95 protein-coding genes and 3 pseudogenes (1 of these 98 running past the window's edge) are annotated in these 115,343 nt (G+C 70.7%); 60 read left to right on the top strand and 38 right to left on the bottom strand.

Annotation, left to right across the window (positions count from 1 at the left end; all coding sequences use genetic code 11):
* The 5 genes from ACLB9X_RS03490 to ACLB9X_RS03470 form a co-directional block, all read left to right on the top strand.
* Positions 1–810: the 3' portion of a LacI family DNA-binding transcriptional regulator gene (locus tag ACLB9X_RS03490; RefSeq protein ID WP_410358710.1), read on the top strand. 213 nt of this gene lie to the left of the window's left edge; the window shows 810 of its 1,023 coding nt (coding positions 214–1,023); the start codon falls outside the window, past its left edge; the stop codon is at positions 808–810.
* Positions 811–1,018: 208 nt separating this feature from the next.
* Positions 1,019–2,068: a LacI family DNA-binding transcriptional regulator gene (locus ACLB9X_RS03485; RefSeq protein ID WP_410358709.1), complete on the top strand. Its 1,050-nt coding sequence runs from the start codon at positions 1,019–1,021 to the stop codon at positions 2,066–2,068.
* A 70-nt stretch (positions 2,069–2,138) separates the two neighbouring features.
* On the top strand, positions 2,139–3,515 hold the full coding sequence (locus ACLB9X_RS03480) for a glycoside hydrolase family 172 protein (RefSeq protein WP_410358708.1): 1,377 nt from the start codon (positions 2,139–2,141) through the stop codon (positions 3,513–3,515).
* Positions 3,508–5,007, top strand: a complete 1,500-nt coding sequence (locus tag ACLB9X_RS03475; RefSeq protein WP_410358707.1) for a glycoside hydrolase family 32 protein — start codon at positions 3,508–3,510, stop codon at positions 5,005–5,007. Before ACLB9X_RS03480 ends, ACLB9X_RS03475 begins: the two co-directional genes overlap by 8 nt.
* Positions 5,004–5,285, top strand: a complete 282-nt coding sequence (locus tag ACLB9X_RS03470; RefSeq protein WP_410358706.1) for a hypothetical protein — start codon at positions 5,004–5,006, stop codon at positions 5,283–5,285. The genes ACLB9X_RS03475 and ACLB9X_RS03470 overlap by 4 nt, the downstream gene beginning before the upstream one ends.
* Positions 5,286–5,403: 118 nt before the next feature.
* Here the strand turns inward: ACLB9X_RS03470 and ACLB9X_RS03465 are convergent, their stop codons facing one another.
* The 3 genes from ACLB9X_RS03465 to ACLB9X_RS03455 all read right to left on the bottom strand — a co-directional run bounded on the left by ACLB9X_RS03465 (position 5,404) and on the right by ACLB9X_RS03455 (position 7,000).
* Entirely contained in the window at positions 5,404–5,997 is a 594-nt protein-coding gene (locus tag ACLB9X_RS03465) for a DinB family protein (protein WP_410358705.1), read from the bottom strand.
* Positions 5,998–6,096: 99 nt separating this feature from the next.
* Positions 6,097–6,669, bottom strand: a complete 573-nt coding sequence (locus ACLB9X_RS03460; protein ID WP_410358704.1) for a dienelactone hydrolase family protein — start codon at positions 6,667–6,669, stop codon at positions 6,097–6,099.
* A 76-nt stretch (positions 6,670–6,745) separates the two neighbouring features.
* Complete coding sequence (locus tag ACLB9X_RS03455; protein ID WP_410358703.1) at positions 6,746–7,000, bottom strand: WhiB family transcriptional regulator; 255 nt, start codon at positions 6,998–7,000, stop codon at positions 6,746–6,748.
* Positions 7,001–7,299: 299 nt separating this feature from the next.
* Here ACLB9X_RS03455 and ACLB9X_RS03450 point away from each other — a divergent pair, with 299 nt between their 5' ends.
* The 6 genes and pseudogenes from ACLB9X_RS03450 to ACLB9X_RS03425 form a co-directional block, all read left to right on the top strand.
* Complete coding sequence (locus tag ACLB9X_RS03450) at positions 7,300–7,680, top strand: hypothetical protein (RefSeq protein WP_410358702.1); 381 nt, start codon at positions 7,300–7,302, stop codon at positions 7,678–7,680.
* A 182-nt stretch (positions 7,681–7,862) separates the two neighbouring features.
* Entirely contained in the window at positions 7,863–11,237 is a 3,375-nt protein-coding gene (locus ACLB9X_RS03445; RefSeq protein ID WP_410358701.1) for a pyruvate carboxylase, read from the top strand.
* A 211-nt stretch (positions 11,238–11,448) separates the two neighbouring features.
* Entirely contained in the window at positions 11,449–11,910 is a 462-nt protein-coding gene (locus tag ACLB9X_RS03440) for a hypothetical protein (protein ID WP_410358700.1), read from the top strand.
* Positions 11,911–12,098: 188 nt separating this feature from the next.
* Positions 12,099–12,368, top strand: coding sequence for a hypothetical protein (locus tag ACLB9X_RS03435; RefSeq protein ID WP_410358699.1), 270 nt, complete (start codon positions 12,099–12,101; stop codon positions 12,366–12,368).
* Positions 12,369–12,466: 98 nt separating this feature from the next.
* Positions 12,467–13,297 (top strand): PP2C family protein-serine/threonine phosphatase, encoded by an 831-nt coding sequence (locus ACLB9X_RS03430; protein WP_410358698.1) that lies wholly within the window; start codon positions 12,467–12,469, stop codon positions 13,295–13,297.
* A 64-nt stretch (positions 13,298–13,361) separates the two neighbouring features.
* Positions 13,362–14,309 (top strand): annotated as a pseudogene (locus ACLB9X_RS03425) (MASE1 domain-containing protein); the annotation flags it as partial.
* Positions 14,310–14,687: 378 nt separating this feature from the next.
* Here ACLB9X_RS03425 and ACLB9X_RS03420 read toward each other — a convergent pair.
* From ACLB9X_RS03420 to ACLB9X_RS03370, 11 genes are all read right to left on the bottom strand, one after another.
* Positions 14,688–15,017, bottom strand: a complete 330-nt coding sequence (locus ACLB9X_RS03420; RefSeq protein ID WP_410358697.1) for a DUF427 domain-containing protein — start codon at positions 15,015–15,017, stop codon at positions 14,688–14,690.
* Positions 15,018–15,179: 162 nt separating this feature from the next.
* Entirely contained in the window at positions 15,180–16,304 is a 1,125-nt protein-coding gene (locus ACLB9X_RS03415; RefSeq protein WP_410358696.1) for a YncE family protein, read from the bottom strand.
* Positions 16,301–16,897: an ankyrin repeat domain-containing protein gene (locus ACLB9X_RS03410; protein WP_410358695.1), complete on the bottom strand. Its 597-nt coding sequence runs from the start codon at positions 16,895–16,897 to the stop codon at positions 16,301–16,303. Before ACLB9X_RS03410 ends, ACLB9X_RS03415 begins: the two co-directional genes overlap by 4 nt.
* A gap of 260 nt (positions 16,898–17,157) precedes the next feature.
* On the bottom strand, positions 17,158–18,981 hold the full coding sequence (locus ACLB9X_RS03405) for a glycoside hydrolase family 15 protein (protein WP_410358694.1): 1,824 nt from the start codon (positions 18,979–18,981) through the stop codon (positions 17,158–17,160).
* Between the two features lie 110 nt (positions 18,982–19,091).
* Complete coding sequence (locus tag ACLB9X_RS03400) at positions 19,092–21,044, bottom strand: hypothetical protein (protein WP_410358693.1); 1,953 nt, start codon at positions 21,042–21,044, stop codon at positions 19,092–19,094.
* Positions 21,045–21,068: 24 nt separating this feature from the next.
* Positions 21,069–22,448 carry a cellulase family glycosylhydrolase gene (locus ACLB9X_RS03395; RefSeq protein WP_410358692.1) on the bottom strand — a complete coding sequence of 460 codons (1,380 nt, stop codon included), beginning with the start codon at positions 22,446–22,448 and terminating at the stop codon, positions 21,069–21,071.
* Between the two features lie 2 nt (positions 22,449–22,450).
* Entirely contained in the window at positions 22,451–23,323 is an 873-nt protein-coding gene (locus ACLB9X_RS03390; RefSeq protein WP_410358691.1) for a carbohydrate ABC transporter permease, read from the bottom strand.
* Positions 23,313–24,293, bottom strand: coding sequence for a carbohydrate ABC transporter permease (locus ACLB9X_RS03385; protein WP_410358690.1), 981 nt, complete (start codon positions 24,291–24,293; stop codon positions 23,313–23,315). Before ACLB9X_RS03385 ends, ACLB9X_RS03390 begins: the two co-directional genes overlap by 11 nt.
* Positions 24,290–25,585, bottom strand: a complete 1,296-nt coding sequence (locus tag ACLB9X_RS03380) for an extracellular solute-binding protein (protein ID WP_410358689.1) — start codon at positions 25,583–25,585, stop codon at positions 24,290–24,292. The genes ACLB9X_RS03385 and ACLB9X_RS03380 overlap by 4 nt, the downstream gene beginning before the upstream one ends.
* Before the next feature lie 25 nt (positions 25,586–25,610).
* Positions 25,611–27,206, bottom strand: coding sequence for an FAD-dependent oxidoreductase (locus tag ACLB9X_RS03375; RefSeq protein WP_410358688.1), 1,596 nt, complete (start codon positions 27,204–27,206; stop codon positions 25,611–25,613).
* 83 nt (positions 27,207–27,289) lie between these two features.
* Complete coding sequence (locus ACLB9X_RS03370) at positions 27,290–28,342, bottom strand: LacI family DNA-binding transcriptional regulator (protein ID WP_410358687.1); 1,053 nt, start codon at positions 28,340–28,342, stop codon at positions 27,290–27,292.
* A gap of 636 nt (positions 28,343–28,978) precedes the next feature.
* Here ACLB9X_RS03370 and ctaD point away from each other — a divergent pair.
* Both ctaD and ACLB9X_RS03360 read left to right on the top strand, forming a co-directional pair.
* Positions 28,979–30,733 carry a cytochrome c oxidase subunit I gene (gene ctaD, locus ACLB9X_RS03365; protein WP_410358686.1) on the top strand — a complete coding sequence of 585 codons (1,755 nt, stop codon included), beginning with the start codon at positions 28,979–28,981 and terminating at the stop codon, positions 30,731–30,733.
* The gene (locus ACLB9X_RS03360) at positions 30,730–31,092 is read left to right on the top strand and encodes a hypothetical protein (RefSeq protein WP_410358685.1); all 363 of its coding nucleotides are present in this window, start codon (positions 30,730–30,732) and stop codon (positions 31,090–31,092) included. Before ctaD ends, ACLB9X_RS03360 begins: the two co-directional genes overlap by 4 nt.
* A gap of 18 nt (positions 31,093–31,110) precedes the next feature.
* Here ACLB9X_RS03360 and ACLB9X_RS03355 read toward each other — a convergent pair whose 3' ends face one another.
* The 3 genes from ACLB9X_RS03355 to katG form a co-directional block, all read right to left on the bottom strand.
* Entirely contained in the window at positions 31,111–32,187 is a 1,077-nt protein-coding gene (locus tag ACLB9X_RS03355) for a lactonase family protein (RefSeq protein ID WP_410358684.1), read from the bottom strand.
* 162 nt (positions 32,188–32,349) lie between these two features.
* A complete protein-coding gene (locus ACLB9X_RS03350; RefSeq protein WP_410358683.1) occupies positions 32,350–32,928 on the bottom strand; it encodes a Dps family protein in 579 nt (192 codons plus the stop codon).
* A 224-nt stretch (positions 32,929–33,152) separates the two neighbouring features.
* A complete protein-coding gene (gene katG / locus ACLB9X_RS03345) occupies positions 33,153–35,369 on the bottom strand; it encodes a catalase/peroxidase HPI (RefSeq protein ID WP_410358682.1) in 2,217 nt (738 codons plus the stop codon).
* A gap of 426 nt (positions 35,370–35,795) precedes the next feature.
* Here katG and ACLB9X_RS03340 point away from each other — a divergent pair, with 426 nt between their 5' ends.
* The gene (locus ACLB9X_RS03340) at positions 35,796–36,206 is read left to right on the top strand and encodes a Fur family transcriptional regulator (protein WP_410358681.1); all 411 of its coding nucleotides are present in this window, start codon (positions 35,796–35,798) and stop codon (positions 36,204–36,206) included.
* Between the two features lie 70 nt (positions 36,207–36,276).
* Here the strand turns inward: ACLB9X_RS03340 and ACLB9X_RS03335 are convergent, their stop codons facing one another.
* The 3 genes from ACLB9X_RS03335 to ACLB9X_RS03325 form a co-directional block, all read right to left on the bottom strand.
* Positions 36,277–36,852, bottom strand: coding sequence for a GNAT family N-acetyltransferase (locus ACLB9X_RS03335; protein ID WP_410358680.1), 576 nt, complete (start codon positions 36,850–36,852; stop codon positions 36,277–36,279).
* 122 nt (positions 36,853–36,974) lie between these two features.
* Positions 36,975–37,586 carry a GNAT family N-acetyltransferase gene (locus tag ACLB9X_RS03330; protein WP_410358679.1) on the bottom strand — a complete coding sequence of 204 codons (612 nt, stop codon included), beginning with the start codon at positions 37,584–37,586 and terminating at the stop codon, positions 36,975–36,977.
* 390 nt (positions 37,587–37,976) lie between these two features.
* Entirely contained in the window at positions 37,977–38,399 is a 423-nt protein-coding gene (locus tag ACLB9X_RS03325) for an acyl-CoA thioesterase (RefSeq protein WP_410358678.1), read from the bottom strand.
* Between the two features lie 212 nt (positions 38,400–38,611).
* On the opposite strand from ACLB9X_RS03325, the gene ACLB9X_RS03320 reads away from it, so the two are divergent.
* Entirely contained in the window at positions 38,612–39,598 is a 987-nt protein-coding gene (locus tag ACLB9X_RS03320; RefSeq protein ID WP_410358677.1) for an aldo/keto reductase, read from the top strand.
* A gap of 139 nt (positions 39,599–39,737) precedes the next feature.
* Here ACLB9X_RS03320 and ACLB9X_RS03315 read toward each other — a convergent pair whose 3' ends face one another.
* Positions 39,738–40,478 carry a VOC family protein gene (locus tag ACLB9X_RS03315; RefSeq protein WP_410358676.1) on the bottom strand — a complete coding sequence of 247 codons (741 nt, stop codon included), beginning with the start codon at positions 40,476–40,478 and terminating at the stop codon, positions 39,738–39,740.
* Between the two features lie 96 nt (positions 40,479–40,574).
* Here ACLB9X_RS03315 and argG point away from each other — a divergent pair, with 96 nt between their 5' ends.
* From argG to ACLB9X_RS03300, 3 genes are all read left to right on the top strand, one after another.
* Positions 40,575–42,020, top strand: coding sequence for an argininosuccinate synthase (gene argG / locus ACLB9X_RS03310; protein ID WP_410358675.1), 1,446 nt, complete (start codon positions 40,575–40,577; stop codon positions 42,018–42,020).
* A gap of 321 nt (positions 42,021–42,341) precedes the next feature.
* Complete coding sequence (gene ggt / locus ACLB9X_RS03305) at positions 42,342–44,174, top strand: gamma-glutamyltransferase (RefSeq protein WP_410359131.1); 1,833 nt, start codon at positions 42,342–42,344, stop codon at positions 44,172–44,174.
* Positions 44,175–44,272: 98 nt separating this feature from the next.
* Positions 44,273–44,608 carry a hypothetical protein gene (locus tag ACLB9X_RS03300; protein WP_410358674.1) on the top strand — a complete coding sequence of 112 codons (336 nt, stop codon included), beginning with the start codon at positions 44,273–44,275 and terminating at the stop codon, positions 44,606–44,608.
* A gap of 64 nt (positions 44,609–44,672) precedes the next feature.
* On the opposite strand, the gene ACLB9X_RS03295 is transcribed toward ACLB9X_RS03300, so the two are convergent.
* The 3 genes from ACLB9X_RS03295 to ACLB9X_RS03285 form a co-directional block, all read right to left on the bottom strand.
* Positions 44,673–45,740: a TIGR03571 family LLM class oxidoreductase gene (locus ACLB9X_RS03295; protein WP_410358673.1), complete on the bottom strand. Its 1,068-nt coding sequence runs from the start codon at positions 45,738–45,740 to the stop codon at positions 44,673–44,675.
* Positions 45,741–45,868: 128 nt separating this feature from the next.
* Complete coding sequence (locus ACLB9X_RS03290) at positions 45,869–46,300, bottom strand: GlcG/HbpS family heme-binding protein (protein ID WP_410358672.1); 432 nt, start codon at positions 46,298–46,300, stop codon at positions 45,869–45,871.
* Positions 46,301–46,352: 52 nt separating this feature from the next.
* Positions 46,353–47,564, bottom strand: a complete 1,212-nt coding sequence (locus ACLB9X_RS03285; protein WP_410358671.1) for an MFS transporter — start codon at positions 47,562–47,564, stop codon at positions 46,353–46,355.
* A 146-nt stretch (positions 47,565–47,710) separates the two neighbouring features.
* Between ACLB9X_RS03285 and ACLB9X_RS03280 the strand changes: the two genes are divergently transcribed.
* From ACLB9X_RS03280 to ACLB9X_RS03260, 5 genes are all read left to right on the top strand, one after another.
* Positions 47,711–48,175 (top strand): MarR family winged helix-turn-helix transcriptional regulator, encoded by a 465-nt coding sequence (locus tag ACLB9X_RS03280; protein ID WP_410358670.1) that lies wholly within the window; start codon positions 47,711–47,713, stop codon positions 48,173–48,175.
* A 1,894-nt stretch (positions 48,176–50,069) separates the two neighbouring features.
* Positions 50,070–50,849 (top strand): CAP domain-containing protein, encoded by a 780-nt coding sequence (locus ACLB9X_RS03275; RefSeq protein ID WP_410358669.1) that lies wholly within the window; start codon positions 50,070–50,072, stop codon positions 50,847–50,849.
* Positions 50,850–51,114: 265 nt separating this feature from the next.
* The gene (locus tag ACLB9X_RS03270) at positions 51,115–52,014 is read left to right on the top strand and encodes an oxidoreductase (protein ID WP_410359130.1); all 900 of its coding nucleotides are present in this window, start codon (positions 51,115–51,117) and stop codon (positions 52,012–52,014) included.
* A 137-nt stretch (positions 52,015–52,151) separates the two neighbouring features.
* On the top strand, positions 52,152–52,919 hold the full coding sequence (locus ACLB9X_RS03265; protein ID WP_410358668.1) for an NPP1 family protein: 768 nt from the start codon (positions 52,152–52,154) through the stop codon (positions 52,917–52,919).
* Between the two features lie 249 nt (positions 52,920–53,168).
* Positions 53,169–54,437, top strand: coding sequence for a ricin-type beta-trefoil lectin domain protein (locus ACLB9X_RS03260; RefSeq protein ID WP_410358667.1), 1,269 nt, complete (start codon positions 53,169–53,171; stop codon positions 54,435–54,437).
* Between the two features lie 116 nt (positions 54,438–54,553).
* Here the strand turns inward: ACLB9X_RS03260 and ACLB9X_RS03255 are convergent, their stop codons facing one another.
* From ACLB9X_RS03255 to ACLB9X_RS03240, 4 genes are all read right to left on the bottom strand, one after another.
* Positions 54,554–55,792, bottom strand: a complete 1,239-nt coding sequence (locus tag ACLB9X_RS03255) for a cytochrome P450 (protein ID WP_410358666.1) — start codon at positions 55,790–55,792, stop codon at positions 54,554–54,556.
* Between the two features lie 24 nt (positions 55,793–55,816).
* Positions 55,817–57,241: an NAD(P)/FAD-dependent oxidoreductase gene (locus ACLB9X_RS03250; RefSeq protein WP_410358665.1), complete on the bottom strand. Its 1,425-nt coding sequence runs from the start codon at positions 57,239–57,241 to the stop codon at positions 55,817–55,819.
* Positions 57,198–57,425, bottom strand: coding sequence for a ferredoxin (locus ACLB9X_RS03245; RefSeq protein ID WP_410358664.1), 228 nt, complete (start codon positions 57,423–57,425; stop codon positions 57,198–57,200). Before ACLB9X_RS03245 ends, ACLB9X_RS03250 begins: the two co-directional genes overlap by 44 nt.
* Positions 57,426–57,559: 134 nt before the next feature.
* Positions 57,560–58,198, bottom strand: a complete 639-nt coding sequence (locus tag ACLB9X_RS03240; RefSeq protein ID WP_410358663.1) for a hypothetical protein — start codon at positions 58,196–58,198, stop codon at positions 57,560–57,562.
* A 417-nt stretch (positions 58,199–58,615) separates the two neighbouring features.
* Here ACLB9X_RS03240 and ACLB9X_RS03235 point away from each other — a divergent pair, with 417 nt between their 5' ends.
* The 5 genes from ACLB9X_RS03235 to ACLB9X_RS03215 all read left to right on the top strand — a co-directional run bounded on the left by ACLB9X_RS03235 (position 58,616) and on the right by ACLB9X_RS03215 (position 64,181).
* Entirely contained in the window at positions 58,616–58,996 is a 381-nt protein-coding gene (locus ACLB9X_RS03235; protein ID WP_410358662.1) for a bifunctional 3-phenylpropionate/cinnamic acid dioxygenase ferredoxin subunit, read from the top strand.
* Positions 58,993–60,234 carry an NAD(P)/FAD-dependent oxidoreductase gene (locus ACLB9X_RS03230; protein ID WP_410358661.1) on the top strand — a complete coding sequence of 414 codons (1,242 nt, stop codon included), beginning with the start codon at positions 58,993–58,995 and terminating at the stop codon, positions 60,232–60,234. Before ACLB9X_RS03235 ends, ACLB9X_RS03230 begins: the two co-directional genes overlap by 4 nt.
* Complete coding sequence (locus ACLB9X_RS03225) at positions 60,231–60,467, top strand: hypothetical protein (RefSeq protein ID WP_410358660.1); 237 nt, start codon at positions 60,231–60,233, stop codon at positions 60,465–60,467. The genes ACLB9X_RS03230 and ACLB9X_RS03225 overlap by 4 nt, the downstream gene beginning before the upstream one ends.
* 189 nt (positions 60,468–60,656) lie before the next feature.
* Positions 60,657–61,778 (top strand): aromatic ring-hydroxylating oxygenase subunit alpha, encoded by a 1,122-nt coding sequence (locus tag ACLB9X_RS03220; RefSeq protein ID WP_410358659.1) that lies wholly within the window; start codon positions 60,657–60,659, stop codon positions 61,776–61,778.
* A 39-nt stretch (positions 61,779–61,817) separates the two neighbouring features.
* Positions 61,818–64,181: an FdhF/YdeP family oxidoreductase gene (locus ACLB9X_RS03215; protein WP_410358658.1), complete on the top strand. Its 2,364-nt coding sequence runs from the start codon at positions 61,818–61,820 to the stop codon at positions 64,179–64,181.
* On the opposite strand, the gene ACLB9X_RS03210 is transcribed toward ACLB9X_RS03215, so the two are convergent.
* From ACLB9X_RS03210 to ACLB9X_RS03200, 3 genes are all read right to left on the bottom strand, one after another.
* Positions 64,169–64,966 carry an IclR family transcriptional regulator gene (locus ACLB9X_RS03210; protein WP_410358657.1) on the bottom strand — a complete coding sequence of 266 codons (798 nt, stop codon included), beginning with the start codon at positions 64,964–64,966 and terminating at the stop codon, positions 64,169–64,171. The two genes, ACLB9X_RS03215 and ACLB9X_RS03210, sit on opposite strands and share 13 nt — an antisense overlap.
* Positions 64,967–65,329: 363 nt before the next feature.
* Complete coding sequence (gene purU, locus ACLB9X_RS03205; RefSeq protein WP_410358656.1) at positions 65,330–66,202, bottom strand: formyltetrahydrofolate deformylase; 873 nt, start codon at positions 66,200–66,202, stop codon at positions 65,330–65,332.
* 272 nt (positions 66,203–66,474) lie between these two features.
* Positions 66,475–66,837, bottom strand: coding sequence for a cupin domain-containing protein (locus ACLB9X_RS03200; RefSeq protein ID WP_410358655.1), 363 nt, complete (start codon positions 66,835–66,837; stop codon positions 66,475–66,477).
* Between the two features lie 513 nt (positions 66,838–67,350).
* Here ACLB9X_RS03200 and ACLB9X_RS03195 point away from each other — a divergent pair.
* The 19 genes and pseudogenes from ACLB9X_RS03195 to ACLB9X_RS03105 all read left to right on the top strand — a co-directional run bounded on the left by ACLB9X_RS03195 (position 67,351) and on the right by ACLB9X_RS03105 (position 92,827).
* On the top strand, positions 67,351–68,763 hold the full coding sequence (locus tag ACLB9X_RS03195; protein ID WP_410358654.1) for an MFS transporter: 1,413 nt from the start codon (positions 67,351–67,353) through the stop codon (positions 68,761–68,763).
* Between the two features lie 632 nt (positions 68,764–69,395).
* A complete protein-coding gene (locus ACLB9X_RS03190) occupies positions 69,396–70,484 on the top strand; it encodes an S-(hydroxymethyl)mycothiol dehydrogenase (RefSeq protein WP_410358653.1) in 1,089 nt (362 codons plus the stop codon).
* Positions 70,481–71,113: an MBL fold metallo-hydrolase gene (locus ACLB9X_RS03185; RefSeq protein WP_410358652.1), complete on the top strand. Its 633-nt coding sequence runs from the start codon at positions 70,481–70,483 to the stop codon at positions 71,111–71,113. The genes ACLB9X_RS03190 and ACLB9X_RS03185 overlap by 4 nt, the downstream gene beginning before the upstream one ends.
* A 36-nt stretch (positions 71,114–71,149) precedes the next feature.
* Positions 71,150–73,597 (top strand): FAD-dependent oxidoreductase, encoded by a 2,448-nt coding sequence (locus ACLB9X_RS03180; protein WP_410358651.1) that lies wholly within the window; start codon positions 71,150–71,152, stop codon positions 73,595–73,597.
* Between the two features lie 85 nt (positions 73,598–73,682).
* The gene (gene solA / locus ACLB9X_RS03175; protein ID WP_410358650.1) at positions 73,683–74,831 is read left to right on the top strand and encodes an N-methyl-L-tryptophan oxidase; all 1,149 of its coding nucleotides are present in this window, start codon (positions 73,683–73,685) and stop codon (positions 74,829–74,831) included.
* Positions 74,832–74,851: 20 nt separating this feature from the next.
* Positions 74,852–75,985, top strand: coding sequence for an aromatic ring-hydroxylating oxygenase subunit alpha (locus ACLB9X_RS03170; protein WP_410358649.1), 1,134 nt, complete (start codon positions 74,852–74,854; stop codon positions 75,983–75,985).
* Positions 75,986–76,260: 275 nt separating this feature from the next.
* Positions 76,261–78,960 carry a SpoIIE family protein phosphatase gene (locus ACLB9X_RS03165; RefSeq protein ID WP_410358648.1) on the top strand — a complete coding sequence of 900 codons (2,700 nt, stop codon included), beginning with the start codon at positions 76,261–76,263 and terminating at the stop codon, positions 78,958–78,960.
* Between the two features lie 478 nt (positions 78,961–79,438).
* Positions 79,439–80,620, top strand: coding sequence for an NAD(P)/FAD-dependent oxidoreductase (locus ACLB9X_RS03160; RefSeq protein ID WP_410358647.1), 1,182 nt, complete (start codon positions 79,439–79,441; stop codon positions 80,618–80,620).
* A gap of 32 nt (positions 80,621–80,652) precedes the next feature.
* A complete protein-coding gene (gene gcvH, locus ACLB9X_RS03155) occupies positions 80,653–81,042 on the top strand; it encodes a glycine cleavage system protein GcvH (RefSeq protein WP_410358646.1) in 390 nt (129 codons plus the stop codon).
* A complete protein-coding gene (glyA, locus tag ACLB9X_RS03150) occupies positions 81,039–82,295 on the top strand; it encodes a serine hydroxymethyltransferase (protein ID WP_410358645.1) in 1,257 nt (418 codons plus the stop codon). Before gcvH ends, glyA (ACLB9X_RS03150) begins: the two co-directional genes overlap by 4 nt.
* A gap of 69 nt (positions 82,296–82,364) precedes the next feature.
* Positions 82,365–83,747 carry an L-serine ammonia-lyase gene (locus tag ACLB9X_RS03145; RefSeq protein ID WP_410358644.1) on the top strand — a complete coding sequence of 461 codons (1,383 nt, stop codon included), beginning with the start codon at positions 82,365–82,367 and terminating at the stop codon, positions 83,745–83,747.
* A 16-nt stretch (positions 83,748–83,763) separates the two neighbouring features.
* Positions 83,764–84,753, top strand: a complete 990-nt coding sequence (gene moaA, locus ACLB9X_RS03140) for a GTP 3',8-cyclase MoaA (protein WP_410358643.1) — start codon at positions 83,764–83,766, stop codon at positions 84,751–84,753.
* A 94-nt stretch (positions 84,754–84,847) separates the two neighbouring features.
* Positions 84,848–85,681: pseudogene (gene fdhD, locus ACLB9X_RS03135) on the top strand (formate dehydrogenase accessory sulfurtransferase FdhD); the annotation flags it as partial.
* 113 nt (positions 85,682–85,794) lie between these two features.
* A complete protein-coding gene (mshA, locus tag ACLB9X_RS03130) occupies positions 85,795–87,210 on the top strand; it encodes a D-inositol-3-phosphate glycosyltransferase (protein ID WP_410358641.1) in 1,416 nt (471 codons plus the stop codon).
* 213 nt (positions 87,211–87,423) lie between these two features.
* A complete protein-coding gene (locus ACLB9X_RS03125) occupies positions 87,424–89,049 on the top strand; it encodes a BCCT family transporter (protein WP_410358640.1) in 1,626 nt (541 codons plus the stop codon).
* A 241-nt stretch (positions 89,050–89,290) separates the two neighbouring features.
* Positions 89,291–90,376 carry an S-(hydroxymethyl)mycothiol dehydrogenase gene (locus ACLB9X_RS03120; protein ID WP_410358639.1) on the top strand — a complete coding sequence of 362 codons (1,086 nt, stop codon included), beginning with the start codon at positions 89,291–89,293 and terminating at the stop codon, positions 90,374–90,376.
* Complete coding sequence (locus tag ACLB9X_RS03115) at positions 90,376–91,011, top strand: MBL fold metallo-hydrolase (protein WP_410358638.1); 636 nt, start codon at positions 90,376–90,378, stop codon at positions 91,009–91,011. The genes ACLB9X_RS03120 and ACLB9X_RS03115 overlap by 1 nt, the downstream gene beginning before the upstream one ends.
* Before the next feature lie 296 nt (positions 91,012–91,307).
* Entirely contained in the window at positions 91,308–91,670 is a 363-nt protein-coding gene (locus ACLB9X_RS03110) for a bifunctional 3-phenylpropionate/cinnamic acid dioxygenase ferredoxin subunit (protein WP_410358637.1), read from the top strand.
* On the top strand, positions 91,667–92,827 hold the full coding sequence (locus tag ACLB9X_RS03105) for an NAD(P)/FAD-dependent oxidoreductase (protein ID WP_410358636.1): 1,161 nt from the start codon (positions 91,667–91,669) through the stop codon (positions 92,825–92,827). Before ACLB9X_RS03110 ends, ACLB9X_RS03105 begins: the two co-directional genes overlap by 4 nt.
* A gap of 99 nt (positions 92,828–92,926) precedes the next feature.
* On the opposite strand, the gene ACLB9X_RS03100 is transcribed toward ACLB9X_RS03105, so the two are convergent.
* Positions 92,927–93,724, bottom strand: coding sequence for an IclR family transcriptional regulator (locus tag ACLB9X_RS03100; protein ID WP_410358635.1), 798 nt, complete (start codon positions 93,722–93,724; stop codon positions 92,927–92,929).
* Positions 93,725–93,879: 155 nt separating this feature from the next.
* On the opposite strand from ACLB9X_RS03100, the gene ACLB9X_RS03095 reads away from it, so the two are divergent.
* The 7 genes from ACLB9X_RS03095 (at position 93,880) to ACLB9X_RS03065 (ending at position 104,702) form a co-directional block, all read left to right on the top strand.
* Positions 93,880–94,788, top strand: a complete 909-nt coding sequence (locus ACLB9X_RS03095) for a 5,10-methylenetetrahydrofolate reductase (protein WP_410358634.1) — start codon at positions 93,880–93,882, stop codon at positions 94,786–94,788.
* A 241-nt stretch (positions 94,789–95,029) separates the two neighbouring features.
* A complete protein-coding gene (locus ACLB9X_RS03090; protein WP_410358633.1) occupies positions 95,030–97,468 on the top strand; it encodes an FAD-dependent oxidoreductase in 2,439 nt (812 codons plus the stop codon).
* Positions 97,469–97,490: 22 nt separating this feature from the next.
* Positions 97,491–98,351, top strand: coding sequence for a bifunctional methylenetetrahydrofolate dehydrogenase/methenyltetrahydrofolate cyclohydrolase (locus ACLB9X_RS03085; protein WP_410358632.1), 861 nt, complete (start codon positions 97,491–97,493; stop codon positions 98,349–98,351).
* Complete coding sequence (gene glyA, locus ACLB9X_RS03080) at positions 98,348–99,625, top strand: serine hydroxymethyltransferase (protein WP_410358631.1); 1,278 nt, start codon at positions 98,348–98,350, stop codon at positions 99,623–99,625. The genes ACLB9X_RS03085 and glyA (ACLB9X_RS03080) overlap by 4 nt, the downstream gene beginning before the upstream one ends.
* A complete protein-coding gene (locus ACLB9X_RS03075) occupies positions 99,622–100,854 on the top strand; it encodes a sarcosine oxidase subunit beta family protein (protein WP_410358630.1) in 1,233 nt (410 codons plus the stop codon). The genes glyA (ACLB9X_RS03080) and ACLB9X_RS03075 overlap by 4 nt, the downstream gene beginning before the upstream one ends.
* A gap of 10 nt (positions 100,855–100,864) precedes the next feature.
* Complete coding sequence (locus ACLB9X_RS03070; protein ID WP_410358629.1) at positions 100,865–104,104, top strand: sarcosine oxidase subunit alpha family protein; 3,240 nt, start codon at positions 100,865–100,867, stop codon at positions 104,102–104,104.
* Complete coding sequence (locus tag ACLB9X_RS03065; protein WP_410358628.1) at positions 104,094–104,702, top strand: sarcosine oxidase subunit gamma; 609 nt, start codon at positions 104,094–104,096, stop codon at positions 104,700–104,702. The genes ACLB9X_RS03070 and ACLB9X_RS03065 overlap by 11 nt, the downstream gene beginning before the upstream one ends.
* A gap of 88 nt (positions 104,703–104,790) precedes the next feature.
* Here ACLB9X_RS03065 and ACLB9X_RS03060 read toward each other — a convergent pair.
* A pseudogene (locus ACLB9X_RS03060) lies at positions 104,791–104,916 on the bottom strand (IS110 family transposase); the annotation flags it as partial.
* Between the two features lie 242 nt (positions 104,917–105,158).
* Positions 105,159–105,326, bottom strand: a complete 168-nt coding sequence (locus ACLB9X_RS03055) for a hypothetical protein (protein WP_410358627.1) — start codon at positions 105,324–105,326, stop codon at positions 105,159–105,161.
* Positions 105,327–105,450: 124 nt separating this feature from the next.
* Here ACLB9X_RS03055 and ACLB9X_RS03050 point away from each other — a divergent pair, with 124 nt between their 5' ends.
* Complete coding sequence (locus tag ACLB9X_RS03050) at positions 105,451–105,594, top strand: hypothetical protein (RefSeq protein ID WP_410358626.1); 144 nt, start codon at positions 105,451–105,453, stop codon at positions 105,592–105,594.
* Positions 105,595–105,747: 153 nt separating this feature from the next.
* Complete coding sequence (locus tag ACLB9X_RS03045; RefSeq protein ID WP_410358625.1) at positions 105,748–106,407, top strand: AAA family ATPase; 660 nt, start codon at positions 105,748–105,750, stop codon at positions 106,405–106,407.
* Positions 106,408–107,080: 673 nt separating this feature from the next.
* On the opposite strand, the gene ACLB9X_RS03040 is transcribed toward ACLB9X_RS03045, so the two are convergent.
* Both ACLB9X_RS03040 and ACLB9X_RS03035 read right to left on the bottom strand, forming a co-directional pair.
* On the bottom strand, positions 107,081–108,019 hold the full coding sequence (locus ACLB9X_RS03040) for a multiprotein-bridging factor 1 family protein (RefSeq protein ID WP_410358624.1): 939 nt from the start codon (positions 108,017–108,019) through the stop codon (positions 107,081–107,083).
* 107 nt (positions 108,020–108,126) lie between these two features.
* Positions 108,127–109,452 carry a proprotein convertase P-domain-containing protein gene (locus ACLB9X_RS03035; protein ID WP_410358623.1) on the bottom strand — a complete coding sequence of 442 codons (1,326 nt, stop codon included), beginning with the start codon at positions 109,450–109,452 and terminating at the stop codon, positions 108,127–108,129.
* Between the two features lie 766 nt (positions 109,453–110,218).
* On the opposite strand from ACLB9X_RS03035, the gene ACLB9X_RS03030 reads away from it, so the two are divergent.
* The gene (locus ACLB9X_RS03030) at positions 110,219–110,656 is read left to right on the top strand and encodes a GTP cyclohydrolase I (protein WP_410359129.1); all 438 of its coding nucleotides are present in this window, start codon (positions 110,219–110,221) and stop codon (positions 110,654–110,656) included.
* A 329-nt stretch (positions 110,657–110,985) separates the two neighbouring features.
* Here the strand turns inward: ACLB9X_RS03030 and ACLB9X_RS03025 are convergent, their stop codons facing one another.
* The gene (locus tag ACLB9X_RS03025; protein WP_410358622.1) at positions 110,986–111,603 is read right to left on the bottom strand and encodes a TetR/AcrR family transcriptional regulator; all 618 of its coding nucleotides are present in this window, start codon (positions 111,601–111,603) and stop codon (positions 110,986–110,988) included.
* 122 nt (positions 111,604–111,725) lie between these two features.
* Here ACLB9X_RS03025 and ACLB9X_RS03020 point away from each other — a divergent pair, with 122 nt between their 5' ends.
* Positions 111,726–112,649, top strand: coding sequence for an alpha/beta fold hydrolase (locus ACLB9X_RS03020; protein ID WP_410358621.1), 924 nt, complete (start codon positions 111,726–111,728; stop codon positions 112,647–112,649).
* Positions 112,650–113,216: 567 nt separating this feature from the next.
* Here ACLB9X_RS03020 and ACLB9X_RS03015 read toward each other — a convergent pair.
* A complete protein-coding gene (locus ACLB9X_RS03015) occupies positions 113,217–113,480 on the bottom strand; it encodes a hypothetical protein (protein WP_410358620.1) in 264 nt (87 codons plus the stop codon).
* A 206-nt stretch (positions 113,481–113,686) separates the two neighbouring features.
* Here ACLB9X_RS03015 and ACLB9X_RS03010 point away from each other — a divergent pair, with 206 nt between their 5' ends.
* Positions 113,687–114,085, top strand: a complete 399-nt coding sequence (locus ACLB9X_RS03010; RefSeq protein ID WP_410358619.1) for a hypothetical protein — start codon at positions 113,687–113,689, stop codon at positions 114,083–114,085.
* Between the two features lie 721 nt (positions 114,086–114,806).
* Positions 114,807–115,217 carry a hypothetical protein gene (locus ACLB9X_RS03005; RefSeq protein ID WP_410358618.1) on the top strand — a complete coding sequence of 137 codons (411 nt, stop codon included), beginning with the start codon at positions 114,807–114,809 and terminating at the stop codon, positions 115,215–115,217.
* The last annotated feature ends 126 nt before the right edge of the window (positions 115,218–115,343 follow it).

Genomic DNA, 115,343 nt, shown 5'->3' with positions numbered 1-115,343 from the left:
CCCGCGTTCGCCGAAATGGTCCGCGGCGTCGAGCACGAGGCGGCTGCCGCCGGCCACACCCTGCTGCTCGCGAATTCGGGCGAGGATCCCGCGCGCGAGCTGAGGGCGCTGCAGGCCCTGACCGAGCGCCGAGTGGACGGACTGATCATCGCCCCGGTCGGCCGGTCCCACAGCAAGGAGATGGCGGACATCCAGCAGCGTGGTACGCCCGTCGTCCTGATGGACCGCCTGGGCGGCATCCGTGCCGACCAGGTGGGCGTGGAGAACGCGGCTCCCATGCGCGAGCTGGTGCTCCACCTCGTCGAGCACGGGCACCGGCGTATCGCGCTGGCGGGCGGTGACGCGGCGGTGTCGACCGTGTCCGAACGGCGCCAGGGATATCTGGATGCGCTGGCCGAGGCCGGTGTCGAGGCCGACGACGCGCTGGTCCTCATGGGCAGCGGCCTCGCGGCCGATGTCCGCCGGCAGACGACGGCCCTCTTCCGGCGGGCGGACCGGCCCACCGCCGTGGTCGCGGTGAGCAGCGAAGCGGCCGTCGGGGTACTGGAGGCGGCCAAGGCTCTGGGCCTGAGGACGCCGCGTGACTTCGCCTTCGCCACCTTCGACGGATTCCCCAACGCGGACCTCTTCCGGCCCCGCCTCAGCACCGTCACCCAGCCCGCGTACGAAATCGGCAGCACCGCCATGCAGCTCCTCCTGAGCCGCCTCGAGGACGACACCAGGACCAGCTACCGCTCCGTGCGGCTGGTGCCCGAGATCACCTATCGCGAGTCGTGCGGCTGCCCGGACCGGGACGTCGCCGTCTCCTGACCACCGGACACGTTCCCAGGCTCACACGCGCTCCTGCGGTGCGGGCCCTGCTGCCATGCGTGATCCCGGACTCGTGGGTTGAACAGGGGCGTTGACGCCCCGTCGGGCCCCGTGAACCCGGGCCTCGCACCACCTTGACACCTACCGAGCCCGAGGCAACAATCTGCGCAAACGTTTCGCGCAAACGTTTCGATAGAGAGAGGTGCATGTGGCGACCATCGTCGATGTGGCGCAGCACGCCGGGGTCTCCATCTCGACGGTCTCCCATGTCGTGAACGGCACCAGGCCGGTGGCCCAGAGGACCCGCGAGCGGGTGCTGAAGGCCATCGAGCAGACCGGGTACCGCCAGGACACGCTCGCCCGTTCGCTCCGCCGCTCGCGCACGGACTCCATCGGGCTGGTGGTCTCCGACGCCGGCCAGCCCACCTTCGCCGAGATGGTCCGGGGCGTCGAACACGAGGCGGCCCGGGCCGGGTACACCCTGCTGCTCGCGCACTCGGCGGAGGACCCCGCCCAGGAGACGCGGTCCGTGCAGGCACTCGCCGCCCGCCGTGTGGACGGCCTCATCGTCGCCCCGGCCGCACGGTCGACGGGCGGCGAGACCGAGGCGCTACGGCGCGGCGGGACGCCGGTGGTGATCCTCGACCGGATCGGCGACCGGATCGGCGACCGGGCCCTGGGCGACCGGGTCGGGGTCGACAACACGACGCCGATGCGCGAGATCGTGGAGCACCTGCTCGGGCACGGACACCGCCGGATCGCCCTGGCCGCCGGAGACCTCGCGGTCTCCACCATGGCCGAGCGCCACCGCGGCTACGCGCAGGCGCTGCGGGCAGCGGGCATCGAACCGGAACCCGACCTGGTGATCACCGGGTCGGGACTGGCCGCGGAGACCCGCGCCCTCGCCCTGCGCATGCTCACTCGCGAGCGGAGGCCGGAAGCGGTCGCCTGCGCCAGCACGGAAACCGCCGTGGGCGTCATGGAGGCCGCCGCGGAGATCGGCCTGCGCATCCCGAGGGACCTCAAGCTCGCGGTCTTCGACGGCTTCCCGCAGTCCGGCCTCTTCGAACCCCGCATCACCACCGTCGTCCAGCCGGCATTCGACGTGGGCGCCACCGCCATGGCCCTGCTGCTGCGGCGGGTGAACGGGGAGAGATGCGAGCGGGGCGAGGTCATCCGCCTCGAACCGCGCGTGGTGTACCGCACCTCCTGCGGCTGCGGACCCCGACAGCCCCCTCTTCGTAACCGACCTTCCTGACCGACGGCGGAGGAGGCCGGTCCTCCTGCGCCCACCCTCAGCGACTCACCTCACCGAAAGGCAACGCCCCATGCTTTCTTCCCTCACGGACCTGACCCGCCGCAAGGCGGCACGCAGCGCCCGCACGTCGAGCTGGGACCAGCGCGGCCGCAACCAGGACTACTGGACCACCCCGGCGCATTCCAGCCGCGTCCTCGCCGACCTGGAGGGCCCAGGCCAGATCACGCACATCTGGATGACGCAGTTCTGCCGGAAGACGCTCGGACCCGGTCTGATCGACCCGCTGGAGGCGGACACCGTCGCGCCGGTCATGGAGATCCACAACGCGCTCGGCGTCAACTGGGAGGAGCCGGACCCCGACTACTACCGAAAGGTCCTGATCCGTATCACCTGGGACGACGAGGAGGAGCCGGCCGTCCTCGTGCCGCTCGGAGACTTCTTCGGCGTGGGCCACTGCATGCCCAACAGCTACCAGTCCGCACTCTTCACCGTCTCGGCCAAGCCCGAGGAGTCACTGATGTTCGGCGGCAGCGCGGCACTGAACTGCTGGGCGCCGATGCCGTTCGACAAGAGGGCCCGGATCGAGCTGGTCAACGAGAACGACCTGCCGATCCAGCAGTACTTCTACATCGACTACGAACTGTTCCCCGAGCCGCTGCCCGAGGACACGCTCTACTTCCACGCCCGCTGGAACCGCAGCAACCCGTGCAACGGCTGGGCCCCGGACATCCAGACCAACAGCCCCGAAGTCAACATCGCCGACGTCACCGGCGAGGACAACTACGTCATCCTCGACACCGAGGGCACCGGTCACTACGTCGGCTGCAACCTCTCCGTCCACCACCGGCAGGGCAGTTGGTGGGGCGAGGGCAACGACATGATCTGGATCGACGACGACTTCCTGCCCGACGGCAGCACGCTCTGGCCGCCCTCCCTGCACGGCACCGGCACCGAGGACTACTTCAACCACGCCTGGGGCATGCAGAAGAACGCCTACCTCTACCACGGAGCGATCCTCCACGAGGCCGACGTCCCCGGCTACTCCGTCAACTACCGCTTCCACGTGACCGATCCGGTCCGCTTCGAGGAACGCATCAAGGTCTCCATCGAGCACGGCCACGGGAACCACCTGAGCGACGACTGGGCCTCGACCGCCTACTGGTACCAGACGCTCCCCTCGCCGAGGGCCTCCATACTGCCGCTCGAACAGCGCCTGCCGGTACGGCCCGCCGGCCTGCCCATGCCCACCCCGGCCCCCCGCCACGGCCTCGTCGCCGAAGAGATCGCCCAGATGCGCGAACGCTACCGGGTCCGTTTCGAACGGCACATGGAGCACCTCGCCGAGCGCACCCGCCTGCGCGGGGAGCGTTCACTGCAGGAGTCCGAGGCCAACACCAAGCAGGCCGCGGACGTACGCCACCGCTACAACGAGCGCGCCCGTGGCTGAGCACGTGCACACCGCGAAGAGACACCGCGCCGCGTCCGCCACCGCGCGGGACCCGCACTTCCCCGCACTCCACCTGCGCCCGCCGCGCAACTGGCTGAACGACCCCAACGGGCTCGTCTTCCACGACGGGCACTACCACGTCTTCTTCCAGTACAACCCGGGAAGCGCCCGCCACGCGGACATGCACTGGGGGCACTTCCGCAGTGCCGACCTCCTCGACTGGGAACTCCTGCCCATCGCCCTGGCCCCCACCCCCGGCGGCGAGGACACCGAAGGAGTGTGGTCGGGCAACGCCGTCGAAGCAGGCGGCGAACTCGTCGCCTTCTACTCCGCCAAACACCCCGACCGCTGGTACCAGCCGGTCGCCCGGGCGGTGTCCCGGGACGGCGGTCTGACCTTCGCCAAGCACGACCGGCTGCTCGTTCCCGAACCGCCCGCGGACACCACCATGTTCCGCGACCCGTACGTGTGGCGCGACGGCGACCGCTGGCGCATGCTCGTCGGCGCCGCCCTGGGGGACGGTCGCGGCGCGGCTGTGCAGTACTCCTCCACCGACCTGACCGACTGGGTGTATCAGGGCGTCTTCCTGGCCCGCGCGCCCGAGCCGCTGCCCGGCGGGGACAACACCGAGGAGGGCTGGGAGTGCGCCCAGTACGCACACTTCGGCCACGGCCGCGGGGCGGTGATCGTCAGCGCCTGGGACCCCGACGACGGTGCCCTCTGCACGGCGGCCTGGCCCGGACACGAGGAGAACGGGGCGTTCGTCGCCGCCTCCCCCCAACGCCTCGATCACGGGCCGGACTTCTACGCACCGGCTCTGCTGCCCGCCCTCGACGGCCGCTGGCTGATGTGGGGCTGGATCTGGGAAGCGCGTGACGAGGCACGCGTCGGCGCGCCCAGCGAATGGACCGACGAGGTGGGATGGGCCGGGATGCTGTCCCTGCCGCGCGAACTCACCCTCGATGCGGACGGCGTGGTTGTCCAACGGCCGGCCCGGGAGATCGGGCGGCTGCGCCGGGACCGTCGCGTCGCCGCCACGGGCGAGTCCCGTCCCGGCCGGCCCGCCGACCTCGGCGAGATCGACTCCGTCTGCGACATCACCGCCCGCCTCGACACCGGAGGAGGGCTGCGGCTGGTCACCGACGCGGCCGACGGCGAGTACCTGGACATCGTCCGCGACCCGGCAACGGCGGAGGTGGTCGTCGACCGGTCCCACGCCTCCCTCGACCCACGGGCCAAGGGCGGCAGTTGGCGGTTGCCCGCGCCTGCGGGGCCGGTGGACATCCGCGTCGTACTCGACCGCTCCGCCGCCGAGGTGTTCACGGCCGAGGGGCAGGCACTCACCCTGCGCCTCTATCCGGCCGGCCGGGGTCCCTGGCGCCTGCAGGCCACGGCGGCCGGCGCCACACCGGTCCCCTACGCCGTCGAGGCATGGGATCTCGCCGGTCTGAGGATCCACGACAGGAGACCCGCGTCGGAGCAGGCGTCATGACCACCGTCGTCGTCGGCGAGGCGCTCGTCGACCTCGTGTGGCGGGCCGGGGACACGTCCGTCGCCGCCATTGCGGGCGGCAGCCCGGCGGTCGCGGCCCTGCTGCGGCCCGCCGAGGACGGCACGCTCCATGTGCGGCTGCCCGAGAGCCGCGACGACGTGGAGCACCTGCTGCGCCGCGCCGCGACCGCGGGGGCGCTCGCCTGCGAACGGCCCGGCGCCCAGCCGCTCACCCGCGCCGAACCGGACGCCGCCCTGCTCGGGGGTGGCGTCCGGTGAGGTGCCGGGCAAGACGACCGTGTCCGCGCTCGGAGCGCGTCGGGCCGCAGGGAGCGGGCAGGGTGAAGGCGCCGCGTCGACCTCTGGATGTCCGAATCCCCAGCGGTCCGGTCCGTGTCTACGCGCCCCGGTCGGCTTCCCGAGCTGCACGCTCCAGTCGGTCTCGATAGTTCTCCCACCACACCGAGTCGCCCGGCGGCATGCTGTCGTTGCCCTTGTTCATCCCCACGGCGCCGTCGAGTCGTTCCCGGATGATGTCGGCGTGCCCGGCGTGCCGGTGGGTGTCGGCAATGACGCGCACCACGGCATGATGCAACGTCACCTCGTCCCTGCCGCTCGGCCACCACGGCACTCTGCCGATCGTGTCCAGCGCCAGCGCGTCGATCGTCGCGTCCGCGTGCGCCCACGCCCGGCGGTAGAGGCCCACGATGACATCGCGTGACTCGGCGGCCGTGGCCCACATGTCCGCGTTGGGCTCGGCACCGTCTTCGAGCCAGGGCAGCGGCTCCCCGGACGGCCGGCCGAAGGTGTCGCCGAGGTAGCCCAGTTCCACACCGGCCGCGTGTTTCACCATGCCCAGGAGATTGGTGCCGGTCGGCGTCATGGGACGGCGAATGTCGTACTCCGAGAGTCCATCGAGCTTCCACAACAGGGTGTCGCGGGCGGACTGCAGGTAGAAGAGAAGGTCGGCCTTGGGATCGGATGCGGTCATCGGGCCATTCTGCCGCTCGCGCGCTGTCTGTTCACCGTCATTTCCCACCAGGACAGGCCCCTGGCCGTGGGCCGCCGGCCCGACGGAGCCCGCGCCCGCTCATCTCTCGTCGAGGAACGCCAGCGTGCGCCGGATCAGCAGCGTGGTGGCCGCGGCGTCGTAGGACGACAACGAGCTGTCGGCGAAGTTGTGCTGCTCGCCCGGATAGAGGTGCAGCTCGGCGTCGGGCACCTCGTCGACCAGTGCGCGGGCCGCCTCGGCGTCGCCTTCGTCGCGGAAGACCGGGTCCGCCTCCATGGCGTGGACCCGTACCGGCACCCCGGCGGGCCAGGGCCCGAAGTACGAAGCCGGAACGCACGCCGAGACGAGCACCACGCCGCGGGCCCCGGAGCGCGTCTGGGCCAGTTTCTGCGCGGTCACCACGCCGAGGGAGAACCCGACGTGGACGACGTCGGCCGGCAGTTCCGCGACGGCGCGTGTCCCGCGCGCGACGATCTCCTCGACGCCGATCTCCGACAGGTGGGCCAGACCGGCGTCCAGTGTGTCGAACGTGTGGCCCTCGTACAGGTCCGGCGCGTACACGGTGTGTCCGGCGCCGCGGAGTTCCTCGGCGAAGCCGATGACTCCCGGAGTCAGGCCCTGGGCGTGGTGGAAGACAACCACATCCGTCACGTCGATCTACCTCCATGGCAGCGGCCGCAGCAGTGACCCGTGATCGTAGAACACCTGCTCGTACGAGCGGGCCCGTTCAGGCCGGGTGCCGGTCCCGGCGCTGGGTCCGGCGCTTGAGGGAACGGCGCTCGTCCTCGCTCAGCCCGCCCCAGACACCGGACTCCTGGTTGTTCTCCATGGCCCATGCGAGGCACTGCTCGCGGACCGGGCACCGCTCGCAGACCAGCTTGGCGGCTTCCGCCTGCACCAGGGCCGGTGCGCCGGTGCCGATCGGGAAGAACAGGTCGGGATCCGCGTTCCTGCATGCCGCGTACTCACGCCAGTTCAGCACGGTGCGTCTCTCCCTTCCGGGTCGTACGGCGCGGCGCTCCTCGCCGCGTCTTCCGTTGCGGGTGACCGGCAGGTCCGCTCGCGAAACACATGGGAGCGCTTCGGCAGCCTGGAGGTGGACCGGCCTTCTCGGCCCGAATTGCGCGCACATGAAGGGAACTTGACGCCGAGCCCCATGAGATGACCGTAGGCGAGTGTGGGGCGGCGGCGGTGGGGTAGACAACACCGCGAGGCCCCGCCGCGTTCCCCCGTCGCGGTGGGGCCCCGCGCTGCCGTCGCAGGCGGCGCGGGAGCTCATCGGTGCAGGAGGAACGGGATGCCGCCGCCGGAGTCGCCGAGGTCCGGCCCCGCTACGGAGCGCACCCGCGCATCCGACAGCAGGTGACCGAACCGTTCCTCGACGTCGCCACGCTCATGGAGACCCTCGCGCCGGACGTGACCCTGTGGCCGACGGCGGAGGCAACGCGCGCTCGGCACTGCGCCCCGTCGAGGGCCGCCAGAAGGCTGCGCGCCTGCCGGCGGGCCACGCCTCCCACCCGCCCGCGCGGCCTCGATGTCCGCGACTCTCCGCCGTCGAGCGACGGCGCCGACGGCGATGACATCCCCGTTGACCAGGCCGTCGGGCACGGCAGGACGCAGCACCGCCGCGCGTCGGCCGCTGAGTGGGTCACGGCCCGATGAGATCCACTCCACGCGCTCCGGCCCTTCAAAAGACCCCCGTCCCACCCGTAACGTTGCCGCCGGGTCGAGCGCCGGGCAGCCCGCTCGGCGTGGTCCGTGGAAGCAGATCATGACCCGTGTGGCACGGCAGAGGCATCAGACGACACCATGGTTTCGTCACCGGCAGGCTGAAGGGATCCGCAATGTTCCGCAAGGTGCTGGTCGCCAACCGCGGGGAGATCGCGATTCGCGCGTTCCGCGCCGGTTACGAACTGGGTGCGCGCACCGTCGCTGTCTTCCCGCACGAGGACCGCAACTCGCTGCACCGGCTGAAGGCCGACGAGGCGTACGAGATCGGCGAGCCCGGGCATCCGGTGCGCGCCTACCTCTCCGTGGCGGAGATCATCCGGGCCGCGCGCCTGGCCGGCGCGGACGCGGTCTACCCGGGGTACGGCTTCCTGTCCGAGAACCCGGAGCTGGCGCGCGCCTGCGAGGAGGCGGGCATCACGTTCGTGGGCCCGGACAGGCAGACGCTGGAGCTGACCGGCAACAAGGCGCGTGCCGTGGCCGCCGCCCGCGAGGCCGGCGTACCCGTGCTCGGCTCGTCGGAGCCCTCCACCGACGTGGATGAACTGGTCGCGGCCGCCCAGGACATCGGCTTCCCGGTGTTCGTCAAGGCGGTCGCCGGCGGCGGTGGGCGCGGCATGCGGCGGGTCGAGGACCCCGCGCTGCTCCGCGAGGCCATCGAGGCGGCCGCCCGCGAGGCCGAGTCCGCGTTCGGCGACCCCACCGTCTTCCTGGAGAAGGCCGTCGTCGACCCCCGGCACATCGAGGTGCAGATCCTCGCCGACGGGCAGGGCGATGTCATCCACCTCTTCGAACGCGACTGCTCGGTGCAGCGCCGCCACCAGAAGGTGATCGAACTCGCGCCCGCCCCCAACCTCCATCCGGCGCTGCGCGAGCGGATCTGCGACGACGCCGTGAAGTTCGCCCGCCGGATCGGCTACCGCAACGCCGGCACCGTGGAATTCCTCCTCGACCGCGACGGCAACCACGTCTTCATCGAGATGAACCCGCGCATCCAGGTGGAGCACACGGTGACCGAGGAGGTCACCGACGTCGACCTGGTGCAGGCACAGCTGCGCATCGCCGCCGGCGAGACGCTGGCCGACCTCGGCCTGACGCAGGAGACCGTCGTCCTGCGCGGCGCCGCGCTGCAGTGCCGGATCACCACCGAGGACCCGGCCAACGGCTTCCGGCCGGACACCGGCATGATCAGCGCGTACCGCTCGCCGGGCGGTTCGGGCATCCGCCTCGACGGTGGCACCACACACGCCGGTACGGAGGTCAGCGCCCACTTCGACTCGATGCTGGTCAAACTGACCTGCCGGGGAAGGGACTTCAGGACTGCCGTCGGCCGTGCCCGGCGCGCGGTGGCCGAGTTCCGCATCAGGGGCGTGTCCACGAACATCCCGTTCCTGCAGGCCGTGCTCGACGACCCGGATTTCCAGGCCGGGCGCGTCACGACGTCCTTCATCGAGGAACGGCCGCACCTGCTCACCGCGCGCCACTCCGCCGACCGCGGCACGAAGCTGCTCACCTACCTCGCCGACGTCACGGTGAACAAGCCCCACGGCCCGAGGCCCGACCTGATCGCCCCGGCCACCAAGCTGCCACCGCTGCCCGCCGGCGAGCCGCCGGCCGGCTCCCGGCAGCAGCTCACCGCACTGGGCCCGGAGGGCTTCGCCCGCCGGCTGCGCGAGTCGCCGACCATCGGCATCACCGACACCACCTTCCGGGACGCGCACCAGTCGCTGCTCGCCACCCGGGTGAGGACCAAGGACCTGCTCGCCGTCGCCCCGGTGGTGGCACATACCCTGCCGCAGCTGCTGTCCCTGGAGTGCTGGGGCGGCGCCACCTACGACGTCGCACTGCGCTTCCTCGCGGAGGACCCCTGGGAGCGCCTGGCCGCCCTGCGCGAGGCCGTACCGAACATCTGCCTCCAAATGCTGCTGCGCGGCCGCAACACCGTGGGATACACCCCGTACCCGACCGAGGTGACCGACGCATTCGTCCAGGAGGCCGCGGCCACCGGCATCGACATCTTCCGCATCTTCGACGCGCTCAACGACGTCGGACAGATGCGGCCCGCCATCGACGCCGTACGCGAGACCGGAACGGCCCTCGCCGAGGTCGCCCTCTGCTACACCTCCGACCTGTCCGACCCGTCGGAGCGGCTCTACACCCTGGACTACTACCTCCGCCTGGCCGAGCAGATCGTCGAGGCGGGCGCCCACGTCCTGGCCGTCAAGGACATGGCGGGTCTGCTCCGTGCCCCGGCCGCCGCCAGGCTCGTCTCCGCGCTGCGCAGGGAGTTCGACCTTCCTGTCCACATCCACACGCACGACACGGCGGGCGGCCAGCTCGCCACCTACCTGGCCGCGATCCAGGCCGGCGCGGACGCCGTGGACGGTGCGGTGGCGTCCATGGCCGGCACCACGTCACAGCCGTCGCTGTCGGCGATCGTGGCGGCGACCGACCACTCCGAGCGGCCCACCGGCCTCGACCTCCAGGCGGTCGGGGACCTGGAGCCGTACTGGGAGAGCGTCCGCAGGATCTACGCACCGTTCGAGGCCGGACTCGCCTCCCCGACCGGGCGCGTGTACCACCACGAGATCCCCGGCGGCCAGCTCTCCAACCTCCGCACCCAGGCGATCGCACTCGGGCTCGGCGACCGCTTCGAGGAGGTCGAGGCCATGTACGCCGCAGCGGACAGGATGCTCGGCCGGCTGGTCAAGGTCACCCCGTCCTCGAAGGTGGTCGGCGACCTCGCGCTGCACCTCGTGGGCGCCGCCGTGTCCCCGGCGGACTTCGAGGCGGAGCCCGGCAGGTTCGACATCCCCGACTCCGTCATCGGCTTCCTGCGCGGCGAGTTGGGCAATCCGCCGGGCGGCTGGCCCGAGCCGTTCCGCAGCAAGGCGCTGCAGGGCCGCGCCGAGCCCAAGCCGGTGCGGGAACTGACCGCGGAGGACCGCACCGGACTCGAGAAGGACCGGCGGTCGACGCTCAACCGCCTGCTGTTCCCCGGACCGGCGAAGGAGTTCGAGACACACCGGCAGACCTACGGCGACACCAGCGTGCTCGACAGCAAGGACTTCTTCTACGGGCTGCGCCCCGGAAAGGAGTACTCCGTCGACCTTGGACCGGGCGTGCGGCTGCTCATCGAGCTGGAGGCCGTGGGCGAGGCCGACGAACGCGGCATGCGCACCGTGATGTCCACCCTGAACGGCCAACTGCGGCCGATCCAGGTGCGGGACGCCGCGGCGGCCGCCGACGTACCGGTGACCGAGAAGGCCGACAGGGCGAACCCCGGTCACGTCGCCGCGCCGTTCGCCGGCGTCGTGACGCTCGCGGTCGCCGAGGGCGATGCGGTGGAAGCCGGTGCCACGGTGGCCACCATCGAGGCGATGAAGATGGAGGCCGCGATCACCGCCCCGAAGGGCGGCACGGTGAGCAGGCTGGCCATCAACCGGATCCAGCAGGTGGAAGGCGGCGACCTCCTCGTCGAGATCGGGTGAGCCGTCACCGACGTCTCAGCCGTCACCAAGGCGCCGGGGAACGCGAACCGGGCACGCGGGCAGCGGCTGTCCGCTGCCGGACGCGTACGCCGCGACGTCACGCATACGTCCGGTTCGTACGGGCAGGCGAACCGGCGTCACGCAGTGCAGACGAGTGTTCGGTGAGAGATCCGCCCCGGGCGCTCGGACCCTGACAGGCAAGGAGACAGTCATGACCGCTGAAAGCAACGGCCCCAGGAACTCCGGTGCCGCGAAGGCCAGGAAGACCACCGGCGCCCGGTCCACCGCCTCCCGAGGCAAGCAGTCCGCCCCGGCGACCGGCACGAAGGCCGAGTCCACGGCGCAGACCGCGGCCGGCGAAGCCGAAACCGCGGCGCAGGACGCCAGGAAATCCGCTTCGGCCACCGTGCGGGCAGCGGGCCAAGCCACCAGGCGTATGGGTCGCGCCGCCGCCGCGGGTCTCCAGACCGGACAGCAGGCGGTGACCGCGAATGCCGCACAGGCCGCCACTGCCGCCGGCACCGCATGGGAGGCCGTCAAGCACCGGAAGGCGGTCGCCGCCGGGGCAGCGGCAGGCGTCGCGGGAGTCGCCGGCGCCGCCTTCGCCCTGGGCCGTTCCACGGCGAAGCCCCCGACCGGCCCGTTGACGCGGCTCGCCCGCGGCCGGATCTGACACCGGTCGCGCGCTCGACGAGCGTCCTCGCGTCGGTGCGGCCCGGCAGAGGAGTCGGTCCGGGTGGCGGCGTGGGACCGGCCCGGGCAGCGGGGACGACGCGGGGGAGTGGTGCCGGAACCTGCCACGCCGCCGCCCCGGCGGCTCGGCGCCCCCGTGGTGTCAGTGGCGGCTGAGAAGCTTCCGGCATGGACGAGCAGATCATGCGAGGGCGGGTCTACGGGGCCGACCACGAGGACCCCGACGCCGGCAGGCGGCCCGGGCGCGCCTATGTCGACCTGGTCGGCGGCCCGCTGGACGGGCTGTTCCTGGACGTGACCGGATGGACGGCCGAGCAGCTCCGGGCAGGTGCGGCGCTGACGACCGAGCTCGGCCGGTACGGGCCCGGCGGGCGTGCCCTGTACAGGCCGCGGCCCGGTGACCCCCAGCGGTTCGACTGGGAAGGCGACAGCCCGTGACCACCCGGCGGTGCCGCGTCGCCCCCGGCCACCGAGAGCGCCGGTGGTGCCGGGGCTAGGGTGAGGTGAGAAGCCCTCCGGAGCACACCGGAGCCGTGATGCCCCGACATCGCCCCGACCCGTCCGACAGCGGGCAGCAACTTCTGCTCACTCTCGGGCAGCTCGTCGATCAGGCCCTGGAGCGGATCAAGTTCCAGCGGGCCCGGGTCGAGCTGGCCATGGCGCTGCAGCGCCACATGCTCCCGCCGGGGCTGCCGGAGCTGCCGGGGCTGCACTTCGCCGCCAGGTACACGCCGTCGCGGGACGGTCTCGACGTGGGCGGCGACTGGTACGACGCCTTCGTGATGAAGGACGGGTCACTGGCGCTCGCGATCGGTGACGTACAGGGCCACGATGTGGAGGCCGTCGCCTTCATGGGGCAGGTGCGCACCAGCATCCGAGCGATCGCCGAGGCGACGCACGACACCCGCGAGGTGTTGAGCCGGGCGAACGACGTGCTGATCAACATGGGGTGCGGCCTGTTCGCCACCTGCTGTTTCCTGCGTTTCGACCCGGTCAGCCGCGAGCTCACGGTGTCCCGCGCCGGCCATGTTCCGATGGTCTGGGCGACCTCGGGAGGCGACTTCGGCGTAGCCCTCGACCGTGGCGGGCCGCCGATCGGCATCGTGCCGGGCGAGCGCTATCCGGTGACGCGTCGGCGTCTGACGGAAGCGGGAGTCCTCGTCCTGTTCACCGACGGTGTGGTGGAGGGCCCCGACTTCCCGATCGAGGCCGGTCTGGAGGAGGTGACCAAGCTGGTCCGCGCAGGGTTCGACGCCGACCCCGAGATACTGGCCTCGGCCGTCGTCAAGGTGGCCGACCTGACCGGCCACCGCGACGACGCCGCGGTCCTCGTCGTCCGCTACGACGGCCCACGAGGGCCCGTCTGACCTCGGCGACCGCCCGTCGACCGCCGCGGTCGCTGCGGAGCCGGGACGGGCGCAGACTGCTGTTGTGCGCAGTGGAGACATCGGTCGCTTCGGGTCTGCCGCCCTGCGGATCATCGTCGTCGCCGCCGTCTACTACGGGGCCGCGCGGATCGGGCTTCTTCAGCAGCTGGTGCGCGACCAGGTCACCCCTCTGTGGCCGCCGACCGGTGTCGCGCTGGCCGCGCTGCTCTTCCTGGGGCTGCGTGTCTGGCCGGGCGTCGCGCTTGGCGCCTTCCTGGTGAACGTGGCGCTCGGGCCCTCGGTGGCAGCGGTGTGCGTCATCACCGCAGGCAACACTCTGGCGCCGGTCTGCGCCTGCCTGATGCTGCGCAGAGCCCGGTTCCGGGTCGAGCTGGACCGCCTGCGGGACGTACTGGCCCTGGTCTTCCTCGGCGCTCTCACCGGGATGCTGATCAGTTCGACCATCGGCAGCGGCGCACTGGTCGCCTCCGGGGCACTGGAGCCGAGCGACTTCTGGCCGACGTGGTCGGTGTGGTGGACCGGCGACGCGATGGGGATCCTCATCGTCGCGCCGTTCCTCCTCGCGCTGCGCGGAGCGCGGTGGCCGCCGCGGGCAGCGCCTGGCCGATGGGTCGAGGCGGCGGCGCTGGCGGCCGCGACGGTCCTCGTCACGGGTCTGGCGACGCGTACGCCGCACTCGACCCTGCTCTTCCTCGTCTTCCCCGTCCTGATCTGGGCCGCCTTCCGCTTCCAGCTGGCCGGCGCCGCACCGTGCGCGCTGGCGGTGTCCATACTGACGATTCTGGCCGCGGCCGGGAAGAGCGGGCCGTTCGCCGGTCAGGACCTGTTCTCCAGCATGGTCACGCTCCAGGCGTTCAACGGCACGACGGCGCTCACCGCTCTCCTCCTCGCAGCCGTCATCACCGAACGCGACAGGACACATGAGGAGATCAGACAGGTCTGCAGCCGGTTCGCCGAGATGGTGGCCGAGCTGGAGCCGCGCCCCGAGTCGTACGACCTCCCGCCGCCGATCGCCGCCGCGAGCCGACCACGGCGCCCACCGCCGGCGGCCGGTCCGGCCCTCGCGGTGTCCGGCACGCCGCCGCCACATCCCGGAGGGCGACCGGCCGATCGCCCCGCTGCTGGAGATGCCGACGGACGCCCCGAACCTGCGTCCGACCGCGCCGCCGACGAGCCCCGCGAGCGGGACCGGAGAGCCGACTGACCTGGGCCCGGGGTCCGGGCCCGGCCGCGCCGGCATCCCGCGGCGGGCCGCCGCGGGGCCGACTGCCCGCGTACGCGGGGAAGTTGAGATCATGACCGCATGATTCTCTCCCCCCCCCCGCGGTGAACGGTCCGCTGGGCCTATGAGCCGGTGGACCGGCGGGCGTCAGCCGACCACGACCTCGGTGTCGTAGAAGCAGAAGTGCCCCTTGATCAGGGCGACTTCGGGCTTGGGGTCGAGGTACGCCCAGACGAGATCGGCCGCCCCCGGTCGGGACCAGTAGGACGCGTCGCCTTTGTAAGGACAGTGGGTGCCCGAGTCCGACGGCGTCAGCAGTTCGGTGTTCACGTCCTCGGGCGGCAGGTAGTAGCGCACCGGCAGGCCGGTCTCGTGCAGGAGCAGCGGCCGGCGGCTCTCGGCCAGGACCGTACCGTCGTGGACCACACGGACGTGCTGCGTGCCCTGCTCGATCGTGATGCGGTGACCCGGCGACATGGACTCTCCTCGGCTGGGCGGTACCGAAACGGCCGTGCGGTGAACGCTCATAGGACTCCAACCCTCCTCCGGCCGCCCGTGTTCCCGAGTGGCGCGGATTGCGACGGCGAACCGCCCACGGTCCCCCGTGAGATCCGTGACGTGCTGGGGGGCGTGGCCCGCTCAGAGGACCGCGATGCCCAAGGGACGTACGCCGGCCGGCAGCCGTCGGGTGTCGCCGGACTCCAGGTCCACGACCGTGATGCCGTTCCAGTAGCCGTCGCGCGTGAAACCGCCCGTCACGTACGCGGTGCGGCCGTCGCGGGAGACGGCGACGTCCTCGTGGGCTCCGTCGAGGGGCACGATCCGCTCGCGGCCGTCCGGGGCGCGCACCGTCAGCGACGGGCCCTCGTCGCTCGTCGGGTCGATCGGGCCCGTCCCGACCGCGAGCAGTGTGCCGTCGCCGGTGATCGTCGCGCCGTGCTGGTGGGTGTCGGCGGTCATGCGCTCGACGCGGGACGTTCCGGACTCCGGGTCGAGGACCACCAGCCGTTCGCCCTCGAACGGCAGCAGGAGCCGTCCGTCCGAGTGCCGTACGACGGCGTAGTGCGGCTTGAGCCAGGAGCCCAGACCGCCCTGCGTGCCGTAGGGAGCCACCTCGATGCGCCGGGTGCCGAGGCCGTCGGTCTCCACGACGGTGACGTCGAAGGAGTCGTGGCCGGTCGCGTACACCTCGCGCCCGTCGCGCGAGACGTCCACGTCGAACGGGCGACGGCCCACATCGGCGACGCCCGTGACCTCCAGGGACCGGGTGTCGACGACCTCGACGGCGCCGTTGCCGCCGGGCCGGTTCACCCCGACGTACACGTGGCGGCCGTCGGGGGCGAGGGCGATGCCCATGCCGCCGCCGCGGTACTCGCCGTGCGTGGGCTCCCCGAGGCCGTCGGTCCAGTACGGAACGCGGGCGATCCGGGTCCGCCGGGCCGTGTCCACGACGGCGACGCCCTCGGCCGTGGCCACCCACGCCCGCCCGTCGTCGCCGACGACGAGACCGTAGGGGGCGGTGCCGACGTCGACCGAGTCGAACGCGCCCCGGTCCGGGTCGACGAACGTGACCGTGGCGGCGGCGAAGTCCGCCACGAGGAGCGTGCCGGTCGGCGTGCGCCCCGACGGAGCCGGCGCAGGCTCGGCGGACGTCGCGGGCGCGGCGGAAGGCCCCTGCGAGGCGGGGGAGTTGACCTCGGCTCCGGCGGAGCATCCGGCGATGAGCACGACGCCCGCCGCCGCGGCCCATGCGGTTCGCCTCACCGTACGGCCCTCAGCAGACCGGCGATCCCGGTGAAGCCGCGGCGCTCGGCGTGCTGCAGGGCGGTGACGCCGTCCTTGTCGGCAAGCCCGGGGTCGGCCCCGGCGGTGATCAGCAGTTCGACGACCTCCTGGTGGTCCCGGCCGCCGTCCCCGAGGATCACGGCCTCCAGCAGGGCGGTCCAGCCCAGCTGGTTGACGTGGTCGACGTCGATGCCGGTCTCGCGGAGCACCGCGCGCACGTAGTCGACGTGGCCGCTTTCGGCGGCCGGGATGAGGCTGACGCCGCCGTAGCGGTTGGTGACCTTCAGATCGGGTCCTGCGGGCAGCAGGGCCCGCATCATGGCGACGCTGCCGGTCACGCCTGTGACCAGCCACGGGCTGTCGAGCCGGTCGTCCTGGGCGTCCGGGTCCCCGCCCGCGGCCACCAGCACCTGCGCGGCAGCCGTGTGATCGCCGAGCGCCGCGAGCAGCAGCGGGGTGCGGCGGTGCTCGTCGCGGGCGTCGACGGTGGCGCCCCCGTCGAGGGCGGCGCGCACGGCGTCGGTGTCACCGCGCGCGGCGGCCTCCAGGAGGGCGCGGTCGACGGCGTTCATGGCGGAACTCCTTGTCCTTCGTGGCGTCCCCGGACCTCTTGCGGTCCGGGGACTCCGGAGCGGCACGGGGACCACGGGACCGCGCGGAAACCAGGGCGCCGCGCTGCGTTCCATCCTGGGGCCGCTCCCCGCCGCCTTCGGTCGGGGCACCGGCTGGACACGGCGAGCGCAACGGCGGACACCGGGGTCAACCGATCGGCTGACCCCGGTGCCGGGAGATCCCGCCCTCGAAGCCCCACGCCACCGGCACCGTGACCCGATCACATCTCGGCACGGTCCAGCTCCTCGTCGAGAGCGAGGGCCGCGGTGATGAGCGCGAGGTGGGTGAAGGCCTGGGGAAAGTTGCCCAGTTGCTCACCGGTCGGGCCTATCTCCTCGGCGAACAGGCCGACGTGGTTGGCGTAGGTGAGCATCTTGTCGAAGGCGTAGCGGGCCACCCCCAGGCGACCGGCGCGAGCCAGGGCTTCCACGTACAGGAAGCTGCACATCGAGAAGGTCCCTTCGCCGCCGCGCAGTCCGTCCGGTGAGGCGACCGGGTCGTAGCGGTGGACGAGGCTGTCCGAGACCAGTTCCCGGTCCATGGCGTCCAGGGTCGACAGCCAGCGGCGGTCCTTCGGGGAGACGAAGCCGACGGAGGGCATCAACAGCAGTGCGGCGTCGAGGACTTCCGCCCCGTAGTGCTGGACGAACGCACGACGACGGGGGCTGTAGCCCCGGTCCATCACCTGCGCGAAGATCGCGTCCCGCGCGGCGGTCCAGCCGGCGACATCGGCAGGCCGTGCCAGTTGCGCGGCCAGGCGGACACCACGGTCGAAGGCCACCCAGCACATCACCCGGCTGAAGGTGAAGTCCTTGCGGCCACCACGCGTTTCCCAGATGCCCTCGTCGGGCCGGTTCCAGGTGTGCGCCAGCCAGTCGAGCAGCGCGCGCAGGTGCGGCCAGCCGTCGTACCCGGCCGGCTGAGGGATGCCGGGCGCATGGGCGAGGGCGAAGACCACTTCGCCGTAGATGTCGAGCTGCAGCTGGCCGGCCGCACCGTTGCCGATCCGGACCGGCGCCGAGCCCATGTAACCCTCCAGATGGCCGAGGACCTCCTCGGCGAGGTGCGGGTCGCCGTCCACCCGGTACATGACCTGGAGCGGCTCACCGGTCACCGTCGTGCCCGCCGGCACCCGGGCGACGAGCCAGCGCCGGAAGGCATCCGCCTCCGCCTCCAACCCGAGGTCCAGCAGCGCCTTCACCGACAGCGCCGCGTCACGCACCCAGGTGTACCGGTAGTCCCAGTTGCGTTCGCCGCCCGGCTGCTCCGGCAGGCCCGCGGTGACCGCCGCCACGGGCGCGCCCGTGGGTGCGTACGTCATCAGCTTGAGTGTGATCGCGGAGCGGTTGACCGACTGCTGCCAGCGGCCCCGGTACCGGCTGCGGCGAAGCCAGCGGTGCCAGTAGTCGTAAGTGGAGCGGAATTCCCGCTGGACGCCTGTCTCGGTGAGTGGCGGCAGCGGCCCGGCAGGGCCGTCGCACACCGTCAGGACGGCGGCGGCCCGCTCGCCCTGCCGCAGCACCACGTCCGCCCGCACGTCCTGCCCGTCACGCCGGAGCGTCACCGCCCCGTCGACCTGGAGGCAGGCGGTCTGGCCGGGACCACGGAAATAGCCCACCCCGTGCTCCAGCGCCAGGCGGTGCCCGGCGCGCCCGTAGTCGAACCGGGGCCGGCACGCCAGCCGGAAGCCGACCGTGCCACGCGTCACGCGCATGACGCGGACGATGCGGTGCCGGTCCGCCGGGGCTTCGGCCTCACCCAGCGGCATGAAGTCGACGACCTCCCCGACTCCGTCGGCGGTCATGAACCGTGTGACCAGGACTGCTGTGTCCGCCAGGTAGAGCTGCCGTGTGGTGGCGCCCGAGGTCTGCGCGGTGATCGCGAAGTGACCGCCGCGATCGGGGTCGAGCAGCCCCGCGAACATGCTCGGCGAGTCGAATCGTGGAGTGCAGAACCAGTCGAGCACCCCCTCGGAGGTCACGAGTGCGGCCGTGCGCAGGTCCCCGATGAGCCCGTGATCCGCGATGGGCGGCCAACGAAGCATGACGGTCCCTTCATGAGGTCACCCGCTTCCCACGGTACGTCGGGACGTTTCGCCGGGCATGCGGGCGTCATCGGGGGCGCTGCGACGCGGGCCGCGACGCGTGCGGTGGTTCAGCCGAAGCCCACCGTCAGGTGGAGCGTCCCGTCGTGCGGGACGCGCAGCAGATGGGCGCGCCGCGCGCCGCCGCGCAAGTACGTCGTGGACGTCGCGGTGAGACTCGCGGTGCGCGGCACCTGCCACCGGATGCGGACCGTGGTGCGTCCCCGGCGCAGTGTGAGGCCGTCCGCGGTGGCCGTCGTGGCGGAACCGTAGGACGCCGCCGTGCCGTCGGTGAAGGCCATCCGGTCGGCCGGGTGCACCACGAGCGGGATCAGCTCGGTCGCGGCGGAGCCCGCGGTCACGACACGGCGCACCGTCTGCCCGGCGACGGTGACCTCGGTGGTGACGGCTGCGTCGGGGGTGCCGTACCGGACCACGAACGGGGCCTGAGCAGCACGGTCGTCGCCGGTCCACGGACGCGCGCCCGGTGCTCCGGTGACGTATTCCGCCGTCAGGTCGCCTTCGGCGTCCAGCCGGCCGTCGGCGAGCCGCGTGGCCCAGCAGAAGGCGTCGCCGTTGAGCGAGTACACGACCATGCCCGCGTCCGGGTGCCAGAGGAAGGAGAGGCCGGAGCGGACCAACGACGTGGCCCGCCGGCCGAGGAACGCTCCGAGATAGAGGCCCGGCCGCCGGACGAACAGGAAGTCCTGGCCGCCGTCGCGGCGGAGCTCCACGAAGGCGTCCCGTCGCAGATAGGGCAACTCGGCGATGGCGGCCTGCTTCTGCGCACGGGTGGGGAAGGCTTCACCGTACGGCACGTGCGCGATGATGCGCGGTGAGGTGTTGCCGCGTTGCGGCGCGGGCACGGGCGACGGGTCCGCTGCCCAGGCGGCGCGTGCGGCGGCCCGGTCCTCACGGGTCGTGAAGAACGGCGCCAGTCCCGGCACGCCGGGCACGAAGAGCGAGCCCAGGTGCGTGCGGTCGGGCTCCCGTATCTCGTCGTCGAGGGCCCGGACGCTGGTACGCGCCGACACGGCGACGTTGGTGAACCACCCCGAGCCGTCGGGTTCGCGGACGAGGTTGTAGCCCAGCCACGGCCCGAAGCCGCGGGCCATGGTGAGCATGGCCGGGTCGTCCCTGTGGTGCTGGATCTCGGCCATGTCGGGCAGCATGACCTCGAGGTTGTAACCGACGTCCATGCCACGGGGCTCGTAGAAGAAGCCTTGCGGGCTCTGCCCGTGGGCGACGACGAAAGCGATGCGTTCCGCCAGCCGCTCCCGCAGGGCCGGCTGCGGATCCAGGTCCAGGCACAGTGCCGCTCCGGCCAGCCCCGCGATGTGCTGGTTGGCGTACTTCAGGGGTGACTCCCACACGGTGGTGTTCCCGGGGTCGAGGAACCACTGCATCGCCTTGCGCAGAGCGGCCCGGATCTGCGCCTGACGAGTGGGCAGGGCCCCGGTGGTGCGCAGATTGCGCAGCGTCTTGCTCAGGTAGCCGAGGGCGAAGCCGGTGGCGGCACGCGAGTGCTCGGTGGGCCGGTACTCGGGCCACGAGCCGTCGTCGTGCTGCAGACGCAGGTAGTGCTGGAGCGCCGCGTCGAGGCGGGCGAGCAGTGCCGGGTCGCCTGCGTACGGGTTCCACGGCCGGGGATGCGTGTGGAACCAGCTCAGTGTGAAGACGTGTTCCTGGATGCGGGCGTTGTACGGCACGTTCGGCGTGCGCCACCAGCCGCCGGTGAACCAGCCGTAGGTGGCGGGGTCGGTGTCCTCGATCTCGTTGGCCATCGGGGCGAGAATCACCAGATACGGCGCGAACCGCTGCTCATGGGGAGCGAACAGCGTTCGGTCGGGAGCGCCTGCCGGCAACGGTTCGAGGAGCGGCAGTCCCGTCCTCGTCCCGCCGACCGCCTCGGCGGGCAGCGCGGTGAGCAGTGCGGCGCCGCCGACGGCGCCCAGCAGGGCGCGACGGCTGAGGCCGGGGAGGCCGGGACCTGGGGGAGGGCAGGGGTCTGTCGGGTGACGCACTGTTGTCTCCTTCGGAAGAGGTCCTCAGTCGCGGGTGAACTCCGAGAGCAGATCGAGGAGTTGCGGGCGCGGTACGCAGGAGCCGAGGCGGAACGAGCCGGCGAGGTCCTCGACGGCGGCGTCGTCGAGGGAGGAGAAGAGGGCGGCGAACTCCTCGAGCAGGGGCTCGCCGAGAAGCAGCTCCCGGACCAGCCGGCGCACGTACCAGCGGCGGCCGAACGGCGGCGGGTCGAAGCCGGGGTACTCGGCGGCGAGCAGTTCGTCCAGCGGCGCGAGGACATGGCCGATGCCCTCCTCGCCGGTGGACCACGGCTCGGTGCCCAGCCGCTCCTTCTTCTCGCGGATCGGACGCAGCAGCCGGGACCACGGCGAGTCGGGGTCCAGCGTCACCAGCCCGGACAGGTGGGTGTCCTTGTACGTCCAGATCGACCAGCTCGCGCCGTGCTCCCGGTAGATCTCCAACTGGTCGTGCAGGACCGCGTAACGGTGCTTGTCGACCGCGGGGTCACCGGAGTAGACCGGCCCGAACTCGCCGATCCACACCGGTGTACCGGTCCGGCGCGAGTGCGCGGTCCGCTCCAGGAAGCGCTCCTCGAGGGCGGCACGGTCGACGTACTGGCCGCGTACCTCGCCGGGATACGTCGTCGCGTCGCGGATCCCGGCGAGGGCGTAGTCGTGCACCGAGTAGACGGTGTTCTCGTACCCGTCGCCGATGACGTCGAAGTCGTTGGCGTAGCGGTTGCCGTCGAGGAAGATCACATGGTCGGGGTCGACGGCGCGCACGGCGGAGGTGAGCCGCCGGTAGAACGGTCCGACCACGTCACCCGTGGGGTCGCCCGGCTCGTTCAGCAGGTTGTACCCCGCGATCTCGGGCCGGCCGCGGAACTGGTCGGCGAGGGCCTCCCAGAGGGCCACGAGCCGGTCCTGGAAGTGGCGATGACGCCACAGCCACGCATGGTGGGTCGGGTTGTCGCTGTGCTCCGACTGGTTCTGGAACCCGGGCGCGGCGTGCAGATCGACGACGGTGTAGAGGCCGTGCCGGGCGCAGGCGTCGACGGCGGCGGTCAGGCGCCGCATGCCCTCCTGCCTGATCTCGAACGCCTTGGCGTCGTCGGCGAGGTGGCGGTAATTGACGGCGATGCGTACGCAGTTGAGTCCGGTACGGGCGATGAGCGCGGCGTCGGCGTCGGTGAAGAACTCGTCGAGGATGCGGTCGAAGAGCCGGTCGGCCCGCTCCGCCCCCATCGTGCGGCGCAGTGCGTCCCGCGCCTGGTGCTCGGTGCCGGGGAAGCCGTTGAGGAAGTTCTCCATCATCATCCAGCCGCCGAGCCCCACGCCCCGCAGTGCCACCGGTTCGCCCGAGCCAGTGGTGAGGCGGTCGCCGGACACCTTCAGCATCTTCATCGCTAACCCTTCAGGCCGCTGTTGACAATGGACTTGATGAACCACCGCTGGGCCACCAGGAACACGGCCAGCACCGGGATGACCGTGAGCGTGCTCGCCGCCAGCTGCACGTTCCACACCGGGCTTCCCTGGGCGTCCACGATCTGGGTGAGGGCGAGCGGCAGGGTGAACAGCTCCGGGGTGCGCAAAAACACGAGTGGTTCGAGGAACGCGTTCCAACTGTGCAGGAAGGACAGCAGCGCGACGGCCGACAGCGACGGTCCCGCGAGCGGCAGGGCGATCCTGAAGAACAGGCCGAAACGCCCCAGCCCGTCGAGCCGGCCGCTCTCCTCCAGTTCGGCGGGCAGACCGAGGAAGAACTGCCGCATGATGAACGTGCCGAAGACGGCGTTGCCGCCGAAGACCGCCGGCAGGATCAGCGGCCAATGGGTGTCGGTCCAGCCGATCTCGGAGAACAGCCGAAACAGCGGGACGATGACGACCTCGCTCGGCATCAGCAGGGCGGTGAGCAGCAGGACGAACATGATGCTCCGGCCGGCGAAGCGGATCCGGGCGAAGGCGTAGCCCGCCATGGCCGAGACCATGACACTGCCCGCGGACACGAGGGCCGCGATGTAGACACTGTTGAGGTACTGCCGGCCGAAGGGCTGATAGTCGGTGATGCGGGCGTAGTTGTCCCATCGCCACTCTCCGGGGAGCAGCGACGGCGGGTAGGAGAAGATCTCCGAGATCGGTTTGAGCGAGCTGCTCGCCATCCACAGGAGTGGCAGGACGAACGGCACGGCGAGCGCGACCATCAGCGCGTACAGCAGGGACCGGCGTACGACCGGTCCCCACGGACGGCGCCGTGGCAGCCCCAGGGTTTCACTGCTCATGGAACACCCACTTCTTGCGCAGCCACCACTGCACGGCGGTGAGGATCAGGACGGCGAGGAACAGCAGCACCGCCAGCGCGCTCGCGTAGCCGAGGTCGAAGAACTTGAACGCCTGCAGATAGATGTAATAGGCGAGGACGGTCGTGGAGTTGCCCGGGCCGCCGACGGTCAGCACCAGGATCTGGCCGAAGACCTGGAGCGACCCGATCACCGTGACGATCGCGGCCAGCAGCATGGTCGCGCTGATCATCGGCAGGGTGATCCGGCGGAACACGGTCCAGGGCGAGGCGCCGTCCACGATCGCCGCCTCACGCATCTCCGCGGGGACGGCCTGCAGGGCGGCCAGGAACAGGACCATGTTCACGCCGACGCCCTTGAGTACCTGCACCAGGATCACCGAGAACATCGCGGTGTCCGACTCCCGCAGCCAGTTCGGCCCCTCGATGCCCACCGTGCGCAGCAGCAGGTTGACACCGCCGTCGCTGCTGAGCAGGAAGCCCCACACCACGGTCCAGGCGATGATCGACACGACCGTCGGCGAGAAGAAGATGGCACGGAACACGAGGGTGCCGCGCAGACCTTGGTCCAGCAGGACGGCGAGGAGTAGGGCGAGGCAGATGTTGAACGGCACCAGCCCCAGGGAGAACACGGCCGTGTTCGTCGCCACCTCGACCGCGAGCGGGTCGTCGAGCAGCCTCCGGTAGTTCTCGCCGCCGACGAAACCGATCTCAGCCGTGAGGTTGTTGTACGTCGTGAGGCTGTAGTAGACGACGGCGATCAGCGGCCCCAGCACGAAGGCGACGAATCCCGCCATCTGCGGGGCGACCAGCAGGTAGCCGGCGAGCATGTCCCTCCGGCGCCACCGCGGTGTCCGGCGCTTGCCGCCGTCCTGGCGCGCCTGCACGCCCCCGGCGGGAGCGGGGGCGTGCAGGGGCGGCCGCGCGGGGGCCTTGCGCACCAGGAGACTCACGAGCCGGTCCGCAGGATCGGCTGGATGGACGTACACACGTCACGCAGGACCTTGCGGGTGTCGGCCTTCGGCGTCCAGGCGGCATCGAGGCCGGCCCGCGTCTGCTCCGAGAGCCGGGCGTATCCCGTGTGTCCGGGGCGCACGGTGCCGGACTTCAGCGAGTCGATGATGACCTTCTGGAGTTGCTCCTTGCTGAGCAGCGGGTTCGTCTCGGCGAGGGTCTCGGACGTCAGCAGGGAGGCGCGCGGCGGCGGGAAGAACCGGGCGAGCTTCGCGGCGTTCTCCGTGTTGGTGGAGTACAGGAAGAACTCCTTGGCCAGGTCCACGTTCCTGCCCTTCGCGAAGACCCCGAGTCCCGCCTGCCCGATGACCTGGCGGTCGCCCGCCGGTCCGGACGGCAGGGGCACCGCGCCCCACTTCCACGTCACGTCGGCGAGCGGGCCGATCTTGCTGACCTGGAAGATGACCATGGCGCTCTCACCGGAGAAGAAGTCCGCCTGGTCGCCGGGAGCCGGCGTGGACCGGTCGGTGAAGGCCATGTCCCGCAGGAAGTCGATCGCATCCGTCATCTTGGGATCGGCGAACCCGCAGGCGTCGTCGGACGTCCAGGGGGCGGCACCGTACGCGCCCATGATCGGGTAGAGCCGGTCCCACTGCTTGTACTCGAACTCGTGGATCACCAGCCCGAACCGGGCGACCTTGGCATCGGTGACCTTCTTCGCGGCCTCCGCCAGGGCGTCCCACGTCCACGCGCCGTCCGCGAGCAGCTCCGCGGGGTCGGCCGCGCCGGCCTTCGCCAGGGCGTCGGCGTTGTAGAAGACCGCGAAGGGCGAGCTCGAGAACGGGTACGCGAACAGCGACGTGCCGCGCCGCCACTGGTGCAGAAGAGCCGGTTCCAGGTCGTTGTAGCGGTAGCTGGCGTCGGCCTTCATGTCCGGCGCCATGTCGACGAGGGTCTCGGCCTCGATGAAGTCCGCCGCGTTCGTCTCCAGGATCCAGCCGAGGTCGGGCGGGTTGCCCGAGGCGAGCTGGGTGGTCAGGGCGGTGGTGTAGTCGGACGGGTTGAGCGACTCGAAGGTGACGCTCCTGACCTCGGGACGATCGGCTGTGAACGCCTTCCCGATGCCGTTGAGCAGGGCGAGATGGTCCTTGTTCGCCGTCCACACCGAGATGCGGAGGTTGCCGTCGCCGGCACCCGTTCCTCCGCCGCTCCCACCACCCGAGCAGCCGGCGGCGAGAGCGGCCACGCCGGCAGCGCCGGCCGCGATGATGGAGCGTCTCGTCGGATTCATGTCGGAACTCCTTGCGGTTCGCGGTTCAGTAGGCGGCTATCTCGGGCCAGCGCAGCTCGACGCCTTGGTCCGTGAGGCGCTTTTGGAAGTCGGCCAGCAGATCCGGTGTGCCCCGCACGGAGCGGGGGGAGGTGCCGCGCTCCAGGCAGAACGCGGCCAGAGCGCCGGCCGCCTCGCCGACGTTCCACTCGACGGGGTGCAGTCGGTAGCAGCCGTTGGTGATGTGGGTGGTGCCGATGTTCTTGCCGGCGGGGAGCAGGTTCTCCATCCGCTCGGGCAGCAGCGCGCCGAGCGGTATCCGGAACGGGCAGGACGCCACGTCGAGGTAGTGGTCGCCGCCGGTGGACGGGTGCAGATCGATGCGGTACATGCCGATGCCCACCGAGTCCGGGTACTCCACCGCACCGGCGTCGCCCCGCACCGCGAGGGACAGGTCCTGTTCCACGACGGTGCGTTCGGCCCGGATGCGCCGCGACTCGCGGATGTACGGAGCCTGCGCCAGACCGTCCGCCGACCCCATGACGTCACCGCGCAGCCGCAGCCCGGGGAAGCCGGTGCCGCCGTCGGGCCGCGGAGCCTCCGTCTGCAGCCAGTACAGGAACGAGTAGGACAACTCCCTAGCCGCTGTGAGGTGTTCGGTGGCGTCGGGCACGTCGAAGACCGGACCGGGCAGATAGTCGATCATCGGCCAGTTGACCAGCGTGATGTCGCTCTCGTAGGCGCCGTCGGTGAAGTTGCGCCGTGCCGCGATGCGCCGGAAGGTCCACAGGTTGCCGTCCCCGGGGCTGAGGCGCTGGTCCGCGACGACGGCCAGCGGGTCGTCGTCCGGGTTAGGTGTGAACTGCCGCTCGACGATCTCCTTCGTCCTCGGATGAGGAGCGTTCAGGGAGAACAACGGGCCGCCCCAGAAGTCCGGCTGGTACGTGCGCCAGAAGCCGTACCGGGCCGGCTTGTCGATGGTGTGGTCGCCGTCCACGTGGTCAAGCGCGAAACACACCGACGCGGCCTGCATGTTGAGCGGCTGCGCCACGTCCGGGGCGCTCGGCTCGCCGGTCTCCGACTGCGCCTCGAAGCCAGTGACGTACTCGGTCCCCGTGAGCGGCAGCAGCTCGCCCGTCTCGGTGGCGTCGAGGACGTACGGCGCGCTGACGGTGATCTCGCCGCCCCCGTCCCGGTGAGCCACCGTCACGGCGCCGACCCGGTCTCCGTCGGTCTCGGCGGACACCGGGCGGTAGGGCTGCAGCACGCGCAGCCGTCCGCTGCCCCGGTACGGCGCGAGCATCGCCTCCAGGACCGCAACGGCCACGCGCGGCTCGTGACAGAGCCGGCTGACGTGCCCGGCACCGGGGTTGAGATGACGCCACGCCCGGGACCGTTCGGTGAGCGGGAAGTGCCGGCGGTAGTAGTGGCGGATCCCGTCCCGCAGGGCCCGGTAGCTCGCGGTGGCACCGAACTGCTCGACCCAGCTGTTCTCGTCCGGTGGCACGGCCTGGCTCGTGAGCTGGCCGCCCAGCCAGTCGAACTCTTCGGTCAGCACCACCTTGCGGCCGGCGCGGAGCGCGGCCAGCGCCGCTGCCACTCCGCCGAGCCCGCCGCCGATGACGAGGACGTCCGCCTCCATGCATGCTCCTTCCACCGTTGTGTCCCAGCTCTGTCGAGCCGGATGACTCACGGCTCGCTCGATCGGCCCGGCGCGCGGCCGGTTCAGGGGGTGCGGGGCGGCGCCAGGGTGGCACCGGCGACGAGTTCGCAGGGGAGGAGCCGCTGGGTCGTGGCCTCGGCCCCTTCGAGGAGTCCGGTCAGCAGCGCGACGGCCTGCCGGCCCATTTCCTCCCGCGGGATGCGGAATCCCGTGAAGTCGGTGTCCGTCGGCACCGGCGTCGTCGGATCGCCCAGCGTGACGACCGACAGGTCGGCCGGCACGTCCAGGCCACGGCGCTGTGCGGCCGCGACCAGGCCCACGGCGGTGGCGAAGTGCTCCACCAGGACCACCGTGGCCTCCGAGGCGAGCAACGCTGCCAGCAACTCGTCGGGCTCGCGTCCGGGGGACAGCGCGTCGAACGCGACGACGACACCGTCCTCACTCGCCGCCTCGGTGGCCCGGGCGAAGCCGGCCCGCCGGTCGGCTGAGGACTCCACGTCGGCGGGTAGCCCCACGTGCGCCAGGCGTCGATGTCCACGCGTCACTGCCAGCCGTACCAACTCGCCGACGACGCCGGCGTAGTCGGCTCCCACGTACGGCACCGGACCACCGGCGTCGTCGCGCCGGCCGACCGTCACGAACGGGTACGCGTCGGCGACCATCCGCGTGAGGTCGTCGCGGTCGAGCGACCGGCCGAGCAGCAGGCAGCCGTCCGCGACCCGCAGCCGGTTGTCGCCTCCGAAGATGCGCCGCCGTCCACCGGTCACCGAAGCACTCGTGAGCAGGAGCAGATCACAGCCGACCCGCTCGGCGGCCTCCTCGATGCCGACCAGGAATGGGTGGTAGAAGTCGTTGGTGTCGCTGGGGAACACCGCTTCGTACGTGAAGACGCCGAGGATCCGGTTGTGCTTCGCGGCCAGCCGCCTGGCCACGGGATCGGGCACGTAGCCGTACTCCTGGATCACCCGCAGCACGCGCTCACGGGTCTCCTGAGGGATGCGAATGTCCGCGTCGGCACGGCCGTTGAGCACCAGGGAGACGGTCGGCTGACTGACCCCGGCCAGTCGGGCGATGTCCCGCTGCGTTATCCGTCGCGCTGGGCGACCATTCGTCACGTACGCCTCCGATAATTCGGATTATCTCCCCGTCGGAGTCAGTGTCAGGGCCGTGTTTCGGGCACGTCAACCCTCGTGACGCTTGATAATGCGAATTATCAACTCACCTTGCGTGTCTGTGCACTTCACGGCCGTGAGACACCGCTCCCTGGCCGTCGCCCGGCCAGTCGTCCGAGGCCCGCAACCGCGTGTCACCGCCCGTTCCCGCGATGCTCGCCCGAGTGAAGCGTGCGGCAGCTGCGACGGCCCGGCCCGACGCGAGGGTCCGGACGGGTACCTCCGGCCGCCTGTCCACCCACAGCGGGCGCGCCGACGCACCCTCGCAATCCAACGGCACGGTGGCTCGTACGAGCCACTCCGGCGGAGGCGCCGGCGCGGCGCCCGTGTCGTCGGCACGGTGGGCGACGTCCACAACCGACCCGAAAGAGTGAATCCGGGCCGTGTGGTCATGGACCTGCAGCCGCCGCTGTTCCAGGAAATCGCGGGGCCGGAAAGTGCAATACGGCAACCGCAGCGGAGGTGTCACCCCGGCAGCCGGTACCGGGAGTCGTTATGTTGCCCCCATAACCGTTATGAGGGCAGCACGCTCGATGCTGCTCGCCGTCCGCCGTGGTTGACCTGACGAGTGGAGTTCGTGTGACCCTGAACAGGGCGACGCTGTCCGAGGACGAGGATGCGTACCAGAACGAGCTGCCGTTGCACCGCAGGCAGCCTGGCAATGTCGTCATCAAGTGGCTGACCACCACCGACCACAAGACCATCGGCACGCTCTATCTGTCGACGTCCTTCTTGTTCTTTCTGATCGGTGGCCTGATGGCGCTTCTCATGCGCGCCGAGCTGGCCCGTCCCGGCACGCAGATCATGTCGAACGAGCAGTTCAACCAGGCGTTCACGATGCACGGCACGATCATGCTGCTGATGTTCGCGACGCCGCTGTTCGCCGGATTCGCGAACTGGATCATGCCGCTGCAGATCGGCGCGCCCGATGTGGCGTTCCCGCGGCTGAACATGTTCGCGTACTGGCTGTACCTCTTCGGCTCGCTGATCGCGGTGGCCGGCTTCCTCACCCCGCAGGGTGCGGCGGACTTCGGCTGGTTCGCCTATTCGCCACTCAACAGCAGCGAACGCTCCCCGGGCGTCGGGGCCGACTTGTGGATCATGGGTCTGGCCTTCTCCGGCTTCGGCACGATCCTCGGCTCGGTCAACTTCATCACCACGATCATCTGCATGCGCGCGCCCGGCATGACGATGTTCCGCATGCCGATCTTCACCTGGAACGTGCTGCTGACCGGTGTGCTGGTCCTGCTCGCCTTCCCCGTCCTGGCGGCGGCGCTGTTCGCCCTGGAGGCGGACCGCAAATTCGGCGCGCACGTATTCGACGCCGACAACGGCGGAGCCCTGCTGTGGCAGCACCTCTTCTGGTTCTTCGGCCACCCGGAGGTGTACATCATCGCCCTGCCGTTCTTCGGCATCGTGACGGAAGTCATCCCGGTCTTCGCCCGCAAGCCGATCTTCGGCTACATCGGTCTGGTCGGCGCGACGATTGCGATCGCCGGTCTGTCCGTGACGGTGTGGGCGCACCACATGTACGTCACCGGCGGCGTACTGCTGCCCTTCTTCGCCTTCATGACGTTCCTCATCGCGGTCCCTACCGGTGTGAAGTTCTTCAACTGGATCGGCACGATGTGGAAGGGGGCGCTGTCCTTCGAGACGCCGATGCTCTGGTCGATCGGCTTCCTGGTCACCTTCCTTTTCGGCGGTCTGACGGGAATCATTCTCGCTTCCCCGCCGATGGACTTCCACGTCTCCGACTCGTACTTCGTCGTCGCGCACTTCCACTACGTCGTCTTCGGCACCGTGGTCTTCGCGATGTTCGCCGGATTCCACTTCTGGTGGCCGAAGTTCACGGGCAAGATGCTGGACGAGCGGCTCGGCAAGATCACGTTCTGGACGCTGTTCATCGGCTTCCACGGAACGTTTCTGGTGCAGCACTGGCTGGGCGCCGAGGGCATGCCGCGCCGTTATCCGGACTACCTTTCCTTCGACGGCTTCACCGCGCTGAACACCGTTTCGACGATCAGCTCGTTCCTGCTCGGGCTGTCGATGCTGCCCTTCATGTACAACGTCTGGAAGACATCGAAGTACGGCAAGCAGATCGAGGTGGACGACCCCTGGGGCTTCGGCCGTTCGCTGGAGTGGGCCACGTCCTGCCCGCCGCCCCGGCACAACTTCCTCACGCTGCCGCGCATCCGCAGCGAATCTCCTGCGTTCGACCTGCACCACCCCGGAATCTCGCAGGTGGACCTCATGGAGAGTGCGGGCCGCCGGGACGTCGTCGAACCCGGGAGAGGCATCGCTCCGCCGCTCGGTGGCGACAAGGGCGACAAGTGACCCGGCCCGCGCAGAAGCCGGAGCGGGAGGCCGCCGCCGGTATCGCGGAGCTGGAGGGCTATCTGCTCGCCCAGAGCCGTCTGTACGAAGCCCGCGTCGAGGCGGAGGCGTTCGCGGACCGGTTGCCGTGGCTCACGACCAGCCAGCGCGAGGAGGTCGTCCGCCTCTTCGCGGAAGACCGGATCGCGCTGTCCCGGCGCGCGCTGGCGGCCCTGGTGTCCCGGGCCGGCGAACTGCGCCAGGAGTACTCGCAGCGCTACGACTTTCTCAGGCAACGCATGCTGTGCGGCGGCCTCGCGGCGCTCCTGGGCCTCGTGGCTCTGTTGCTGTTCACCTACTGCATCGTTGTGCGGACATGACGGTCGCCCGCCTGCGGGTCAGGAGAAGACCACGCAGGCGGCCGCCGGCACCGGCACCGCACCGGCGCGGCGCAGTCGCCCGCTCTGCGCGTCCACGTCGAACCAGGTGACGTCCCCGGACCACTCGTTGGCGACGTAGAGTCTGCGCCCCGAGGGGTCGGGCACCAGATCACGCGGCCAGCTGCCACCGCTCGCCACGCAGTCGGTGATCCTGGGCTTGTCCGCCCCGTCGGCCAGCGAGAGGGTGACGAGTGTGTTGCTGCCCCGCACCGCCGCCCAGAGGAAGCGCCCGTCGGACGCCACACAGACGACCGAGGGATACGCCCGTACGCCGTCCGGAAGGTCATCGGAGAGGATCGGCACCTCGGAGAGCGGTTCGAGGCGGCCGGACGCGGGATCCCAGCGGCACACGGTCAGCTGTGGTTCCAGTTCGTGCAGTACGTAGACCGTCTCGCCGTCCGAGTGGAATACGAGATGACGGGGCCCCGACCCGGCGCGCAGCGCGGTCTCGGTATGGCCCCGCAGCTCCCCGGTGGCGTGGTCCGGTGCCCAGACCCGTACCGAATCGGTGCCCAGGTCGACACTGAGCACCCACGGACCGCTGGGGTCGGCCAGCACCTGATGGGCGTGCGGCCCCGCCTGCCTCTCGGGGTCGGGACCGGAGCCGTGGTGCGCGAAGACGGAGGCGGTCCCCGCCAGGCTGCCGTCGGGTGCCACCGGCAGGCTGCTGACGCTGCCCGAGGTGTAGTTGGCGGTCAGCACGCGATCCCCGGTCACACTGAGATGAGTGGGACCCGACGCGCCCACCTCGACCACCGGCCCGAGCGGGGTCAGACCTTCGGGGCCGGGGCGGAAGGCACCCACCGCGCCCTGGTCCGCCTCGCTCACCGCGTAGAGCACTCGGCCGTCGGGGGAGAGCGTGAGCCACGACGGGTCGGGGAACGGCGCCGTCGCCGATCGCGGTGTCAGTGCTCCGGTCGCCGGATCCACGGCCGCGACGGTGATTCCATGGCCGCCGCCCGAGGTGAAGGAACCGATGTACGCACGGAGCTCGGCGCCCGCGTGCGCTGTGTTGCCCTGCTGCCTGTCGCTCACAAGATGCCCTCTTCGCCGTCCTCGACCGGCCGGGATGTGCGTGATCGGCGGTCACGCCGGTCACCACGCCGTTCGCGCCACCGCACGCCCCGGCCCGCAAGCGCACGGTGTCGTTGCCCCTTCGCGCAGCCGCCTGCCTGCCAGGCTTCGCCGACTCGTAGGTCAGGGCTGGCTCTGCGCCTGTGCGGCGGCCGCGCTCGCGGCGTCCTTCTCGGTGGTCGCGCCCGCGGTGCTGAGCTTGCCGCCGCTGGATTCCAGGTGAGCGCGGACGAACCACTGGAACAGTTCGAGACTCCGCAGTTGTTCGATGAGCATGTCCTGTGTGACGGGATCGGTCTCCTCCGTGGCCCGCATGGCCTCGCGGTGGTCCTTGATGACGGAGGTGTAGACGAGATCGAGAGCGCCCAGGTGCTCGATGGCTTCGCCGCGGCCGATGGAGTAGTCGTTCCAGTCGCGGTCGGCGACCAGGGCACCCGGTGTTCCCTTCGGCTCGCCGCCCAGGGTGGAGATGCGCTCGGCCAGGTCGTCGGTCATGGCGCGGACCTGCTCCACCTGCGGGTCGAGCATCTCGTGCACCGCGATGAAGTGGGGCCCGACCACGTTCCAGTGGATGTGCTTGAGCGTCAGGTGGACATCGTTCAGCGAGTGCAGGCGCATCTGCAGCAGCCCGATGATGTCGCTGCTGGTCTCCCGGCTGATACCGGGGACGGTGTACGACGGTTCGGAAGGCTGTGACGGCATGGTGTGCTCCCCTGTCGGCGGCTTGTCGGCCCTTCAGGCAAGCACCCGAGCCGTCGATTGCCGGGGCAGGGGGAGGCCAGTGGCGTGGTTTTTCACCGGTCCGGTCGACCGCGGCCGCCGGCAGCGCCTCGACCCGTGGACGCCTGCTCACCCCGCGACGGCCCTCGCCGATGGGGACGCCCAGGGCGGCCGGCGCGTGGGCCGGCCGCCCTGGACGTGAGGCATCAGACGAGGTCGAACCGGTCCAGGTTCATCACCTTGTCCCACGCCGCGACGAAGTCCTTGACGAACTTCTCCTTCGCGTCGTCACTCGCGTAGACCTCCGCGAGCGCACGCAGCTCGGAGTTCGAGCCGAAGACGAGGTCGGCACGGGTACCGGTCCACTTGACCTCGCCCGTGGCCGCGTCGCGGCCCTCGAAGGTGCTCTGGTCCTCGGACGTCGCCTTCCAGGTCGTTCCCAGGTCGAGCAGGTTGACGAAGAAGTCGTTGGTCAGCGACCCGGGCGTCGTGGTGAAGACACCGAGCTGCGACTGCTGGTGGTTGGCTCCCAGAACGCGCAGGCCACCGACGAGCACCGTCATCTCCGGCGCGCTCAGGGTGAGCAGGTTCGCCCGGTCGACCAGCAGGTACTCGGCCTGCAGGCGATTGCCCTTGCCGAGGTAGTTGCGGAACCCGTCGGCCGTCGGCTCGAGCGCGGCGAACGACTCCACGTCGGTGTGCTCCTCGGTCGCGTCCACGCGGCCCGGGGTGAAGGGCACCTCGATGGCGTGACCGGCGTCCTTGGCGGCCTTCTCCACGGCCGCGGCGCCGCCGAGCACGATCAGGTCGGCCATCGAGACCTTCTTGGCACCGGAGTTGAACTCCTGCTGGATGCCCTCGAGGGTGCGCAGGACGGTCGCGAGCTGGTCGGGGTCGTTGACCTCCCACCCGCGCTGCGGCTCGAGACGGATGCGGGCACCGTTGGCGCCGCCGCGCTTGTCGCTGCCCCGGAAGGTCGAGGCCGACGCCCACGCGGTGGTGACCAGCTGCGAGACGGTCAGGCCCGAGTCGAGGAGCTTGGCCTTGAGGGCCGCGATGTCCGCGGCGTCGACGGCCTCGCCCTCGGCCTCCGGCAGCGGGTCCTGCCACAGCAGGGTCTCCTCCGGGACCTCCGCGCCGAGGTAGAGCGACTTCGGGCCCATGTCACGGTGGGTCAGCTTGTACCAGGCGCGGGCGAAGGCGTCCGCGAACTGGTCGGGGTTCTCGTAGAAGCGCCGGGAGATCTGCTCGTAGACCGGGTCGAAGCGCAGCGAGAGGTCGGTGGTGAGCATCGTCGGGCGGTGCTTCTTCGACGGGTCGTGCGCGTCGGGGATGATCTCCGGGGCGTCCTTCGCCACCCACTGGTGGGCGCCGGCCGGGCTCTTGGTGAGTTCGTACTCGTGCTCGAAGAGGTTCTTGAAGAACCCGTTGCTCCACTGGATCGGGGTCGCGGTCCAGGTCACCTCCAGACCGGAGGTGATGGTGTCCGCGCCCTTGCCGGTGCCGAAGGTGTTCCTCCAGCCCAGGCCCTGCTCCTCCATCGACGCGGCCTCGGGGTCGGCGCCGACGTGGTCCGCCGGGCCCGCACCGTGGGTCTTGCCGAAGGTGTGACCGCCCGCGATCAGGGCCACCGTCTCCTCGTCGTTCATCGCCATCCGGCGGAACGTCTCACGGATGTCGCGGGCCGCGGCGATCGGGTCCGGATTGCCGTTGGGGCCCTCCGGGTTGACGTAGATGAGGCCCATCTGGACCGCACCGAGCGGGTTCTCCAGCTCCCGGTCGCCGGTGTAGCGCTCGTCGCCGAGCCACGTCGACTCCGGGCCCCAGTAGACGTCCTCCTCGGACTCCCAGACGTCCTCACGGCCGCCGGCGAAGCCGAAGGTCTCGAAGCCCATGGACTCCAGGGCGACGTTCCCCGCGAGGATCATGAGGTCGGCCCACGAGAGGTTCTTGCCGTACTTCTTCTTCACCGGCCACAGCAGGCGGCGGGCCTTGTCGAGGTTCCCGTTGTCCGGCCAGCTGTTGAGCGGCGCGAAGCGCTGCTGGCCGGCCCCGGCGCCGCCGCGGCCGTCGCTGATCCGGTAGGTGCCCGCGCTGTGCCACGCCATGCGGATCATGAGGGGGCCGTAGTGGCCGAAGTCGGCGGGCCACCAGTCCTGCGAGGTCGTCAGTACCTCGGCGATGTCCCGCTTCACGGCCGGGAGGTCGAGGCTCTTGAACGCCTCGGCGTAGTCGAACTCCTCACCCATGGGGTTGGCCACGGCGGGGTTCTTGGCGAGGATCTTCAGGTTGAGCCGCTCCGACCACCACTGGCGGTTGCCGCCGCCCTGGGTCGGGTGCGGGGCGCGCCCGTGCGCGACCGGGCAGCCACCTCCCCCTTCCGTCTTCGCGTCGGTGACGATTGCGTCAGGGTTCTCAGCCATGGGAATCCTTCCGGACTATGCGGATCACGGTGCTCAGGAATTGCATGAGGTGGAACGGTCGTGGCACAGGCCCCGGTGGACGGCCTCGCACGCAGCGCTTCAGCGCGGCGCCGGAAGGAAGTGACAAGGGATCACCTGCTCCTGAGGGAATCGCCCGCGACGCCGAGACGGCTCCGGCCGGTCACGACCAGCGCGACGGGTGGTGGCCATTCCCGCGCAGGCGGGGGACACGCTGCCAGGTGATGGTCCCGTCATGTCTGTGTCTCCTGCCGTACCGGGGGCTCCTGGCCCTTGGCTCTCGCCGGAACCGATCCTACAATGGACAGAATCCAGGTCAAGAAGCCTGCCGATCCCGTATCTCATCGGAACACGGACATGTACCAGTGAACTTGAGGTATCCCACCGAGCCTGAACAGGTGAACCGACATGAGTGACCTGCTGGAGCGACTGCGAGGGCGTGGCTGGCGGGTGACCTCCCAGCGGCGAGTCGTGGCGGAGGTGCTCGACGGCGATCATGTGCACCTCACGGCCGACGAGGTGCACGCCCGCGCGGTGCAGCGGCTGCCCGAGATCTCCCGGGCGACCGTCTACAACACCTTGGGCGAGCTGGTGTCCCTCGGCGAGGTCATCGAGGTCTCCACCGACGGCCGGGCCAAGCGCTACGACCCCAACGCCCACCGCCCGCACCAACACCTGGTGTGCTCCGGCTGCGGCACCATCCGCGATGTCCACCCGGCCGGCGATCCGCTGGCCGCTCTTCCGGCGGGGGAGCGGTTCGGCTTCGCGGTCTCCGATGTCGAGGTCACCTACCGGGGGCTGTGTCCGGCCTGCGCCTGAGGCGTCGTCATCCGCCGCTGGAGCACGCCGCCTGCTCCAGGAGTTCACCAGGCCGACCTGCGCCACGACTTCAGGGCAGCCGGGCCGTGCCGGCGAGGGGCGATCGGGGACGGTTCAGTCGCCAGATCACGTCGGTGCCGCTGTCCCCGGGAGCCACGGGCGACGCCACCTGCTCGCGCCGGACCTCGGTGAAGCCCAGGCGCCTGGGGACGGCCCCGCTGGCCGTGTTGGCCAGGTCGTGCACGATTTCCAGGTACTCCACGTCCGGCAGCGACGCGAACGCCTCGGTGACGACGGCCGCTGCTGCGCGCGTCGCCAGGCCCCGCCCGACGGCGGCGGGGTGCAGCCAGTACCCCATGAAGCGGCCCCGTGGCTCGTCGGCGCGGTAGAGGGAGATGCTGCCGACGAGTGCGTCGTCCACCGTGATCGCGTAGTAGTACGCCTCCCCGCTCCGCCACTTCGCCTCACAGTCGGCGAGGAACTCGCGGGTGTGCCGGTGGCTGTGGCCGGCCACCCACGGCATCCACGGCCGCAGGTGGTCGAGCGATTCGTCGATCATCCGGAAAAGGGCGTCGAAGTCGCTCTCCGCCCGCCAGCGCCGCAGGACGTAGTCCTGACAGTCGATGGTCTCACTCGGCTGCACCATGGCGGCATCGTCGTCCACAACAGGGGATCACCGCAATCGGATATGGGGACGGCCAACTGCCGTGGGCGCGGGGCCTGTTGCCCCTCGCCGCGTCCCGCCCGACGATGCCGCCGTGGCGCTCCTCAGGCGGCGGTGCCCGGCGCGCGCCGCATGGACCACAACACCGGTCCGCCCCCCGGCAGTCGCGCCTCCTCGCGGACCGTGAAGCCGAAGTGCTCGTAGAAGGGGAGGTTGTCCGGTTTCGAGGACTCCAGGTAGACGGGCAGGCCCGCCGCGTCGGCCTTCGCCAGCCCCGAGCGCAGCAGGGCGGCCCCGTGTCCCTGACCCCGCGCGGCCGGGTCGGCGCCGATCACCGCCAGGTACCAGTGGGATTCGTCCGGTGCGTGCTGGGCTGCCGCCTCGACGGCGTCGCGGAACAGCGCGGCCCGGTCTCCGAGGATGTCCTGGAGTTCCTGAACGGTCTCCGCGTCGGGAACGGCCTTCTCCTGCCCCTCCGGCGGTACCCAGAAGGCGGCCGCCGCGTCGGTGCGCTCGCACACGCCGTGGCGGGCGTACTGCCGGGTGAAGATGGTGGTGAAGTAGCGGCTCAGCCCCGCGTCGCGAGAGGCGTCGTCGGGGAAGAACCAGCGCATCATCGGGTCGTCGTCGAAGGCACTTGCCAGGGTGCGGCTGACCGGTCGAGCGTGGTCGATCGTTGCCGTCTTCGGGGTGTTCGTCATCGGCATACGGGTCATTCTGCACCCCTTGGTGATCTTCGTCGGCCAGTGGGGTGGAACCCGGGCCCTCGAACGTACGGTGCGGTGCCGGGCGACCCCGGCCCCTGCCCTCTGTGGCGCAGGGGCCGAGGCCGGCCCTCCTCCCGCGTGCGCGGAGCGTACGAACGTACACTCGGTCTCATTGCCCGGCTCGGAATCACACCTGAGCCCGGAGGACATCACCAGGTCGCCGTCGTCCACGACCCGGCCGCCGACCACACGGCCGCCCTGAGCCTTGATGTCATCGTCCTTGGCGATGTGATGCGTGGTGCAGGGGCGTCGGTGATGTTGGCGGCAGACAACAACCACGTGCATACCGACGGAGGTTACGTCATCGGCTGGGCGTCACTCGGCCCGTCGACGGCGACCCTAGAGGCCGAAGACCTCCGAAGCCGCGGCGAGCGCCCGGAAGTACTCGTGCGGATGCGCCACGAGCCTGCGCTCCTTCAGGTCCATCAGGCCGCCGACCCCCGTCACCTCGGCCGCCACCGTGCCGTCAGCCCTGCGGATCGTCTGCTCGATGCGGAACGTCTTGCCCTCACCCCAGAGGAAGGCGCACGTCACGTCCACCTCGTCGCCCGCCCGCAACTCCCGCAGATAGCGCACCGTGACCTCCAGGGCCACCGGTCCCACGCCCTTGTCCAGAAGATCCGTCTGCCGGATGCCCGCCTTCTGCAACATCGACCAGCGCGCGTGCTCCGCGTACTGGAGGTAGACGGCCTGGTTCAGGTGGCCCTGGGTATCGGTCTCGTATCCGCGTACGACGACGGGCACGGAGAACGGCTCTGCCACGGTATTCCTCTCGACGACGACACTCACTGAGCGGTTGCTCATCCGAGGCAACCGCCCGGCGGCCCGCGGCATTCCTCGGGGGCCGCACAAGACCGTGCGCGCGCCCCCAGGGGGCGCGTTCATCGACCGGTGACGTCCGCACGCGGTTGACTTGGAGTGCGCTCTCATACCTAGCGTCGTGGGCAGACGATTCGAGCCCAGGAGGCAGCAGCATGACCGACGTCCCCACCCGGCACCTCGGCGCACTGGCGGTTCCCGAGCAGGGGCTGGGATGCATGGGCATGAGCCACGGATACGGCGCGGCGGACGATACGGAGTCGATCGCGACACTGCACCACGCCCTCGACCTCGGGGTCACCTTCCTCGACACCTCCGACTTCTACGGCGGTGGTCACAACGAGGAGTTGATCGGACGGGCCGTCGCCGGGCGCCGCGACGAGGTGGTGTTGGCCACGAAGTTCGGCTTCGCCAACCGCCTGGGCGAGCCCACCCTCATCCGCGGTGACGCCGCGTACGTGCGGCAGGCGTGCGACGCGTCGCTGCGCCGGCTCGGGGTCGACCACATCGACCTCTACTACCAGCACCGGGTGGATCCGCAGGTGCCGATCGAGGAGACCGTCGGCGCCATGGCCGAGCTGGTGCAGGCGGGGAAGGTACGCCACCTGGGTCTGTCCGAGGCCGGCGCGCGCACCATCCGGCGGGCGCACGCGGTGCACCCGATCGCCGCGCTGCAGAGCGAGTGGTCGCTGTGGACCCGCGACCTGGAGGCGGAGATCGCCCCGGTCTGCCGCGAACTGGGCATCGGCCTGGTCCCGTTCTCCCCGCTGGGGCGCGGCTTCCTCACCGGCCGGTACACCTCGGTCGAGGGACTGGCGGAGACCGACGTGCGGCGCAGCCAGCCCCGTTTCGCGGACGGCAACCTCGAACGGAACCTGGCGATCGTCGCGAGGCTGAACGAGGTGGCTGCGGCGAAGGGAGTGACCGCCGGCCGGCTCGCCCTGGCCTGGGTCCAGCACCGGGGCGACGACGTGGTGCCGATCCCCGGCACCCGGCGGCAGCGGTACCTGGAGGAGAACATCGCGGCCCTGTCCCTCGAACTGTCCGCCGAGGACCTCGCCGCCATCGAGGCCGCCGCCCCGCCCGAGCAGGTCGCGGGCACCCGCTACGACGCGACCAGCCTCACCTTCGTCAACGGCTGAGCCCACCTCGTCGCCCGCCCCCGGCACGACTCCGGCGCACCCCCACTCGCCGACCCCTGCTGCCACGAGCCGGGCCGGCGGCGGCCATGGCGCACGACGGCACAAGGCTCACGTGCCGGGATGTCGTCAAGGCTCCGCGTCACGACGGGGCGAGGACGCAGAACTCGTGGCCCTCCGGGTCGGCCAGGCAGGTCCACGGGACGTCACCCTGGCCGACGTCGAGGTCGGTGGCGCCGAGGGCCCGCAGCCGGGCCACCTCCGCCGCTCTGTCGTCACCTGGGTACGGCAGCAGGTCGAGGTGGACGCGGTCCGGCACGGTCTTCACGTCGGGCGTGCGGACGAACTCGAGATACGGGCCGACGCCCTTGGCGGAGCGCAGCACCGCTTGATCGTCGGCCACCTCGTGCAGGGTCCAGTCCATCGCCTCACCCCAGAACCGCGCCATGGCCCGCGGATCCGCACAGTCGACCACCACCGCGGCGATCGGCCCGGTGTCCCGGTAGATCTCCCGGGGCTCCAGTACGCAGAACTCGTTGCCCTCGGGGTCGGCGAGAACCGTCCACGGCACGTTGCCCTGTCCCACGTCGGCGGGCGTCGCGCCGAGAGCCTTCAGACGCGCGACCAACTCGGCCTGATGGGCCGCAGAGGTGGTGGCGAGATCGAGGTGCACACGGTTCTTCGTTGTCGTCCTGGGTTCCGGGACGGGAACGACGTCGATGCCGACGGCGACCGGGTGCGGCCAGACGAGGCCGCCGACGGGTCCGACGTAGGTGGCCACGCCGGTGCTGTAGGCACTCCAGCCGAGCGCCTCCGCCCAGAACCGGCCGACCGCCGAGGCGTCGAGAGCCTTGATGATCACGTGAACAGGTCGCAGCGCCATGCCGGCGATCCTATGCACCCGCTCATCAAGCGGCCCGCTCGCGCGTCCGCGGGACCCGGCGTTGCATGGTCATGCGAGATCGTGCATACTCTTCCTATGTCCAAGGTTCTCACCTCCCTTCCCGCCGGCGAGCGCGTCGGCATCGCCTTCTCGGGCGGCCTCGACACCTCCGTCGCGGTCGCGTGGATGCGCGACAAGGGCGCCGTCCCGTGCACCTACACCGCCGACATCGGCCAGTACGACGAGCCCGACATCGCCTCGGTGCCCGGCCGTGCGAAGACCTACGGTGCCGAGATCGCGCGCCTCGTCGACTGCCGCGAGGCGCTCGTCGAGGAGGGGCTGGCCGCGCTCACCTGCGGGGCGTTCCACATCCGCTCCGGCGGCCGCGCCTACTTCAACACCACGCCGCTCGGCCGCGCCGTCACGGGCACCCTCCTGGTCCGCGCGATGCTCGAGGACGACGTACAGATCTGGGGCGACGGCTCGACCTTCAAGGGCAACGACATCGAGCGGTTCTACCGGTACGGCCTGCTCGCCAACCCGAACCTGCGGATCTACAAGCCCTGGCTCGACGCGGACTTCGTGACCGAGCTCGGCGGCCGCAAGGAAATGTCCGAGTGGCTTCTCGCCCACGACCTGCCCTACCGCGACAGCACCGAGAAGGCCTACTCCACCGACGCCAACATCTGGGGCGCCACCCACGAGGCCAAGACCCTGGAGCACCTGGACACCGGTGTGGAGACCGTGCAGCCGATCATGGGCGTGCGGTTCTGGGACCCCTCGGTCGAGATCGCCACCGAGGACGTGACCATCGGCTTCGAGCAGGGCCGCCCGGTGACGATCAACGGCAAGACGTTCGCCTCCGCCGTCGACCTCGTGACGGAGGCCAACGCCATCGGCGGCCGGCACGGCATGGGCATGTCGGACCAGATCGAGAACCGGATCATCGAGGCCAAGAGCCGCGGCATCTACGAGGCGCCCGGCATGGCCCTGCTGCACGCGGCGTACGAGCGCCTGGTCAACGCGATCCACAACGAGGACACCCTCGCCCAGTACCACAACGAGGGACGCCGCCTCGGCCGGCTCATGTACGAGGGCCGCTGGCTGGACCCGCAGGCGCTGATGGTGCGCGAGTCGCTGCAGCGCTGGGTCGGCGCGGCGGTCACCGGCGAGGTGACGCTGCGGCTGCGGCGCGGCGAGGACTACTCGATCCTCGACACCACGGGCCCGGCGTTCAGCTACCACCCGGACAAGCTGTCCATGGAGCGCACCGAGGACTCGGCGTTCGGCCCGGTGGACCGGATCGGCCAGCTCACCATGCGCAACCTCGACATCGCCGACTCGCGCGCCAAGCTGGAGCAGTACGCCGGGATCGGCCTGATCGGCACCGCCCACCCCGCGATCGGCGCGGCCCAGGCGGCCGCGACCGGGCTGATCGGCACCCTGACGGAGGGCGGCGCGGAGGCCATCGCCTCCCGCGGCGAGGTCTCCGCCGAGGACGAGGTGCTGGACCGCGCCGCGATGGAGTCCGGCACGGACTGACCGAGGCGTACGCCCCACTGGAAGGGCCGGCTCGACGCGAACGGCGTCGAACCGGCCCTTTCCGTAGCCCGCGAGCCTGACGCGGCTCGGCTCCTGACGCGCGCGCTCGCCCGCGAGCCTGAAGCGGCGGCCCCTGACGTGCGCTCCGGCTCCCTGGCTCGGGACCACCCCGTTCGGCTACCGGTCGGAAACCTCAGATCCCGCACAAATCTTGCCGCACGTCGTTGATGGCCCACCAGGACGCTGCCAGGGTTTCGATCATTCCCTCAACGCAGGTCACCGGAGGCTCCCTTGGCTGTCCGTCGTGCCGTTGTCGCTGTCGTGTCCGCGGCGGCGCTCGTCTTCCCCGTCCTGACCCCCACCGGCGCCGCCGGTGCTCCCGCCGCCGCGCCGGGCACCGGTGGCGCCGGTCTGCAACCGCCGGGCAAGCAGCCCGTCGCCGTCGGCAGCGGTGGTGCGGTCTCCAGCGTGAACCCGTACGCCTCGCAGGCCGGGTTCGACGTGTTGCGCCGCGGTGGCAACGCGGTCGACGCCGCGGTGGCCACCGCGGCGGCGCTCGGAGTGGTCGAGCCGTACTCGGCGGGCATCGGAGGCGGTGGATTCTTCGTCTACTACGACGCCGCGACCCGCAAGGTGCGCACCATCGACGGCCGGGAGACCGCTCCGGCCCGGATGCGTTCCGACTCCTTCGTCGACCCTGCGACCGGCAAGCCCATTCCGTTCCCCGAGGCGGTCAACTCGGGGCTGTCCGTGGGCGTTCCGGGCACCCCCGCCACCTGGCAGAAGGCGTTGAAGGACTGGGGCACGGTCTCGCTGGCATCGGCGCTGCGGCCGGCCACCCGCATCGCCGACGAAGGCTTCGTCGTCAACGAGGAGTTCCGCGCGCAGACGGCGATGAACGAGGACCGCTTCCGCGACTTCACCTCCACCGCCGACCTGTTCCTGCCGGACGGTGAACTCCCCGTGGTCGGCTCCCGCTTCCGCAACCCCGACCTCGCCAGGACCTACCGCGAGCTCGCCCGTGAGGGCGTCGGCGCGCTGTACCACGGGGACATCGGGCGCGACGTCGTGCGGACCGTCAAGAAGCCGCCGGTGGCGCCCGGGGCGGACCGCACGGTCCGCCCCGGGCTGATGGAGCGGGGTGACCTCGCCGACTACGCGACCGTACGACGCGACCCGACCCGCACCACGTACCAGGGGCTGGACGTCTACTCCATGGCGCCGTCCTCCTCCGGCGGGACGACCGTCGGCGAGGCCCTGAACATCCTCGAGAACTTCGACCTCTCGTCGGCCGACAGGGCCCAGGCGTTCCACCACTACCTGGAGGCGAGCCGGATCGCGTACGCCGACCGCAACCGCTGGGTGGGCGACCCGGCCTTCTCGGACGTGCCCACCCGGGAGCTGCTGTCCAAGGAGTTCGCCAAGGACCGCGCATGCCTCATCCGCGCCGACGCCGTGCTGACCAGCCCGCTGGCACCGGCCGACCCGCGCAGTCCCGGCTCGGGTTGCACATCGGGCACCGGCGGCGAGGAGCCTTACGAGGGGCCCTCCACCACCCACCTGGTGACCGCGGACCGCTGGGGCAACGTCGTCTCGTACACCCTGACGATCGAGCAGACCGGTGGGTCGGCCATCACCGTGCCCGGCCGGGGATTCCTGCTGAACAACGAGCTGACGGACTTCGACTTCACGCCTCTCACCGAAGGGGTGCCGGACCCGAACCTGCCGGGCCCCGGCAAGCGCCCGCGCAGCAGCATGTCGCCGACGATCGTCCTGCACGACGGCAAGCCGATGCTCGCCGTCGGCTCACCCGGCGGGGCCACCATCATCACCACGGTGCTGCAGACCCTCGTCAACCGGTTCGACCTGGGCATGGCGCTGCCGGAGGCGGTCGCCGCGCCGCGCATCTCGCAGCGGAACCGGGCGGTGACCGACGCCGAACCGGCCTTCCTCGACTCGCCCGAGCGCACGGCGCTGGAACGCCTGGGGCACCGATTCGCTGTGGCCCCGAGCACCTTCACTCCCTCTCCGGAGATCGGGGCGGTGGCGGCGTTGGAGTTCCTGCCCGACGGCAGGCTCCAGGCGGTGGCCGAGCCGACACGTCGGGGTGGCGGCTCGGCGATGGTGCTGCACCAGCACCGCGACGACCGGTGACCGTCAAGCGCCGTTGAAGGCCCAGGAGTTGAAGGATCTAGGCTGTCCCCGACCACTGCGGGCGACATGTCCGCGTCAATCGAAGGGGAGTAACAACTATGCGCGCACGCCGGATCCTCGGTGCGTCCGTGGTGTCCGCCGCCCTGGTCGGGACCACACTCATCGCCGGCAGCCCCGCCGTCGCCCGGACGAACGCGTCCGCGGCGACCTGCACGGCACTGGCCCTCGAGACCGTGGTGATCCGTAACCGCACCAGCCTCAGCGGCACGGCCCTCGCCCAGCTCAACAAGGGGGAGACCGCACCCTCGCCGTGCCAGATGTACTACGGCGGTTCGTACACCAAGTGCGGTATCACCAGCTCGCGCTGGGTCAAGGTCACCAAGCACGGCGTCACCGGTTACGTCGTCGGCACCTGCGTGAAGCAGCCCGCCTGATCCGGGCGGCCGGCCGGCTGGGCGGCGCCCCGGGCACAGCGTCCGGGGCCCCGCCTCGGCGTATTCAGGAGCCCGCGGGACTACGCGGTCGTGCGGGACTACGCCGTCGTCCGGCCTTTGCCGCGCCTGCCGGGGAGACGGGTGAGGGGAAGTCCGGGAGGACCTGTTCGGCCAGTTCGTGCAGGACCTCCTCGACCCGGCGGTCACCCGGCCGGAGGTTGAACGAGACGTGTGCGACGCCGAGGTCGCCCATCGTCTTCAGGTGCTCGCGCAGAGCGTGGCGGCCGGTGCGCAGGCCGAGGCGGATCGCGGTGGCCGGTGCGTCCGGGTCGGCGGCCAGGTCCAGCTGCATCGGGGTCAGATACGGCTTGCGGGACCAGGCGGTGAGCTCGTGCCACTCCCGGGTCTTGAGGCGGAGTGCGCCGAGAGGCCGGGGGTAGTTGAGCGAGGCGTCGGCGTTCTCGGCGATCCACTCGGAGCTCTGCTGGGCGTGACCGGCGATGGCCAGCGGAATCGTCGCGCCGACCGGCTTGGGCAGTACGTCGAGCCGCCTGTCGGCCCCCAGTCCGAGCGCGGGCAGCGCGAGCACCTGGCCGTCGGGACGGGTCGCCCAGGCGGCGCGCAGGATCTTGACGCTCTCGCGGAACGTCTCCCCGCGCGCCTGGAAGTCCTCGCCGAACAACGGGTACTCGACGGGCCGGTCCCCGCTGGCCAGGCCCAGGACGAAACGGCCTCCGGACAGCACGTCCACGGTGGCGGCCGCCTTGGCGACGAGCAGCGGCTGCCGCAGCGGCAGCACGACGGCGGCGGTGCCGAGCACGGCTCGCTCGGTGACGGCGGCGAGGTGACCGAGGTGGGTGAACGTCTCGAAGACCGAGCCGGCGTCACCGAACTGCTCAGGGTCGTAGAGGGGCACGTCGCGCACCCACAGGCCGGCGAAACCGAGCTCGTCGGCGAGGTGGGCGAGCCGGGCATGCCCACTGATGTCGGGAACGCCGAAGGGACGGCCGGCCGCACGGTCGGCGCCCAGTCGGGTGGCGCCCCAGTCGTTGTCGAGGGGGAGTTCGAGCCCGAGGGTCGGCCGGCCGTCGGGGGAGACCAGACGGTCCAGGGCTGTCGGGTTCGCGGGCATGAGAGGGACACACCTTTCGGCCGTCTGGGAGGAGGAGGGCTCACGCGGGCGGGTCGGGGGAAGCCCGCCCGCGTGAGGCATGTGCGGCCCGGCGCCACCGGGCGGCCAGGGCGTGGGGGGCGGGGATGTCAGCCGAGGGCGGCGACGGCCGTGGTGGCGAAGGCGTGATCCTGCTCGGGGGCGCCGCCGCCGACTCCGATCGCGCCGATGAGCGTGCCGTCGCGGTGGACGGGGAGGCCGCCGGCGATGAACAGCAGCGGGCGGTCGAGTGCGGTGGTGAGGCTGTGGAAGGGACCGTCGGGCTTGACCAGGTCGACGAGGTCGGCGGTGGGTGCGTTCAGCTGCAGGGCGGTGTAGGCCTTGCGGGTGCTGGTCTCACCGGAGATCAGCACGGCGCGGTCGTCGCGGCGGAAGGCGAGGAGGTGGCCGCCCGCGTCCAGGACGGTCACGCTGACGGTGACCCCGGCGGCCTCGGCCGCCCGGCGGGCCGCGCCGAGCAGGATCTCGGCGTCCTCGGTGGTCAGCGGGGTGACGGCGGTGGGGGTGGCGGTGGTGCTCATGGTCGTTCCTTCGGAAGTGACGAGTGGGCTTCGGCAGGGATGAGGGGGAGGGTCACTGGCGCCCGGCCGGCGCGGGGGCGGGCACCGCGGCCCGGACGGCGGTCTGCGCCTGGGCGGCGCGGGTGCGCTTGTGGAGGTGTGCGGTCAGGAAGGCGAGCAGCAGGGCGGTCCCGGAGAGCAGGGCGCCGACCCAGTTCGGCGAGGTGTAGCCGAGGCCGCCGGCGATCACGATGCCGCCGAGCCAGGCCGCGAGTGCGTTGCCGAGGTTGAAGGCGCCGATGTTGGCGGCGGAGGCGAGCGTCGGAGCGGCCGAGGCCTGGTCCAGCACCCACTTCTGCAGCGGCGGCACGGTCGCGAAGCCCAGCGCGCCGATGAGCGTCAGGGTGATCGCCGCGAGGGTCTTGTCGTGCGCGGTCGCGGTGAAGACCAGCAGGGCGAGCGAGAGGGCGCCCAGGGACACGAACAGCATGGGCATCAGGGCGCGGTCGGCGAACTTTCCGCCCAGCAGGTTGCCCAGGAACATGCCGATGCCGAACAGTACGAGGAGCCAGGTGACGGCGGCCTCGGTGTAGCCGGCGACCTCGGTCATCATCGGCGTGATGTACGTGATGGCCGCGAACACCCCGCCGTAGCCGAGAACGGTCATCGCCATGGCGAGCCAGACCTGGACGTTCTTGAACGCGGCGAATTCGGTGCGGACGTTCTCGGTCTCGGGCCTGCCCTGCTCGGGTACGAGCCTGGCGACGCCGAGGAGGCCGACTATGCCGAGGGCGGCGACGACGGTGAAGGTGATGCGCCAGCCGAGTGCCTGGCCGATGTAGGTGCCGCCCGGGACGCCGACGATGTTGGCGACGGTCAGGCCCATGAACATCAGGGAGATGGCGGACGCCTTCTTCTCCGGGGCGACGAGGTCGGCGGCGACCACCGAACCGATGCCGAAGAATGCGCCGTGAGCCAGAGAGGCGACGACGCGGCCGATCAGCATGACGCCGAAGCCGGGCGCGAAGGCGGAGAGCGCGTTGCCGAGGATGAACAGGCCCATGAGGAACATGAGCATCTTCTTGCGGGACACCTTGGTGCCGAGCACGGTCAGCAGCGGGGCACCGAACACGACGCCGAGGGCGTAGCCGGTCACCAGCCAGCCGGCGGTGGGGATCGAGACACCGAAGTCGCCGGCGACCTGGGGCAGCACGCCCATGATCACGAATTCGGTGGTGCCGATCCCGAAGGCTCCGATGGCCAGGGCCAGCAGCGCGAGAGGCATGACGAACGAACCTTCCAGAGATTGTTGCGCAGAGGTCTTATAGGCCACGACAATACTTGCAGACGCTTATCAATGCAAACGCGTGCTATCTGCGGAGGGCGGCTATCATTGTGTGCAAGTCAGTTGCGCCGACGAAGGAGGCCCTCGTGATCGCGACCGCCGCGACGCCCGCAGCCCTGGCCCAGGGCTGGTCTGCTCTGTCGCTGTTGCACGGAAGGATCGAGACGCGCATCGAGCGGGCGCTGCAGGCCGGACACGGCCTGAGTGCACGCGAGTACGTCCTCCTGGAGGTGCTCAGCCGCCAGCACGACGGCGAGGGCGGCCATCTGCAGATGAAGCAGGTGGCCGACGCCGTCACTCTCAGCCAGAGCGCGACCACCCGCCTCGTCACCCGGCTGGAGGATCGCGGCCTGCTGTCCCGCTACCTCTGCCTCACCGACCGCCGTGGCATCTACACCGACGTCACTCCCGCCGGTCTGACGCTGCTCGCCGATGCCCGGCCGACCCATGACGCCGCGCTGCGCGAGGCGCTCGCCGAAGCCGGACGCGACACGCTGCTGCGGCCGCTCGTCGAGGTGGTGGAGGCGGCTTCGCCCACCGCTCGCAGCTGAGCCGACCTGCCGCGTGCGACGAGGTCGCCCGCGGTGGTGCCGCCGAGATTGCCCGCCGCCTCGATCCGGTTGAAGATCTGCCGGCCGCTGCCCACCAGCTTGCGCCGCCTGTCGTTGGCCAGCCAGGGGTTGAGGTGGTCCCACGCCGTGTCCTCGCGCCACAACCGGCCGGAGCTGTCGCGGGCCAGCAGGTCGGGCGAGCCGTTGTCGGTGTAGTCGTGCGGGGCGGGCTTCCGGACCGCCTTGAAGGTGCCCGAGGCGGTCAGGACGGGACCGATGCCGTTCCGCGGCGTCGCCCTGATCTGCCAGGTGCAGTCGCCGTTGTGCGCGGCGGCCGCCGCACCCTGCTCGCGGAGCAGGCCGTTCCAGGTGTAGTTGACCCGCTGAGGGCCGAGCGAGTCGCCGTTGTCCGGGTAGAGCCAGGCCTCGGCGATCAGGCCCGTCCGGACGTGCCGGAGGGTGACGGCGACCTCGACGTTCAGGCGCGACAGACGCCACTCCATGGGGAGTTGGCCGCGATTGCGGTCGAGGTCCACCATCGTGGGGATGCTGTGCCCGAGCAGTTGCACCGCGGTCGGTTCGCCGGTGCTCGCGACGAGCGCGGCAGTCGGGGTGCCGTCGGAGCCGGCGGCGACGCGGTACGCCCCTTCGCCGCTCGCGACGGTGCCGCCCATGGCGAGCAGCGACCCGTCCGGCGCGGGCGTCACGGTGGTGACATGGTCCAGCAGCTTGCGGGCGGTTGCCCGGGGGTCGTTCGCGGGTACGGCGGTGAGCGCCATGAAGCGGTCGGCGTCGGCGTCGCCGTGCAGGAGAGCCGTCTCGTTGGCGTAGACGATCCAGTCGCCGACCAGCCCGAGCCGCGGGCTGTAGAGGCCGGTGAGCTCCGTGCGAACGGGTGCGCCGCCGCGCTCGGCGACGGACAGCGTGGCCTTCCCGCTGCCGTCCGCGGTGATCCAGGCGGCGTGCGTACGCGACAGCGCCGAGGCGCCGAGGCCACCGTCCGCGCCGAGGGAGTAGGTGTCGGTGACGGGCGCGGTCGCGAGGTCGACCACCGCCACGAAGGCCTGCGAAGCCGCCGGTCCGGTCCGGTACCAGAGCATCACGCTGCCGTCGGCCGCGGCCCGGGTGGACACCGCGTACGCCTTGGGGTCCAGACCCGAGACGCGGCGGTCGGACAGGGGGCCGCCGGTCCTGGAGAGCAACTGGACCGCCTGCGTGGTGTCGGAGATTTCAATATCACCCCGTATGCCGCCGTCTCGGTGAGCCCTGAGCAGCCTGATCGCGCGAGCGCGACTGCACAGGGTGAGCCGGAGGCCCCGGGCAGGCCGTGCACCACCGGGCGGCCAGGCACCCCCGCGCCTGCGGCACTCCCGCACATCGCGGCTCCGGCCGGGCCTGCTCCTGCGCGTCGTCCTGTGGAACCGGCAGGCTGTCCTGTTTCTCGCCGGCTCGGCGACGCTGTTCCGCCCGGCCGGGGGTCAGACGGAACCAATGGTTCCGTGACATCCGTCACAGCCGTTCTCGCTCGTCACGACTGCCGATAGTAGATGGCTCGTTGGCGACATAAGGATATTTGTCCATCTCGCTACGGATATTCCCCGCACGGCGCTCGGCGGCCTTCGGCTCTCCGGGCACCGTTGCCACCGTCGCGTGCATGGAGTTTTTTGACGATGCGTCAAACGGATCACATCATTCCGCATGTGTGCCAGCACGCCCGCTGCCCCATGGCAAGGGCGCTCAGACCTACTAGCCGCGCTAGTAGCAGGTGCTCGTTGCCCTCCACGCGCGGCGCTCCTAACAATGGCTGCCCGCAAGGCGTCTCCGCAGGTCACGCACCGATTGGGCCGGGCCGACCGCTCTCGGTGGCGCTCCGCGATGACGAGTGAGGTCACACATGAGCAAGCACCGCAAGACGAGGCACTACCGGAAGGCAGCCATCGCTGCCATCGCCCTGGCGGCCGTGGGTGTGCCCTCCGTAGCCATGGCCTGTATGGACCCGCAGGGCGGTCAGGACGACCGGTCGTACGGCCAGTGGACGGGTACGTATTCCGACCAGGCGTGGCAGGGGAACGACTCCGACCGACGGTGGGACCGCGACGGGTGGGACCGGGAGGAGTGGGACCGGAAGCCCGCGTCGCCCGAGTCGCAGGCCCCCACCGCGACGCCGAGCACCCCGAAGCCGGCGGCGAAGCAGCCGGCGGTAGCCAAGCCCACCGCGAAGCCGGCCGCACCCAAGCCGGCCGCGAAGAAGCCCGCCGCCCCCAAGCCCGCCGCGCCGTCCACCGCGGCACCGGCGTCCGGTGATGTCGCCCGCGTCGTGGAACTCGTCAACAGTGAGCGCAGCAAGGCCGGATGCTCTCCGGTGACCCTGAACGCCAAGCTGAGCAAGGCTGCCCAGGATCACAGCGAGGACATGGCCGCCCACCGGAACATGTCCCACACGGGCTCCGACGGCTCGGGCGCGGGTGACCGGATCACACGTGCCGGTTACAACTGGAGCACGTACGGCGAGAACGTCGCCTACGGTTACGAGACTCCCGAGAGCGTCATGGCGGGCTGGATGTCCAGCCCCGGTCACAAGAAGAACATCCTCAACTGTGCGTTCAAGGAGATCGGCGTCGGTCTCGCGCAGCCCAATCACTACTGGACGCAGGACTTCGGCACGGCCCGATAGGCGGGGCCGCGAAGCCGGAGCGACATCGGAAGGCCCCTGCCGTGACCAGACGGCGGGGGCCTCGCCGCCTGCCCGGCCGGCGAGCGGGGCCGAGGCGCGTCAGCAGGAGTAACGCGGAGTGCCCCCTCAGGGTTCCCTGTTGCGCTGTGATCTTCCTGCCCCGTTCCGCACCTTTCCGTCACCGCTGTTGCCTGCGCATACTCCAGTCCGCCTCGCCTCGAGCCGCCGAGGGGCGATGACCGATCGCATGGAGCTGATGAAGCAGATGACGTCGCGCACGGTCTCCGCAGCAGCCTCGGGCACGTGGCTGCTCGGTGACCTCAGGGTCAACCGGATCGGCTTCGGCGCCATGCGCCTGACCGGCAGCGCCGCCTTCCACCAGGGCACCCCCAGCGACCGCGGCACGGCACTCGCCGTGCTGCGCCGCGCGGTCGAACTCGGCGTCAATCACATCGACACCGCGGCGTTCTACTTCTCCCGCCTGCGTTCCGCCAATGAGCTGATCAACTCCGCGCTGTCGCCGTACTCTGACGACCTCGTCATCGCCACCAAAGTGGGCCCCGCCCGGGACGCATCCGGTGGGTGGGCCGCTTCGGCTCGGCCCGACCAGCTGCGCGGACAAGTCGAGGAGAACCTGCGCCAGCTCGGCCGCGACCACCTCGACGTGGTGAACCTGCGCATCATGAGCCAGGAGTCCGTCAGCGAGCACTTCGGAGCCCTCGCCGAGCTGCGCGAGGCCGGACTGGTCCGCCACCTCGGTATCTCCAACGCCCGCATGGAGCACCTGGCGCAGGCCGAGAAGATCGCGCCGGTGGTGTGTGTCCAGAACCGCTACGGCATCGACGCGCGCGACGGAGAGGTGATGCTCCGCGCTTGCGCGGCACGGGGCATCGCGTTCGTGCCCTTCTTCTCCATCGCCGGGGAAGGGCGCGAGGCCGGCGCCGTCCGGGCCGAGCACGACGAGGTCTGCGCTGTCGCCCGCGCCCACGGGATCTCACCGGCTCAGGTACGGCTCGCGTGGGCCCTGCGGCACGGCATGCACGTGCTGGCCATCCCCGGGACGGGCAATCCGGCTCACCTCGTCGACAACGTGGCAGCGGGCGGACTGCGCCTGACGAAGGAAGATTTCCAGCTCCTCGATTCGATCGGCCGCTCGGCATCCTGACGCCGGCTTGTGTCCTCAGCGCGGGTCAGCGGCTTGAGCGTCCGTCAGGGGCGGCTCATCTGACGAAGGTTCGGCCAGTCTGAGATGGGCATGCCAATCACGGCGTGTTCCCATCCGTGGTCGACCAGGAGGATGCAGTGAAGACGAGCTCGCGGATCCGAAGAGTGGCGTTCGTCCTCGGCAGTTCCCTCGCGCTGCTGATCGCCTCTCCGGGCAGCGCTCTCGCCGCCCCGCCCGCCGCGTTGCCCCCCAACGCCGACGGACTGGAGCAGACGTTCCAACCCGCCTACGACTATGACACGGACGGCTGCTATCCCACGCCGGCCATCGGCCCGGACGGGTCTGTCAACGGTGGCCTCAAACCGTCCGGTGCCCTCAACGGCCAGTGCCGCGACTCGTGGGACCTCGACAACACCAACGGATATGCGCGGTACAAGTGCAACAACGGCTGGTGCGCGATCATGTACGGCCTCTATTTCGAGAAGGACCAGGCCGTGGCCGGAAGCGGTCTCGGCGGGCACCGCCACGACTGGGAGCACGTCGTGGTGTGGGTGCGGAACAACCAGGCCCAGTACGTCTCCACCTCCGCCCACGGCCGTTTCGACGTCCACGGCCGTGACCGGATCCGGTGGGACGGCACGCATGCGAAGATCGTGTATCACAAGGACGGTGTGAGCACGCACTGCTTCCGTCCCGCGAACTCCAACGACGAGCCGCCCGAGAATCACTACCGCAGCTGGCAGTTCCCCGCCCTGGTGGGCTGGAACGGCTACCCCACCGGCATACGCGACACGTTGAGCCAGCCCGATTTCGGAAGTGCCGTGTTCGGTCTGAAGGACGGCAACTTCGCCTACCACCTCGAAAAGGCCAAGCCGGCCGGTGTTCCCTTCGACCCGCACGCCTGACGATGGCGGTGGACCCGAGGGGGCGGCCCGGGGCACCGGAGATGCGGTCGTGGCCTGCGTTCATGAATCTGGTCCATACCAAGCCCTTGACAGGCCCATCGTTCACTTCTTGAATCACGTAGTGAACTGAGTGGCTCCCGGGGCGAGTTCTCACTCCACTTCCTGTTACATGGGAGCCGCTCGGCGGCGATCTGTCATATGCATGCCATGACCTCGGCTGTCCCCGTCATGCTCCATGAAGGGAGAGACATGCACCCCCCACGCCTGCCCCGGCGCCTGTCGCTGTCCCTGGTTTCCGTCCTCGCCCTCGCGTCGCTGTCCACCGGACTGGCGCAGGGAGCGCCTGCGCCCGAGGCCAAGCCCGCCGCGCCGACGGTCGCGGCCGCTCCGACCGCCCTCGCCTTCGCCGACGAATTCGACGGGCCTGCGGGCTCCGCCGTCGACGGCGGTAAGTGGCAGATCGAGACGGGCGACAACGTCAACAACCACGAGCGGCAGTACTACACCGCGGGCAACCGCAACGCCGTCCTCGACGGCCAGGGTCACCTGGTCATCACGGCCCGCCGTGAGAACCCGGGCAACTACCAGTGCTGGTACGGCAGATGCGAGTACACCTCTGCCCGGCTCAACACGGCCGGCAGATTCACCACGACGTACGGCCGCGTCGAGGCCCGGATGAAGATCCCGCGCGGGCAGGGCATGTGGCCCGCGTTCTGGATGCTGGGCAACGACATCGGGCAGGTCGGCTGGCCCGACTCGGGCGAGATCGACGTCATGGAGAACGTGGGCTTCGAACCGTCCACCGTCCACGGCACCCTCCACGGCCCCGGCTACTCAGGAACCGGCGGCATCGGCGCCGCGTACACCCTGCCCGGCGGTCAGGTGTTCGCCGACGCCTTCCACACCTTCGCCGTCGACTGGAGCCCGGACTCGATCACCTGGTCCGTCGACGGCACCGTGTACCAGCGGCGCACGCCCGCCGACCTCGGCGGACGGCAGTGGGTCTTCGACAAGCCGTTCTTCCTGATCCTCAACCTCGCGGTCGGCGGCTACTGGCCCGGAGACCCCGACGGCAGCACTGTCTTCCCCCAGCAGCTCGTGGTGGACTACGTCCGGGTCAGCACCCAGCCGGGCGGCGGTGGCCCCATCAGAGGCATCGGCGGCAATTGCGTGGACGTGGCCGGCGCCAACAGTGCCAACGGCACGGCCGTACAGCTCTACGACTGCAACGGCACGGCCGCGCAGCAGTGGACCGTCAGCTCGGACGGCACCATCCGCGCGCTCGGCAAGTGCCTGGACGTGGCCTCGGGAGGCACGGCCGACGGCACGCCCGTCCAGCTGTGGGACTGCAACGGCACCGACGCCCAGCAGTGGGCAGTCCCCGCCGCCCAGGACATCGTCAACCCCCAGGCCGACAAATGCCTGGATGCCACCGGCGGCAGCACGGCCAACGGCACCCGGCTGCAGATATGGACCTGCACCGGAGCCGCCAACCAGAAATGGACAGTCACCCGATGACCACGAGGCTGCTGCCCCCACCCACGGTGCGCGGTGCACCGGCCCCGCCCGGTAGCTCCGTCCGCCGCCCGGGGGCCTGCCATGCCTTGCTGCGCATGCCCGTTCCGGGGACGGCGTCAGGGGCGGATCCCGTCGCAGGCGATGGGCAGGTGCCGCGGACCGCGGAGTACGGCGTTGCGCCGGTAGGGGGGCGGGTCCTCCAGCAGGCGCGGGTTCTCGAGTCTGCGGGCGAGTTCCGACAGGGCGATCTGGGCCTCGAGCCGGGCCAGGGGTGCGCCGAAGCAGCTGTGGATGCCGCTGCCCAGACCGAGGTGCTGGATGTCCCGGCGGTCCGGGTCGAAGCGGTCAGGATTCTCGAAGCGCTGGGGGTCGCGGTTGCCGGATGCCAGGACCAGCCAGAGGGAGGCGCCTTTCGGGATGGTGATGCCGCGGACCTCGATGTCCGCGAGGGTGGTGCGCTGCGGCACCAGCTGCACCGGCGGTTCGAAGCGGAGCAGTTCCTCGACGATGGGCACGGCGAGTCGCGGGTCGGTCCGCAGCCGTTGCAGGACGTCGGGGTTGCGCAGCAGGGTCAGCATTCCGTTGGTGACGAGGTTGACGGTGGTCTCGTGGCCCGCGATCAGCAGCAGCGCGGCGGTACTGAGCAGTTCCATCGTGGTCATCGTGCCGTCCTGGCTCCTGCCCGTGGCCAGTTCGGAGAGCATGTCGTCCCCGGGGTTCTTGCGGCGTTGCTCGATCAGGCCGGCCAGGTACATGCCCAGCTGCATACGCGCGTCGTGCGAGGCTTTGCCCCGCTCGGTGGGGTCCGCGTCCGGATCGGGGTCCAGGCTCGCGGCGATGGTGTCGGCCCAGGTGTGGAAGCGGGCCTCGTCCTCGCGCGGCACGCCGAGCAGCCGGCAGATCACCGTCACGGGGAAGGGGTAGGAGAACTGGTCGACCAGGTCGATCCGGCCCGTGTCGTCGATGCCGTCGATGAGGGCGGAGACGATGCCGTGGAGTTCCTGGCGCATCCCGTCGACCCGGCGGGGGGAGTGCGGTGGGCCGAAGGGCCTGTTGGTCATGCGTCGCAGCCGGTCGTGTTCGGGCGGGTCGAGCCGTAGGAAGCTCGGCGGCAGGACGCTCTCCTCCTCCTGGGTCGGCTCTGCCGGCGAGGCATCGGCGGTCGAGGCCAGATTGCGGGCGTCGGAGCTGATGCGAGGGTCGTGCAGGAGGCTGCGGATCTCGTAGTAGGTGCTGACGACGAACGGCCCGTCGGCTTCGCGGTGGACCGGTGTTCTGCGCAGCTCTTCGTAGATCGGGTACGGATCGGCACGGTTGGAGTAGTCCAGGATCTGGTGCAGCAGCGATGGCGTCATGGTGGGTCCTCGTGGCCGTGCGGGTCAGTGCGCGGGGGTGAACGTCATCCGGCGGTCGGCCGGTGAGTATCCGCTGAGGGTCACAGTGGGGCCGTGGGTCGGCACCGACGGGTCGGGGAAGTCGGCGTCCATCGGCCGCTGCCCGTCCGAGCGCCGGCCCACCGACGGGAAGGCCGGCGGGAACGGTGCGGTGGTCTCGATCAGTTCCTGGTAGAAAGGCAGCCACCGGGCATGGTCGAAGGCGACCGCGCCGATGACGCGGCCCTGGTACCCGTAGACGCCGATGAACCGACGGTCGTCGAGGGAGCCCTGGGAGACGACGATCTCGGTTCCCATCGACGGCACACCGACGGACTTGATGTTCACGCCGAACTGGGAGGACCAGAAGGCCGGCACCCATATGTGGGGAAGCCGGTCGGTGCTCTCGCTGAGCATGTTGTGTGCCGCGGTCCTGGCCTGGGAGACGGCGTTGCCCCAGTGCTCCAGGGACAGGAACTGGTAGCCGAACAGGGGATGCGGGGACCGGGCGACGTCGCCGGCGACGAAGACGTCGTCGGTCACGATGCCGCGGATGTCGAAGGCGCGGCAGCCCGCGTCGCAGGCGATGCCGCGGGGACCGGCGCCGAGTCCCGACCCGGCCAGCCATTCGGTGTTGCGGGTGGCGCCGAGCGAGACGACCACCACGTCCGTCTCGACGGTGGATCCGTCCGACAGGTGCGCGGCGCGCACCCGTCCCGAGGCGTCGCCCTCCAGCGCGGTCACCATCACCCCGCAGCGCAGGTCGACACCATGCCCGCGCTGGAGGTCGGCGGCGACCGCGCCGACCACCCCGCCGAGTGCACCGACCAGGGGTGCCGCGCCGCGTTCGGCGACGGTGACGGCCAGGCCCCGTTCGCGGCAGGCGGAGGCGATCTCCGAGCCGGTGAACCCGGCGCCGATGACGAAGACCCGCTTCGGGCCCTCGGCGAGCCGCCGTGCGAGCGCGGCGCCGTCGTCGCGGGTCCGCAGCACGAAGACGCCGTCGAGTTCCGCCTCGGCCTCGCGTGGCCACGGTCGTGCGCGCACGCCGGTGGCGATCAGCAGCCGGTCGTACGGCACCTCGTCGCCGTCGGCCAGCCGTACCCGTCGGGCTGCCATGTCCAGGCCGGTGGCCGGGACGCCGAGCCGCCAGGTCGCGTCCAGGGCGCGGCGTCTGGGCAGTGCGGTGCGGTCCGCGGCGGCCACGCCCAGCAGTACCTGCTTGGACAGCGGCGGCCGGTCGTACGGCTCGTGGGGCTCGTCGCCGATCATCGTCAGGGAACCGGCGAAGCCCTTCTCGCGGAGGGTCTCCGCCGCCCGCAGACCCGCCAGAGAGGCGCCGACGACGACGATACGGCCCTCGCGTCTGAGCCAGTCCAGCCATCCGTCACCGTTCACCGGACACCCCCTCGGCCGGTGCGTCCAGCGCATCGACGAGGATGGCCTGGACGGGGCAGGCGGCGGCGGCCTGTGCCAGCTTCTCGCGATGTGTCTCGTCTGCGTCCGGGGTGTACAGCAGCCCCTCCTCGCCGTGCATGGTGAAGACGTCGGGGGCGAGAAACGCGCACTGCGCGTACCCCTGACAGTGGTTCAGGTCGACGACAAGCCTTACCAAGGGATCGGTCCCTTCCGTTGGTCCGGACCCCCTGGACCAGCCTCTGCGACCGGAGGGGATGAGGCGACGAGGAGCAGCCCGTTCGGGTGAGGTGCCGGGCCCGCTCAGGCAGGGCCCGCTCAGGCGGGGGCCGCTCAGGCAGGGGCCGCGGGCCCGGGGCCGGCGGGGTGACGGCCCGACAGGATGTACAGGCCGACGATCAGCGCCCAGGCCGGGAAGACCAGTTCCGACCAGGGCAGGTCCGCTCCCACCACCAGCAGCGTCAGACCGGCGAGATAGCCGAGGACGACGAGCGGTCGAGGGAAGAGGCCGAGGCGGCGGCCGATGGCCGAGGTCGTGAAGATGAACACGGCCGCCATCCGCATTGCGTACGTGGTCAGCAGGGAGTACGCGAAGTGGCGGCCGAACGGCAAGGGCTGCTGACTCTCGTCGAGCACGGTCCCCGCCGCCGCGGCGCTGGCGAACAGGGTGGCGACGAAGACGAAGCCGCTGCCCAGGAAGACGGTGGACACGAACCGGTCCTCATGCTCACCCGCCTGCGTACGCAGGGCTCCCATGAACCACAGGAAGGCGATCCCTGCGAACGGCAGCAGCGCCAGCGCCGACTGCACGGCGCTCCGCTGCCCGGCATCGACGGTGATGTCGTCCCCGCCGGCCCCGCCGGGCAGGGCGAGGCGCACCAGGACGATCGCCGCGGCCATCAGGATCGCGAAGACGACCCCGGCGATCCCGGCGGCCCGGGGAGTCCCGAGGTGCTCGTGCGTGCGGTTCATGGTCCCTCGCTCTCTGTCTGCACGTCCTCCGTCCAGACAGCAGGGATTCGGCGATCCGCGCCACCGGGGCCGCTCGGAAGGCCGAGCGGTACGCGGCGGTCCGGCGTGCCGGCGGGGCAGCGGCGTCAGCGCGCCTGAGCCCTGGGACAGCTCCGCCGGGCCGGGACCACGGGCATGCCCACGCGCGGTCCGGTTCACCCGCATCGCCCTGGGAATCCCGCCGGGCCGGCCTTCGGCAGAAGGCCGACGCGTCCGGCCGCTCTTGGCCCGCCCCGTGCCGCCGATCGCCCCGGCAGCGGGCGAGCCGCGGAAGACCTCACGGGATGCCCAAAACGACTCCTTGACAAGGGGTAGAGGCGACCTCAGACTGGCGTTGCACTTGACGCAATCCGTTTCGTAATACGCACCGAGGTGGTCATGATGATTCCTGCGTGCCGTGTCGCCGACCTGCCGCGAGGCGAGGCGTACCGGATCGAGTCCGACCCGCCCGTCGCCGTGTTCCACACCGAGGACGGCGAGTTCTACGCGATCGACGACACGTGCACCCATCAGGACGCCTCGCTCTCCGACGGCTGGCTGGAGGGATGCGAGGTCGAATGTCCCCTGCACGCTTCGAAGTTCGACCTGCGCACGGGACGCGTGGACGCCCCGCCGGCCCGGCTCCCCGTGCGCACCCACCAGGTCCTCGTCGAGGACGGCATGATCTACGTCAAGCTCTCCGACGCCCCGCCTAACCTCCCGCCCTCCTGTGTCGCCGCACGGCTCGGAGCGGTCCCGGTCTCCGGAGACGCCGCGTGAAGAGCGTGGCGGTCGTCGGCGCCTCGCTGGCCGGGCTGTCGGCCGCCCGGGCCCTGCGCGCGCAGGGCTATGACGGACGGCTCGTCATCATCGGCGACGAGACCCACCGCCCCTACGACCGCCCCCCGCTGTCGAAGGAGTTCCTCGCCGGCCAGGTGGGGGAGTCGGACCTCGCGCTCGAGGCGGACGGCGAGGAGCTGGGCGCGGAGTGGCTGCTCGGCACCCGCGCCGTCGGGCTCGACAGCGCCGATCGCACAATACGGCTGGCGGACGGCCGTACGGTCCGCGCCGACGGGGTCGTGGTGGCCACCGGAGCGGCCGCCCGCACCCTCCCCGGCAGCCAGGGTCTGGCCGGCGTCCACGTGCTGCGCACGCTCGACGACGCCCGCGCACTGCGCGAGGACCTGGCGCGCGGAGGACGGCTCGTCGTCATCGGCGGCGGCTTCGTCGGCGCAGAGGTCGCCTCGACCGCCCGCGCCCTCGGGCTCGACGTCACTGTGGTCGAGGCCGCGCCGACCCCGCTCGCCGGTCCGCTCGGCACGGCGATGGGCGCGCTCCTGTCGGCCCTCCACGCCGACCACGGCGTGCGGCTGCTGTGCGGAGTCGGCGTACAAGGGCTCAGCGGTGATGCGCCGAGCGGGACGGGAATCCCTCACGCGGAGGCCACTCTCAACGGTGGCCGAGCCCGCGGGAGGGTGAAGGCGGTGCTGCTGGACGACGGCCGCAGCCTTGCCGCCGACACCGTCGTCGTCGGAGTGGGTGCCCGCCCCTGCGTCGACTGGCTCGACGGCTCCGGCGTGGCGCTGGAGAACGGCGTGCTGTGCGACGCCGCCGGCGCCACGAACGTCCCCGGCGTCGTGGCGGTCGGCGACTGCGCGGCCTGGTACGACCCCGCGGTCGGGGCCCACCGCCGCGTGGAGCACTGGACCGGTGCGCGCGAGCGTCCGGCGGCGGCCGTGACCGCCCTGCTCTCCGGAGGCACGGCCGCACCCGAGCCGCCGCGTCCGCCGTACTTCTGGTCCGACCAGTACGGCGTGCGCATCCAGTTCGCCGGATACGCGGCCGGGGCCGACAGCGTGACCGTCGAGGAGGGTGCCGCGGACGACCGCAGCTTCCTCGCCGTCTACCGGCGGGCAGAGCGCCCGGTCGCCGTGCTCGGCGTGAACCGGACCCGCCCGTTCATGCGCTGGCGCCGTCAGCTGTCCACGGTCGCTGCGCGCGAGGACGGATCCGCGTGACCGCCATTGCCCACGCCACCGCCCCCACACGCCCCGGCATCCCGGAACCGCACCCCTACGGGCTTCCGCGGCCGGGCCGGACCCTGGTCATGGGCGTCGTGAACGTCACTCCGGACTCGTTCTCCGACGGCGGGCAGTCGGGCACGCCGGGTTGTCCCCTCCTCGTGGGCACGTCACGCACGTCGTTCCTGGGGCGTGTGCTCCAGGATCCGGCGCAGGTGTCCCTGCGCTGAGGCCCGGTGTCCGGCCGGCGGCGCGGCGCCGCAGCCTGCCGGGCCGACGTCTTGACACCGCTTCCTCCACAGCAGATTCTTTGTTTCGTAATACGCCACTTGTCTCTTATTGAGAAACGCACCGTTGTGAACCGTCCCTGACGGACCACTGCGCCGTGTGCGCGTGTGACATCTCCCGAGGTGAGAATGATGAGCAGCACCAGTCTGTCCCCGAGCCTGATCGCCACGCTGGCGGGCGAGTACTACACGGATCCTGGGGTGTTTGCCCGGGAGCAGGAGCGGGTGTTCGAGGCCATGTGGTTCTGTGTGGCTCGGGCGGCCGAGTTGGACAAGCCGGGCGCGTTCCGTACGTATCAGGTGGGGCGGGAGAGTGTGCTGGTGTCCCGGTCGCGGGACGGTTCGGTGCGGGCGTTTTTGAACATCTGCCGGCATCGTGGGGCCAAGCTGTGCCTGGAGGAGTCGGGTGAGGTGAAGCGGGCGTTCCAGTGTCCGTATCACGCCTGGACCTATGGTCTGGACGGCAAGCTGGTGGCGGCGCCGAATCTGACGTCGATGCCGGACATCGACCGCACGGAGTACGGGCTGGTGAACGTCCATGTGCGGGAGTGGCTGGGGTATGTGTGGGTGTGCCTGGCCGAGGAGCCGCCGTCGTTCGAGGCGGATGTGATGGGCGCGGTGGTGGAGCGGCTGGGGGATCTGGAGTCGATCGAGCGTTATGACATCGACCATCTGCGGCTGGGCCGGCGTATCACCTATGACGTGCGGGCGAACTGGAAGCTGATCATCGAGAACTTCATGGAGTGCTACCACTGCGCGACGATCCATCCGGAACTGACGGAGGTGCTGCCGGAGTTCGCGGACGGTTACGCGGCTCAGTACTACGTGGGGCACGGTGCGGAGTTCGGTGAGGAGGTGAAGGGCTTCACGGTGGACGGTTCGGAGGGTCTGGACCGTATTCCGGGTGTTGCGGAGGACCAGGACCGCCGGTATTACGCGATCACGGTGCGGCCGCAGGTGTTCATCAACCTGGTGCCCGATCATGTGATCTTCCACCGGATGTATCCGATGGCGCACGACCGGACGGTCGTGGAGTGCGACTGGCTGTATCTGCCGCATGTGGTGGAGAGCGGCAAGGACGTGGACCGGTCGGTGGAGCTGTTCCACCGGGTCAACCAGCAGGACTTCGACGCCTGTGAGCGTACCCAGCCGGCGATGAGCTCCCGGGCGTATGCCAAGGGCGGTGTCCTGGTGCCCAGCGAACACCACATCGGCGAATTCCACACCTGGCTGCAGACCCGACTGAGCGCATAACAGCAGTCCCACCGGCACATCGGACGAGGAGAGGCAGTCATGGCACGCAAGGCGCCGCGCGTGGACCCCGGCGAGGACGCACTGGAAGTGACCGAACCGAAGCGCTGGGCCGCCGGGATCCCCGCGGTGACCCATGCGCTGCGCATGGGGTACGACCAGATGGGCGTGCGGCGCACCGCGCTGACCCTGCTGAAGGTCAACCAGAAGGACGGCTTCGACTGCCCCGGTTGCGCCTGGCCGGAGGGCGATCACCGCAGCAGGGCCGAGTTCTGCGAGAACGGCGCCAAGGCTGTCGCCGAGGAGGCCACCGTCCGCCGGGTGACGCGCGAGTTTTTCGCCGCGCACCCGGTGGGCGAACTCGCGACCCGCAGCGACTACTGGCTGGGCCAGCAGGGCCGCCTCACCGAGCCGATGCACAAGCCGGCCGGCTCCGACACGTACGTGCCGGTCACCTGGGAGACGGCGTTCGACGTCATCGCCCAGCAGCTCAAGGCGCTGCGCAGCCCCGACGAAGCGGCCTTCTACACCTCGGGGCGGACCTCCAACGAGGCCGCCTACCTCTACCAGCTCCTCGTACGGCGATTCGGCACCAACAACCTGCCGGACTGCTCGAACATGTGCCACGAGTCGAGCGGCTCGGCGCTCACCGAGACGATCGGGGTCGGCAAGGGCAGCGTCCACCTCGACGATCTGTACCGCGCCGACCTGATCTTCGTCGTCGGGCAGAATCCCGGCACCAACCACCCGCGCATGCTGTCCGCGCTGGAGAAGGCCAAGCAGCGCGGTGCGCGCATCGTGGCCGTGAACCCGCTGCCCGAGGCCGGGCTGCTGCGCTTCAAGAACCCGCAGAACGCCCGCGGAGTAGCCGGCGGCGGCACGTCCCTGGCCGACCGGTTCCTGCAGATCCGGCTCGGCGGCGACCAGGCGCTCTTCCAGGCGCTGTCACGGCTGCTGCTGGAGGCCGAGGACGCCGCGCCCGGCACGGTCCTCGACCACGACTTCATCGCCGCGCACACCGACGGCTTCGACGCCTACGCCGACCACCTGCGCACACTCGACTGGGACGACGTCGCCGAGGCGACCGGACTCGCGCGCGAAGCCATCGAGGCGACCGCGCGCGACGTCCTGTCCGCCCGGTCGATCGTGGTGTGCTGGGCCATGGGCCTCACCCAGCACAAGCACTCCGTGCCCACCATCCGCGAGGTGGTGGACTTCCTGCTGCTGCGCGGGAACATCGGCCGCCCCGGCGCCGGTGTGTGCCCCGTGCGAGGCCACTCCAACGTCCAGGGCGACCGGACGATGGGCATCTACGAGAAGCCGGCGCCGGATTTCCTCGACGCGCTGCACAAGGAATTCGGATTCGACCCGCCACGCCACCACGGTTTCGACGCCGTGGAGACGATCCGGGCGATGGGCACCGAGGACGTGAAGGTGTTCTTCGCCATGGGCGGCAACTTCGTCTCCGCCGCCCCGGACACGGCCGCCACGGAGCGCGCCCTGCGGAACTGCCGGCTGACCGTGCAGGTCTCCACCAAGCTCAACCGCTCCCACGCCGTCTGCGGCCGAGAGGCCCTCATCCTCCCCGTCCTCGGCCGCACCGAACGTGACAGGGGACCGGACGGCAGGAACCGGTTCGTCACCGTCGAGGACTCGATGGGGATGGTGCACGCCTCACGCGGCGGGCTGCCACCCGCCTCCGCGCACCTGCTCTCCGAGCCGGCCGTCGTCTGCCGGCTGGCGCAGGCCCTCTTCGGGCCGGACGGCGAGGTGCCGTGGGCGGCCTTCGAGGCCGACTACGACGCCGTCCGCGACAGCATCGCCCGGGTCCTGCCGGACTTCGCCGACTTCAACACCCGGGTCCGGCACCCCGGAGGCTTCACCCTGCCGCACGGCCCCCGTGACGCACGGCACTTCCCCACTAGCACGGGCAAGGCCAACTTCACGGTCAACCCCCTTCAGGTGCTGCGCGTCCCGCCCGGCCGCATGCTGCTGCAGACACTGCGCAGCCACGACCAGTACAACACCACGATCTACGGCCTCGACGACCGCTACCGCGGCATCCACCAGGGACGCCGAGTCGTGTTCGTCCACCCCGACGACCTCGCCGAGCGCGGGCTCACCGACGGGGACCTGGTGGACCTCGTCAGCGAGTGGCAGGACGGCCCTGAGCGGCGGGCGGAGGACTTCCGCGCCGTCGCCTACGACACGCCCCGCGGCTGCTGCGCGGCCTACTTCCCCGAGGCCAATGTGCTCGTCCCGCTCGACTCGGTGGCCGACATCTCCAACACACCGACGTCCAAGAGCATCGTGGTCCGGCTCGAGCCGCGTGCGGCAGCCCGCAGCGACGAGGCACAGGCGGCGCCGGCCGGACCCGTCGGCCCGCACGGGACTCAGCCGATGTAGCCCATGCGGTGGCTGATCTCCTCGGCGCCTCTGACCAGCACGGGTGCGAGCTCGTGCATCCGCTCCTCGGTGAAGCGGTACTCGGGGCCGGAGGCGCTGAGGGCGGCGATGACGTCGCCGTCGCGAGACCGGATGGGCGCCGCCATGGCGTGCAGTCCGATCTCGAATTCCTCCAACGACACCGCGTAACCGCGCTCCCGCGCCTCGGCGAGCGCCTTCTCCAGCCTGCTCTTGGCGGTGATCGTGTGCGGCGTCAGCTTCTGCATCCCGGACCTCGTGATCACTGCGGCCCGCTCCGTCGCCGGCAGGTGAGCCAGCAGGATCTTGCCGCTGGAGGTGGCGTGCAGCGGGGTGAGCTGTCCGACCCAGTTGTGCGTGCCGACCGCGCCCGGGCCGCGCACCTGGTCGAGGTTGACCGCGTAGTGCTCCTGCAGGACGGCGATGTTGACGGTCTCACCGATCTCCTCGGCGAGCCGCTCGCACACGGGCCGGCCCTGCTGGGTGAGGTCGAGCCGGCCCGTGACCGCGCCGGCCAGGCGCACAATCCCGAAACCGAGCCGGTACTTGCCCCGCTCTGCCGCCTGCTCGACCAGACCACGCGCCTCCAGCGCCCCGAGAAGACGGAACGCGGTCGACTTGTGGACGTCGATCTCGGCGGCGACCTCGCTCACGCCCGCCTCGCCGCGCTGGGCGAGGATCTCCAGGACGCTGACGGCACGGTCGACGGACTGCACGCCGCCCGCCGCGGGACCTGCTGTTTCGCCATCTGCCGTATAGTTGCTCATGGCGCAACTATACGCACTGGTATCCATGGATTCTGCAGTGCTGTGGCGTGTGCGGCGACATCAGCGGCGCGAGTGCGGCTAAGCCGGTATACCAGTCCCGGGAATGCTCCTCAAGGCATCCGGCCGCTCCACTGCGCGTATGCGAGCAGACCGGCGCGCCCAGCGCCCGACGGACCCGTGCGGGGTCCGGATCGCGCCGACCGGACGGCCGTCGGCGAGGCGCATACAGCGGACGTCGTCGCCGGGCTACGGCCGCGTCGACGACACGGCCGTAGCCCGGCGACGCCCGGCCCGGGCGACCGCGCGCTGCGTGCGCCGCCGCCCGGACCGCCCGTTACTCCCGCGCCGGCCCGGCCGGCCCGGTCAGCGGAACACGACCGTGCGGTTGCCGTTGATCAGCACGCGGCTCTCACTGTGCCACTCCACGGCGCGGGCCAGCACCTGGGCCTCGACATCGCGGCCCATGGTGACCAGCTCGTCCGGGGCGCGCGAGTGGTCCACGCGGACCACGTCCTGCTCGATGATCGGGCCTTCGTCGAGGTCCGATGTGACGTAGTGCGCCGTGGCTCCGACGAGCTTGACCCCGCGCTCATGCGCCTGGACGTACGGCCGCGCGCCCTTGAAGCTCGGCAGGAACGAGTGGTGGATGTTGATCGCCCGGCCGTCCAGCTGCTTGCACAGGTCGTCGGAGAGGATCTGCATGTAGCGGGCGAGGACGACGAGGTCGATGTCGAGATCGTCCACGAGCTGCAGCAGCCGCGCCTCCGCCTCGCCCTTCGTCTGCGGTGTCACCGGGATGTGGTGGAACGGGATGCCGTAGTTCTGCGCCAGCGGCTCGAAGTCGCGGTGGTTGGAGACGATCGCCGGGATCTCGATGTTGAGCGTGCCCGTGGACCTGCGGAAGAGCAGGTCGTTCAGGCAGTGGCCGAACTTCGACACCATGATCAGGGTGCGGGTCGGGGTCGCGGCGTCGTGCAGCTGCCAGGTGATCCGGTACGCCTCGGCCACCGGGCCGAAACCGGTGCGCAGCTCCTTCAGGGAAACGTCCGGATCCGAGACATCGAAGTGCACCCGCATGAAGAAGCGGTTCTGCAGTCGGTCGTCGAACTGCTGGCTCTCCAGGATGTTGCCGGAGTGGTCGACGAGAAACGTGGTCACGGCGTGGACGAGACCGGCCCGGTCAGGGCACGAAAGGGTGAGGACGAACTCGCTGCCGGACTGCGGTCGAGGAGACATGGCATCCTCCGTTGATGCGTATTACACAACAGGATGAGTGATACGCAACATCGTCCAGTGTGGACGGCCGGCTGGTCAAGGGCCGGCGGGCAACTGTCACGTTCGGTGGGGCGGTCTTGTGCGGCACTCGTCACCCATGTGACGCACGGTTGCGTGCTGTGCCTGGTGCTGCACCCGGCTCGTTCGCCGGACGGTGCCCGGCGTGCAAACGCTCCGGACGCGCCGCGAGCCTGCCCCCGAGTTCGGGAGCAGGCTCGCGACGGCGTCGAGGTCTACGTGTAGATGACGAAGACCTTGCGCAGCGTCTCGTGGATCGTCCAGGTGCCCTGCCACCCGATGGGGAACACCGCGGTGGTTCCGGGACCGACCTCGGTCGTCGCCCCTCCCTTCTCTTCACACGTCATCCGACCGGACAGCACGTGGATGACTTCACCGCGGTCGGAGAAGTCCCATGCCGACTCTCCCGGTTCGCACTCCCATGTTCCGCTGACGATCCTGCCGTCGTCCGAGGTGAAGATCCGCCGGCTGCGGGTCTGCATGGGTCCGCCGAGGGGCGTGGCTGTCGGCGGGGCGAGGTCCTTCTTGTCCTCGAGCTCGTCGGAGGACAGTGATCCGGCGTTCAGGCTGATGGTCATGGTCATTTCCTTCTCTGTCGTGGAAGTGACTGGCGTCCGCCGATCGCCGCTCCGGAGGCGGCGCAGGCCGCCATTCGCTTACGGGACGGGGTCGGGCGGAGGTCTGCTGCGGGCCGAGGGCGCCGGCGTCGGGAGAAAGTCCGGAGGGTCCCGGCGCCGTTGGGGCGGGGCTGCGGCCGCGCGCGGCAGTCCGGCGAAGTCCGCTCCTCCGTGGAGTCATACCGGACGTTGTTTCACGATACAAAACTCAGATCGTTATACGCAACGACTTGAACTGTGCCGTCGCGGGCGGATGCCATGCGTAAGAGCGTCGGAGGCCGTCGCCGAAGGCCGAGCAAGTTACAAGAGCTTCCGCATCGTGTCTTGACGCCGACACGCGATCGATGTTCGGTTGCGTATGTAGAAACGAGTTTTTATGAGCGCAACATTGCTCACGTGTGATCCGTCGACCGCGCGGTCGCCGCCCCGGTGTGCGGGTCACGCAGTCCACAGTCCCCCATCCCTGGAGTTCAGATGTCCATCCGTGCCATCGACGAGGCGCCACTGAGCAGGTTCCATCGGAAACTCACCTGGGCCTGCGCCGGCGGCCCCTTCCTGGACGGCTACCTGCTCAGCATCATCGGCGTCGCGCTGGTCGGCATGAGCAGCGAACTGCACCTGAGCGCGGGGGACGTGGGTCTCATCGGTGCCGCCGCCCTGGTCGGCATCTTCGTCGGAGGCCTGTTCGGCGGAGCCGTCACCGACAAACTCGGCCGTGAGGCGATGTACACCATTGACCTGGCGATTCTGGTCGGCGCATCGGTGCTGTCGGTGTTCGCCACCGAGACCTGGCAGTTCGTCGTGCTGCGCTTCGTCCTCGGCATAGCCATCGGAGCGGACTACCCGATCGCGACGTCCCTGCTGGCCGAGTGGGTGCCGGGCCGGCACAGGGGCCGACTGCTCGGCGTCCTCATCCTCGCCTGGTACGTCGGTGCGGCAGCCGCCTACGTGGCCGGCTACGTCATGGCCGAGATCGGCGGCACCGGCACCTGGCGGTGGATGCTCGCCTCCGGCGCCGTGCTGAGCGCCGTGATCCTGCTGATGCGCATCGGTACGCCCGAGTCCCCGCTGTGGCTGGTGAACAAGGGCCGCACCGCCGATGCCCAGGACTCGATCAGGAAAGCCCTCGGCCGTACCGTCCCGATCGAGCAGCTGCTCGCGGCCTCGGCTGCCGAACAGGCGGTGGAACAGAACCGGTTCCGTGACCTGTTCCAGGGCGCCTACCTGCGGCGGACGCTCTTCTGCGGACTGTTCTACATGTGTCAGATCACGCCGATGTTCGCCCTCTACACCTTCGGGCCCGCCATCCTGGGCTCCTTCGGGCTCGGGGAGGGCAACGCGAGCAACCTCGGCTCGGCCCTGATCAGCATCGTGTTCGTGCTGGGCTGCCTCCCCGCGCTGCGCCTGGTGGACCGGGTGGGACGCCGCCCCGTCATGGTCTGGTCGTTCGCCCTGATGGCGGTCCCGCTCGCGGTGCTGGGTGGCGGCGACGCCCTCCCCATCACGGTGGTCATCCTGTGCTTCTGCGCCTATGCCCTCCTCTCGGGCGGTCCCACGGTGCTGGAGTGGACCTATCCCAACGAGCTGTTCCCCACCGGCATCCGGGCCACCGCGGGAGGCGTGGCCACCTCCATCAGCCGCATCGGCGCCGCCGCGGGCACCTTCCTGCTGCCGATCTCCCTCAGCAAGCTGGGCATCGGCACGACCATGCTGATCGGTGCCGGCATCACACTGCTGGGCTGGGTGGTGTCCCTGGCGTGGGCCGAGGAGACGCGTGGGCGCACGCTGGCGGAGACCAGTGCCCTTCCCGCCCGCTTCCGGCAGTCCTCGGCTGACGACAGTGAGCGTGTCGGCGGCCTGAGGGAGGGCGACCTCGAGCGCTCCTGACGCAATCGAACGACCCTGACGGCGCAAGCGCCGAACGCGACGCCCGGCGCTGTCGGGCCTCAGTGCCGAACGCGACGCTGCGCCGGCTGTCCGGCCTCGGGGCCGAACGCGGCGAAGCACAGCTGTCCGGCCTCCTCCGGGGGCCGGACAGCTGCGTGCGGCGGGGGAGAGGTCGTCCGCCGTGGACGGCCCGGCGCTGTCCCTTTGCGGCCTCCCCATCTGCCCTGACGGCCTGATCGCCGCGGAGGCCGACCCTGCCTCGTGGCCCGTTGAACGGTCGCGGGGCACCGTCGTTTCCGGCGGTCGTGGCCGGTCGGCCGCAGGTGCTGCCGACAGCACGACAAGTTCGCCCGTTCCAACCCCTTGACAGCGGTCGCCCAGCAGGCAGACTGTTTCTTATAGCGAAGCAAGAGGCGTAATACGCAACAACCGTCTGAGCCTCCGAGCCTCCGGGCACGTCGGTCCGACACCGGTTGCCACGTCGAGGCCCGCCGCTCGCTGCGGGACCCCCGTGAACATCGACGTTCCCCCTCCCGCGTCCATCGCTCCGGCGGAGCGATGCGACGCCCCGTCATCCAGCACATCCGGCCGGACCTCGCATTCGGCCGTCTCCCTCAGCGAGGAGATCGACAGTGACACACGAGGTACGCGCCGTCGTCGCCCTGAAGAAGGGCGTTCCGGTCACGGTGGAGACCGTCCTGGTCCCCGACCCCGGCCCAGGCGAGGCGCTGGTGCAGGTGCAGGCCTGCGGCGTCTGCCACACCGACCTGCACTACCGGGAGGGCGGGATCGCGGACGAGTTCCCGTTCCTGCTCGGCCATGAGGCCGCGGGCGTGGTCGAGGCGGTCGGTGCAGGCGTCACCGACGTCGCACCCGGCGACTTCGTCGTGCTCAACTGGCGCGCGGTCTGCGGCGGCCAGTGCCGGGCCTGCCGCAAGGGCAAGCCCTGGTACTGCTTCGCCACCCACAACGCCACCCAGCCGATGACGCTGGCCGACGGCACCCCGCTGTCCCCGGCCCTCGGCATCGGCGCCTTCGCCGAGAAGACCCTGGTCGCCGCCGGTCAGTGCACCAAGGTCGACTCGACCGCCTCCGCCGCCGCGGCGGGACTGCTCGGCTGCGGCGTGATGGCCGGGTTCGGCGCCGCGGTCAACACCGGCGGCGTCGGCCGCGGGGACTCGATCGCGGTGATCGGCTGCGGCGGCGTGGGCATGGCCGCCATCGCGGGGGCCAAGGTGGCCGGCGCCGGCCGCATCATCGCGGTCGACGTCGACGAGCGGAAGCTGAGGTGGGCCGAGGAATTCGGCGCCACCGACACCGTCGACTCCTCCAGGACCGACGCCGTCGAGGCCATCCGCGCCCTCACCGGCGGCTTCGGCGCCGACGTCGTCGTGGACGCGGTGGGCCGGCCCGAAACCTACAAGCAGGCCTTCTACGCCCGCGATCTTGCCGGCACCGCCGTCCTGGTCGGCGTCCCCACCCCCGAACTGACCGTCGACCTCCCCCTGTTGGACGTCTTCGGCCGCGGCGGCGCGCTGAAGTCCAGCTGGTACGGCGACTGCCTGCCCTCCCGGGACTTCCCCGCCCTGATCGACCTCTACCTGCAAGGCCGCTTCGACCTGGCGGGATTCGTCAGCGAGAAGATCGCCCTCGACGAGGTGGAAGCGGCGTTCGCCAAGATGCACCGCGGTGAGGTCCTGCGCTCGGTGGTCATCCTGTGACCGCGCGGATCGAGCGCCTGGTCACCTCCGGAACCTTCCAGCTGGACGGGGGGAGTTGGGAGGTGGACAACAACGTCTGGCTGATCGGCGACGACCGGGAGGTCCTGGTCATCGACGCCGCGCACGACGCGGCGGCGATCGCGGCCGCTGTCGGCGACCGGCGCCTGGTCGGCATCGTGTGCACCCACGCCCACAACGACCACATCAACGCCGCCCCCGCTCTCGCCGCCCGCACCGGGGCGCCCATCCTGCTCCATCCCGCCGACTCCGTGCTGTGGAAGGAGGTGCACCCCGACCGGGAACACGGGTACTGGGACCTGGTCGACGGCGAGCTGCTGACCGTGGCCGACACCGGACTGTACGTGCTGCACACTCCCGGCCACTCTCCCGGGGCCGTCTGCCTGTACGTGCCCGAGCTGGAAGTGCTGTTCTCCGGCGACACCCTCTTCCGGGGCGGTCCCGGAGCCACCGGCCGCTCCTACTCCGACTTCGACACCATCATCGCCTCCATCCGTGACCGGCTGCTCACGCTCCCCGTCGACACCACCGTCCACCCCGGTCATGGCGCCACCACGTCGGTCGGAGCCGAAGCTCCCCAGCTCGACGACTGGATCGCCCGAGGGCACTGACCCGCCCGTCACAGAACACGAATCTGGAGGAAGACCATGGCGGCACAGCCGAAGGTGGTCATCATCGGTGCAGGCATCGTCGGGTGCGCACTCAGCGACGAACTCACCGCACGCGGCTGGACGGACGTCACCGTCCTGGAGCAGGGCCCGCTCTTCGCCACGGGCGGCTCCACCTCGCACGCCCCCGGTCTGGTCTTCCAGACCAACGCGTCCAGGACGATGACCGAGTTCGCCCGCTACACGGTCGAGAAGTACAGCACGCTGACCCTCGACGGGCAGTGGTGCTTCCGGCAGGTCGGCGGGCTGGAGGTGGCCACCAGCCCCGAGCGGCTGGCGGAGATCCAGCGCCGGCACGGGTGGCTGAGCTCCTGGGGCGTCGACAGCCGCCTGCTCACCCCCGAGGAGTCCGCCGCACTGCACCCCCTGCTCGACGCCGAGCGGATCCTCGGCGGATTCCACATCCCCAGCGACGGCCTGGCCAAGGCCCTGCGGGCGGGCGAGGCGCAGGCCCGCCTGGCGACGTCTCGCGGCGCCCGGTTCCTCGGCCACCACACGGTGACCGGGATCGAGACGAACGGGGACCAGGTCAGCGCGGTGGTCACCGACCAGGGGACCTTCCCGGCGGACATCGTGGTCTCCTGCGCCGGCTTCTGGGGCCCGAGGATCGGGCGCATGGTCGGGCAGACGGTGCCGCTGGTGCCACTGGCCCACCAGTACGCCCGCACCACCACGCTCCCGGTGCTCGAGGGACGCAACGACGAGCGCACCGAGGCGTCCCTGCCCATCCTGCGCAACCAGGACGCCGGCCTGTACTACCGCGAGCTCGTCGACCGGATCGGCATCGGCTCCTACGCGCACCGCCCCATGCCCGTCTCCCTGGACGACGTCGCACACCCGCGTGACGCCGTGATGCCGTCCTCGCTGGAGTTCACCGAGGCCGACTTCGAGGGCGCCTGGGCCGACTCGGTCACCCTGCTCCCGTCCCTGGCCGACGCGAAGGTCGAGGAGGGCTTCAACGGCATCTTCTCCTTCACCTCCGACGGCATGCCGTTGATGGGCGAGTCACCGACGGTGCGGGGCTTCTGGCTGGCAGAGGCCGTGTGGGTCACCCACTCCGCCGGCGTCGCCAAGGCGATGGCCGAGTGGCTGGTCGACGGCCGGCCGACCACCGATGTCCACGAGTGCGACATCAACCGCTTCGAGGAGGTGCAGCTGGCTCCCTCCTACGTGCACGAGCGCAGCTGCCGGAACTTCGACGAGGTGTACGACATCCTCCACCCGCTGCAACCGGCGGAAGGACCGCGCCCCCTGCGGATCAGCCCCTTCCACTCCCGCCAGGAGGCACTCGGCGCCGTCTTCCTGGAAGGCGGCGGCTGGGAGCGGCCGCACTGGTACGAGGCCAACGCCGGCCTCCCCGAGGTGGCCCGGATCCCCCACCGCAACGACTGGGCTTCCCGCTACTGGTCGCCGATCGCCGGGGCCGAGGCCCTCGTCACCCGCGAGCGCGTGGCCCTGTACGACATGACCCCGCTGAAGCGGCTCGAGGTCACGGGCCCCGACGCACTCGCGTTCCTCCAGGTACTGACGACCAATCAGCTCGACAAGCCGGTCGGCTCGGTCACGTACACCCTGCTGCTCGACGACGCCGGTGGCATCCGCAGCGACCTGACCATCGCCCGCCTTGGCGCCGACCGTTTCCAGATCGGCGCCAACGGCAACCTCGACCTGGACTGGCTGCGCCGCCACCTGCCGGACGACGGGTCGGTACAGGTGCGCGACATCACCGCCGGCACCTGCTGCCTGGGCGTGTGGGGCCCGCGCGCCCGCGACCTGGTGCAGCCGCTGACCGACACCGACTTCTCGCACCAGGGCTTCGGCTACTTCAAGGCCAAGCAGGCCTGCCTCGGCGACGTCCCGGTCACCGCGATGCGACTCAGCTACGTGGGCGAGCTCGGCTGGGAGCTCTACACCACGGCCGATCTCGGCGCCAAGCTGTGGGACACCCTGTGGGAGGCCGGGCAGGAGCTGGGCATCATCGCCGCCGGCCGCAGCGCCTTCAACAGCCTGCGCCTGGAGAAGGGTTACCGCTCCTGGGGCCATGACATGACCACCGAGCACAACCCCTACGAGGCCGGCCTCGGCTTCGCCGTCCGCCGGAAGAAGCCGCACTTCACCGGCCGGCCCGCACTGGAGGGACTCAGCGAGGAGACGGTCGGCCGCCGACTCACCGCCCTGTTGATCCAGGACCGGCAGGCCGTGGTGATGGGGCACGAACCGGTCTACGCGGCCGGACGGCCGGTCGGCTACGTGACCAGCGCCGCCTACGGCTACACGGTCGACGCGCCGATCGCCTACGCCTGGCTGCCCGCCGAGCACACCGCCCCCGGAACGCCGGTGGAGATCGAGTACTTCGGCGCCCAAGTCGCGGCCGTCACCGCCGCCGAGCCCCTGTTCGACCCCGAGATGTCACGCATCCGGCGCTGAACCGGCCACGGGCACGCGCAGAACCCACTCAGCGGGCGTGCGCGGAACCCCCTCAACGACAGCAAGATTCCCAGGAGATGGACACATGGCCCCTTCATACGACGTGATCGTCGTCGGTCTGGGCGGGATGGGCAGCGCAGCCGCCTACCACCTCGCCGCCCGCGGTCAGCGAGTGCTCGGCCTGGAGCGCTTCGGCCCGGCCCACAACCTCGGCTCCAGCCATGGCGGATCCCGCATCTACCGGCAGGCCTATTTCGAGGACCCCGCCTACGTACCACTGCTGCTCCGCTCGCACGAGTTGTGGGAGAAGCTGGCCGTCGACTCCGGCCACGAGGTCTTCACCGAAACCGGGGGCCTCATGATCGGGCGCGAGGACAGCCTGGCGTTCGCCGGCACCCTCAGCAGCGCCCGGCAGTGGGGCCTGGACCATGAAGTCCTGACCGCCGCCGACATCCGGCGCCGCTTCCCCACCTTCAACCCGGCCGCCGAGGACGTCGGCTTCTACGAGCGCAAGGCCGGCGTGGCCCGCCCTGAGGCGACCGTCACCGCCCACCTGAACCTCGCCCGGGAACACGGCGCCGACCTGCACTTCGCGGAAATGGTCCTCGGATGGGAGGCCGAGGGCCCGGGCGGCAAGGCCTGGGTGGTCACCGACCGGGGCAGCTACATCGCCGACCGGCTGGTCATCGCCCCCGGCGCCTGGGCGCCGAAGCTCCTCTCCGACCTCGGGGTCAGCGTGACGGTGGAGCGTCAGGTCATGTACTGGTTCCAGCCCGACGGCGGAACCGGCCCGTTCACCGCCGACCGGCACCCCGTCTACATCTGGGAGGACCCGGACGGCACCCAGATCTACGGCTTCCCCTCCCTCGACGGCCCTGACGGAGGCGCCAAGGTCGCCTTCTTCCGCAAGGGCGTCCCCAGTGACCCCGACACCCTCGACAGGGATGTCCACCCCGAGGAGATCGCGGCCATCGCCGAGTACCTGCGGCCGCGGATCCCCTCACTGCCCGGCCGCTTCCTCAAGGGCGCGGCCTGCATGTACAGCAACACCCCGGACGAGCACTTCGTGCTCTCCCGACACCCCGAGCACCCGCAGGTCACGGTGGCCTGCGGATTCTCGGGCCACGGCTTCAAGTTCGTGCCCGTGATCGGCGAGATCATCGCCGACCTCGCCACCGAAGGCACCACCGAACACCCCATCGCCCTGTTCGACCCTCGCCGCGTGCGCGTCTGACATTTTCCGAAGGTGACACGATGACCATCACGAATCTGCCGCCCAGCCTGATCCCTACGCTGGCGGGCGAGTACTACACGGATCCTGGGGTGTTTGCCCGGGAGCAGGAGCGGGTGTTCGAGGCCATGTGGTTCTGTGTGGCTCGGGCGGCCGAGTTGGACAAGCCGGGCGCGTTCCGTACGTATCAGGTGGGGCGGGAGAGTGTGCTGGTGTCCCGGTCGCGGGACGGTTCGGTGCGGGCGTTTTTGAACATCTGCCGGCATCGTGGGGCCAAGCTGTGCCTGGAGGAGTCGGGTGAGGTGAAGCGGGCGTTCCAGTGTCCGTATCACGCCTGGACCTATGGTCTGGACGGCAAGCTGGTGGCGGCGCCGAATCTGACGTCGATGCCGGACATCGACCGCACGGAGTACGGGCTGGTGAACGTCCATGTGCGGGAGTGGCTGGGGTATGTGTGGGTGTGCCTGGCCGAGGAGCCGCCGTCGTTCGAGGCGGATGTGATGGGCGCGGTGGTGGAGCGGCTGGGGGATCTGGAGTCGATCGAGCGTTATGACATCGACCATCTGCGGCTGGGCCGGCGTATCACCTATGACGTGCGGGCGAACTGGAAGCTGATCATCGAGAACTTCATGGAGTGCTACCACTGCGCGACGATCCATCCGGAACTGACGGAGGTGCTGCCGGAGTTCGCGGACGGTTACGCGGCTCAGTACTACGTGGGGCACGGTGCGGAGTTCGGTGAGGAGGTGAAGGGCTTCACGGTGGACGGTTCGGAGGGTCTGGACCGTATTCCGGGTGTTGCGGAGGACCAGGACCGCCGGTATTACGCGATCACGGTGCGGCCGCAGGTGTTCATCAACCTGGTGCCCGATCATGTGATCTTCCACCGGATGTATCCGATGGCGCACGACCGGACGGTCGTGGAGTGCGACTGGCTGTATCTGCCGCATGTGGTGGAGAGCGGCAAGGACGTGGACCGGTCGGTGGAGCTGTTCCACCGGGTCAACCAGCAGGACTTCGACGCCTGTGAGCGTACCCAGCCGGCGATGAGCTCCCGGGCGTATGCCAAGGGCGGTGTCCTGGTGCCCAGCGAACACCACATCGGCGAATTCCACACCTGGCTGCAGACCAAGCTCGACGCGCGGTCCGCTCACTGACCCGTCCCACCCAGTACAGCCCGTCCACCTGCCGTGCAGCCCCTCCGGCAGGTGGACGGGCCAGCACGGGATCGGCGTGCTGGCTTACCGGGGTTATTAGTACTAGAAGTATTGATATGGGCGTATTCCGGCGATCGTCCGTACCGTCATCCCGGCGCTTCACCGGGTGGCGTACGTGGAATCGGCGTGCGGCCCGGCGCCTGGGGACCGGGCAGCCGGCCGGGTCCGAGGGGGACCACGCCGCGCAGCCCCGGACGCCGGTACGCCTGCCCTCCGTGCTGAGCGTGCGCAGCGTCGCCGGGCAGGTCTTCGTCCTGCAGTTGGCGGTCGTCACGCTGCTCGTCGTCGCTGCGGTGGTGGCCCTCGTGCTGCAGGCCCGCAGCGCGAGCCTGCAGGAGGCCCGTGAGCGCTCGCGCGTCGGCGCCCAGACCTTCGCGCACGCCCCGGGCACGCTGGCGGCCATGGAATCCGCCCACCCCAGTGCGCTCCTGCAGCCGCGAGCGGAGAAAGCCCGCAAGGAATCCGGGGTCGACTACATCATCGCGTTCGGTCCGGACGGCTTGCGCTGGACCCACCCCGACCCGGACCTGATCGGCAAGAAGGTCGTCGGCTCCTACGCGGACGCGCTCGCCGGCCATGTGCACCAGGAGACCTACGACACGCCAGGGGTCGGCCGCGCGGTGGACACGATGGTCCCCGTCTTCGGCGCCGACGGCTCGGTCGTCGGCATGGTGTCCGTGGGTATCACGGTCAAGAGCGTGAACGAGCAGGTGGAGAGCCAGCTGCCGTTGCTCTTCGGTTCCGCCGCCGCCGGGCTGGTCCTGGTCTCCGGCGGGTCCGCGCTGGTGAGCCGGCGGCTGCGGCGGCAGACGCACGGTCTGGAGCCGGCGGAGATGACGCGGATGTACGAGCACCACGACGCGGTCCTGCACTCGGTCCGGGAAGGCGTGCTCGTCATCAGTGGCGAGGGGCGTCTGCTGCTGGCCAACGACGAGGCGTGCCGACTGCTGGATCTGCCCGAGGACCTGGACGGCCGGCGCATCACCGACCTCGGGCTGCCCCCACGCACTGCCGCGCTGCTGGCCTCGGGCCGGGCCGCCACCGACGAGGTGCTGCTTGCGGGGGAGAGGCTGCTGGCGGTCAACCTGCGGCCGACCGCCCCGCACGGAGGCCCGGCGGGGAGTGTGGCGACCCTGCGGGACACCACCGAGCTGCGCGCACTGACGGGCCGGGCCGAGGTGGCGCGGACCCGCCTTCGAATGCTCTACGACGCCGGGGTGCGGATCGGCACCACGCTGGACGTGGTGCGCACCACCGAGGAACTGGCCGCGAGCGCGGTCCCCCGGTTCGCCGACTTCGTCACCGTCGAGTTGCTGGATGCGGTCCGGCGCGGTGAGGAGCCGGACGGCGCGAACCTGACGATGCGCCGCACCGCCGTACGCGGCATCCGGGCCGACCACCCGCTGTACCCGGCGGGCGAGGTGATCACGTTCCTGCCGACGATGCCGCAGGCGCAGGGGCTGCAAAGCGGTCACGCCGTGCTGGAGCCCGATCTGAACCTCGCCCCGGCCTGGCAGGCGCTGGATCCCGAGCGGACGGTGCGCGTCCTGGGTTTCGGCATCCACTCGCTGATCACCGTGCCGTTGCAGGCCCGTGGCATGGTGCTGGGGATGGTCGACTTCTGGCGCTCGGAGCAGGATCCCTTCGTCGAGGAGGATCTGTCCTTCGCCGAGGAGCTGGCCGCCCGTGCGGCGGTGTGCATCGACAATGCCCGCCGCTTCACCCGTGAGCACACCCTGGCGGTCACTCTGCAGCGCAGCCTGCTGCCCCGCCGCCTGCCCGAGCAGTCGGCCCTGGAGGTGGCGCACCGTTACCTGCCCGCCCAGGCCGGGGTGGGCGGGGACTGGTTCGACGTCATCCCCCTGTCCGGTACTCGCGTCGCCCTGGTCGTCGGCGATGTCGTCGGGCACGGCCTGCACGCCTCCGCCACCATGGGCCGCCTGCGCACCGCCGTGCACAATTTCTGTGCCCTCGACCTGTCCCCCGACGAGCTCATCGGCCACCTGGACGAGCTGGTCGCCGACATCGACCAGAGAGAGGCGGCCGAGGGCGAGGGCGAAGGCGTCACCGGTGCCACCTGCCTGTTCGCCATCTACGACCCGGTCTCCGGTCAGTGCAGCATCGCCAGGGCCGGCCATCCCTCACCCGCCCTGGTGCACCCCGGCGGCATCGTCACCTTCCCCGACGTGCCCGTCTCCCCGCCCCTCGGCCTGGGCGCGGGCCTGCCGATCGAGACCGCCGAACTGCACCTGCCCGAGGGCTCCCGACTGGTCCTGTACACCGACGGGCTCGTCGAGGACCGCGACCGTGACATAGACACCGGCCTCGACCTCCTGCGAGGCGCCCTGGCGCACCCCGACCACACTCCGGAACAGGCGTGTCAGGCGGTACTCGACGCGCTGCTGCCCGCCCGCCCCAGTGACGACATCGCTCTGCTGGTGGCCCGCACCCGGCTGCTGGACCCGGACCGGGTCGCCGGGTGGGACGTACCCTCCGATCCGGCTGCGGTGGCCTCCATCCGCAGCGCCTGCGTCCGTCAGATGGAGACATGGGGCCTGCACGAGATCACCTTCACCACGGAGCTCATCCTCAGTGAACTGGTCACCAACGCGATCCGCTACGGCGCCGAACCCGTCAGACTGCGCCTGCTGTACGACCGCGACAGCCTGATCTGCGAAGTCACCGACGGCAGCAGCACCTCCCCGCACCTGCGCCGGGCGGCCACCACCGACGAGGGCGGCCGGGGACTGTTCCTCGTCGCCCAGTTCGCCCAGCGCTGGGGCACCCGGTACATGGCCCGCGGCAAGGTCATCTGGACCGAACAGTCCCTGGACGAGGCGCCGGCCGGGTTCGGCGGCGCCATGGGCGACATCTTGCTGGACCAGCTGGACGAGCTGGAAGAGCCGGGCCTGTGACCGCAGACCGTCACCTCCTGGGCCGGCCCGTCCGTGCGTAGTCGCCTCGTCGGCGACGACGGCGGCAGCACCGGCGTTCCCGCACGCCCCCGCTGCGGCGGCCCCGAAGGACACCGACCGGCTGTTGAGTATGGTGCAACACGGTGCGCCATGGCGGACCGATGCGGCTTTCTCTCTTGACAACCCCGAGGTCAGCCGAAAGCATGTTGCGTATAGCGAGTTTGGTTGTGCTATTCGAGACGGCCACCACTCCCGCTCCGTCGTCACACCGGGTGCCGCCCCGGTCGACGGCTCCCCACCCCAGTCGGGCACCCGCAACCCGGAGGTTCCCCATGATCACGGTGTGCCGGATCGAACACCTGCCGCCTGGCGAGTCCAGCCGCGTCACCCGCCCGTCGGCGAACGGCACGGTGGGCACCCACCGGGCCTGCCGGGCCGACCGCCACGTCCCACTCCATGTCACCGTCGGGGAGCCGGCATGAAGAGCATCACCGTCGTCGGAGCGTCGCTGGCCGGCCTGAGCACGGTCCGCGCACTGCGCGCGGAAGGCTACGACGGCGACCTCGTCGTCATCGGCGAGGAGCGCCACACGCCCTACGACCGCCCGCCGCTGTCCAAGGACTTCCTCAAGGGCGACCTCGACGCCGACGCGCTCGCGCTCGGCGACCCGGACGAGTACGCGGACCTGGACGTTCAGTGGCTGCTCGGCGAGCGCGCGACGCGGCTCGACACCGCGGCCCGGACCGTCACCCTGGCCGGAGGGCGACAGCTGCTCACCGACGGGGTCGTCGTCGCGACCGGCGCCAGTCCCCGGACGCTCCCCGGCGCGAAGGGCCTGGCGGGAGTCCACACCCTGCGGACCCTGGACGACGCCAAGGCCCTGCGCGCCGAGCTGCTGGACGGCCTGCCCCGCGTCGTCGTCATCGGCGCCGGCTTCATCGGCGCCGAGGTGGCGTCCACCGCTCACCAGCTCGGGCTCCACGTCACCGTCGTCGAGGCGCTCGACGTACCACTGGAACGCCAACTGGGGCGCGAGATGGGGCTGGTGTGCTCCTCGCTCCACACCGATCACGGAGTGCGCCTGCTGTGCGGGACCGGCGTGGCCGGATTCGACGGCGACGGCCGGGTCACCGGCGTACGGCTGGCCGACGGGCGACTGCTGCCCGCCGACATCGTCGTGGTCGGCGTGGGCGTACGGCCCGCCACCGACTGGCTCGCCGGTTCCGGTGTTCAGGTGGACGACGGAGTGGTGTGCGACGCCGGCTGCGCGACCAGCGTCCCGGGCGTGGTCGCCGTCGGTGACGTCGCCCGCTGCCCCAGCCCGTTCACCGGGCGGCACGCCCGCATCGAGCACTGGAGCAACGCCACCGAGCAGGCGAAGACCGCCGCCCGCACGCTGCTCTCCGGCGTGCCGGCCCCGGCCCCGCGCACCGCGCCGTACTTCTGGTCCGACCAGTACAAGGTGCGCATCCAGCTCGCCGGACACGTCGCCCCCGGGGCCGAGCCGCAGGTCGTCGAGGGCGACCTCGACAGCCGCTCCTTCACGGCCGTCTACCGGCACGAGGGCAACCCCGTCGCCGTACTCTCCCTGAACCAGCCGAAGCTGTTCAACCGGCTGCGCCGCACCCTCACCCCGGCCGTCGCGGCCGCCGTCTCGTGAGCTCGTCCGTGCGGTCCCGGCGGGAGACCTCCATGAGCGTTCCGCAGCACCTGAGGTACACCTGGGACCACGAGTGGCTGGACGTGGACAAGGGCAACGCCACCGTCGGGATCACCGCGTTCGCGGCCGAGGCGCTCGGCGATGTCGTCCACCTCCGGCTGCCCGAAGTCGGCACCCAGGTCGAGGCGGGGGAGAGCTGCGGGGAGATCAGGTCACCCACAGCCGTCAGCGGCCTGTACGCACCTGCCTCGGGCGAGGTCCTGGAGGTCAACACCGCGCTGGCCGACGACCCGGGCGCGGTCAACGCTTCCCCCTACACCGTCGGCTGGCTGTTCAAGCTGCGGGTCGAGAACATCGCCGGCGCCCTGTCCGCCGACGCGTACGCCGCGTACTGCGCCCACACACAAGGAGACCGCCGATGACCCTCTTCCACCAGCCCCTCCACGAGCTGGACCCGGATGTCGCCGCCGCTGTCGACGCCGAGCTCCACCGTCAGCAGTCCACCCTGGAAATGATCGCGTCGGAGAACTTCGCCCCGGTCGCGGTCATGGAGGCCCAGGGCTCCGTCCTGACCAACAAGTACGCCGAGGGCTACCCCGGCCGCCGCTACTACGGCGGCTGCGAGCACGTCGACGTGGTCGAGCAGATCGCGATCGACCGCATCAAGGAGCTGTTCGGCGCCGAGTACGCCAATGTGCAGCCCCACTCGGGCGCGTCGGCCAACCAGGCCGCCCTGTTCGCCCTCGCCGAGCCCGGCGACACGATCCTGGGGCTGGACCTCGCGCACGGCGGCCACCTCACGCACGGCATGCGCCTGAACTTCTCCGGCAAGCAGTTCGACGTGGTGCCCTACCACGTCGACGAGGCCGGACTCGTGGACATGGCCGAGCTCGAGCGCCTCGCCAAGGAGCACCGGCCGAAGGTGATCATCGCCGGCTGGTCCGCGTACCCGCGGCAGCTCGACTTCGCCGCCTTCCGCCGGATCGCGGACGAGGTCGAGGCGTACCTCTGGGTCGACATGGCGCACTTCGCGGGCCTGGTGGCGGCCGGGCTGCACCCCAACCCGGTGCCGCACGCCGACGTGGTCACCTCCACCACGCACAAGACCCTCGGCGGGCCGCGCGGCGGGATCGTCCTGGCGAGGAAGGAGTTCGCGAAGAAGCTGAACTCCGCGGTCTTCCCCGGCTTCCAGGGCGGCCCGCTGGAGCACGTCATCGCCGCGAAGGCCGTCTCCTTCAAGGTCGCCGCGAGCGACGAGTTCAAGGAGCGCCAGCAGCGCACCCTCGAAGGCGCCAGGATCCTCGCCGAGCGCCTGGTCCGGGCGGACGTCACCGAGCACGGCGTCTCCGTCCTGTCCGGCGGCACCGATGTCCACCTCGTCCTGGTCGACCTGCGCAACAGCGAGCTCGACGGACAACAGGCCGAGGACCGCCTCCACGAGGTCGGCATCACCGTCAACCGCAACGCCGTCCCGAACGACCCGAGGCCCCCGATGGTCACCTCGGGCCTGCGGATCGGCACCCCGGCCCTCGCCACCCGCGGCTTCGCGGCCGAGGACTTCCGCGAGGTCGCCGACATCATCGCCGAGGCCCTCAAGCCCACCTACGACGCGCAGGCCCTGCGCGCCCGGGTCACCGCCCTCGCCGACAAGCACCCCCTCTACCGCGGCCTGTAACCGACCACCCTCACAAGGGACATGCTCACGGCACGGTCGGCATGTCCCTCCAATCCCACGGAGTATGGCGTGGCAATCAGCGTCTTCGACCTGTTCTCCATCGGCATCGGCCCCTCCAGCTCGCACACCGTCGGCCCGATGCGGGCCGCCCGGATGTTCGCCGACCGGCTGAAGAAGGACGGCCTGCTCGCCCAGTCCGCCGCGGTGCGCGCGGAGCTCTTCGGCTCCCTCGGCGCCACCGGCCACGGCCACGGCACCCCCAAGGCCGTGCTGCTCGGCCTGGAGGGCAACGAGCCGCACACGGTCGACGTCGCCCAGGCCGAGCTGGACGTCGAGCGGATCCGCACCACCCGGCGCATCCGCCTCCTCGGCACCGAGATCGGCCCGGCCCACGAGATCGACTTCGACGCCTCGACCCAGCTGGTCCTGCACCGCCGGCGCTCGCTGCCCTACCACGCCAACGGCATGTCCCTGTTCGCGTACGACGCGGACGGGCTGCCGCTGCTGGAGAAGACGTACTACTCGGTCGGCGGCGGCTTCGTGGTCGACGAGGACGCGGTCGGCGCCGACCGGATCAAGCTCGACGACACCGTGCTGAAGCACCCCTTCCGCACCGGCGACGAACTGCTGCGCCTCACCAGGGAGACCGGCCTGTCGATCTCCGCGCTGATGCTGGAGAACGAGAAGGCCTGGCGCACCGAGGACGAGATCCGCACCGGACTGCTGGACATCTGGCGGGTCATGGAGGCCTGCGTCTCCCGAGGACTGTCCCAGGAGGGGATCCTCCCCGGCGGCCTGAAGGTCCGCCGCCGGGCCGCGGCGGCGGCCCGGGCGCTGCGCAGCGAGGGCGACCCGGCGGGCCGCGCGATGGAGTGGGTGACCCTCTACGCGATGGCGGTGAACGAGGAGAACGCCGCCGGCGGCCGGGTCGTGACCGCGCCGACGAACGGCGCCGCCGGCATCATCCCGGCCGTTCTGCACTACTACCTCGACTTCGTGCCGGGCGCGGACGAGGACGGTGTGGTGCGTTTCCTGCTGGCGGCCGGGGCGATCGGCCTGCTCTTCAAGGAGAACGCGTCGATCTCCGGCGCCGAGGTCGGCTGCCAGGGCGAGGTCGGCTCCGCCTGCTCCATGGCCGCGGGCGGCCTGGCCGAGGTGCTGGGCGGCAGCCCGGAGCAGGTGGAGAACGCCGCCGAGATCGGCATGGAGCACAACCTCGGTCTGACCTGCGACCCGGTCGGCGGCCTGGTGCAGATCCCGTGCATCGAGCGCAACGGCATGGCCGCGGTCAAGGCCGTCACCGCCGCCCGGATGGCCATGCGCGGCGACGGCCGCCACCACGTCTCCCTCGACAAGGTCATCAAGACCATGAAGGAGACCGGTGCCGACATGAAGGTGAAGTACAAGGAGACCGCCCGTGGGGGCCTCGCCGTCAATGTCATCGAGTGCTGAGGGAGGCGGCGCAGCGGTGCTCATCGACACGTTCGGCCGCGTCGCCACTGACCTGCGGGTCTCGCTCACCGACCGGTGCAACCTGCGCTGCACGTACTGCATGCCGGAAGAGGGCCTGCAGTGGCTGGCCAAGCCCGGCCTGCTCACCGACGACGAGATCGTCCGGCTGATCCGTATCGCGGTCACCCGCCTCGGCATCGAGGAGGTCCGCTTCACCGGGGGCGAGCCCCTGCTGCGACCCGGCCTCGTGGGCATCGTCGAGCGCTGCGCCGCCCTCGAACCCCGCCCTCGGACGTCGCTGACCACCAACGGCATCGGGCTGCAACGCACCGCCCGGGCGCTGAAGGAGGCCGGCCTGGACCGGGTCAACGTCTCGCTGGACACCCTGCGCCCGGACGTCTTCACGGCCCTGACCCGACGCGACCGCCACCAGGACGTGCTGAAGGGCCTGGAAGGGGCGCGCGCCGCGGGTCTCACCCCGGTCAAGGTCAACGCCGTGCTGATGCCCGGCCTCAACGACGACGAAGCGCCCGACCTGCTCGCCTGGGCCGTGGAGAACGGCTACGAGCTCCGCTTCATCGAGCAGATGCCCCTGGACGCCCAGCACGGCTGGAAGCGCGACGGCCTGATCACCGCCGGCGACGTCCTTCAGAGCCTGCGCACCCGCTTCACCCTCACCCCCGAGCCCGACGAGGCCCGCGGCTCCGCGCCCGCCGAGCGCTGGATCGTCGACGGCGGCCCGGCCCGCGTGGGCGTCATCGCCTCCGTCACCCGACCCTTCTGCCGCGCCTGCGACCGCACCCGGCTCACGGCCGACGGCCAACTGCGGACCTGCCTGTTCGCGAGGGAGGAGACCGATCTGCGCGGGGCGTTGCGTTCGGGGGCGCCCGACGAGGAGATCGCCCGGCTGTGGCAGACGGCGACGCGGGGCAAGAAGGCCGGGTCCGGGCTCGACGACCCCTCCTTCCTGCAGCCCGCGCGGCCGATGTCGGCCATCGGCGGCTGACACCCCGGGCGTCCAGCCGCACCAGTCCCCGGGAAGCGGACGCCCACACGATCCAACACTCCCCCACCAGCACGTACAGAACCGGGAGCAACGCATGGGACGGGTCACCGAGCGACGGCGCGTGCTGCGCATCCGGGACGGTGCGGTGAGCACCCGCCCGGACACCCTGGTCGCGGAGGAACCACTGGAGATCCGGCTGAACGGCAAGCCGCTGGCGATCACCATGCGCACGCCCGGCGACGACTTCGCGCTGGCCGCCGGATTCCTGGTGAGCGAGGGCGTCGTGGGCCGCGTCTCGGACGTGGCGAACATCGTGTACTGCGCGGGCGCCACGCAGGACGGTGTGAACACGTACAACGTCGTCGACGTGCAGCTCGCCCCCGGCGTGCCGGTGCCCGACATCACGCTCGAGCGGAACGTGTACACCACCTCCTCCTGCGGGTTGTGCGGCAAGGCAAGCCTGGAGGCCGTACGGACCACGGCACGGTGGCCGATCGCCGACACGCCCCCGGTTCGCGTCGCTCCCGGCCTGCTCGCGGACCTGCCCGACCGACTGCGGGCCGCACAGCGGGTGTTCGACCGGACCGGGGGCCTGCACGCCGCCGGACTGTTCTCGCCCGAGGGCGAACTGCTGGACCTGCGTGAGGACGTCGGGCGGCACAACGCCGTCGACAAGCTGATCGGCCGCGCCCTGCAGTCCGGCGAACTGCCGCTGTCCCGCAGCCTTCTGCTCGTGTCCGGACGGGCGTCCTTCGAGCTGGCCCAGAAGGCGGTCATGGCGGGCATCCCGGTGCTGGCCGCGGTCTCGGCACCGTCCTCCCTCGCCGTGGACCTGGCGTCGGAGACCGGGCTCACACTCGTCGGCTTCCTGCGCGGCGCCTCCATGAACGTGTACGCGGGCGAGCAGCGCCTCGACCTGCGGGCGGCGGGCGTCACACCGGCGACACCGACGTCCTCGACACGCGCCGCGCCACAGCAGCAGAAGGCGGGCGTACATCCGGCACCCGGCAGGCCACGCCGGCCGGAAGGGGGACGCGTGACGTGAGCCCGTACGTCACCCGGCTCGGCAGGCGCCGCGGCCCCGCCACCACACCCCTAGCCGGCCCGCCCCGATCGCCGCTTCCCGGCCCCCACCGCCGCCCCCGCCGCGTCGCGATGCTCAGCGTCCACACCTCCCCGCTGCACCAGCCGGGCACGGGCGACGCGGGCGGGATGAACGTCTACATCGTCGAGCTCGCCAAGCGGCTCGCCGCGATCGACGTCGAGGTGGAGATCTTCACCCGTGCCACCTCCGCCGCACTCCCGCCCGTCGTCGAACTCGCGCCGGGTGTCCTCGTCCGGCACGTCGACGCGGGCCCGTACGAGGGCCTGGCCAAGGAGGACCTGCCGCCCCAGCTGTGCGCCTTCACGCACGGCGTCATGCAGGCGTGGGCGGGCCACCGGCCCGGCCACTACGACCTCGTCCACTCCCACTACTGGCTCTCCGGCCACGTCGGCCGGCCCGTCGCCGCACGCTGGGGCGTCCCCCTCGTCCACGCCATGCACACCATGGCCAAGGTCAAGAACGCCGCCCTCGCCAAGGGCGACACCCCCGAACCCGCCTCCCGTGTCCTCGGCGAGACGCAGGTCGTCCAGGCCGCCGACCGGCTGATCGCCAACACCGAGAAGGAGGCGCAGGAGCTGCTCCGCCACTACGACGCCGACACCGGCCGGGTCGCCGTCGTGCACCCAGGGGTCAACCTGGAGCGCTTCCGGCCCGACGCCCGCGGCGTCGAGGCCGGCCGGGCCGCGGCCCGCGCCCGCCTCGGGCTGCCGCGGGACGCGCTCGTTCCCCTCTTCGCGGGCCGTATACAGCCGTTGAAGGCGCCGGACGTCCTGCTGTTCGCCGTGGCCCGGCTGTTGGCGGAGCGGCCCGGGCTCCGGGAACGGATCGTGGTGCCGGTCATCGGCGGGCCGAGCGGCAGCGGACTCGCCAAGCCGGAGGAGCTGCAGAAGCTGGCGGCCGGGCTCGGCATCGGCGACGTCGTGCTGTTCCGGCCGCCGGTGGGCCAGGAGCAGCTCGCCGACTGGTACCGGGCGGCGTCGGTCCTGGTCATGCCGTCCCACAGCGAGTCCTTCGGCCTGGTGGCGATCGAGGCACAGGCCTGTGGCACCCCGGTGATCGCGGCCGAGGTCGGCGGCCTGCCGGTGGCCGTACGGGACGGGACGAGCGGCGTGCTCGTACCGGGGCACGATCCGGTGGACTACGCACGTGCGTTGCACGGCTTCGCCGACGACCCGGCGCTCTCCGCCCGGATGGGCGAGGCCGCGGCACGGCACGCCCGGTCCTTCGGCTGGGACACGGCTGCGGCGGCGACGGCGGACGTGTACACGCAGGCGATACACGAGCGTCATCTGCGGTCGCTGCACGGCGGCGTCAGCAGCCCGCACGCCGGTGCGCTCGCCGCCGAGCCGTAGCCGTACCTCCCCACGGGAGCCGCAGCCGTGCATCCCCACGACCGGACTCGGCCGAGACCGAAACGATGGGTGTACGGGGCTTGACGTACCGGGGTCCGGAGGGGACTGTGTTGCACATCAAGCTGACGGTTGCGTGTCACGCACCACTGTGCGGTGGTTCCCGCAGGGCAGAGGCCCTCCCCCCGCCCCACCTCCTCTTTCGGAAGGCTTCGGATGAGTACCGCAACGACGAAGAAGGCAAGATCGGCTCCGGGTCGGGTGGATCCGGCCGTCCTCTACATATCCGTGACGCTGTCCGCCCTGTTCGTGGCGTGGGGTGTGTTCTTCACCGACAACCTCGCTTCGGTCGCCGAGGCGACGCTGGGCCGGATCATCGGGAACTTCGGCTGGCTCTTCGTCCTGACGAGCTCCGGATTCGTGCTGCTGGCGGCCGTGTTGGCGTTCAGCCGGTTCGGGTGCATCCGGCTCGGCAAGGACCACGAGCGACCCGAGTTCAGCACCGCCTCCTGGGTGGCGATGATGTTCAGCGCCGGCATGGGCATCGGCCTGATGTTCTACGGGGCGAGCGAGCCCATCATGCACATGTCCAGCCCTCCGCCGGGTACGGCCGAGGCGGGGAGCGAGGACGCGGCCAAGGTCGCGTTGGAGTACTCGTACTTCCACTGGGCGATCCATCCCTGGGCGATGTACGCCGTTGCCGGCCTGGCGCTCGCCTACTTCGGATTCCGCAAGAGCGGCAACAGCCTGATCAGCTCCGCCTTCCGCCCTCTGCTCGGGGACCGGGTCGACGGACCGCTGGGCAAGTCCATCGACATTCTGGCGATCTTCGCCACCCTCTTCGGCTCCGCGGTCTCGCTCGGGCTCGGCGCGTTGCAGATCAACAACGGCCTGAAGACGCTCTGGGGCATCGACGACTCGACCGCGCTCGCCGTCTCGATCATCGCGGTCCTGACCGTCATGTTCGTGCTCTCCGCCCTCTCCGGGGTGCATCGCGGCATCCAGTGGCTGAGCAACGGCAACATGATCCTGGCCGGCGCCCTGGCCCTGTTCGTCTTCGTCGTGGGTCCCACGGTGTTCATCCTGAACAGCCAGACCGAGGCGCTGGGCGGATACCTGGCCTCGCTGCCCAAGATGAGTTTCACGACGGGCGCCTTCGGCGGCGGCGACTGGCTCTCCGGCTGGACCGTCTTCTACTGGGCGTGGTGGATCTCCTGGACGCCGTTCGTCGGCACGTTCATCGCACGCATCTCCCGCGGCCGCACGATCCGGGAGTTCATCGTCGGTGTGATCATCGCGCCGAGCGTGGTGAGCGTCGTGTGGTTCGCGATCCTCGGCGGCACCGCGCTGAACCAGGAAATGCACGGCGGCCACCTGTCCGAGGCGGTCGCCAAGGGCGAGGAGGCGGGCTTGTTCGCCACCCTCCAGAGCCTTCCCTGGTTCCCCATCACCTCGGTGGTGGTGATCATTCTGGTCGGCCTGTTCTTCGTCAGCGGTGCCGACGCGGCCTCCGTGGTGCTGGGCATGCTCTCCTGTCGCGGCTGTACGAGCCCGAGCCGACCCGTCGTGATCCTCTGGGGGACGCTGACCGGTCTGGTCGCGTCCGTCCTGCTGCTGGCCGGCGGCTTGGAGGCGGTCAAGCAAGTGGCCATCATCGCCGCCTTCCCGTTCCTCTTCGTGATGATCGGAATGTGCGTGTCCCTGGTGAAGGCGCTGCGCGCCGAGCCGAGGACGAAGCCGGCTCCCGCGAGTGAGGAGAGGGCCGACGCGGGCGACGGACCCGAGCCGGAGGACAGCGCGCCGGCGGCCGAGGCCCTGGCCGATCCGCAGGCCGCGCGCTGAGCCTGCCGGAGTGGAGCGATCCGGGGCGAAAGCCGGGCGCAGGGGAGCGCTGTCCCAGATGCGCCCCGTGTGCCGCGTCGGCGGAGCACCCTGCGCCGTCGGCGGATCCGGCCGAGCCGACCCTGCCGGAGCCGACCTCTTGACCCCCGGCGCTCCCTCCCCGATCATCAGTTGCGTATAGCGGTACGTGTATCTAATTAGGAAACATGTGCGGGAGAGATTCCCGCTCGAGGAGTAACTCATGGCTCATGAGGTTCGTGCCGTCGTCGCCCTGAAGAAGGGCGCACCGGTCTCCGTCGAGACGATCGTCGTTCCCGACCCGGGCCCGGGTGAGGCGCTGGTCAGGATCGAGGCGTGCGGCGTCTGCCACACCGACCTCCACTACCGGGAGGGCGGAATCAACGACGACTTCCCCTTCCTGCTGGGGCACGAGGCGGCCGGCCGCGTCGAGGCCGTCGGCGAAGGCGTCACCGGCGTCGAGCCGGGTGACTTCGTCGTCCTCAACTGGCGTGCTGTCTGCGGTCAGTGCCGGGCCTGCAGCAAGGGCAAGCCCTGGTACTGCTTCGCCACCCACAACGCCACGCAGCCGATGACGCTGCTCGACGGCACCCCGCTCTCACCCGCGCTCGGCATCGGCGCGTTCGCGGAGAAGACGCTGGTCGCCGCGGGCCAGTGCACCAAGGTCGACCCGGCGGCCCCGGCGGCCGCCGCCGGCCTGCTCGGATGCGGCGTCATGGCGGGCTTCGGCGCCGCCGTCAACACCGGCGCCGTCGGCCGCGGCGACTCCGTCGCCGTCATCGGCTGCGGCGGCGTGGGAATGGCCGCCGTTGCGGGGGCGAGGCTCGCCGGAGCGAGCAAGGTGATCGCCGTCGACGTCGACCAGCGCAAGCTGGAGCGCGCCCTGACCATGGGCGCCACCCACACCGTCGACGGCCGGGCGGTGGACGTCGTGGAGGCGGTGCGCGAGCTGACCGGAGGCTTCGGCGCGGACGTGGTCGTCGAGGCGGTCGGCCGCCCCGAGACGTACCAGCAGGCCTTCTACGCCCGCGACCTGGCCGGCACGGTCGTCCTGGTCGGCGTGCCCACGCCGGAGATGAAGGTCGAACTGCCGCTGCTCGACGTCTTCGGGCGCGGCGGCTCCCTGAAGTCCAGCTGGTACGGCGACTGCCTGCCCTCGCGCGACTTCCCGGCCCTGATCGACCTGTACCTGGGCGGGCGTTTCGACCTGGACGCCTTCGTCTCCGAGACCATCGGCCTCGGCGACGTCGAGGAGGCGTTCGAGAAGATGCACCGCGGTGAGGTGCTGCGTTCCGTGGTGGTGCTGTGATGGCCGGCGCACCGCGTATCGAACACCTCGTCACCAGCGGGACGTTCAGCCTCGACGGCGGCACCTGGGACGTCGACAACAACGTCTGGATCGTCGGCGATGACGACGAGGCCGTCGTCATCGACGCGGCACACGACGCCTGCGCCATCCTGGCCGCCGTCGGCGACCGCCGCCTGACGGCCGTCGTGTGCACCCACGCGCACAACGACCATGTGAACGCGGCACCGGACGTCGCGGACGCCACGGGCGCACCCATCCTCCTGCACCCCGAGGACCAGGTGCTGTGGACGATGGCCCACCCGGACCGGCGGCCCGACGGCCCGCTCGCCGACGGCGACGAGATCAAGGTGGCGGGCATCGCCCTGCGCGTCCTCCACACGCCCGGACACGCTCCGGGCGCCGTGTGCCTGTACGCACCGGAACTGGGCGCACTGTTCAGCGGCGACACGCTGTTCGCGGGCGGGCCCGGCGCGACGGGACGCTCCTACAGCGACTTCGGCACCATCATCGCCTCGATCGGCGACCGGCTGCTGACGCTCCCCGGTGAGACGGTCGTCCATACGGGACACGGCGACACGACCACCATCGCCGCCGAAGCACCGCATCTGCAGGAGTGGGCCGACCGCGGCTGGTGACACGGGCACGGCCACGCCCCGCCGGGGCTCCCGGCTGCGACCGCCCTTCCGGGCAGACCCGCGGACGAGAGCCCCGGCCCTGCCGTGCCCACCGCCGTAGAGCATCCGCCACCCTGCTGGCGGCTCTGGCGGAGGACACCAGGGGCTCCTGTTGTGCATTCCGTATGAAGTTGCATAAAAAGCAACGCGACAAGAGGTGCGGACCGGCCTTCGGACGCCTTGACAAGGGTTCGCGGCCGCCCTCAAACTGGCGTTGCGTCAATAGAAATCCGTTTCGCTATACGCACCGAGGTGTCATGATGATTCCCGTGTGCCGTCTCGTGGATCTGCCGCGAGGCGAGGCCTACCGGCTCGACATCGATCCGCCGGTCTCGGTGTTCCACACCGACGACGGCGAGATCTTCGCCATCGATGACACCTGCACCCACCAGGACGCCTCGCTCGCCGACGGCTGGCTGGAGGGCTGCGAGGTGGAATGCCCGCTGCACGCCTCCAAGTTCGACCTCCGGACCGGAGCCGTCGACGCTCCACCGGCGAAGCGCCCGGTCCGCACGCACGAGGTGTTCGTCGAGGACGGCGTGATCCACGTACGGCTGTCCACCGATGCCCCCAACCTGCCGCCCTGCATCGCCTCCCGGCTCGCGGGGGGTCCCGCGTGAGGACAGTGGCTGTGGTGGGTGCGTCGCTGGCCGGCCTGTCGGCGGCGCGCTCATTGCGGAAGCAGGGGTACGACGGGCGGCTGGTCGTCATCGGCGACGAACCGCACCGCCCGTACGACCGGCCCCCACTGTCCAAGGAGTTTCTATCCGGCGGCATCGGTGAAACCGATCTCGCGCTGGAGCCGGACGACGAGGACCTGCAGGCGGAGTGGCTGCTCGGCGCCCGTGCCACCGGACTCGACAGCGCGGACCGCGCCGTGCGCCTCGCCGACGGCCGAGAGGTCCGGGCCGACGGGATCGTCATCGCGACCGGCGCGGCAGCACGGCAGCTGCCGGGCACAGACGGCCTGGCCGGCGTGCACACCCTGCGCACGCTGGACGACGCCCGCGCCCTGCGGGACCAACTGGCCCTGGGCGGACGGCTGGTCGTGATCGGCGGCGGATTCATCGGCGCCGAGGTCGCCTCCACCGCATACGCCCTCGGACTTGACGTGACCGTCGTCGAGGCGGCGCCGACACCGCTGGCCGGGCCGCTCGGCGAGGCCATGGGCGCCGTCGTCTCCGCCCTCCACGCGGACCACGGCGTACGGCTGTTGTGCGGTGTGGGTGTCAAGGGGCTGAGCGGGGAGACCCGCGTCGACGCCGTCCTGCTGGAGGACGGCCGCAGCGTTCCCGCCGACACCGTCGTCGTCGGCGTGGGCGCCCGCCCGTGCGTCGAGTGGCTGGAAGGATCCGGCGTCGTGCTCGACAACGGCGTCAGATGCGGTGTCGACGGCCGCACCAGCCTGGCCTCCGTGGTCGCGGTCGGTGACTGCGCCTCCTGGTACGACCCCGGTGCCGGCGTCCACCGGCGCGTCGAACACTGGACCGGTGCGCGGGAGCGGCCCGACGCGGCCGTGGCCACGCTCCTGTCGTCGGGCGCGGCGGTACCGGGCGTGCCCCGGCCACCGTACTTCTGGTCGGACCAGTACGGCGTGAAGATCCAGTTCGCCGGCCATGCGGCCGGTGCCGACAGTGTGACCGTCGAGGAAGGCGCTGTGGACGACCGCAGTTTCCTGGCCGTCTACCGGCGGGCCGGGCATCCGGTCGCCGTGCTCGCGATGAACCAGCCAAGGCTGTTCATGCGCTGGCGCAAGCAGCTCGCGGGCGCATCGTGAAGGCGTCCCTCATCCAGGAGCGTCCCGGGACGCGGCGGTCGCGGCAGTGGCGGGCCCGCGGGCGTCGGACTCCGTGGTCGTCGGCCGCGGCGCGCGGTCTCACCCCAGGTAGCCCATGCGATGGCTGATCTCGTCCGCGCCCTGGACCAGCGCCGGGGCGAGCTCGTGCATGCGCTCCTCGGTGAGCCGGTAGACGGGCCCGGAGGCGCTGAGCGCCGCGACGACCTCTCCGTCGCGGTTGCGGACCGGCGCGGCCATGGCGTGGAGCCCCACTTCCAGCTCCTCCAGGGTCCAGGAGTAGCCGCGCCTGTGCGCCTCGGCGAGATTCTTCTCGAGCCTCGTCTTCGCCGTGAGGGTGTGCGGGGTCATCTTCTTCAGCCCGGCCTCGGACAGCAGCGCGGCCCGCTCCTTGGCGGGCATGTGGGCCAGCAGGATCTTGCCGCTGGAGGTGGCGTGCAGCGGGGTGAGCTGGCCGACCCAGTTGTGCGCGGTGACGGCGCCCCGGCCGCGCACCTGGTAGAGGTTGATCGCGTAGTGCTCCTGCTTCACGGCGAGGTTGACGGTCTCCCCGATTTCCTCGGCGAGACGCTCGCAGACCGGGCGGCTCTGCTGGATGATGTCGATCCGGCCCGTGGCCGCGCCGGCGAGGCGCACGATGCCGAAACCGAGGCGGTACTTGCCACGCTCGCCGGCCTGCTCCACCAGGCCCCGCACCTCCAGCGCGCCCAGCAGGCGGAACGCCGTGGACTTGTGCACATCGATCTCGGCGGCCACCTCGCTGACCCCCGCCTCACCGCGCTGGGCCAGGATCTCCAGCACGCTGATGGCGCGGTCGACGGACTGCACCCCACCGGTCTGCGAACCAGTTGTTTCGTTATCCGGACTGTAGTTGCTCATGGCGAAACCATACCGGTCGGTAAACAACCACAGCGGCGGCGCACGTCAAGGGTGACGCACATCCCGCCCTGGTTGCGTGTAACGCAACACAGTGCGTATAGCGATATTCCTACGAGCATGCCCGCGTTTCAGGGCGCGAGCGGGGACGAGGCACCATGGCTGGTCGGCAGGCGCATGCCACGAGCGCGGAGGCCGCGGGTGAGGCCAGGAAGCGGGTCGGGCATGTGGCGGGCAGCGAGCAGTTCCGTGCGCTCCTGCGCACCGTCCGTTACGAGGTGCTGCCCGCGAAGGGGACCGAGGACAAGGTCGTCGCCCATGTCCCGCGCGACGTCGTCGTCACCGTGACGGCGTCGCCGGTCAAGGGTCTGGAGCCGACGCTCGGTCTTGCCGCCCGGCTCGCGGCCCACGGCTACCGCGTCGTCCCGCACCTACCCGCGCGGCTGCTGCGGGACGACGTGCACCTGAAGGACGTCGTCGACCGGCTCCGCGGGGCCGGTGTCGAGGACGTCTTCGTCCCGGCGGGCGACGCGGACCCGCCGGCCGGGGCCTACGACGGGGCGCTGCCGGTGCTGCGCAGGCTGAGCGAGTGGGGCAGCCCCTTCCGGCGTGTCGGCATCACCGGGTATCCCGAGAGTCACCCGCTCATCCACGACGACCTCACCATCCAGGCGATGTGGGACAAGCGGGAGCACGCCACCTACATCGTCAGCAACCTGTGCTTCGACCCGCGCCTGCTGGGTGACTGGGTCGGCCGGATACGCCGCCGCGACGTCACCCTGCCCGTCCACATCGGCGTCGCCGGGCCCGTGCAGCGGGCGAAGCTGCTGTCCATGGCGGCCAAGATCGGCGTGGGGGAGTCGACCCGCTTCCTGACCAAGCACAGCTCGTGGTTCCTGCGCTTCGCGACACCCGGCGGCTACTCACCGGAGCGACTGCTCGCCCGCAGTGCCGAGGCGCTCACGGCCCCCTCGGCGGACGTGGCCGGCCTGCACCTGTTCACCTTCAACCAGATCGCCGAGACCGAGCGGTGGCGCCGCGCTCTGCTCGACCGGCTGAGCAGCTGAGCGTCGCACTCTGCTCGACCGGCTCGGCGGCTGAGCGTCGCCTCACAGGAGTGCCCCGGAACCCGTCGGACGGGCCCGGCAGGCTGCGTCGGCAGCCCGCCGGGCCCCGTCGTGTTTCCGGCCTGTTTCCCGACGTCACGACCCCTTGACACGCCTCGTTGGGGCAGGCACATTGAGTTGCGCAACCTGAACCATGTTGCGCAGACAGCAACTGAATTGCTTTCGAGTCGGAGGTGCGGCGATGGCGGGACCCCGGGTGGTCATCATCGGAGCGGGCGTCGTGGGAGCGGCACTCGCCGATGAGATCTCCGAGCGAGGCTGGACGGACGTGACCGTGGTCGACCAGGGCCCGCTCCCTGCCACCGGGGGATCGTCGTCACACGCCCCGGGCCTGGTTTTCCAGACGAACTCCTCCAAGACCATGACCGAGTTGGCCCGCTACACCGTCGAGAAGTTCTGCTCGCTCGACGTCGACGGACAGCCCTGCTTCCTGCAGGTCGGCGGCCTCGAAGTGGCGACCACCCCCGAGCGCGTCGCCGAACTCCAGCGCCGCCACGGCTGGCTCACCGCCTGGGGCATCGAGGGCCGGCTGCTGAGCCCCGAGGAGTGCGTCGAACAGCACCCGCTGGTGAACCCGGACAAGGTCCTCGGCGGTCTCCTGATCCCGACCGACGGCCTCGCCAAGGCCGTCCTCGCCGTCGAGGCGCAGATCCGGCGGGCCACCGAGCGCGGCGTGCGCTTCCTCGCCCGCCATGAGGTCCTCGACATCCGCACCGAGGACGACCGTGTGACCGGCGTGGTCACCGACCAGGGCGAGATCCCCGCCGACATCGTGGTGTGCTGCGCCGGCATCTGGGGCCCGAGGATCGCCCGCATGGTCGGCATGGACCTCCCGCTGACCCCGCTGGCCCACCAGCTCGCCTGGACCGGCCCGGTCCCGGCCCTTGCGGGCCAGACGCAGGAGGCGGTGCGTCCGATCCTGCGTCACCAGGACGCGGACCTGTACTACCGCGACCGTTTCGACCAGCTCGGCATCGGCTACTACGGCCACCGTCCGATGCCCGTCGACGTCGACGACATCCTGTCCGTGGACGAGGCCGACGAGATGCCGTCGGTACTGAAGTTCACCGAGGACGACTTCGCCGAGGCGTGGACCGAGACACAGGCCCTGCTGCCCGCGACGAAGGAGGCCGAGGTCGAGGAGGGCATCAACGGCCTCTTCTCCTTCACCACCGACGGGCTGCCCCTGCTGGGCGAGTCCCCGGACGTGAAGGGCTTCTGGGTCGCGGAGGCCGTCTGGGTCACCCACTCCGCCGGCGTGGGGCGGGCCGTGGCCGAATGGCTCGTCGACGGGCACTGCTCTTCCTTCGACCTGCACGAGTGCGACGTCAACCGCTTCGAGGCGCACCAGCTGGCTCCCGAGTACGTCCTGGCCCGCGACTGCCGGAACTTCGTCGAGGTCTACGACATCCTGCACCCCCTCCAGCCGACCGCGGACCCGCGGCCGATCCGCACCAGCCCCTTCTACTCCCGTCAGCAGGAACACGGCGCCTTCTTCCTGGAGGCGAACGGCTGGGAGCGCCCGCACTGGTACGAGGCCAACGCCGGCCTGGTGGACGGCCGCACCATCCCCACCCCGAACGACTGGGCCGCGCAGTACTGGTCGCCCATCGTCGGCGCCGAGGCGCAGGCCACCCGCGAGACCGTCGCGATGTACGACATGACGGCCCTCAAGCGCCTCGAGGTGACCGGCCCGGGTGCCGCCGCCTTCCTGGAGCGCCTGTGCACCGGCAAGGTCGACAAGTCCGTCGGCTCGGTGACGTACACCCTGCTCCTCGACACCGACGGCGGCATCCGCAGCGACATCACCGTCGCCCGGCTCGCCCGCGACCGCTTCCAGATCGGCGCCAACGGCAACCTCGACCTCGACTGGTTCACCCGCCACCTGCCGGAGGACGGCACGGTCCAGGTCCGCGACATCACGGCCGGCACCTGCTGCATCGGCCTGTGGGGTCCGCTCGCCCGCGAGGTCCTCCAGCCCCTCACGGACGAGGACTTCTCGGGCGACGGTCTGAAGTACTTCCGCGCCAAGCGCGCCCACATCGGCAGCGTCCCGGTCACCGCGTGGCGTCTGTCGTACGTCGGTGAACTCGGCTGGGAGATCTACACCACCGCCGACATGGGCCGGAAGCTGTGGGACACCCTGTGGGCGGCGGCCGAGCCGCTCGGCGGCATCATCGCCGGCCGCGGCGCCTTCAACAGCCTGCGCCTGGAGAAGGGCTACCGCTCCTTCGGCACCGACATGACCTACGAGCACGACCCCTATGAGGCGGGCGTCGGTTTCGCGGTCAAGCTCGACAAGGACGACTTCATCGGCAAGGCGGCGCTGGAGCGGCGCAAGGCCGACGTCCGGCGCAAGCTGACCTGCCTCACCATCGACGACCCGCAGGCCGTCGTCATGGGCAAGGAGCCGGTGTACGACGGCGACCGCCCCGTCGGCTACGTCACCAGCGCCGCCTACGGCTACACGATCGGCAAGGGCATCGCCTACGCGTGGCTCCCCACGGAACTCGCGACACCGGGCCGGACCCTGCACATCGGCTACTTCGACCAGCGGATCGAGGCAGCCGTCGCCGAGGAGCCCCTCTTCGACCCGACCATGTCCCGCCTCCGTGGCTGACCGCAGGGAAGGAACACCGCCGGTGACCGCACAACTGCTCGACGGAAAAGCCACCGCCGCCACGATCCGCCGCGAACTCGCCGAACGGGTGGCCAAGTTGGCCGCCACCGAGGGGCGCCCGCCGGGGCTCGGCACCGTCCTGGTCGGCGACGACCCCGGCAGCCGCGCCTACGTCGCCGGCAAGCACCGCGACTGCGCCCAGGTCGGGATCGCCTCGATCCGCCGCGAACTGCCCGCCGACGCCACGCAGCAGCAGGTCGAGGACGTGATCGACGAGCTCAACGCCGACCCGGCCTGCACCGGCTACATCGTCCAGCTCCCGCTCCCGCGCCACCTGGACGCGGGCGCCGTCCTGGAGCGCATGGACCCGGCCAAGGACGCCGACGGACTGCATCCCGTCAGCCTCGGCCGGCTCGCCCTGGGCGTCGAGGCCCCGCTGCCCTGCACCCCGCGCGGCATCGTCGAACTGCTCCGCCGCAACGACGTGCCCATCGCGGGAGCACGGGTGTGCGTGATCGGACGGGGCATCACGGTCGGACGTCCCCTCGGACTGCTGCTCACCCGCAGGTCCGAGAACGCCACCGTGACCCTGTGCCACACCGGCACCAAGGGCCTGGCCTGGCACGTACGCGAGGCGGACATCGTCGTCGCGGCCGCCGGCTCGCCCGCGCTGATCACCAAGGACATGCTGCGCCCCGGCGCGGCCGTCCTGGACGTCGGCATCACCCGCACCGAACAGGGCCTCGTCGGCGATGTGCACCCGGACGCGGCCACGGTCGCCGGGTGGCTCGCGCCGATGCCCGGGGGAGTGGGACCCATGACCCGGGCCATGCTGCTCGCCAATGTCGTCGAGGCCGCCGAGAGGAACGCGAACACCGTATGAACACGCTGAACACCCCCCTCGCGGAGCTGGACCCCGAGGTCCACGGAGCCCTTCGCGCCGAGCTGCACCGCCAGCAGTCCACGCTCGAGATGATCGCCTCCGAGAACTTCGCGCCCACCGCCGTGATGGAGGCCCAGGGCTCGGTCGCGACCAACAAGTACGCCGAGGGCTACCCGGGCCGCCGCTACTACGGCGGCTGCGAACACGTCGACGTCACCGAGAAGTTGGCCATTGAACGGGTCAAGGACCTGTTCGGAGCGGCGTACGCCAACGTCCAGCCGCACTCCGGCGCCCAGGCGAACACCGCCGTCTTCTTCGCTCTCCTCCAGCCCGGAGACACCATCCTCGGCCTCGATCTCGCCCACGGCGGGCACCTCACCCACGGCATGCGCATCAACTACAGCGGCAAGATGCTCAATGTTGTGCCGTACCACGTGGCCGAGGCGGACAACCTCGTCGACATGGACGAGGTGGAACGCCTCGCCAAGGAACACCGCCCCAAGATGATCATCGCGGGCTGGTCGGCGTACCCGCGACAGCTGGATTTCGCGGCGTTCCGGCGGATCGCCGACGAGGTGGGCGCCCTGCTGATGGTCGACATGGCGCACTTCGCCGGCCTCGTCGCCGCCGGCCTGCACCCCAACCCGGTGCCGCACGCCCACGTCACCACCACGACGACGCACAAGACGCTCGGCGGGCCCCGCGGAGGAGTGATCCTCACCAATGACGCCGGCCTCGCCAAGAAGATCAACTCGGCGGTGTTCCCCGGCATGCAGGGCGGGCCGCTGGAGCACGTCATCGCCGCGAAGGCGGTGTCGTTCAAGGTCGCGGCGTCGCCCGAGTTCGCCGAGCGGCAGGCCCGGACCCTCGCCGGCTCCCGCATCCTCGCCGAGCGGCTCACCCGCCCCGACGCGGCGGCAGCCGGAGTGAAGGTCCTCACCGGCGGCACGGACGTCCACCTCGTCCTGGTCGACCTCCGCGCCTGCGAACTCGACGGCAAGCAGGCGGAAGACCTGCTCCACGAGATCGGCATCACCGTCAACCGCAACGCCGTTCCCTTCGACCCGCGCCCGCCCATGGTGACCTCGGGACTGCGCATCGGCACCCCGGCGCTGGCCACCCGCGGCTTCACCGAAGAGGACTTCACGGAAGTCGCCGACATCATCGCGCTGGCCCTCCAGCCCGCGCCCGACACCGCGGCCCTGCGCGCCCGCACCGAGGCGCTGGCCCTCAAGCACCCGCTCTACCCGCACCTGTCAGGAGACTCCCGATGAGCCCCCGCACCCCAGGCGCCGACCTGCCCGAACACCCGGACTGGCTGTGGCGCACGCCCGAGCCGAAGCGGTCGTACGACGTGGTGATCGTCGGCGGCGGCGGCCACGGCCTGGCCACCGCCCACTACCTGGCGAAGAACCACGGCATCACCAACGTCGCCGTGCTGGAGAAGGGCTGGCTCGCCGGCGGCAACATGGCCCGCAACACCACCATCATCCGTTCCAACTACCTGTGGGACGAGAGCGCGGGCATCTACGAGCACGCGCTGAAGCTGTGGGAAGGGCTGGCCGACGAGCTCGACTACCCCATCCTGTTCTCGCAGCGCGGTGTGCTCAACCTCGCCCACAGTCTCCAGGACGTGCGCGACAGCGTGCGCCGGGTCGAGGCCAACCGGCTCAACGGCGTCGACGCCGAATGGCTCTCCCCGCGGGAGGTCAAGGACGTCTGCCCGATCGTCAACATCTCGCCGGACGTGCGTTATCCGGTGATGGGCGCCACCTACCAGCCGCGCGCCGGTATCGCCAAGCACGACCACGTCGCCTGGGGCCTGGCCCGCTCCGCGGATGCCGCCGGCATCGACCTCATCCAGAACTGCGAGGTCACCGGCATCGACATCGAGGGCGGCCGGGTGACCGGAGTGCAGACCACCCTCGGCCCCATCGCGGCGGGCAAGGTGGCCCTGTGCTCCGCCGGCCACTCCTCCGTCCTCGCCGCCATGGCCGGGTTCGAGCTGCCGATCCAGAGCCACCCGCTGCAGGCCCTGGTCTCCGAACTGCTGGAGCCGGTGCACCCGACGGTCGTGATGTCCAACGCGGTGCACGTGTACGTCAGCCAGGCGCACAAGGGCGAGCTGGTCATGGGCGCCGGCATCGACGCGTACAACGCCTACACCCAGCGCGGCGCCTTCCACATCATCGAAGAGCAGATGTCCGCCGCTCTGGAGCTGTTCCCCGTCTTCGCCCGCGCCCACGTCCTGCGCACCTGGGGCGGCATCGTCGACGTCAGCCCCGACGCCTCCCCGATCATCGGCCTCACCCCCGTCGACAACCTCTACCTCAACTGCGGCTGGGGCACCGGCGGTTTCAAGGCCACCCCCGGCCTCGGCTGGGTCTACGCCCACACCATCGCCCACGACACGCCGCACCCCCTCAACGCCCCCTTCTCGCTCGACCGTTTCACCACCGGCGCGCTCGTCGACGAGCACGGCGCGGCCGCGGTCGCTCACTAGGAGCCTGCCGATGATGCTCATTCCATGCCCCTGGTGCGGACCTCGTGACGAGGCCGAGTTCCACTACGGCGGCCAGGCGCACGTGCCCTACCCCGAGGACCCCGCGGCCCTGACCGACGAGGACTGGGCGCGCTACCTGTTCTTCCGCGACAACCCCAAGGGCCCGTTCGCCGAGCGGTGGAGTCACGCCGACGGCTGCCGCCGCTGGTTCAACGCGGTGCGGGACACGGCGACCAACGAGATCCTCGCCGTGTACCGGGCCGGCGAGCCGAGGCCGGCCACCACCGAGCCCCGCCCGGTGCCGCCGGCCCGGCTGGCGGCCTCGGACAGGCCCGTCGAGGGCGGTCCGGGGACGCAGCCCTCAGCAGAGGCCGGCAGCCGGCCCGCGGCGTCCGCACGGCCCGCAACGGCGGACCAGGCCACGACCGCGACGTCACAGCCTTTCCGCCTGCCCACCGGCGGCCGGGTGTTCCGCGACCAGCCGCTGACCTTCCGCTTCGACGGGGTGGAGTACGAGGGCTACCGGGGCGACACCCTCGCCTCCGCCCTCCTGGCCAACGGCGTCATCCAGGCCGGCACGAGTATCAAGCTCGGCCGCCCGCGTGGCATCTTCTCCGCCGGCGTCGAGGAGCCCAACGCCGTCGTCCAGATCGAGGCCCCCTTCCCCGAGCCGATGCTGCCCGCGACGGCGGTCGAGTTGTACGACGGCCTGGTCGCGAGCAGCCTGCCCGGCCAGGGACGGCTCGCCACCGAACCGGACCCCGCCCGCTACGACGCCGTCCACGCGCACTGCGACCTGCTCGTCGTCGGTGCCGGACCGGCCGGACTGGCCGCCGCGGCCGCCGCCGCCCGCAGCGGAGCCCGTGTCATCCTCGCCGACGACCAGCCGGAACTCGGCGGCAGCCTGCTCGGCACGGGCGAGCTCCTCGACTGGGCGGACGAGACCGGCCGCGCACTCGACGCCGCCCCCGACGTACGCGTGCTGCGCCGCACCACCGTGTTCGGCTACTACGACGACAACCACCTCCTCGCCGTCGAACGCCGCACCAACCACCTCGGCGCCGACGCCCCCGAGCACGTCTCCCGCGAGCGGGTGTGGCGGATCCGTGCCCGGCGCGTGGTGCTCGCCACCGGAGCCCACGAGCGCTCGCTGGCCTTCGCGGACAACGACCGCCCCGGCGTGATGCTGGCCGCCTCGGCCCGCACGTACGCGGTCCGCCACGGCGTCCTGCCCGGCCGCCGCGCCGTCGTCTTCACCACCAACGACAGCGCCTACGCCGCCGCCCTCGACCTCGCCGAGGCGGGCCTGCACGTCGCCGCGATCGTCGACATCCGGCCCGAGCCGGGGGAGTGGGCGCGCCACGCCCGCGAAGCCGGGATCGAGGTGCTGACCGGACACGCCGTCACCGGCACGGAGGGCGGCACACGTCTCACCGCGGTGTCCGTCGCCCCCTACGGGGAGTCCGCAGCCCGCCGGGAGTTCGCCGTCGACCTGCTGCTGGTCTCCGGCGGCTGGAACCCGGTGGCCCACCTCTTCAGCCAGGCCGGCGGGAAGCTGCGCTACGACGAGGCGCTCGGCTCCTTCGTCCCCGACACCTGCCGCCAGGCCGTCGAGGTCGCGGGCAGCGCGAACGGCGTCCTCGACCTGTCCGGGACCCTCGCCGAGGGCGCCGCGGCCGGTGCCCGGGCCGTCGAGGCCGAGGGCTACACCTCCCAGGCGCCCCGCCTTCCCGACGTGGCCGGCGAACCGCAGTCCCCGCCCATGCAGGTCTTCACCGTCCCCGGCGCCGCCGGGGCATCCCGCTTCGTCGACCTGCAGCGTGACGTCACGATCGACGACCTGACGCGCGCGACCGGCGCCGGCCTGCGCTCGGTCGAGCACACCAAGCGCTACACCACGGCCGGCACGGCCAACGACCAGGGCAAGACGTCGGGAGTCCTGGCGAGCGGTGTCGTCGCCGAACTCCTCGGAGTCGACATCTCCGCCCTCGGCACCACCACCTTCCGGCCGCCCTACACGCCGGTCTCCTTCGCGGCCCTGGCCGGCCGTGGCCGCGGTGCGCTGCTCGACCCGATCCGTACGACGCCCCTGCACGACTGGCATGCCGCGCACGGCGCGCTGTTCGAGAACGTCGGCCAGTGGAAGCGCCCCTGGTACTACCCGCAGGACGGCGAGGACATGGAGGCCGCGGTGCTGCGCGAGTGCGCCGCCGCCCGCGAGGGCGTCGCGTTCATGGACGCCTCGACTCTCGGCAAGATCGATGTGCAGGGTCCGGACGCGGGTGCGTTCCTCGACCTGCTCTACACCAACATGATGAGCACCCTGAAGGTCGGCATGATCCGCTACGGCGTGATGTGCCGCCCGGACGGAATGGTCTTCGACGACGGCACCGTCATCCGCCTGACGCAGGACCGTTTCCTGGTCACCACGACCACGGGCAACGCCGCTGCTGTGCTGGACTGGATGGAGGAGTGGCTCCAGACGGAGTGGCCCGAGCTGCGGGTGCGCTGTACTTCGGTGACCGAGCAGTGGTCCACGGTGGCTCTGGTCGGCCCGAGCTCCCGGGCGGTGCTGGCCGCGCTCGCACCGACGCTGGCGGTCGACAACGACAGCTTCCCGTTCATGGCATGGCGGGACACCACGGTCGCGGGCATCGAGGCGCGGGTGTGCCGGATCAGCTTCTCCGGCGAACTCGCCTACGAGATCAACGTGTCACCGTGGCAGGCGACCGCCCTCTGGGAGGCGCTGTACGAGGCGGGCCGGCCGTTCGGCATCACCCCGTACGGCACGGAGACGATGCACGTCCTGCGCGCCGAGAAGGGCTACCCGATCGTCGGCCAGGACACCGACGGCACGGTGACCCCGCAGGACCTCGGAATGAGCTGGGTGGTGTCCAAGAAGAAGCCGGACTTCATCGGCAAGCGCTCCTACGCGCGTGCCGACACCGTCCGCGCCGACCGCAAGCACCTGGTCGGTCTGCTCCCCGAGGACCCGGGCACCTTCCTGCCCGAGGGCACCCACCTGGTCGCCGACAGCGTGCTGCCCGCGCCGCCGGTGCCGATGCTCGGCCATGTCACCTCCAGCTACCGCAGCGCCGCCCTCGGCCGGACGTTCGCGCTCGCCCTGATCAAGGGCGGCCGGGACCGTATCGGAGAGCGGCTCTACGCCCCCGTGGGTGACCGGCTGGTCCCGGTGACCGTCGCCAGTCCTGTTCTCTACGACCCCGAAGGAGCCCGCCGTGACGGCTGACACCGCGATTGCCGCCCCGCTCCGCAGCCCCCTGGCCGAGGCGGCCGGCCGGCTGGCCGCCGCGACCCGCGCGTCCGGGGGCGCGGTCCGGCTGGCCGAACTACCCTTCCTGGCCCAGATCAACGTGCGGCTCGACCCCAAGGGTGCGGCGTTGGATGCTGTCGGGCTCGCACTGGGTCTCCAACTGCCCCTGGAACCCGACACGGTCGTCCGCGCGGGGGAGTTGACGGCCCTGTGGCTGGGCCCCGACGAGTGGCTGGTGGTCGGCCCGCCGGGCAGCCAGCAGGACCTGGAGAGCCGGATTCGCGGGGCCGCCGGTGAGGAGCCCGTATCCGTCACCGACGTCTCCGCCCAGCGGACCACTGTTCTGGTCGCGGGCCCACGCGCCCGTGACCTGCTGGCACACGGCTGCCCGCTCGATCTCCACCCACGTGCTTTCGAGCCGGGCCGCTGCGCGCAGACCACCCTGGCCCGCGCCCAGGTCGTGCTGGTCGCGCGGGACGAACCCAGGGCGGGTTTCTGGGTGTTGGTGCGTTCGTCGTTCGCGGGTTATCTGACGGACTGGCTGCTGGACGCGGCCGCGGAGTGGACGGCTTGAGGCCGGCGGGCCGGGGGACCCGGTAGGGCGGAGGCCGGCCGGCACCCGTGCCGGCCGGCCTCCGTACGCCACCGTGGCCGCCGGCGCAGGGGTGAGCCTCCAGCAGGACCTCGACCTGGGCCTCGAGAGCCCGGCGTTGTTCGTGGACGGCGGCCGGCGACTGGGCAAGGGACGGCACGACCACATCGAGGGTGCCGGTCCCGGGGATCACGACCCGCACGTGGGCCTGCTGCTGGACCGCTCCCCTGCCCTCACCGAAGTGGTCGCCGCCAGGCACGTCGGACACGACCTCGCGCAGGGCAGGGCTCGGTGCTGACGGCACCCCGCAGCCGTCGCGCATCTTCCAGGTCAAGGGGCGCGAGCCGGCGGCGCAGTGATCGGACCTGTGCACCGCGCCTGGCTACGGCGGTCATCCGCAGAGATGGCTGACGGTGGTTGTCACGAGCGCCAGCAGCGTCAGGGTGGCTGCAAAAGCAAGGCCCGCCCGGCTGACGGCCGTTGCCGCGGATGCGCCCTTTCCCGGCGGGCAAGGAAGCCGGCGGTCGCGGCCGCGAGCACGGCGATGATCACGGCGACGGCGACGGCGATGGCGAGAACGGCGAGGACAACAGCGTAGACCGACATCGGCGGGCTCCCTTTCACCTGCTTGGACGGGGCCGATGCAGCGACCTTGCTCATTCGTGTGGGCACCAGGGCCAGCCGTACGAAGATGAACGGATCCGTACGGCGGCTCGGGGGGGCGACGGGAATGACTGACGTCGGGGCGGCGCAGGCGCTGGACGACCTGCGACAGATCCTGAAGACCCGCATGGGCGACCATCCCAGGCGCTTCACCACCAGCACCCTGGCCACGAAGGCGGGGCTGGGCAGGACGCAGCAACGCGCTCAATGACGGCCACCACCACCGTCCTGGGAGACGGTCGCGGCTGTCGCGAGAGCACTGGACGTCAGTGAAGAGGAACACATGGGCCCTTTGCGCCGCTTGTGGTGGCAAGCGGCCGCCACGAAAGCCACGTCTCTCCGAAGACCCGATGTCACCGCCCGCTTGAGCAACTTACGAGCACTCAGGCCGGAACCGTTCGTCGGGCGTGGGAGAGAGCTGGAACTCCTGGCCGCGTATTCCTCGACCGGCACAGGACTGCCGCCGGTGACCGTGCGCGGCATGGGCGGATGCGGCAAGACGACGCTGGTCCTCCACCACGCCTGGGCGCAGCGGGCGACCGGCCGGAACCCCGTGTGGTGGATCGACGCGGACGGCCCCGACGCGATCGAGGCCGGCTTGGCCGGGCTGGCCGGCGAGCTGGACCGGGACATCGTGAAGACATTGCCGGTCTCCGAGGCCGCCGCGTGGGCGGCACACTGGCTGGAGGCCCGGACAGACTGGGTGCTGGTCTTCGACAACGTCGAAGACGGCGCCCATCTCAGGCCATGGCTCGGCAGGCTGACGACCGGACAGGTACTGGTCACCACCCGGCGCACCCTGGCCTGGCAGCGGGGCAACGGCTTCCTGTACCTCGGCCCTCTTCACCGCGACTGTTTGGTGACCCTGCTCAAGGAACTCACCGGTCGCAGTGACGAGGAAGCTGTCCCGGCGCTGACCGGGCTGGCCGCGGAACTGGGGGGATGGATCTTCCGCGGCGCTTCGGGGGCTGTACCCCCAAGCGCTAGTAGTGCTTCGTTAGGTTCTGGGTCTGCTCTTGGCTAGGGGGCGACCGCAGGTGGTGCAGATGCCGGTCCCGCACCTCAGTAGGTCCTTTCGGGGGACCTGCTAGAGGTCGGGCCGGCGTCTGGGCTTCGGGGTCGGGGTGCCGCAGGGTGAGGAAGGCCTGGGCGGCGGTGAGAGTGGGACGTGGTGGTGCCAGCCCCTGTCGGCGGGCGCCAGCAGGGCGCAGACCACAGCCGTGACGGAAGCGACGAACAGTGTGCTCGGGCCGTACACATCCCCAGCAGCACAGCGAGCACGCCCCAGCCATCCGTTGCCGGTGCCCCCGAGGGGATGGCCTGCCGGGCCCGCCGACCGCCAGGATGCCTCGAGAGGCTCGGTGAATCGGTACACGGCACGGTGGATGAGCACGCCCGTACCGCAGCCCCGCAGGACGGCAGCCGTGGTGATCAGCAAGGTCACCACCGGGCGGAGCCTGTGCTCACTTTCGACGCACCGTCACCGTCACGGTCTACATCAGCTAACTGACGGGTCATCTTCCGTACGGCTTCGTTGTCCAGTTCCGGGTTGAGCGACACAGGTGCCAAGATCATGCCGTCCCCGAGATCGGCGGCACTGGTGAGCGCCGGGCCGGACCGTCGCCGCCGGGTGGCTGCTCGATCTGCTCAGCGTCCGCGATCGTCCTGGACACCCACGGACGGATCGTGTGGTCAGGTCAGTTCCATTCCCAGCGGATGCCATGGACCCCGGGGCGGATGAGGGTGTCGGCCAGGTGGACGGTGTGCCAGTTGGTCAGGCGTAGTTCCGTGAGGTCGTTGGCCGGTGTGGAGGCGTTCGGCTGCCAGTTGCGGTAGCAGCGGATGGGCAGGGCGGCCGGATCGAACTGAACCTGCAGCAGATAATGGTGGGCCGGGAAGCGGAACCAGCGCTGGTAGAAGTCCGTCGGCGGTCCACCCTCCCGATAGCCGAACTCGTACTCGACCACATATGTTTCGCGGCGCTGCAGGGGGCGTTCAAAGAGCAGTTCCACCGCCGTGACGCCCGCGTCCGGGTCGGTTCGTACGCGGCCCGTCCGGCAGTAGGCGCAGTGGTGGGTGTCCGGGAGCCGACCCAGCTCGTTGTGGTGTACCACTACATGGCGGTCGATGCCGTCCGCCCGTGCCCGGAACACCAGTCGGGTGTGGACGCTCCGCTCCTCGCGGTCGGGCCCCACCTGGAATCGTTCGTGGCAGCTCAGCCATTCGAGCTGGCCGTCGGCAGTGTGCTCGATCTGGCCCAGCAGCCGGCCGACGCTGCCGTGTACCGGGCTGACATCGAGGTAGGACAGCGCGCCGGGGACGTGCCGGGCCCAGCGGCCGCGGGGGCGGGGTGGGCCGAGCCGGGCGACCAGGGATTCCTGCGGCATGCCCAGGATCTGCTCCAGGGCGCGGACGGCGTGCAGTGAATGGGCGCGCTCAGGGCGGCAGCGGCCTCGCTGCCAGTTGGAGAGGCTGGCCACGCTGACCCGGATGCCTCGTTCCGCGAGCCGGGCGTGCAGTCTGTCGAGGCTGAGGCCACGGGCCCGGATCGCCGTCCGCAGGGCCTCGCCGAAGGAGTCGGCGTACTGGAGCCCTGATTGTCCGTGGCCGGGTGCGGTGCGCGTTCTGGTCACCATGTGCGGGGTCCTCCTGACGGCGTACGTGCGCCCCCGGGCGAGCACGAAGGTACCCGGGGGCGGAGGCGCAGTCGAGATCGGCGGGCCAACTCGTCCGCCGTTCTCGGTCAGAAGGTCAGGCTCCACGCGTCGATATAGCCGCTGTCGTTGACCGCTGTGTCCTTGACCCGTAGTTTCCAGACGCCGTTCGCCGTCTCCGCGGAGGCGTCGACCGTGTCGGTCTCGTGAATGATGTCGCCGTCGTCATCGGGGTTGGGGCCGCGAAGCCGGTAGGCGGTGCCGCTGGGGCCGATGAGGTCGATCTGTAGATCGCCGCGCCAGGTGTGGTGGACGTCCTGGTCCACCGACAGGGTTGTGGGCGCGTTTCCGCTGATCCCGTTCACAATGACGGAGGACTCGGCCTGGCCCTGGTCAGGGATCTCGAGATTGGCGGTGTTCTCGAAGAACTTGCCGGGGGCGCCGCCGCCTCCGTAGTTGATGAGGTTGCAGCACTGGTTGCGATAGATGCGGGCGCTGCCCCGCTCGGCGTACCCCTGGTAGGCCGACGAGCCTTCGTACCAGGTCCAGCCGCCGATCTCCTTGCCCTGCACCGCCACCGGGGTGTTGCCGTCCGAGCCCGACCACAGCGTCCAGTGCGTGTGGTCGCCGTTGGCCGAGCCGCCGCACGGGAGTTCCTCCGCGATCCTGCCGAGGTACTCGCCGTGAGCCACTGTGCTTCCCGAGGACTTGTTGGTGGTGTCGCGCAGGTGGTAGTAGCCGGTGGTGTAGCCGTTGTCGTGCATCACCGTGATGTAGGGCCACCGGCCGCCGCTGGCGCAGTGCCGGTACATCGTCCCGGCCCGCGAGGCACGCACGTTGCCCTCTCCGCCATAGAAGTCGATCGAGTTGTACGGGCGGGACGTGCCGCTGTTGCCGTGCACACCCCAGTGGGCCCAGCCGGCGTTCTGCTGCCATGGCAGCGATAGTCCGGTGGCTGCGAGCGGCTCGCGCGAGGAGGTACGGGCGAACGGGGCGCGCTCGAAGTCCTTGACCACCGCGGAGGGCGCGCGGTGCGACAAAGCGGCGAAGCCCAGCGTGCCCTGGAGGCCGACCTGCCAGGTGCTGCCCGAACGCCGGGCGAGGAACAGCGAGACCACGGGGGAGGTTTCGACACCGCGGGGGATCAAGAACACCGAACTCCCGAACGTCCACATCCTGTCGGCGGACCACCGCTGCGGCTCGACCAGGATCTCCAGCTTCGCCGAGGCCGCCAGCCCGTAGCCGCTTCTGGCCTGGGCGCCGAGCCGGTCCTGCATGGCACCGCTCACGACCTGCGTCAGCTTCTGCTCCAAAGGTGGGGCCGCGGTCCCGGCACTGCCTGCCGGGAGCACGGCGGCAGCGCCAGCGAGCACCGCACCGAGGGCCGTCAGGACAGTACGTATCCGTCTGTTCACGTTCGCTCCTTCTTCGGGGTGGGGGGACGCGCCTCACAGCACCGCAGGCGCCGCCGCCGGGTAATGTCCGCCGGTCGGCAGGGCGGAGCAACGAGTGGAAGGGGCTGAGCGTGCAAAACCTGAATACCGCGCTCTAAACGCTGAAAGGATGGCCGGCCCCGTTTCGGAAGGGCTGGCATCGCCCCTGGTGAGGGCGGGACCCCGTGTGCGCTGCTGGCTGATCTTCCGACCTGCCCTGCCGAGCGTCGCTGGCCAACTGAATTTTCAACTTCTGAGATGGGGCGGCACCTTGCGGAGCAGCGGGAGTGTGCGAGGGCGACGGTTTCGGGGCCTCGGTCGCAGCGGTGCCGCCTCACGGCTCGACCTCCACCGACCAGACACATGGTCCACGTCGACGTGAAGACGGCCGGCCGCATCCCCGTCGGCGGTGGACGGAGCCCCCACGGTCGCGGCAGCCGAGTCCGTCGACAGATGCAAGACGACGACCGAACGCGGCGGCTACATCAGCCATAGTGGCTTCAGCCGAGTCGCTTACACCGAGGCCATGCATAGACGAGAAGGCAGCGACCGCGATCGCGTTCCTGCACCGCGCACAAACATGGTTCGCCGCTCTCGGAATCACCCCGGAAGGAGATCAGAAGGCAGCTCTACGGTCGCGCCGGATACGAACTGCTCCGCAAGATGATCCTGCTTCAGTAACCCTTGCCGACCGTTCCCAAGGTCCGTGCAGAGCCCGCAGGCGCCGACGAGGCGCTCCGCGCTCGGTATGTGCGTGACGTGGAATCCGGTGCCGACGACCACATCGGCCTCGGTCCGCGTACTTTTCGACAGAGCCACCCCTACCGACGCCCAGGCGACTGCAACAGCACCGTGGTCTCCACCACGTCCAGCGCGACCCCACCCCCTGGCCCGCTTCAACGCTCGCCGCATCCCGGCGAGGTGGTGGGGGCTGTCGAAGTTCGGGCGGATAGCCCAGCACTTCGCCGGCCGGCTCCAGGTCCAGGAGCGCTTCACCCGGCAGGACGCCGAGTGCCTGGCCAGCGTGATCGGACGCGAGGACGTCGCCGTCGTCGTACGCGGGCACCTGTGCATGAGCATGCGCGGCGCGCGGATGGAGGCCGCCCGCACCACCACGGTGCACACCGGAGGCCGGTTCGGCACCGACCGGGTCTGCCGTCGCGTACGTCCATGGTCAGCAACCTGAATCCGTCTCCTAGCCCCACGGTCACCCTGGGGACCGCACGGAACGCGTGGAGCCCACCATCGACCGGTCGACGAATTCGGCCGCACTCCCACGAGAACCTCGCCCCACATCCGTGACCCCGCATGGACGATCAAGACAAGCTCATTGCTCTGGTGCGCGATCGCTCTCGTCCAAGTCCACGCCGACGGGGACGGGGCCGGCATGCGGTCCACGTGCGTGCGGCCTACTTCCAACGCCCTCTGATGTCGGCGGGGCGACGTAGCGCGGCCTCGAACACGCCTCGCCATCGGTCCAGGCCGCCACTGTGTTGTGGCGGCTGAGCCAACGCGCTATTTCGGGCGGAGCCGTGCGGCAAGACCGTCGAAGTAGCTTCGGTGGACGGCGACCAGGTCCACTTGCTCGGGGTCGAGCAGCCACAGCAGGTGGACGCCTTCGAGGAAGGCTGCGGTCTCGGCAGCCAAGGTCGCCGGTTCGAGGTCGGCGCGCGCCGAGCCGTCGGCCACGGCCCGCGAGAACAGGGCGACGAGGTGGTTCCGCAGCCCCCGGCCGCGGTCGCGGAACCATGTGTGGAGCAGCGAACCCGGCTCCAGGTTCTCCGCGACGAGGGCGATGTGGAGGGCGGCGAGTTGACGTTCTGCGGTGGCGGTGTGCTCGGCGTCCCGTACGAACCAGTCGAAGGCCTGGCGCAGTGTGGGCTCGGCGTCCGGTGCGGCGGACAGCCGCTCCAGGGCGCGGCGGTCTGCTTCTTTCAGGACGGCCCTGACCAGCCCGTCCTTGCTTCCGAAGTGGTGGATGAGGGCAGAGGGCGTGACGTGGGCACGCTCGGCCACGGCGGCCACGCCGGTGCCACGTACTCCTCGCCGCGCGAAGAGCTCCATCGCGGCGTCGACGATGGCGCGGCGCCGTTCGACGCCCCGCCTTTGTACCTGTCCCTTGACTCCGGCCATGCGGATCAGAGTGCCCGAGGCGTCGGCTCCCCCCCAAATCCGGGACCTGGCCGGGCCGAAAAGTGCCTGGCGTCAGGGACCTCAGCCTATTATCTTGAATGGTCATGCAGGAAAATGAGATCATGACGCAGTCCCTGGCAGGTCGCGAGCGCACCGTCCCCTCCGGGGACCTGACGCTGTGGGCGGAGGAGTTCGGCGACCCCGAGCACCCGACGGTGCTTTTGGTGATGGGCGCACAGGCCCAAGGGACACAGTGGAACGACGGCATCGTCCGGCGCCTGGTCGAAGGCGGCCGCCGGGTCGTCCGGTACGACCACCGCGACACCGGCCAGTCCTCCACCGTCGAGTACGCCACGCGTCCGTACACGGTGGCCGACATGGCGTCCGACGCCCTCGCGGTCCTGGACGCGTTCGAGGTCGAGCGGGCTCACCTGGTGGGCGCCTCCCTGGGCGGCATCATCGCCCAGCGGCTCGCTGTCACGCACCCGCGGCGGGTGCTCACTTTGACCAGCCTCTCCTCCCAGCCCCTCGGCACGGACACGGCGGCCCTCGTACAGCGGGCCCTCACCGGTTTGCCCCCGCTTCCCGGCGCGCTCCCGCCGCCCACACCCGAGTTGCTGTCCACCCTCGCCACGACCCTGCCGGGCCCCGAGTCCTCCCTGTCGGACCACATCGCCGCCCGGCTGCCGCTGTGGCGTGTGCTGCACGGGCCGGTGCTGCCGTTCCACGAGGACGAGTACCGCGCCATGGAGCGGCGCGTGCACGAGCGGGCCCGCAACCTGCGTGCCGGGATCAACCACACGCTCGCCGGAGCGGCCCGCGAGGAGCTCACCACCGGGGACCTGGCCCGTGTCACGGCACCCACACTGGTCCTGCACGGTACGCAGGACCCGATGTTCCCGCCGGCGCACGCCGAGGCCACCGCCGCGGCAATTCCGCGTGCCCGGCTGGTCATGGTCGAGGGCATGGGCCACACGCTGCCCGCGGCGCTCGACGGCCGACTGGCCCACGAGATCCTGCGGCAGACGGCGGACGCGGACACCTGAGCCACGCCATAGGCACCGCTCCCAGCGCAAGGAGTCAAAAGCGCCCGGTGGAGCGTTGCGCCGAAGCCGACGACGTCGTACGCGTTCCGGGAGCGGGTGCCCACTCGGTCCACCACTGCGGACCGACCTTCGGGTGGTCCTCGGGGGGTGCTGGATGCCATACGTCACGACGCTCAGCACCAGCAGCACCGGGACGCCCACGACCACAGCCACGGCGATGCCGAGTCACTTGGCGACGGAGGTGCTGAGAACCTGCGGGTCCGCCGCCCGCGTGCAGGCCCGAGCGGCTTCGCGCCCATCCGCGAGAGCCGATGCGGCACTCGGGCCGCCGCTTTCATCCTTCGATAGCACCGGGCTCTGACCGAGGCGAACGAACGTCATAACCGCAGAGGCGTCAGAGGGTGGCGATGTCTACGCTGATGTCGCCGTCGACGCGGACGACGACGTCGAGGTCCGAAGCGAGGACGAGGCGCTTTTTGAGGGTGGCTTCGATCCTGGATTCGATCTCAGCGGCGATGGAAGCCTCGAGTGCGGCGTCTGCCTCTACTCTCGCGTTGGTGACGACGGTCAGCCGGAGTCGACGCTGCCGCCCAGGCCGGTCCGCGCGACAGCACCAACCGTGACGTCCACGTCGAGGTGCTTCTCGAGAACGGCTTCCACGTCAGCCGCGATGGCCGCTTCGAGTGGTGTGACGACCTGCTGCCCGGCCGAAGCAGCGGCAGGCGACGCGATGGCCGCGGCCGGAGCGGTGGAGGACGCGCCCAGCGTGACGGCGAGGGCGGCGGGGGGGATGACTGAGGCCCCGAAGGCTTTACGGCCAATGAGTGACATGTTGTGAACCTTTCGTGAGCGAGGAACGCATGGTGCCTGCCGGTCGGACAGACCGGCCTATGGATTCCTCGCTTGCGACCCCCCATGACACGTTATGGCATGAATACGCTGATTAGGTGAACGTGCCGACGCCCTGAAACCCGAATGCCTGAGCGACCCGAACGGGAAGTTCGGCGACCCGCAACGGCGCCGAGGTCTCGGACACCTTGAAGTACTTCTCCGAGCGCATCCCCGCCACCTTCGTCTACGCCGGAGTCGATCTGGAGGCGAACGGGTTGTTCGCCGGCACCCGAGGCCGGCAGATCGCCGGACGGTTCGGGGTCATCGAGACCGTCTCCTTCCCCCGCACCGAGGAGTGGACCTCGTTGGTCAGCACCCTCGAACAGGCCCTGTGCTTGCAGCATCACCGGCCCAGCACCCTGGAAGGACTGGCCCATTACCTCCACGAGCGCACCGGCGGAATGATCGGCTCCCTGTCCCACCTCATCCGCGGCGCGGCCATCGACGTCATCCTGGACGGCACCGAGAAGATCACCCGCAAGACGCTCGAAGGTGTCAAGCTCGATCGGGCAGCCCAGACCCGCAAGACCAAGACCGCCTCGTGACGGTCGAGAACGGCAACCACGGCGACCGCCCTCGCCGACTACCCGTCCGCCCCCGCCCCAAGTCCGGGGAAACTACCGACGCCTACGTCCGCCGCCTGGCCCAAGCCAACCATCTCAAGCCCAGCTATCTGCGCGCATACCTGGCCGGGCCACCAGAGTTCAGCCCACGCCGGCGCATCCGAGCCGACCGGCTCGCCGCACTTACCGGACGCACGCAGGAGGCACTGGAACGAGCGCTACCCGACCTGTCCCCGCGGAAAACGGAGCCGGCCAAGCCCAGGCGGCGCTTCACGAGGGCTGCGGACAAACCCGCGCTTTTCGCGGCGATTCGCAAGGAAGCAGGAGACAACCCACAACTCTCGGCCCGGCGCCTGGCTGAACGACACGGCGTGAGCCAGCGGATCGTCGGCCAGGCCCTCGCCTCTCCTACACCACCACCGCGCAAACAGCGCGGTGCCGTCAAGAACCCCGTCAGAGATCGTGCTCGATCAGCCATCGACACGATCGTCAACAACCACGCAGCCACACACGGCGGCCAGGCCCCGACCGTCATGCAGGTCTGGGAACGGCTGCTGGACGAATACGACACCACTGTCGGATTCGCCACCGTCCACCGCTACATGTCCGACCATCCGTTCAAGAACCTGGACACCCTCACCCGCCACCCGGAAAGGACCGCGGGGAACTTCCTCCCCGTCACCGGCAGACCTTCCAGAGCAACGTGTTCAAGCACTATCGGGCCCTTCTGGCCGCCCTTCAGCGAGACCCGGTCCGGCACGGCCTGGACGGAACATTCGCGACCAACACCGCCTTCATCCTCGGCCTGGACGCTGGGACCTCCTGGAACATGCTCACCGGTTTCCAGGAATGGCTCGTCGTCCGCCTCGGCCGCGGACACGATCTCACCTGGCCCGTTCTCGTCCGCCACCTCGCCCCCAGCGGCTGGACCCACCCACTCACCTCGCAAGCCGACGCCGAAGCTCTCACGACGCTCTACCGTCTCCTGCGCGAGTACTTCGACCAGCGCGAACAGACCGACGGCCTCGCCACGATCTTCAAGGACTACCAGTCATGGCTGACCACCCAGGCGTGGTATCAGTTCGAAACGCCCCAGGCGAACCAGATCAACTGAGAAGCTGTTGCTCTATCGATCTTGGTGGGCGTGAGTTCGAGATCGTCGACTCGGTCGGGTGATCTTCTGGCTGGCCGGGCATGAAAGCGGGGCCTCCCGCACAGCTCGTGGGTGTCGAATCCAACC

The organism is Streptomyces sp. 5K101 (assembly GCF_046506645.1).
In the GTDB taxonomy this organism is placed as follows: Bacteria; Actinomycetota; Actinomycetes; order Streptomycetales; family Streptomycetaceae; genus Streptomyces.
The sequence above is the reverse complement of the archived record's forward strand: the minus strand, read 5'-3'. Positions and strand labels throughout refer to the sequence as shown.

What these genes read in the sequence shown, in the direction of transcription:
- ACLB9X_RS03480 (WP_410358708.1), top strand. Translation starts at nt 2,139, where the DNA reads ATGCTTTCTTCCCTCACGGACCTGACCCGCCGCAAGGCGGCACGCAGC.
- ACLB9X_RS03470 (WP_410358706.1), top strand. Translation starts at nt 5,004, where the DNA reads ATGACCACCGTCGTCGTCGGCGAGGCGCTCGTCGACCTCGTGTGGCGG.
- ACLB9X_RS03465 (WP_410358705.1), bottom strand. Translation starts at nt 5,997, where the DNA reads ATGACCGCATCCGATCCCAAGGCCGACCTTCTCTTCTACCTGCAGTCC.
- ACLB9X_RS03445 (WP_410358701.1), top strand. Translation starts at nt 7,863, where the DNA reads ATGTTCCGCAAGGTGCTGGTCGCCAACCGCGGGGAGATCGCGATTCGC.
- ACLB9X_RS03440 (WP_410358700.1), top strand. Translation starts at nt 11,449, where the DNA reads ATGACCGCTGAAAGCAACGGCCCCAGGAACTCCGGTGCCGCGAAGGCC.
- ACLB9X_RS03435 (WP_410358699.1), top strand. Translation starts at nt 12,099, where the DNA reads ATGGACGAGCAGATCATGCGAGGGCGGGTCTACGGGGCCGACCACGAG.
- ACLB9X_RS03430 (WP_410358698.1), top strand. Translation starts at nt 12,467, where the DNA reads ATGCCCCGACATCGCCCCGACCCGTCCGACAGCGGGCAGCAACTTCTG.
- ACLB9X_RS03420 (WP_410358697.1), bottom strand. Translation starts at nt 15,017, where the DNA reads ATGTCGCCGGGTCACCGCATCACGATCGAGCAGGGCACGCAGCACGTC.
- ACLB9X_RS03410 (WP_410358695.1), bottom strand. Translation starts at nt 16,897, where the DNA reads ATGAACGCCGTCGACCGCGCCCTCCTGGAGGCCGCCGCGCGCGGTGAC.
- ACLB9X_RS03405 (WP_410358694.1), bottom strand. Translation starts at nt 18,981, where the DNA reads ATGCTTCGTTGGCCGCCCATCGCGGATCACGGGCTCATCGGGGACCTG.
- ACLB9X_RS03395 (WP_410358692.1), bottom strand. Translation starts at nt 22,448, where the DNA reads ATGAAGATGCTGAAGGTGTCCGGCGACCGCCTCACCACTGGCTCGGGC.
- ACLB9X_RS03390 (WP_410358691.1), bottom strand. Translation starts at nt 23,323, where the DNA reads ATGAGCAGTGAAACCCTGGGGCTGCCACGGCGCCGTCCGTGGGGACCG.
- ACLB9X_RS03380 (WP_410358689.1), bottom strand. Translation starts at nt 25,585, where the DNA reads ATGAATCCGACGAGACGCTCCATCATCGCGGCCGGCGCTGCCGGCGTG.
- ACLB9X_RS03375 (WP_410358688.1), bottom strand. Translation starts at nt 27,206, where the DNA reads ATGGAGGCGGACGTCCTCGTCATCGGCGGCGGGCTCGGCGGAGTGGCA.
- ACLB9X_RS03350 (WP_410358683.1), bottom strand. Translation starts at nt 32,928, where the DNA reads ATGCCGTCACAGCCTTCCGAACCGTCGTACACCGTCCCCGGTATCAGC.
- katG (WP_410358682.1), bottom strand. Translation starts at nt 35,369, where the DNA reads ATGGCTGAGAACCCTGACGCAATCGTCACCGACGCGAAGACGGAAGGG.
- ACLB9X_RS03340 (WP_410358681.1), top strand. Translation starts at nt 35,796, where the DNA reads ATGAGTGACCTGCTGGAGCGACTGCGAGGGCGTGGCTGGCGGGTGACC.
- ACLB9X_RS03335 (WP_410358680.1), bottom strand. Translation starts at nt 36,852, where the DNA reads ATGGTGCAGCCGAGTGAGACCATCGACTGTCAGGACTACGTCCTGCGG.
- ACLB9X_RS03330 (WP_410358679.1), bottom strand. Translation starts at nt 37,586, where the DNA reads ATGACCCGTATGCCGATGACGAACACCCCGAAGACGGCAACGATCGAC.
- ACLB9X_RS03320 (WP_410358677.1), top strand. Translation starts at nt 38,612, where the DNA reads ATGACCGACGTCCCCACCCGGCACCTCGGCGCACTGGCGGTTCCCGAG.
- ACLB9X_RS03315 (WP_410358676.1), bottom strand. Translation starts at nt 40,478, where the DNA reads ATGGCGCTGCGACCTGTTCACGTGATCATCAAGGCTCTCGACGCCTCG.
- argG (WP_410358675.1), top strand. Translation starts at nt 40,575, where the DNA reads ATGTCCAAGGTTCTCACCTCCCTTCCCGCCGGCGAGCGCGTCGGCATC.
- ACLB9X_RS03300 (WP_410358674.1), top strand. Translation starts at nt 44,273, where the DNA reads ATGCGCGCACGCCGGATCCTCGGTGCGTCCGTGGTGTCCGCCGCCCTG.
- ACLB9X_RS03295 (WP_410358673.1), bottom strand. Translation starts at nt 45,740, where the DNA reads ATGCCCGCGAACCCGACAGCCCTGGACCGTCTGGTCTCCCCCGACGGC.
- ACLB9X_RS03290 (WP_410358672.1), bottom strand. Translation starts at nt 46,300, where the DNA reads ATGAGCACCACCGCCACCCCCACCGCCGTCACCCCGCTGACCACCGAG.
- ACLB9X_RS03285 (WP_410358671.1), bottom strand. Translation starts at nt 47,564, where the DNA reads ATGCCTCTCGCGCTGCTGGCCCTGGCCATCGGAGCCTTCGGGATCGGC.
- ACLB9X_RS03275 (WP_410358669.1), top strand. Translation starts at nt 50,070, where the DNA reads ATGAGCAAGCACCGCAAGACGAGGCACTACCGGAAGGCAGCCATCGCT.
- ACLB9X_RS03270 (WP_410359130.1), top strand. Translation starts at nt 51,115, where the DNA reads ATGACGTCGCGCACGGTCTCCGCAGCAGCCTCGGGCACGTGGCTGCTC.
- ACLB9X_RS03260 (WP_410358667.1), top strand. Translation starts at nt 53,169, where the DNA reads ATGCACCCCCCACGCCTGCCCCGGCGCCTGTCGCTGTCCCTGGTTTCC.
- ACLB9X_RS03255 (WP_410358666.1), bottom strand. Translation starts at nt 55,792, where the DNA reads ATGACGCCATCGCTGCTGCACCAGATCCTGGACTACTCCAACCGTGCC.
- ACLB9X_RS03250 (WP_410358665.1), bottom strand. Translation starts at nt 57,241, where the DNA reads ATGCGCTGGACGCACCGGCCGAGGGGGTGTCCGGTGAACGGTGACGGA.
- ACLB9X_RS03240 (WP_410358663.1), bottom strand. Translation starts at nt 58,198, where the DNA reads ATGAACCGCACGCACGAGCACCTCGGGACTCCCCGGGCCGCCGGGATC.
- ACLB9X_RS03235 (WP_410358662.1), top strand. Translation starts at nt 58,616, where the DNA reads ATGATGATTCCTGCGTGCCGTGTCGCCGACCTGCCGCGAGGCGAGGCG.
- ACLB9X_RS03220 (WP_410358659.1), top strand. Translation starts at nt 60,657, where the DNA reads ATGAGCAGCACCAGTCTGTCCCCGAGCCTGATCGCCACGCTGGCGGGC.
- ACLB9X_RS03215 (WP_410358658.1), top strand. Translation starts at nt 61,818, where the DNA reads ATGGCACGCAAGGCGCCGCGCGTGGACCCCGGCGAGGACGCACTGGAA.
- ACLB9X_RS03210 (WP_410358657.1), bottom strand. Translation starts at nt 64,966, where the DNA reads ATGAGCAACTATACGGCAGATGGCGAAACAGCAGGTCCCGCGGCGGGC.
- purU (WP_410358656.1), bottom strand. Translation starts at nt 66,202, where the DNA reads ATGTCTCCTCGACCGCAGTCCGGCAGCGAGTTCGTCCTCACCCTTTCG.
- ACLB9X_RS03200 (WP_410358655.1), bottom strand. Translation starts at nt 66,837, where the DNA reads ATGACCATCAGCCTGAACGCCGGATCACTGTCCTCCGACGAGCTCGAG.
- ACLB9X_RS03195 (WP_410358654.1), top strand. Translation starts at nt 67,351, where the DNA reads ATGTCCATCCGTGCCATCGACGAGGCGCCACTGAGCAGGTTCCATCGG.
- ACLB9X_RS03180 (WP_410358651.1), top strand. Translation starts at nt 71,150, where the DNA reads ATGGCGGCACAGCCGAAGGTGGTCATCATCGGTGCAGGCATCGTCGGG.
- solA (WP_410358650.1), top strand. Translation starts at nt 73,683, where the DNA reads ATGGCCCCTTCATACGACGTGATCGTCGTCGGTCTGGGCGGGATGGGC.
- ACLB9X_RS03170 (WP_410358649.1), top strand. Translation starts at nt 74,852, where the DNA reads ATGACCATCACGAATCTGCCGCCCAGCCTGATCCCTACGCTGGCGGGC.
- ACLB9X_RS03160 (WP_410358647.1), top strand. Translation starts at nt 79,439, where the DNA reads ATGAAGAGCATCACCGTCGTCGGAGCGTCGCTGGCCGGCCTGAGCACG.
- gcvH (WP_410358646.1), top strand. Translation starts at nt 80,653, where the DNA reads ATGAGCGTTCCGCAGCACCTGAGGTACACCTGGGACCACGAGTGGCTG.
- glyA (WP_410358645.1), top strand. Translation starts at nt 81,039, where the DNA reads ATGACCCTCTTCCACCAGCCCCTCCACGAGCTGGACCCGGATGTCGCC.
- ACLB9X_RS03125 (WP_410358640.1), top strand. Translation starts at nt 87,424, where the DNA reads ATGAGTACCGCAACGACGAAGAAGGCAAGATCGGCTCCGGGTCGGGTG.
- ACLB9X_RS03120 (WP_410358639.1), top strand. Translation starts at nt 89,291, where the DNA reads ATGGCTCATGAGGTTCGTGCCGTCGTCGCCCTGAAGAAGGGCGCACCG.
- ACLB9X_RS03115 (WP_410358638.1), top strand. Translation starts at nt 90,376, where the DNA reads ATGGCCGGCGCACCGCGTATCGAACACCTCGTCACCAGCGGGACGTTC.
- ACLB9X_RS03110 (WP_410358637.1), top strand. Translation starts at nt 91,308, where the DNA reads ATGATGATTCCCGTGTGCCGTCTCGTGGATCTGCCGCGAGGCGAGGCC.
- ACLB9X_RS03100 (WP_410358635.1), bottom strand. Translation starts at nt 93,724, where the DNA reads ATGAGCAACTACAGTCCGGATAACGAAACAACTGGTTCGCAGACCGGT.
- ACLB9X_RS03095 (WP_410358634.1), top strand. Translation starts at nt 93,880, where the DNA reads ATGGCTGGTCGGCAGGCGCATGCCACGAGCGCGGAGGCCGCGGGTGAG.
- ACLB9X_RS03090 (WP_410358633.1), top strand. Translation starts at nt 95,030, where the DNA reads ATGGCGGGACCCCGGGTGGTCATCATCGGAGCGGGCGTCGTGGGAGCG.
- glyA (WP_410358631.1), top strand. Translation starts at nt 98,348, where the DNA reads ATGAACACGCTGAACACCCCCCTCGCGGAGCTGGACCCCGAGGTCCAC.
- ACLB9X_RS03075 (WP_410358630.1), top strand. Translation starts at nt 99,622, where the DNA reads ATGAGCCCCCGCACCCCAGGCGCCGACCTGCCCGAACACCCGGACTGG.
- ACLB9X_RS03070 (WP_410358629.1), top strand. Translation starts at nt 100,865, where the DNA reads ATGATGCTCATTCCATGCCCCTGGTGCGGACCTCGTGACGAGGCCGAG.
- ACLB9X_RS03055 (WP_410358627.1), bottom strand. Translation starts at nt 105,326, where the DNA reads ATGTCGGTCTACGCTGTTGTCCTCGCCGTTCTCGCCATCGCCGTCGCC.
- ACLB9X_RS03050 (WP_410358626.1), top strand. Translation starts at nt 105,451, where the DNA reads ATGACTGACGTCGGGGCGGCGCAGGCGCTGGACGACCTGCGACAGATC.
- ACLB9X_RS03040 (WP_410358624.1), bottom strand. Translation starts at nt 108,019, where the DNA reads ATGGTGACCAGAACGCGCACCGCACCCGGCCACGGACAATCAGGGCTC.
- ACLB9X_RS03030 (WP_410359129.1), top strand. Translation starts at nt 110,219, where the DNA reads ATGTGCGTGACGTGGAATCCGGTGCCGACGACCACATCGGCCTCGGTC.
- ACLB9X_RS03025 (WP_410358622.1), bottom strand. Translation starts at nt 111,603, where the DNA reads ATGGCCGGAGTCAAGGGACAGGTACAAAGGCGGGGCGTCGAACGGCGC.
- ACLB9X_RS03020 (WP_410358621.1), top strand. Translation starts at nt 111,726, where the DNA reads ATGACGCAGTCCCTGGCAGGTCGCGAGCGCACCGTCCCCTCCGGGGAC.
- ACLB9X_RS03015 (WP_410358620.1), bottom strand. Translation starts at nt 113,480, where the DNA reads ATGTCACTCATTGGCCGTAAAGCCTTCGGGGCCTCAGTCATCCCCCCC.